Source organism: Labrys sp. WJW, assembly GCF_001676615.1.
In the GTDB taxonomy this organism is placed as follows: domain Bacteria; phylum Pseudomonadota; class Alphaproteobacteria; order Rhizobiales; family Labraceae; genus Labrys; species Labrys sedimenti.
The window spans coordinates 1-113,968 of record NZ_LYXZ01000004.1; the positions used below are offsets into that span (position 1 = coordinate 1).

A 113,968-nucleotide genomic window follows, 5' to 3' on the forward strand; every position below is an offset into this window, starting at 1 on the left:
CATCCAGGGTGAGGGCGAGGCCGCAGCGCCCGCCGCTGCCGCTCCGGCCCCGCAGCCTGCCGCTGCTCCCGCCGCGGCCCCGGCCGTTGCGGCTCCCGCCGTGGCACAGTCGGCTCCGGCTCCGGTCGAGGCCCATGATGCGTCCGGCGAGATCCCGGCCGGCACGGAATTCGTCACCCAGACGGTCCGCGAAGCGCTGCGCGACGCCATGGCGGAGGAAATGCGCCTCGACGCCAATGTCTTCGTCATCGGCGAAGAAGTGGCCGAGTACCAGGGTGCCTACAAGATCACCCAGGGCCTGCTGCAGGAATTCGGGGCGCGCCGCGTCGTCGATACGCCGATCACCGAACACGGCTTCGCCGGCATCGCCACCGGCGCTGCGATGACGGGCCTGCGCCCGGTCGTGGAGTTCATGACCTTCAACTTCGCCATGCAGGCGATCGACCACATCATCAATTCAGCCGCAAAGACGCTCTATATGTCCGGCGGCCAGATGGGCTGCCCGATCGTGTTCCGTGGCCCCAACGGCGCCGCTGCCCGCGTGGGCGCTCAGCACAGCCAGGACTATGGTTCCTGGTACTCGCACGTTCCCGGCCTCAAGGTGGTGGCGCCCTATTCGGCCGCCGATGCCAAGGGTCTGCTCAAGGCCGCCATTCGCGACCCCAATCCGGTGATCTTCCTCGAGAACGAGATTCTCTACGGCCACAGCCATCCCGTGCCCAAGCTCGACGACTTCGTGCTGCCGATCGGCAAGGCCAAGGTGGTCAAGCCCGGCAAGGACGTGACGCTGGTCGCCTGGTCGATCGGCATGACCTATGCGCTCAAGGCTGCCGAAGCCCTGGCAGGCGAGGGGATCGACGTCGAGATCATCGACATGCGTTCGCTGCGCCCGCTCGACACCGATACGGTGATCGCCTCGGTGCAGAAGACGGGCCGCTGCGTAGTGGTCGAGGAAGGCTGGCAGCAATCGGGCGTGGGTTCGGAAATCGCCGCCCGCGTCAACGAGCAGGCCTTCGACTATCTCGATGCACCGGTCTCGCGCGTTTCGGGCAAGGACGTACCGATGCCCTATGCCGCCAACCTCGAAAAGCTCGCTTTGCCGAGCGTGGCCGAAGTCGTCGGGGCGGCCAAAGCCGTCCTCTATCGCTGAGGAGTTGCCGATGCCCGTGAATGTATTGATGCCGGCTCTGTCTCCCACGATGGAGAAGGGCAACCTGGCCAAATGGCTGAAGAAGGAAGGCGACACCATCAAGTCCGGTGACGTGCTGGCAGAGATCGAGACCGACAAGGCGACGATGGAAGTCGAGGCCGTCGACGAGGGCGTGCTGGCCAAGATCGTGGTGCCCGAAGGCACGGCCGATGTGCCGGTCAACGAACTCATCGCCGTGATCGCCGGTGAGGGCGAGGATGCCAAGGCGGTTGCTGCCGCTGGCGCCGCTCCGGCTCCCAAGGCTGCTGCCGCTGCTGCTCCGGCTCCCGCTTCCGCTGCTTCGAGCACTCCTGCTCCGGCTGTGCCAGCCGCCGCCCCTGCGCCGGCCGCTCCCGCTTCGGTGCCGGCAGCTGTTCCGTCCCAGGCCGGTGCGCGGATCTTCGCTTCGCCTTTGGCCAAGCGTCTTGCCAAGGAGGCAGGCCTCGACCTCGGCGCCATCCAGGGCTCCGGCCCGCATGGCCGCATCGTCGAGAAGGATGTGAAGGCCGCCATCGCCGGCGGTGGCGCCAAGGCGACGCCCGCTGCTGCACCGGCCCAGGCCGCGGCGGCTCCCCAGGCGGCACCCGCGCCGGCTGCGCCGGCCGGTGCATCCGACGAGACCACCAAGAAGCTGTTTGCGCCCGGTTCCTTCGAGGAGATCCCGCATGACGGCATGCGCAAGACCATTGCGCGCCGCCTGACGGAAGCCAAATCGACCATCCCGCATTTCTACCTGACGGTGGAAGTCGAGATCGATGCCCTGCTGGCCCTGCGCGAGCAGATCAACCATGGTGCGCCACTGACCAAGGAAGGCAAGCCCGCCTTCAAGGTCTCGGTGAACGACATGGTGATCAAGGCCTATGCGCTGGCGCTCAAGGCCGTGCCGGATGCCAATGTCTCCTGGACCGATGGCGCCATGCTCAAGCACAAGCATGCCGATGTCGGCGTTGCCGTCTCCATACCTGGCGGACTGATCACGCCGATCATCCGCGCCGCGGAGAGCAAGACGCTGTCGGCTATCTCCAATGAGATGAAGGACCTGGCCGCCCGGGCAAAGAGCCGCAAGCTCAAGCCCGAGGAATATCAGGGCGGCACCGGCTCGGTCTCCAATCTCGGCATGTTCGGGGTGAAGTCGTTCGCGGCCATCGTCAATCCGCCGCACGCCACCATCCTGGCGGTCGGTGCCGGCATCAAGCAGCCGGTGGTGCAGGGTGGCGAGGTCAAGGTGGCGACCATCATGTCGCTGACGCTTTCCACCGACCATCGCGCCGTCGATGGCGCATTGGGCGCCGAACTGATGCAGGCCTTCAAGGGCTATATCGAAAAGCCCATGGGGATGCTGGTTTGAGCGGCAGGGCCGCAGGACGGGTTTGGGCACCAGGTATCGCAATCCTGGCGCTGGCGGCAGGCCTCGGGGGCTGCAACACCCCGGGCCTGGTCGAAAAACCTGTCGTTGCAGCCCCGCCCAAGCCTGAACCAACCATGGATCAGGCACGAGAAATCGCTATGTCCGGCATCGCTTCCATCGGTGAGGGCTATCGCGTCACGCTTGACGCGGACGGCTCGGGCCGGGCTTGGCGGGACGGGGTTCCCGGCGTGGTCCCGGTGGCCTGGAGCGTGCTGGATTCGAGCAAGACCACGCTTGATCGCCCGTCGGCTTCCGGCCAGCCTGCCGCCGCGCCGGCGATCGATCCCGCCACCGGACAGCCGCTCTCCCAGCAGGGGACGGGCAAGCCCGTGATCTGCGTGGAGCTGCCGCGGACCCTCAATATCGCGACGGGGTATTACAAATGCGCCTTCGCCCGCGATTGGAAGACCCAGCCCCGGACCTCGCCGGCGGGGGCAGCCCCGGCCGCGACGACCCCAACGGCGGCGCCTGCCGCCAATGCAGGCTAGCAATCGGACGATCTGAGACCTGATTTCCGACCCGGTGCCGAGACGACGAGCGTTTCCGGCGCCAGGCCCAAGAGGAGACCCCAAATGAGTTCCTACGACGTCATCGTGATCGGCTCAGGCCCCGGCGGTTACGTCACCGCCATTCGTTCCGCGCAGCTCGGCCTGAAGACGGCCGTGGTGGAGCGCGAGCATCTGGGCGGTATCTGTCTCAATTGGGGCTGCATCCCGACCAAGGCACTGCTGCGCTCGGCCGAGGTGCTGCACAATTCCCAGCACGCCAAGGATTTCGGCCTGGTGCTCAGCGGCTCGATCAGCGCCGATGTCGGCGCGGTGGTCAAGCGCTCGCGCGGCGTTTCCGCCCAGCTGGCCACCGGCGTCGGCTTCCTGTTGAAGAAGAACAAGGTCGATGTGATCTGGGGCGAGGCCGAGATCACCAAGCCGGGCGAGATCGTGGTCAAGGCCTCGACCAAGTCGGTGCAAGGGGCAGCGATCCCGGCGCCGAAGGGCGCGCAGGGCCCCGGGACCTACCAGGCCAAGAACATCATCGTCGCCACTGGCGCCCGCCCGCGCGTGCTGCCCGGCCTGGAGCCGGACAAGAAGCTGATCTGGACCTATTTCGACGCGATGGTGCCGCCGGACATGCCCAAGTCGCTGATCGTGGTCGGCTCGGGTGCCATCGGCATCGAATTCGCCTCCTTCTATCGCACCCTCGGTGCCGAGGTGACGGTGGTCGAGGTGCTGCCGCAGATCCTGCCGGTCGAGGATGAGGAAATCGCCGCCCATGCGCGCAAGCGCTTCGAGAAGGCCGGCATGAAGATCCTCTCCAACGCCAAAGTGACCAAGGTCGAAAAGACCGCCAATTCGGTCAAGGCGACGGTGGAGACGGCCGACGGTAAGTCCCAGGTGATCGAGGCCGACCGCATGATCTCGGCTGTCGGCGTGGTCGGCAATATCGAGAATCTCGGCCTGGAGAAGCTCGGCGTGAAGACCGATCGCGGCTGCGTGGTGGTCGACGGTTTCGGCAAGACCAATGTGCCGGGTCTCTTCGCCATCGGCGACGTTGCCGGCCCGCCGATGCTGGCGCACAAGGCCGAGCATGAGGGCGTGGTCTGCGTCGAGGCGATCGCCGGCAAGAACCCGCACGCCTTCGAGAAGGACAAGATCCCCGGCTGCACCTATTGCACGCCGCAGATCGCCAGCGTCGGCCTGACCGAGAAGAAGGCCAAGGAGGCGGGCTATACCGTCAAGGTCGGCCGCTTCCCCTTCATTGGTAACGGCAAGGCCATCGCTCTCGGCGAACCCGAAGGCCTGGTCAAGACGGTGTTCGACGCCAAGACCGGCCGGCTGCTGGGCGCCCATATGGTCGGTGCTGAGGTGACCGAACTGATCCAGGGCTTCGTGATCGCCATGAACCTGGAGACCACCGAGGAAGACCTGATGCATGCGGTGTTCCCGCATCCGACCCTGTCGGAAATGATGCATGAGAGCGTCCTGGACGCCTATGGTCGCGCCATCCATATGTAAATTGAGCGCACGACCTGCACGCATGCCGGCGAAAAGCAGGCATGCGTGTGGGAGAGGCTAGCCGGGCTTGCCCGGCAATGGTGAAGCGCAGGCTTTCCTGATATATCGGCCTCAATGAAGCGAAAGGCTTGTCATGGCTGTCGTCCTCGATCTCCTCAACAACGACAATCGGCCGCGCCATCCCGAGAAGGCGCACCGGCCGGATCAGCCCATGCTGCGCAAGCCGGACTGGATCCGCGTCAAGGCACCGGGATCGCCGGGCTGGCGGGATACCCAGGCCATCGTCAAGGAGAACAAGCTCGTCACCGTCTGCGAGGAAGCGGGCTGCCCCAATATCGGCGAGTGCTGGGACAAGAAGCACGCCACCTTCATGATCATGGGCGACACCTGCACGCGGGCCTGCGCCTTCTGCAACGTCAAGACCGGCATGCCCGGGCCGCTCGACCCCATGGAGCCCGAGCATACTGGCATCGCCGTGGCCAAGCTCGGCCTCAGCCATGTGGTGATCACCTCGGTGGATCGCGACGATCTCAAGGATGGCGGTGCCCAGCATTTCGCCGAGGTGATCAAGGCGATCCGCCACCATTCGCCCGGCACCACCATCGAGATCCTGACGCCCGACTTCCTGCGCAAGGATGGCGCGCTCGAGATCGTGGTGGCGGCCAAGCCCGACGTGTTCAATCACAATATGGAAACGGTCGCTTCCAATTACCTCACCGTCCGCCCCGGCGCGCGCTACTTCCATTCGATGCGGCTGCTGCAGCGGGTGAAGGAGCTCGACCCCTCCATCTTCACCAAGTCAGGCATCATGGTCGGCCTCGGCGAGAAGCGGAACGAGGTGCTGCAGCTGATGGACGATCTGCGCTCGGCCAGTGTGGACTTCATCACCATCGGCCAGTATCTGGCGCCATCCCGCAAGCATCATCCGGTGGTGGCCTACATCACGCCGGACGAGTTCAAGAGCTATGAGACGGTGGCCTATACCAAGGGCTTCCTGATGGTCTCCTCCTCGCCGCTGACACGCTCGTCCCACCATGCGGGCGACGACTTCGCCCGGCTGAAGGCCAATCGGGCAGCCAAGCTCGGTCGGGCCTAGGCCTGTCAGCAAGGGGGATCCCGCCTTGCGGCTTCGGGCTCTGCCGAAGCCGGTCCTGCAGCCTATTGGCTGGTCTAGAGCCGAATGTGCGGATCGCACGCATCGTTGATGTGCCTGCTCCCGAATTGTGTATTTTTTGTAATGTATTGTTTTTGATAGATTTTCTCTGTCAAAAAACTGTCACGTTCGCTTGAAAATGTTTTAGCCTTTCCCTCGTCGCGTCGGTCCGACAGGCGCGTTGCAATGCTGGGGGAGGACAATGAAGACATCTTTGAAACGACGAATGGCCGCCGGCGCTTCGCTGGGCGTCGCCTTGCTCCTGATGGGAGCGACGCATGGCCGGGCCGAGGATGCCAAGGTGATCCAGGCCGACGATCCCTATTTCAAGCAGGCGGACGCCACGCTCCAAGCCATTCTCAAGCGGCAGAAGAATACCAACCGGGCCAAGAACGTCATCCTCTTCGTCGGTGACGGCATGGGTTTTTCGACCGTGACGGCCGCGCGCATCTTCGAAGGGCAGCAACGCGGGGTGGATGGGGAATCCAACGTGCTGGCCTGGGAAGGCTTTCCCTATCTCGCGGCGTCCAAAACCTATTCGGCCGACGCCCAGATCACCGATTCAGCCCCGAGCGCGGTCGCGATGACCACGGGCGTCAAGACCATCAACGATCTGATGGGCCTAAACCACACCGCCAAGCTCGATTCCTGCGAGGACCAGAAGACCAAGCAGGTCACGACCTTGTGGGAAATGGCGGAGTCGCTGGGCATGTCGACTGGCGCCGTCACCACGGCGCGTCTGACTCACGCCACCCCCGGGGCGACCTATGCGCATATCGCCAATCGCGATTGGGAGGACGACGGCCTGATGCCGGCCGAGGCGGTGGCGGCCGGCTGCGCCGACATTGCGCGCCAATTGGTGGAGATGCGCTATGGCGATGGCCTGGAAGTCGCCATGGGCGGCGGCCGCGCCAATTTCATGCCGCTCGGCACGCCTGATGTCGAATATGGCGATGCCGCCAAGAAGCAGGGCCGGCGCAAGGACGGCAAGGACCTCACCAAGGCCTGGCTCGACCGCTATGGCGAGAAGGGGGCCTATGTCTGGAACAAGGAGCAGTTTGCGGCCATCGATCCGGCCAAGACCGGTCATTTGCTCGGCCTGTTCGAGCCCTCGCACATGCAATATGAGCACGACCGCCCGAAGGACAAGGCGGGCGAACCTTCCCTCGCCGAAATGGCGGAAAAGAGCATCGACATCCTCTCGCGCAATCCGGAAGGCTATGTGCTCCTGGTCGAGGGCGGGCGGATCGACCATGCCAGCCATGAGTCCAATGCCTATCGCACGCTTTCCGATGCCGCTGCGATGAACGAGGCAGTCAAGGCGGTGCTGCGCAAGGTCAACCTCGACGAGACCCTGATCGTGGTCACGGGGGACCACAGCCACACCCTGACGATGGCTGGCTATGCCAAGCGCGGCAATCCGATCCTCGGCATTTCGGTCGGCGTCGACAACGAGCCGATCTATGGCACCGACGGCAAGACCTACACCACCATCGGCTTCGCCAACGGTCCCGGTGGCTACAAACAGCCCAAGGAACGGCCGATGCTGACCTCCGAGGAAACCACCAAGCCCGATTTCGTGCAGCATTCCCTGGTGCCGCTGTCGAGCGAAACCCATGGCGGCGAGGATCTGGGCATCTATGCCATCGGGCCCTGGGCCCATCTGTTCCAGGGTACGGTGGAAGAGAACTACACCTTCCACGTCATGAATTTCGCCTCGAAGATCGGCGAAAGGCTGAAGGCCAAGAGCCAGCAATAGCAAGGCCGGCGACAGGCGGCCCATGAAAGCGCAGCCGGAGGAGCGGTCCTCCGGCTGTCTTCGTTTCGCCGGACCCGGCGCTGCTTTCCGGGGAGCACGGCAAAACTAGGGAGCTCGTTCGAGATCCAGCGTCCAGGTCTGGCCGACGAGGTCCTTGCCGAAGGAATGATGGCGGTTCTCCGCCACCAGTTCGAAACCCTCGGCCTGATAGATCTTCCTTGCCGCACTCAGGATGTCGTTGGTCCATAGCGTGAGGGAGGCATAGCCGAGGGCCCGGGCGCGCTCGATGCAGGCGCGCACCAGCCTCCTGCCCAACCCATGCCCGCGGGCGCCGGGATCGACATAGAGCAGGCGCAGCTTGCCGACGGAGGCGCTGTCGCTCTTCATCAGGAAGATCGAGCCGACGATGCGCCCGTCGAGTTCGGCGATCCAGGCATCCTCGAGCGCCGGATCGAAATTGGCGACAAAATCACCCAGGATGGTGGCGACCAGCCCTTCATAGGTCCAGTCCCAGTCATATTCCTGGTGATAGAGCTGGGCCTGGCGATGGGTGATCCAGCCAAGATCCCCAGGCCTGGGCTTGCGGAGCATGACGGGTTGCGGCGTGCGTTCCTGCACGTCGAGCAGCTTCTTGATCTCCCGCATGGCGCCGACGAGTTGGCCGCGATCTGCCTCTCCGAGAGGGGTGAGCAGGCTGTCGAGCTGCGCGGTCGTGCCGGCTTCGAGCTCGGCGAAGGCATGGCGTCCGGCGGGAGACAGCGACAGCAGATCGCGGCGGGCATGAGCGGGGTCGGTACGGCTTTCCACCAACCGGTCGGCCTTCAGGCGCGCGACGATCCGGCTGAGATGCGCCTTGTCCATATCGAGGCGCCGACCGATGTCGGCGGCGGTCTGTTCCCCGGCTGTCGCGAGTTCGTAGAGCACGCGCGCCTCCGGCAAGGGGAAGGAACTGGCAGGCATGTGCCGGTCGAGCAGGCGTAATTTGTGGGTGTAGAAGCGGTTGAAGTCGCGGATAGCGTCGATGACGGACATAGGCGGAGCCATTCAATGTTGACTTAGTCAACATTGAAGTCTGAGGCCGTTTTGTCAAACGAAATCGCAGCCCGGCTCCGCCCTTCGCGGCCCGAACGCCGCGATTAAACTGTTTTGCCCGCTGGCCGATCCCTATATGAAGGCATCGGAGTTTGATCATGCCCTCTTTCCGTACCACGCGCCGCGTCAAGCATTCGCCTGCCGACATGTTCGATCTGGTGGCCGATGTCGAAAAATACCCGCTCTTCGTGCCGCTCTGCTCGGCGCTGCGGGTGCGCAGCCGCCAGCCGCAGGACGATGGTCGGCTCGTCATGGTCGCCGACATGACAGTGGCCTACAAACTGATCCGTGAGACCTTCGCCAGCCGCGTGACCATGGACAGGGACAAACTGCAGATCCTGGTCGAATATCTCGACGGTCCTTTCAGCCATCTGGAGAACCGCTGGTCCTTCAAGGATGACGGGGCGGCAGGCTGCGTCGTCGAGTTCTTCATCGACTACAGTTTCCGCTCCCGCACGCTCGGCATGCTGATGGGCGCGATGTTCGAGGCCGCCTTCCGTCGTTTCGCCGAGGCCTTCGAGAAAAGGGCGGATGTCGTCTATGGCCGCAAGGCAATCGCGGCATCCTAGAGCAAGGCGGGTTTAGACGGTAACCCTGATCTCGCCTGCAAGTCTGAGCAGGAGGCCGAGAGCCTGCTCCACCGCTTGCCTGCGGATCTCCGAGCGTGACAGTTCGCCGAAGCGGCGCTCGACATGCAGGCGCGGTCCTTGCCGGCTCCAGGCGGCGAAATGAACGAGACCCACAGGCTTGGTGGCCGTGCCGCCGCCCGGGCCGGCAACGCCGGTGATCGCCACGGCCAGTCCGGCTCGCGAATGGAGCACTGCTCCCTCCGCCATGGCGAAGGCGACGCTTTCGCTCACCGCGCCATCCCGTTCGATCAGGGCCGGCGGCACGCCGAGCATCTGCGCCTTCGCCTCGTTGGAATAGGTGACGAAGCCGCGGTCCACCACGTCGGACGAGCCGGGAATGGCGGTGAGGGCGCCCGCCACCAGTCCGCCGGTGCATGATTCCGCCGTCGCGACCATAAGGCCCTTGGCACGGCAGGCTACGAGCACCTTGGTGGCCTGTTCGAAGAAGATCTCGTCATTCATGGCCGGTATCCTCACTCGGAGCGCGGACATCCTGTCCGCTCTTGAAAGCGTCGCGTTCTACGATGAAGAGCGGACATCGCGACATGCCTCCGTGTCGCTGAGATGTCCGCGCTCCGATTAGCCCCAGGGCAGCCGCACTGTCGCCGATGCCATGGCGGCGATGCCTTCGCGCCGGCCGGTAAAGCCCAGCCCCTCGGTGGTGGTCGCCTTGACGCCCACCCGGTCGATGGCGATTCCGGCGATTTCGGCGATGCGTGCCCGCATGGCGTCGCGATGCGGCCCGATCTTCGGCGCCTCGCACAGCAGCGTGACGTCGAGATGGGCGATGGCGCCGCCGCGCTCCCGCACCAGGCCGGCGGCGTGGGCCAGGAAGCGATCGGACGAGGCACCCTTCCATTGCGGATCGGAAGGCGGAAAATGCGAGCCGATATCGCCGTCGCCGATCGCACCGAGAATGGCGTCTGTCAGGGCATGCAGGCCGACATCGGCATCCGAATGTCCCTTCAATGTGTGGTCGTGGGAGATTTTCAGGCCGTTGAGCCAGACGTGGTCCCCCTCGGCGAAAGCGTGGACGTCGAAACCCGTTCCCGTCCGGACGTCGCCGAGGGCGGCCAGTTCGTTGGCAGCCTGTTCCGCACGCTGGAAGTCGCTTTCGGTCGTCAGTTTCATGTTGGTCGCTTCGCCTTCGAAGATGTGGAGAGGATGGCCGGCCCATTCGGCCACGGCGCCATCGTCGGTCAATGTCTCGATTCCGGCTTCGGCTGCCGTGAGATGGGAGGACAGGATCAGGTCGAAACCGAAGGCCTGTGGCGTCTGGACTGCGCGCAGGAGGCTGCGTTCCGGCGTCGCCTTGACCCGGCCGTCCATATCGATCTGCTTGATGGTATCCGTGACAGCCAGCCCTGGCACGGCGGCTCCGTGCGCGCGTGCCGCCTCGATCGCCCGGTCGATCAAAGCGGGGCTGGCGAAGGGGCGTGCTGCGTCATGCAGCAGCACGATATCGGGCCTGTCGCCGATCAGCGCCTTCAGCCCGGCGAGGCAGGACGCCTGCCTGGTGCTGCCGCCGAGAACGGAGCCCGCCTGCTTGCTGATTCCCGTGGAGCTGGTCGCAAAGAGGTCCTCGTCTCCCGCGCCGATCACCGTGACGACGCTGTCGATGGCGGGATGCTGTTCGAAAAGGGCGAGAGTGCGTGCGAGGACGCTTCTCCCTCCCAGCAGGCGATACTGCTTGGGAACGGCGCCGCCGACACGCGATCCGCGTCCTGCTGCGACGATCAGTGCCGCCACGCGCAATTTGGCTGGAGCCTTCATGATCTTGATAACACGAACATAGATGGAATTCTTTCTCGCCACCGGCGCGGAACTTGTTACACTCGCAAGCGAAGTGGCGAAATGCCTGTGGCGCAGGAAAATTGCGACCGGGCACGGTCAAGGTAGTATTTTGGTGGATCGAAGTTTGGAGGCACAAGCGCCTCGGTCGAGTGAGGGTGCACATCTATCCGTGCCGCAATTACGGCAAGGAGAGCAGGCGCGCCGTCACCACACCTATGCCGCGCTTGATCTTGGCACGAATAATTGCCGCCTTCTGGTTGCGCGCCCGACGGGAGAGGGATTTCGCGTCATCGATGCCTTTTCGCGCATTGTCCGGCTCGGAGAGGGACTGGGGGCCAGCGGCAGCCTGCATATCAACGCCATGGGGCGGGCTGTCGATGCCCTGGCCGTCTGTGCGCAGAAGATGCGGGACCGCCGCGTCGACCGGGCGAGGCTGATCGCCACGGAGGCCTGCCGCGCCGCCGACAACGGATTGCTCTTCGTCGAGCGTGTGCTGAAGGAAACCGGGCTCGATCTCGAGATCGTCGACCGGGAGACCGAGGCCCGGCTGGCTGCTGCCGGCTGCATTCCTCTGATCGATCGCAATCTCGATGGGGTGGTGCTCTTCGACATCGGTGGCGGGTCTTCGGAAATCGTCTGGCTCGACATCGATCCGACCGACCGGAACAGGCAGCCCAGGGTGCGCGGCTGGACGTCGCTTCCCGTCGGGGTGGTGACTCTCTCCGAGCGCCATGGCGGCGTCAGGGTGACACGCGAGAGTTTCGAACGCATGGTGGACGATGTATCGGGCATGCTCGCCTCGTTCTCGCATCGGGAGGCTATCGCCAAGCGCGTCGGGCGCCTGCATTTGCTGGGCACTTCGGGCACGGTGACCACCATGGCCGGCATTCACCTGGAACTGCCCCGCTATGACCGGCGCCGGGTGGATGGCTTGTGGATGTCGCGCGGCGAGATCGACAACGTGCTCGAACGTCTCCTGGACATGACCTATGAGGAGCGCGTCGCCAATGCTTGCATCGGCCCTGAAAGGGCCGATCTGGTGATGGCCGGATGCGCCATTTTCGAGGCCATTCGGCGGGCTTTTCCCTGTGAACGATTGCGCGTGGCCGATCGGGGCCTGCGCGAAGGATTATTGGTGCAGATGATGCAGGAGGACCGTGTCTGGCGTCACAACGGTGCGGGGCGCAATCCGTGAGTGGTGGAGCAGGCAAGGGCGGTGGTCCCGGCAAGGGCAAGAACAGTTCCGGCCGGGGCAGTGGCGCGCGTGAACTGGGCGTGCGGCTGAAGACGGCGCGGGGACGTACCCATTCGTCGCAACTCTGGCTCGAGCGCCAGCTCAATGACCCCTATGTCGCCCGCGCCAAGCGTGAGGGACGGCGCTCGCGCGCGATCTACAAGCTGATCGAGATCAACGACAAGGCCAAGCTGCTCAAGCCGGGCCAGCGAGTGCTCGACCTCGGCGCGGCCCCCGGCGGCTGGTCGCAACTGGCGGCGGAGATCACCGATTCCGTCAATGGCCGCGGCAAGGTGGTTGCGATCGACCTCCTGCCCATCGATCCCATTCCGGGCGTCGATTTCGAGCAGATGGATTTCATGGACGATGCCGCACCGGATAGATTGAAGGCGATGCTCGGCGGCCCGGCCGATCTTGTCCTGTCCGACATGGCCGCCAACACGGTGGGCCATCGCGCCACCGACCATCTGCGCATCATCGCGCTGGTCGAGGCGGCGGCCTATTTTGCCGTGGAAGTGCTGGCCCCGGGCGGAGCCTTCCTTGCCAAGGTCTTCCAGGGAGGCACCGAAGGCGATGTCCTCACCTTGCTCAAGCGCGACTTCGCGGTGGTGAAGCATTTGAAGCCGGCGGCGAGCCGTGCAGGTTCCAGCGAGATGTATGTGCTGGCCACCGGATTCCGGGGCCGGAAGGAAACCGATTCCGTCGATTGAGGTTCGATTTCCGGGAGCGCGGGCGTTCTGTTCGCCTTTTCCTTCGCTATTCGCGCGGGTTCCAGTAGCGGGTTGGATGCCTTGCCGCTCCCCGGAAACGCGCTCTATCCATCAAAGTTGGAAAGTTCATCGCGAGAAATCCCTGTCTGGATGACTTGATCCCGGCAGCGCGCCATTGCACAAGTGCGCAATCTCAAGTTCGGACTGATGATGGCTGATCCTCTTAAAATCGGTATTGCCGGCCTTGGCACCGTCGGTGCCTCCACCATTCGCCTTCTCGATCGTCGCGCCAATGCGCTTGCCGCCAGTTGCGGCCGGGGCGTGACGGTTACCGCCGTTTCCGCCCGCTCGCGAACGCGCGACCGCGGCCTGCCGATGGAGCGCTTTCGCTGGTTCGACGATCCGATCGCCCTGGCCCGCGATCCCGGAATCGACGTCTTCGTCGAATTGATGGGCGGCGAGGAGGGCGCGGCGCATGAGGCGGTGAAGGCGGCTCTCGATGCCGGCAAACCCGTGGTCACCGCCAACAAGGCTCTGCTGGCACGCCACGGCGTCGATCTTGCCAGGCGGGCCGAGAAGGCCGGCGTCGCGCTCAATTTCGAGGCAGCGGTCGCCGGCGGCGTGCCGATCATCAAGACGCTGCGCGAAGCTCTGATCGGCAACAATATCGATCGCGTCTATGGCATCCTGAACGGTACCTGCAACTACATCCTGACCAAGATGGAGGCCGAGGGTTTGTCCTTCGATGCCTGCCTGAAGGAGGCGCAGCGCCTGGGTTACGCCGAGGCCGACCCCACTTTCGACATTGGCGGCTTCGATACCGCCCATAAGCTCGCTTTGCTCACCAGCCTCGCCTTCGGCACGCAGGTGAATGCCGATGCCATCCATGTCGAGGGCATCGAGCGCATCACCACCGAGGACCTGCTGGCTGCCGACGAGCTTGGCTATCGCGTCAAGCTGCTCGGTGTCGCCACACGCTCCGAGGCAGGCGTGGAGCAGCGCGTCCACCCCACCATGGTGCCGAAATCGACCCCGATCGCGCAGGTCAACGGCGTCACCAATGCGGTGGCCGTCGATGCCGACGCCGTGCCGGAACTGACCCTGGTCGGCCCGGGAGCCGGCGGCGAGGCCACGGCCTCTGCCGTGGTCGGCGACATCGCCGATATTGCGCGGGGCCAGGCCGGTGCGCCGTTTGGGCGCAAGACCGGCGATCTCGAGCCCTTGCCGGCCGCTGCCATGCAGGCCCATAAGGGCGGGTACTATGTTCGCCTTTCGGTGGCGGACAGGCCGGGCGCCGCGGCGGGCATTGCCACGCGCATGGCCGAGCGCGGGATCTCGCTGGAATCGATCGTGCAGAAGCACCGAGGCGGCAAGGTCTATGGCGGCGACGATCCAAGCAAGGTCGCCGGCGCCGTGCCCGTCATCCTCATCACCTATGCCACGACCGAAGCCGATATTCGCGGAGCCGTCGATGCCATGGTTGCCGATGGCTACATCGTGGAAACGCCGCAATTGATCCGCATCGAGCGCGAGTAAGCAGCATCCCAGGGCGTGTCGCCAGGCAGGTTTGCTGCCTCGGACGCCAAGCCGTAACTGACGACACACTCTAACAACGGAGGAAGCCATGTCGGAGATTATTCAGGTCAAGCCGACGGATGTCATCGAGCGCATCCTTTCCCTTGAACTGGTCCGTGTGACCGAACGCGCCGCCGTTGCTTCGGCATTGCTGCGTGGACGAGGGGATGAAAAGGCCGCGGACAAGGCGGCGGTCGACGCCATGCGGCGCGAGCTCAACAAGATGCCGATCGACGGCACCGTGGTGATCGGCGAAGGCGAGCGCGACGAGGCGCCGATGCTGTTCATCGGCGAGAAGGTCGGCAACGGCCTGGGCCCGAAAGTCGACATCGCCGTCGACCCGCTGGAAGGCACCACGCTCTGTGCCAAGGACATGCCGGGTTCGATCGCGGTGATGGCGATGGCCTCGGCCGGTTCGCTCCTCAACGCACCGGACGTCTATATGGACAAGATCGCCATCGGCCCCGGTTATGCCGAGGGTGTCGTCGATCTCGACGCCAGTGTCGAAGACAATCTGCATGCCCTGGCCAAGGCCAAGGGCGTCAAGCCGCGCGAACTGACGGCTTTGGTGCTCGATCGTCCGCGCCATGCGCCGATCATCGAGGCGATCCGCAAGGTCGGCGCCTCGATCCGCGTCATCACCGACGGCGATGTTGCAGGCGTCATCTTCACCACCAATGCGCATGAGACCGGCATCGACATCTATCTGGGCATTGGCGGCGCTCCTGAAGGCGTGCTGGCGGCTGCGGCGCTGCGTTGCGTGGGCGGCCAGATGCAGGGGCGCCTCATCCTCGACACCGAGGCCAAGCGCGAGCGTGCCCTGAAGATGGGCGTCACCGACCCGAGGCGCAAATACAAGATGGAAGAGCTCGCCTCCGGCGACGTCATCGTCGCGGCGACCGGCGTGACCGACGGGGCTCTGCTCCAGGGCGTGAAGTTCCGCGGCCCCGTGATCACCACCGAAACGGTGATCTACCGTTCGCTCAACGGCACGGTGCGCCGCATCCATGGCGAACATCGCCAGATGTCGAAGTTCAATCTCGACTGATGGATATCCGTGCGCTCACGGCCGAGGAACGCCCTGCCTGGGAACCGCTCTGGCAGGGCTACCTCACTTTCTACAAGGCGTCGGTGCCGGAGGAGACGACGGCACTGACCTGGTCGCGGTTCCACGACCCCGCCGAGCCGATGTCCGCCTATGGCGCCTTCATCGACGGCAGGCTTGCCGGCATCGTGCACCTGATCCTGCATCGCTCGACCTGGACGCCTGGCCCCTATTGTTATCTGCAGGACCTGTTTACGGCCGAATGGGCTCGCCGCCGGGGTGTCGCCCGCGGCCTGATCGAATGGTCGTATCAGGAAGCCACGCGCTGGGGCGCCAGCCGCATCTATTGGCTGACGCATGAAAGCAATGTCGAGGCCCAGGCCGTCTACGACCAGGTGGCATCCCGTTCGGGCTTCATCCAGTATCGGAAGATGCTGCCGGCCTGAACGGCCGGCAGGCCTTGCCTCGGTCACGGCCTCGCTTCGAGGATGAGATTGAACGGCGTTTCCGTTGCGCGCCGGAAGCGGGTGAAGCCGGCTTCCGTCGCCACCTTGCGCAGACGCGCCTCGCCGGCCTGGGCACCGAGTGCCAGGCCGACCTCCTGATCCAGCGAGGCCGGCGTGCAGATGACGGTGGAGGCTGCATAGTAGACGCGTCCGACCGGATTGAAATTGTCCTCGAGCCGGTCATTGGCGAAGGGTTCCACCAGCATGCAGGTTCCGTCCGCTGCCATCGTGGACCTGACATGGCGCAAGGCCCCGACCGGATCGCCCATATCGTGCAGGCAATCGAAGAAGCAGACGAGATCGTAGCCGTGCGCCGGCACCGTCTTGGCCGTGCTGACCTCGAACGTGACGCGGCCGGCCATGCCGGCAGCCTCGGCAGCGCTCCTGGCATCCTCGATCGAGCCGGGATGATAGTCGAAGCCGTAGAAGCGCGAATTGGGGAAGGCCCGGGCCATGATCATGGTCGAGACGCCGTGCCCGCAACCGATGTCGGCAACGGTCGCGCCTTGCTCCAGCTTTTCCACCACGCCCTCCAGGGCAGGCAGCCATTCCTGCACGAGGTGGTGGCGATAGGCGGTGCGGAAAAAACGGGCCGTGCCGCAGAACAGGCATTTGTCCCGCTTGTCCCAGCCGACGCCTCGGCCGGTGCGGAACGCATCGGAGATGGCGGGTTCGTCTCGCAGGGTTGCGGCGACGAGATCGCCCACGGCGCCCAGGAAGACGGGGCTGTCCTCGTCGGCGAAGACTGCCGCCTGTTCCGGTTGCATCGAAAAGCGGGCGGTTCCGGGATCGTAGACCACATAGTCCGAGGCGGCCTGGGCAGCCAGCCATTCGCGTATGTAGCGCTCGGAGGTACCGGTCTTCTCGGCGAGTTGCTGGGAGGTCATCGGCCCAGCCTCGGCAAGGGCCTTGTAGAGGCCGAGCTTGTCACCGATGAGGAGCAGCGACGCGTTCATCGCAGCACCGACATCATTGAGCATCTTGCCCATGAAGGCGTTGAGTTTGTCCGGGTCTATCGTTCCATTCTGTACGGCCATCGCTGTTCTCCTGTCGTCGAATGCGGCCTGCCGTCGCCGGCCTCGGGCTCCCTTGGCGATGCGATCCTAGTGTCCTTCGTTTCGAGACAGGTGTGGGGCATCGCTGCCTGACGACAGCAATCCGCGACTTGAACCATGAAAATTGACGACGCTTGAACTGGTTCGATCACGAGACGAAAGCGGAAGGTTTGCATGACGCCGCGCCGGGAACCCATGCCGGCGACGATGACATCTTCGTCCTGGCTGGATCTTTCGTTACAACCCTGATTTGCGCACGACGAATACTACCACAACAGGGTGGAGGCTGCTCCTGGCCATTAGGCGGATGCCGCAGCGTCGGTTCGGACAAAATCTCCGGCTTGCGGCCGATGGGCTGGCCATTTTTCGAGGCTTCGATTAGATCACCGGCATGTCGCCACCCGTACCAGCATCCGGGCAGCCCGGCCTGCCGCCCCTGTCCGTCTTCATCATCGCCTTCAACGAGGCTGATCGCATCGGTGCGACGATCGAGGCCGTACGCGGCCTGACGGATGACCTGATCGTGGTCGACTCAGGGTCGACCGACGGCACGCAGGCGATCGCCGAGAAGTTAGGCGCCAGGGTGATCCACAATTCCTGGCCCGGCTACGGCCCGCAAAAGCGCTTTGCCGAGACCCAGTGCCGCCACAACTGGATCCTCAACATCGATGCAGACGAGGTGGTGTCGCCGCAACTCTCGGCAGAGATCCGCGCCCTTTTCTCGGGTAACGGACCCGAAGCGGACGGGTACGAGATCAGCATCGCGGAAGTCTTTCCGGGGGAAAGGGAACCCCATCCCTGGGGGTACACGCTGGCGCCGGTGCGGCTCTATCGATTCGATCGCGGCCGCTATGCCGATTCGACCGTGCATGATCGCGTGCATTTCAACGACCAGCCGCGGATCGCTCGGCTGAAGGGGCGCATCCATCATTATTCGATCCGCTCGCTCGGCGATGAAATCGCCAAGTTGAATGCCTATACCGAGCAGCAGGCCGAAGATCTCGACAAGAGAGGCAAGATACTCAGCAGCTGGCGAATTCTGACCGAATTCCCCCTCAACTTCTTGAAGGCCTATATTGGGCGTCGTCATTTCGTGCGCGGCCTCTACGGCATCGCGACGGCGACGAACTATGCCTATTTCCGTTTTCTTCGCCTGGCCAAGCATATGGAGCGACGCCGTCTGCGCAAACTTCGGTGATGCCATATCATTTGGCTTGTCTTCGGAAGACGAAGGAGGGACAGTCCGCCTACATCTTTCTCGAGGGGCGATGCGATGAGCGGCAAACCCGAATTCGATGCGCAGGCGGTCATCGATGCGATGGCACCGATGATCGGAATCGAAATCGATCCCGATTTTCGTGAAGGTGTTGCCGCAAATCTGAAACTGACCGCCGATCTGGCACAACTGGTGCTGTCCTTCCCGGTCGAGGATGGCGACCAGCCCGCTGCGGTCTTCGAAGCATGACCAGCCTGCTCGATCAGGGCTGCTCGCCGCAACTGGGCATTCTGGAAATCTCCACCGGCATCCGCAGCGGCCGATTCACGGCCCGTGCGGCGATCGAGCATGCACTCGCGCGCATCGAACGGCTGGACGGCAGGGTAGGGGCCTTCACGGCCGTCCTCGCCGAGCGTGCACTGGCACGGGCCGATGCCATCGATGCCCGCCATGCCGCCGGCAAGCCCGTCGGGGCCTTGGCTGGCGTCCCCTTCGCCGTGAAGAATCTCTACGACATCGCCGGCCTCGTCACCCTGGCAGGTTCCCGGATCAACCGGGACAATCCGCCGGCCACGCGGGATGCGACGCTGATCGAACGCCTGGAAGGGCAGGGGGCGATCTGCGTGGGCGCGCTCAACATGAGCGAATACGCCTATGATTTCACTGGCCAGAACCCGCATGAGGCGCCTTCGCGAAATCCCCATGCTCTCGACCATCTGGCCGGCGGGTCTTCCAGCGGCCCCGCCAGCGCGGTGGCGGCGGGTTTCGTGCCGTTGGCGCTCGGCAGCGACACCAATGGCGCGATCCGCGTGCCGGCCTCCCTGTGCGGGCTGTTCGGCCTGAAGCCGACCTTCGGGCGTCTCAGCCGCGCACGCAGCTTTCCCTTCGTCGCCAGCCTGGACCACATGGGCCCGCTGGCCCGCTCGGCCCGCGACCTCGCCTTCGCCTATGATGCCATGCAGGGGCCCGACCCCGACGATCCGAGTTGCGCCCAGCGTCCGGCGCAGCCGGCCCTGTTCGAACTCGGTCGGGGCATCGAGGGGCTTCGTATCGCCGTGGCGGATGGTTACTTCCGCCCGGAGGGCAATCGCGATGCCCTGGAGGCCGTACGGCGCTGCGCCAAGGCGCTCGACGCCAGTGAGGTCGTGGAGATCCCCCAGGCGGCCGTCGCCCGGGCAGCGGCCTTCCTGGTTACCATTACCGAGGGCGGGGCGCTCCATCGCGACAGGTTGCGTACGCGTGCCAAGGATTTTGCGCCGGGCGTCCGGGACCGGCTGATTGCGGGCAACATGGTGCCGGCAACCTGGGTGAGCGCGGCGCATCGCTTTCGTCATTGGTTCCGGGCGGAGATGCATCGGATCTTCGAACGAATCGATCTGATTCTGGCTCCGGCCACGCCGTGTCGTGCCCCCAGAATCGATGCGACCACCATCGAGGTCGGTGGCCAGGCCATGCCCGTTCGCGCGAATCTGGGACTGTTCACTCAGCCTATTTCCTTTATCGGGCTGCCTGTGGTCACGGTGCCGCTTTGGAACGAGGGCGAGAAACTCCCGATCGGCGTGCAGATCATCGCCCCCGCCTGGCGGGAGGATCTGGCCTTGCGGGCCGCCTGGGCGCTGGAAACGGCGGGAGTCGTGAGAGCGCCGGTAGCCGATATCGAATGAAGCCCGATCCGTCGGGCCATGGTGCGTTGCGATTTGGCGGAATCGCCAGGAAATGCAAAGGCGCGTAGAACCGAAGAGTGAGAGCAGACCAACGCCAAACGCGTTTTGCTCGAAGGAAAAGCGGACATAATGGTGAGTTCTTTGTTGCGTGCCATCGGGTTGGGGGCGCTTGCGCTCGGGCTGTGCTGGAGCGCCCTGTCGCAGCCTGCCTTTGCTGCTGCCATGGATTTCAAGGTGGTGAGCCTGTCCTTCGGCTCCAAATGCGGCAAGCGTTGCCCTGGCGTGATGGTCGCCAATGGCGAGATGACGAGCGGCACGGTGGAGCGTTTCATCGCCTTCGCTCAGCAGGCCTCGAAACTCGGCGCCAGCAACGTTCTGATTATCGATTCGCCTGGTGGCCATCTGGTCGAGGGGGTCAATCTCGGCCATGTGCTGCGTAAATTGCGCACGAGCGTCTTCGTCGGGCGCGTCGTCACGTTGGGCGGGCAGACGATTGCGGTCAATGGCTCCTGCATGTCGGCCTGCGTCTATGCGCTGATGGGGGGCAATAAGCGATTCGTCCCCACGGGATCGCGAGTCGGCGTGCACCGCGAATATCTGCCCAACAGTTCCGGCAGCGATCCGCTCTCGGTTCTGCGCAGCACGCGGCGATTCCCCGAAGTGACTCAGATGCTGCGTGCTTATTCGAAAAAAATGGGCGTGAACCCCGCTTTGATCGATCTGGCCGAGCAATATGGCGTCGGAAGCATCCGAATTCTGACACCTGAGGACATCAGACGCTTTCGGCTGGCCCGCATTGCGAACTGAATTTCGAGTGCGTTGCGAATTGACGCTTGACACTGTGCGGGAGGCCCTCTAATCACCGCGCCACGCCAGCACGGTTCGCCGCCGCTGGCGGAGACGGGGGAGTAGCTCAGTTGGTTAGAGCGTCGGCCTGTCACGCCGAAGGTCGCGGGTTCAAGTCCCGTCTCTCTCGCCATTTGTGACAAAAAGCCAGCCTTCGGGCTGGCTTTTGCATTTTCAGCCCGGCAATATTCGCAAGCGTTCGGTTGCAGGCAGGCAGTGTCTTGCAACTCATACCGGCTATGCGCCAAGATCATGCCAGAATCGCCCGATATCCTGCCGCAGTGCGGTAGGAATCTCTTGGCTGGAACGCTTCCAAGCTTGCGCCTCCCATAGCCGTGGTTTAAGGCTCGCTGCAGGTCGTCCACGACGCAGCGTGAAGGTGGTTTTCCAAAGCGCTGTAGAGGGATGACCGGCGTGAGCGCCGCTGTCGAAGCGCGCCCATGCCCGTATCGTCCAAACGTGGCGACCCCGAGTTCAAGCGCTCCCGGTCGATCACAGCTGGAGCAAAGCGCGTTTCAGCGAAAACGCGGCATTGCTCCAACTCTTTGTCTCGACGCGTCTTTGCGATTCTTGGTGAGCTCACCGGGTCGCAAAACGCTATAGGGTTCGTGCTGATGGACAACCTTCTCGCCGGCTATCTGCCGCTTATCATCTTCATCGGGGTCTCGGCCGTCATCGGCCTGGCGCTTCTGGTGGCGCCCTTCCTCGTGGCGTATCAGCGCCCGGATCCGGAAAAGCTCTCCGCCTATGAGTGCGGGTTCAACGCCTTCGACGACGCACGCATGAAGTTCGACGTGCGCTTCTATCTGGTGTCGATCCTGTTCATCATCTTCGATCTCGAAGTGGCATTCCTGTTCCCCTGGGCGATCACGTTCAAGGAAGTCGGCCTGTTCGGCTTCACCTCGATGATGATTTTCCTGGCCGTGCTGACCATCGGCTTCGTTTATGAGTGGAAGAAGGGCGCGCTCGAATGGGATTGAACCTGGAGACATCAGGCGGCACGCTGGTGGCGCCGGCGCCCAAGGGCATCATCGACCCGAATACCGGCAAGCCGGTCGGGTCGACCGACCCGTTTTTCGTCGACATCAATGCCGAGCTGGCTGATCGCGGCTTCCTCGTCACTTCCGCCGACAACCTGATCAACTGGGCCCGCACCGGCTCGCTGATGTGGATGACTTTCGGCCTCGCCTGCTGCGCGGTCGAGATGATGCAGGTCTCGATGCCGCGCTATGATGTCGAGCGCTTCGGCTTCGCCCCGCGCGCTTCACCGCGCCAGTCGGACGTGATGATCGTCGCAGGCACGCTGACCAACAAGATGGCGCCGGCCCTGCGCAAGGTCTACGACCAGATGCCCGAGCCGCGCTACGTCATCTCGATGGGCTCCTGCGCCAATGGCGGCGGCTACTATCACTATTCCTATGCTGTCGTGCGCGGCTGCGACCGCATCGTGCCGGTCGACATCTACGTTCCTGGCTGCCCGCCCACGGCCGAAGCGCTGCTCTATGGCGTGCTGCTGCTGCAGAAGAAGATTCGCCGTACCGGCACCATCGAGCGTTGAGCGGAGCTGACATGGCAAACTCTGAAACTCTGCAGGGGATCGGCGAGGCGCTCCAAGCTGCTTTTCCGCAAGCCGTCTCCGATGTCCTGCATGCCTTTGGCGAGCTGACCGTCACCACCGATCCCGACAACATCCTGGCTGTGCTCAAGCACCTCAGGGACGATGCCGGAACGCGCTTCGTTTCGATCATCGATGTCTGCGGCGTCGACTATCCGGCGCGCGAAAAGCGCTTCGACGTGGTGTACCACCTGCTGTCGCCGACCAAGAACGTCCGTATCCGCGTCAAGGTGGAAACCGACGAGGCGACCCCGGTTCCCTCGGCCGTCTCCCTGTTCCCCGGTGTGCTCTGGTTCGAGCGCGAAGCCTACGATCTCTACGGCATCCTGTTCACCGGCCATCCGGACCTGCGCCGGCTGCTGACCGATTACGGCTTCGACGGACATCCCTTGCGCAAGGACTTCCCGATGACCGGGTTCGTCGAGGTGCGCTGGGACGACGAGGCCAAGCGCGTGGTCTACGAGCCGGTCAGGCTCAACCAGGAATTCCGCAACTTCGATTTCCTGTCACCGTGGGAAGGGACGGAATATGTCCTGCCCGGCGACGAGAAGGCGAAGGCAGGCTGACGCGCTCCCGCGCGCCGGATCAGGACTAGCAAGACTCTCGAAATGGCTCCGAACCAGCTGGCCAACTCGGAAAGTTTGGAAACGACATGAACGACCAACCGCATCTACGCAATTTTGCGATCAATTTCGGCCCGCAGCATCCGGCGGCCCACGGCGTGTTGCGTCTGGTCATGGAGCTCGATGGCGAAGTGGTCGAGCGGGTCGATCCCCATATCGGCCTGCTGCATCGCGGTACGGAGAAGCTGATCGAAGCCAAGACCTTCATGCAGGCCATCCCCTATTTCGATCGGCTCGATTACGTCGCGCCGATGAACCAGGAGCATGCCTATTGCATGGCCATCGAGCGCCTGCTCGGCATCGAGGTGCCCAAGCGCGGCCAGCTCATCCGGGTGCTCTATTCGGAGATCGGGCGCCTGCTCTCGCATCTGCTCAACGTCACCACGCAGGCCATGGACGTCGGCGCGCTGACCCCGCCGCTGTGGGGCTTCGAAGAGCGCGAGAAGCTGATGATCTTCTACGAGCGTGCTTCGGGCAGCCGCATGCATGCCGCCTATTTCCGGGCCGGCGGCGTCCATCAGGACCTTCCGCCCGAACTGATCGATGATATCGAGGCTTTCTGCGACCCTTTCCTCAAGGTCTGCGACGACCTGGAAGGCCTGCTCACCGACAACCGCATCTTCAAGCAGCGCAATGTCGATATCGGCATCATCTCGCTGGATGATGCCTGGGCCTGGGGCTATTCGGGGGTGATGGTACGTGGTTCGGGCGCTGCCTGGGACCTGCGTAAATCGCAGCCCTATGAATGCTATGCCGAACTCGATTTCGACATTCCGATCGGCAAGAACGGCGATAATTACGATCGCTATTGCATCCGCATGGAAGAGATGCGTCAGTCGATCCGCATCATGAAGCAGTGCTGCGCGCTTCTGCGCGCCACGAGCGGGCCGGTTTCGGCGGCCGACAACAAGGTCGTACCGCCCAAGCGTGGCGAGATGAAGCGCTCGATGGAAGCGCTCATCCACCATTTCAAGCTCTATACCGAAGGCTATCACGTGCCCGCCGGCGAGGTCTACGCGGCGGTCGAGGCGCCCAAGGGCGAATTCGGCGTCTATCTGGTCTCGGATGGTGGCAACAAGCCTTATCGCTGCAAGATCCGCGCGCCGGGTTTTGCGCATCTGCAGTCGATGGATTGGCTGTGCCGCGGCTACATGCTGGCCGACGTTTCCGCCATTCTCGGTTCTCTCGACATCGTGTTCGGCGAAGTCGATCGTTGATTTTGGGTCGCAACCGGCCTTGAGCCGGTTGCAAAAGCGTCTTGCGATTTGAGGGCATCATCCTGAATTGCAAAGACGTGTCGAAACCAGGAGTGAGAGTGAAAGTGCGTTTGCGAAGACGCGCTTTGCTCTAGCAGTTAAAGAGGAATGCGCATGTCCGTCCGCAGGCTCGCGCCCCAGGAACTCCAGCCGGCAAGCTTTGCCTTCACGTCCGAAAACGAGGCGTGGGTGGAAAAGCAGATTGCCAAATACCCGCCCGGCCGCCAGGCCTCGGCGGTGATTCCGCTGCTGTGGAAGGCGCAGGAACAGGCCGGCGGCTGGGTGTCCCAGGCAGCGATCGAGGTGATCGCTGCGCGCCTGGGCATGGCGAAGATCCGCGTTCTGGAGATCGCGACCTTCTACACCATGTTCAACCTGGAGCCGGTCGGCAAATATTTCATCCAGCTCTGTGGGACCACGCCCTGCCAGCTGCGCGGCGCCGAGGCGATCCGCGACGTCGTCAAGAAGCGCGTCGGCCCGGAGCGTCACGTGACCGCCGATGGCAATTTCTCATGGCTGGAGGTCGAGTGCCTCGGGGCTTGCTGCAATGCTCCGATGGTGCAGATCAATGCCGATTTCTATGAAGATCTCACCCCCGAGATCATGGAACGCATCATCGATGATCTCGCCGCCGGCAAGGAAGTGAAGCCGGGGCCGCAGAACGGCCGCTTCTCGTCCGAACCGGAGGGGGGAGCCCAGACGCTGACCGACCCGGCGCTCTATGACGGCTCGGTCATCGGCTCCTGGAAGAAGCGCTTCGAGGAAGAGAAAGCCAAGCTGGAAGCCGCCAAGGCCGAGGCGGCCAAGGCTGAAGCCGCGAAGGCTGCCGGTACGCCTGCTCCTCCCGCTCCCGCGACGACAGCGGCACCCGTGGCTGCCGCTCCGGCGGCTGCACCGGCGCCCGCTCCCGTTTCCGACGAGCACAAGCCGGTCCTGCTGAAGGCCGCTCGCGAGGGCGGGCCGGACGATCTCAAGCTGATCCACGGCGTCGGTCCCAAGCTCGAGGAAATGCTGCACCAGATGGGTGTCTATCACTTCGATCAGATCGCCGCCTGGAACGACAGCAATCTTGCCTGGGTCGACCAGAATCTCGGCACTTTCAAGGGCAGGGCTCTGCGGGACGGCTGGATCGAGCAGGCCAAGAAATTGGCGACCGGCTGGCGCCCCGAAAACCCGGCCGGCGAGAAGTTGGATTGAAGTGGGCGGGAAGGGGCCTGACGCCGTCCTTCCCACCTGAGCGTTTTAAGAAGTTTCATTATTGACAGGTTCGCCATGCTTGCTGATCGCGACCGCATCTTCACCAATCTCTACGGCCTCCAGTCGCCTGGGCTGCAGGCGGCCATCAAGCGTGGCTCATGGGATGGTACCAAGCAGATCCTCGAGATGGGCCAGGACTGGATCATCAACGAGATGAAGGCTTCGGGCCTGCGGGGGCGCGGCGGCGCCGGCTTCCCGACCGGCCTGAAATGGTCCTTCATGCCCAAGAAGTCGGATGGGCGGCCGAGCTACCTCGTCGTCAATGCCGACGAGTCCGAGCCGGGCACCTGCAAGGATCGCGAGATCATGCGGCATGACCCGCATCATCTGGTCGAAGGCTGTCTGATCGCCTCCTTCGCCATGAATGCGCATGCCTGCTACATCTATATCCGCGGCGAATATATCCGCGAGCGCGAGGCCCTGCAGCGCGCCGTCGACGAGGCCTACGAAGCCGGCCTGATCGGCAAGAACAACAAGAATGGTTGGGATTTCGATCTCTACGTGCACCATGGCGCCGGCGCCTATATCTGCGGCGAGGAGACGGCGCTGCTCGAAAGCCTCGAGGGCAAGAAGGGCATGCCGCGCATGAAGCCGCCCTTCCCGGCGAATATGGGTCTGTATGGCTGCCCGACCACGGTCAACAATGTCGAGTCGATCGCCGTTGCCCCCACCATTCTGCGGCGCGGGGCAGGCTGGTTCGCCGGCATCGGCAATCCCAACAATGTCGGCACCAAGCTCTTCTGCGTGTCGGGGCATGTGAACAAGCCCTGCAACGTCGAAGAGGCGATGGGCATTCCCTTCCGCGAACTGATCGAGCGCCATTGCGGCGGCATCCGCGGCGGCTGGGACAATCTGAAGGCCGTGATCCCCGGCGGCTCCTCAGTTCGCATGGTGCCGGCCGAGCAGATCATCGACACGCCGATGGATTTCGACTCGCTGTCGAAGCTGCGCTCGGGCCTGGGCACTGCCGCCGTCATCGTGATGGACAAGTCCACCGACGTGGTGCGCACCATCGCCCGGCTTGCCTATTTCTACAAGCATGAGAGCTGCGGCCAGTGCACGCCCTGCCGCGAGGGCACGGGCTGGATGTGGCGCGTGCTCACCCGCATGGCGGAGGGGCGTGCCCAGAAGCGCGAGATCGACATGCTGCTCGACGTCACCAAGCAGGTCGAGGGACATACGATCTGCGCTCTGGGCGACGCGGCGGCCTGGCCGATCCAGGGCCTGATCACCCATTTCCGTCATGAGATCGAAGCGCGCATCGATCAATATGCCGCCAACCCCCATTCCACCCCTGTCCTGCAGGCGGCGGAATAACAGGCCGGCTCCCGCCGGTTGCAACTTATCAGGGCCGGGATCGCCCCCCGTTTCCGGCCTTTCAGAGCGCTGAATTTTCGTTTCTCGATGTTGATCGCGGCACGGAATTTTGCGAAGTCGAGTTTGGAAAGAGTCTGGATTGCGTCTTGTAGTCCAGGCCTGATCGTCAAGGTTATCCATGGCCAAGTTGATCGTCGACGGACAGGAAATCGAGGTCCCGGCGGAGTACACGCTCCTCCAGGCCTGTGAGGTCGCGGGTGCCGAGATCCCGCGTTTCTGCTTCCACGAGCGCCTGTCGATTGCCGGCAATTGCCGCATGTGTCTGGTCGAGGTGAAGGGCGGTCCGCCCAAGCCCACGGCGTCTTGCGCCATGGCGGTACGCGACCTGCGTCCAGGCCCGAACGGCGAGCCGCCGGTGGTGCTCACCAAGAGCCCCATGGTCAAGAAGGCCCGCGAAGGGGTGATGGAGTTCCTGCTCATCAACCATCCGCTGGACTGCCCGATCTGCGACCAGGGCGGCGAGTGCGACCTGCAGGACCAGGCCATGGCCTACGGCGTCGACAAGAACCGCTATGCCGAGAACAAGCGCGCGGTCGAAGACAAATATATCGGTCCGCTGGTCAAGACGGTGATGAACCGCTGCATCCATTGCACGCGCTGCGTCCGCTTCACCACCGAGGTGGCCGGCGTCTCCGAGCTCGGCGCCATCGGCCGTGGCGAGGATATGGAGATCACCACCTATCTGGAAAAGGCGATGAGCTCCGAACTGCAGGGCAATGTCATCGACCTCTGCCCCGTCGGCGCCCTGACCTCCAAGCCCTATGAATTCCATGCCCGCCCGTGGGAGCTCTCCAAGACCGAATCCGTCGATGTGATGGATGCGGTGGGCTCCGCCATCCGCATCGATGCGCGCGGCCGGGAAGTGCTGCGTATCGTGCCGCGCACCAATGAGCTGGTGAACGAGGAGTGGATCTCCGACAAGACCCGCTTCATCTGGGACGGCCTGCGTACCCAGCGCCTCGATCGGCCTTATCTGCGTGTCGATGGCCGCCTGAAGCCGGTGAGCTGGCAGGAGGCCTTTGCCGCCGTCGCGGCCAAGGTGAAGGCGGCCAAGCCCGAGCGCATCGGCGCCATCGCCGGCGATCTCGCCGCAGTGGAAGAGCTGTTCGCGCTCAAGGACCTCATCGGCAAGCTCGGCTCGAAGAACCTCGACGCCCGCCAGGACGGCGCCAAGATCGATCCCGCCTTGGGCCGCGCCAGCTATCTTTTCAACCCGACGATCGCCGGTCTCGAAGAGGCCGACGCAATCCTGCTGGTCGGCACCAATCCGCGCAAGGAAGCGTCGGTGCTGAATGCGCGCATCCGCAAGCGCTGGCTGCGTGGCGCCAAGGTGGGCCTGATCGGTGAGCAGGCGGATCTGACCTACACCTATGACTATCTCGGAGCCGGACCCGACACCCTGGCTGATCTGGCTGCCGGCAAGGGCTCCTTCGCCGATCTGCTCAAGGGCGCGGCAAAGCCGGTCATCATCGTCGGTGGCGGCGTCTATGCCCGCACCGACGGCGCCGCCCTGCTGTCGCTGGCCGCCAAGGCTGCCCAGGCGCTCGGCGTGGTCAAGGACGGCTGGAACGGCTTCGGCGTGCTGCACAATGCCGCTTCGCGCGTCGGCGCTCTCGATGTCGGCTTCGTGCCGGGTGAGGGCGGTCTCGATGCGGCCGGCATGGCCAAGGCCGGTGCGCTCGACGTGCTCTTCCTGCTGGGCGCGGACGAGGTCACCATCGAACCGGACGCCTTCGTGGTCTATCAGGGCAGCCATGGCGACCGCGGCGCACATCGTGCCGACGTCATCCTGCCGGCGGCTGCATATCCCGAGCGCTCGGGACTGTTCGTCAACACCGAGGGCCGGGTCCAGCTCGCCAACCGTGCGGCGTTCCCACCCGGCGAGGCACGTGAGGACTGGGCGATCCTGCGGGCGCTGTCGGAAGCCCTTGGCGCCAAGCTCGGCTACGACTCGCTCGCTGCCTTGCGCAAGGCCCTGTTTGCCGCCATTCCCCATCTCGGCCGCATCGGTGACGTTGCAGCTGCGGATGCATCGGGCGTGACAGCCCTGGCCAATCTGGGGGGCGACTTCGACAAGGCGGCTTTCGCCGCTGCAATCAGCGACTTCTATTTGACCAATCCCATCGCGCGCGCTTCGGCCGTGATGGCGCAGTGTTCGCAGCTCGCCTCGGGCGCGCTGCCGCTGGCGGCGGAGTAAGGACGGGCCATGACGATCTGGGAAACACTCCTGTGGAAGGTGGGCCTGCCGGCGCTGCAAAGCGTGGTTCTGCTGGTCTGCCTGCTTGTCTTCATCGCCTATTACCTGCTGGCCGACCGCAAGGTCTGGGCGGCCGTGCAGCTGCGCCGCGGTCCCAACGTCGTCGGGCCGTTCGGGCTGTTCCAGTCCTTCGCCGACCTGCTCAAATTCGTGCTCAAGGAGCCGGTGATCCCGGCGGGCGCGAACAAGGGCGTCTTCCTGCTCGCTCCTTTCGTCACCTGCGTCCTGGCGCTGGCCGGCTGGGCGGTGCTGCCGGTCGCGGCGGGCACGATGATCGCCGACATCAATGTCGGTATCCTCTATGTCTTCGCCATCTCCTCGCTCGGTGTCTACGGCACCATCATGGCGGGCTGGGCCTCGAACTCGAAATATCCCTTCCTCTCGGCCCTGCGCGCCGCCGCCCAGATGGTCTCGTATGAAGTCTCCATCGGCTTCGTCATCATCACCGTGCTGCTCTGTGCCGGTTCGCTGAACCTGACGGCGATCGTCGATGCGCAGCACAGCCGCGGTCTCGCCAGCCTGATCGGTCTGCCCTGGCTGACCTTCCTGAACTGGTACTGGCTGCCGCTCTTCCCGATGTTCATCATCTTCTTCATCTCGGCCCTGGCCGAGACGAACCGGCCGCCCTTCGATCTGGCCGAGGCCGAGTCCGAGCTCGTGGCCGGCTTCATGGTCGAATATGCCTCGACGCCCTACCTCTTGTTCATGCTGGGCGAGTATGTGGCGATCATGACCATGTGCGCCCTGACCACCATCCTGTTCATGGGGGGCTGGAGCGCGCCGATCGATCTGCCGCCTTTCACCTGGATCCCGGGTTTCATCTGGTTCCTGGTCAAAGTGACCTTCGTGTTCTTCATGTTCGCGATGGTGAAGGCCTTCGTGCCGCGCTACCGCTATGACCAGCTGATGCGTCTCGGCTGGAAAGTCTTCCTGCCGCTGTCGATCGCCATGGTCGTGATCGTCGCAGGCTTCCTCCAGATCACCGGATGGGCACCATGACCGCCGCCAATCCCAGCCGGCCGCGCGTCGGCTTAGATCAGGCCGCCAAGGCCCTATTCCTGAAGGAATTCGTTTCGGCCTTCTTCCTGTCGATGCGCTACTTCTTCAAGCCGAAGGCCACGTTGAACTATCCCTTCGAAAAGGGCCGGCTGTCGCCGCGCTTCCGGGGCGAGCACGCCCTGCGCCGCTATCCCAACGGCGAGGAGCGTTGCATCGCCTGCAAATTGTGCGAAGCGATCTGCCCGGCCCAGGCCATCACCATCGAGGCCGGCCCGCGCGGCAATGACGGCACGCGGCGGACCACCCGCTACGACATCGACATGGTCAAGTGCATCTATTGCGGCTTCTGCCAGGAAGCCTGCCCGGTGGATGCCATCGTCGAGGGGCCGAACTTCGAGTTCGCCGTCGAGACGCGCGAAGAGCTGTTCTACGACAAGGACCGTCTTCTGGCCAATGGCGACCGCTGGGAGCGTGAAATCGCCAAGAACATCGCCAAGGACGCACCTTATCGCTAGGGGCCGCGCGGACCTGACGGACCGAGTTTGTTTGTATGTGCTTCAGCCAGGCTGAAGCAGTTTGAGACTAGACGGCACGGAAACGGGCCGGAGAGGGGTTTGAACATGAATGTGGCGACAGCCTTCTTCTACCTGTTCGCCTTTGTTTGCGTGGCATCGGCCTTGATGGTCATCCTGTCGCGCAACCCTGTGCATTCGGTGCTCTATCTGATCCTGGCCTTCGTCAACGCGGCCGGCCTGTTCATGCTCACCGGGGCCGAGTTCCTCGCGCTGATCCTGATCGTGGTCTATGTCGGCGCCGTCGCCGTGCTCTTCCTCTTCGTGGTGATGATGCTCGACGTCGACTTCACCGAGTTGCGCCAGGGCTTCCTGCAATATCTGCCGATCGGTTTCCTGGTCGGCCTGATCGTGCTGATCGAGCTACTGATGGTGGTGGTCGGCTGGGCGATCTCCCCCGGCATCGTGGTCAATCCGCAGACGCAGATCGACACCTCCGTCACCAACACCGAGGCGCTCGGCCGCGTGCTTTACACGCAATATGCCTTCTTCTTCCAGGGCGCCGGCCTGGTGCTGCTGGTGGCCATGATCGGCGCCATTGTGCTGACGCTGCGCCACAAGGAAGGCGTCAAGCGCCAGAATCCGGCCCTGCAATCGGCGCGCACCAAGGCGCAGTCGGTCGAGGTCATCAAAGTTCAGCCAGGGCAGGGGATCTGACACATGGCCGTCGATCTTTCCCATTTTCTCGCTGTCGCCGCCGTTCTCTTCACCATCGGCGTGCTCGGGATTTTCATCAACCGCAAGAACGTCATCGTCATCCTGATGTCGGTGGAGCTCATCCTGCTTGCGGTGAACATCAATATGGTCGCCTTCTCCGCGGCGCTGCACGACATTACGGGCCAGGTCTTCACCCTCCTGATCCTGACCGTCGCTGCCGCCGAGGCCGCGATCGGTCTGGCCATTCTGGTGGCGTTCTACCGTAACCGCGGTTCGATCGCCGTCGAAGATATCAACGTGATGAAGGGCTGAGGGCGTGTATAACGCAATTGTCTTCCTGCCGCTCCTCGGCTTCCTGATTGCCGGCCTCGCCAACATGCTGACCTGGCGCCTGGCGCCGGCCGATGCTGCCGAGACATCCGGACATGGCCATGGCGACCATGCGCATGGTGGTCACGGGCACGACGCACATGGCCACGAAGCACATGGCCATGACGACCACGGCCATGACTCCCATGGTCACGACGATCATCACGCCGTCGAGGAATCTCCGCATTCGCCCGGCAAGATCCGTTTTGCCGAATACATCACGACCGGCCTGCTGTTCGTGTCCTGCCTGCTATCCTGGGTCGCCTTCATCAATGTCGGCTTCAACGGCGCCACCGCTTCGGTTCCGGTCCTCGACTGGATCCATGTCGGCAAGCTGCAGATCGACTGGGCCCTGCGCGTCGATACGCTGACGGCCGTGATGCTGGTGGTGGTCACCACCGTGTCCTCGCTCGTCCACCTCTATTCCATCGGCTATATGGAAGAGGATCCTTCGCGGCCGCGCTTCTTTGCCTATCTGTCGCTGTTCACCTTTGCCATGCTGATGCTGGTGACCTCCGACAATCTGGTGCAGATGTTCTTCGGCTGGGAAGGCGTGGGCCTGGCTTCCTATCTCCTGATCGGTTTCTGGTACAAGCGCCCCACGGCCAATGCTGCCGCCATCAAGGCCTTCGTGGTCAACCGCGTCGGCGACTTCGGCTTCTCGCTCGGCATTTTCGCGGTGTTCGTGATCTTCGGCCAGGTCGGCTTCGAGGGCATCTTCAAGGAAGCCGCCAGCAAGGCCGAGACCAGCATCCACTTCCTCGGCTATACGCTGCCGGCACTGGAAGTCGCCTGCTTCCTCTTGTTCATGGGAGCCATGGGCAAGTCGGCGCAGTTCCTGCTGCACACCTGGCTGCCGGACGCGATGGAAGGCCCGACGCCGGTTTCCGCGCTCATCCATGCCGCCACCATGGTGACGGCCGGCATCGTGATGGTGGCGCGCCTGTCGCCGCTGTTCCAGCATGCCCCGAATGCGCTCGCCTTCGTCACCTTCATCGGTGCCACCACGGCCTTCTTCGCCGCCACGGTCGGCCTGGTCCAGAACGACATCAAGCGCGTCATCGCCTATTCGACCTGTTCGCAGCTCGGCTACATGTTCGTGGCGCTGGGCGTCGGCGCCTACAATGTCGGCGTGTTCCATCTGTTCACCCACGCCTTCTTCAAGGCGTTGCTCTTCCTGGGTGCCGGCTCCGTGATCCATGCCATGCATCATGAGCAGGACATGCGACATATGGGCGGGCTGAAGTCGAAGATCCCGCTGACCTATTGGGCGATGATCATCGGCACCCTGGCGCTCACCGGCTTCGGCGTTCCCTTCACCCAGATCGGCTTCGCCGGCTTCAACTCCAAGGACGGCATCATCGAGGCCGCCTGGGCTGCCTATGCCGAAGGTGGCCGCCTGATCCCGCTCTATGCCTTCTGCATGACGGTGATCGCGGCCCTGATGACCTCCTTCTACTCCTGGCGCCTGATTTACATGACCTTCCATGGCCAGACCCGGGCCGATGCGCATACCTATGACCATGCGCATGAATCGCCGATGCCGATGATGATCCCGCTGGCGGTGCTGTCGATCGGTGCGGTGATTGCGGGCATGGTGTTCCATCACTCCTTCGCCACCGAGGAAGGGCTGGAGCATTTCTGGCGTGAGGCGGTTTCACTGGGCGAGGGCACCAAGATCCTCGAGGGCATGGAGCATGTTCCGTGGCTCGTCCATCTGGCGCCTTTCGCCATGATGGCCATCGGCTGGGCCACGGCCTATTACATGTACATCGTCAAGCCCTCGGTGCCGGCGGGCATCGCTGCCCGCAATCCGCTGCTCTACAACTTCCTGCTCAACAAGTGGTATTTCGACGAGCTGTATGACTGGGCCTTCGTCCGCCCGGCCAAGTGGCTCGGCCGCTTCCTGTGGAAGAAGGGTGATGGCGCCGTCATCGACGGCCTCGGGCCTGATGGCGTCTCCGCCCGCGTCGTCGATGTCACCCGCGGCGTCGTCAAGCTGCAGACCGGCTATCTCTATCACTATGCCTTCGCCATGCTGATCGGCATTGCGGCCTTGTTCACCTGGTCCATGCTCGGAGGCACGCACTGATGTCGTCTCAGTTTTCCTGGCCGGTTCTTTCGGTCACGACCTTCCTGCCCTTGGTGGGCGTGGTGCTGATGCTCGTGCTTCGGGGTGACTCCGAAAGCGTGAAGCGCAATTCGCGCATCATCTCGCTGTGGACCACCATCGCGACCTTCGTCGTCTCGCTCTTCCCGTTGTTTGCCTTCGATCCGGCCAACACCAGCTTCCAGTTCGTCGAGAACACCAACTGGCTCGGCGGCACCACGGGCGGGGCGATCAATTATCGCATGGGCGTCGATGGCATTTCGCTGCCCTTCGTCATCCTGACCACCTTCCTGATGCCGTTCTGCATCCTCGCCTCCTGGCGCTCGATCCAGAACCGCGTGCGCGAATACATGATCGCCTTCCTGGTGCTGGAGACGCTGATGATCGGCGTGTTCTGCGCGCAGGACATCGTGCTGTTCTACCTGTTCTTCGAAGGCGGCCTGATCCCGATGTTCCTCATCATCGGCATCTGGGGCGGGCAGCGGCGCATCTATGCCAGCTTCAAGTTCTTCCTCTACACGCTGCTCGGTTCGGTGCTGATGCTGATCGCCATCATGGCGATGTATTGGAATGCCGGCTCCTCGGACATCGCCGTGCTGCTCAAGCACCCGTTCCCGGTGCAGATGCAGACCTATCTGTGGCTGGCTTTCTTCGCCTCCTTCGCCGTGAAGATGCCGATGTGGCCGGTTCACACCTGGCTGCCCGATGCCCACGTGGAAGCCCCGACGGCGGGTTCGGTCATCCTGGCCGGCATCCTCCTGAAGATGGGCGGCTACGGCTTCATCCGCTTCTCCCTGCCGATGTTCCCGGCGGCGTCCGAATATTTCGCGCCGCTGGTGTTCACCCTCTCCGTCATCGCGATCGTCTACACCTCGCTGGTGGCGCTGATGCAGGAGGATATCAAGAAGTTGATCGCCTATTCGTCGGTCGCCCATATGGGCTTCGTCACCATGGGCCTGTTCTCGATGAACGAGCAGGGCGTGCAGGGCGCGATCTTCCAGATGATCTCGCACGGCATCGTCTCGGGTGCGCTGTTCCTGTGCGTCGGCGTGGTCTATGACCGCATGCATACCCGCGAGATCGCGGCCTATGGCGGCCTGGTCAACCGCATGCCCTGGTATGCGCTGGCCCTGATGGTGTTCACCATGGCCAATGTCGGCCTGCCCGGCACATCAGGCTTCGTCGGCGAGTTCCTCACGCTGGTGGGCGCCTTCTCGACCAACACCTGGGTGGCTTTCTTCGCCACGTTCGGCGTGATCCTGTCGGCGGCGTATGCGCTTTGGCTCTATCGCCGCGTCGTCTACGGCGCGCTGGAAAAGCCGAGCCTGGCCGGCATCGCCGACCTCACTGGCCGGGAGTTCATCATCCTGGCCCCGCTGGTGCTGCTCACGATCTATTTCGGCGTCTATCCCAAGCCGATCCTGAACATGAGCGAAGCCGCCGTCACCCATCTCATCCAGGCGGCGAAAGCTGCCAGCGTTGCGCTTAACTGATCCGAAGGCGAGCCATGTCTGCTTCTGAAATTGCAACGGCGCTTCCGGAAATCGTTCTGGTCCTCGGCGCCATCGCTCTGCTGATGATCGGTGTCTTCTCGGCGCCGCGCGGCTACGGCCTGGTCACCACGCTTTCGGTGGTGCTGCTGGCCGTCGTCGCGGTGCTGGTGGCCATGAGCACCGATGGCAAGGCCTTCAACGGTTCCTTCAGCGTCGATGCCTTCGCCCGCTTCACCAAGATCCTGGTCCTGATCGGCTCGGGAACGGCGATCGTGATGTCGAGCGACTTCCTGCGCTCGCGCGGCATCGAGAAGTTCGAATATCCGGTGATGATCCTGCTGGCCACCACCGGCATGATGATGATGCTGTCGGCCAACGATCTCATCGCCCTCTATATCGGGCTGGAGTTGCAGTCGCTGGCGCTCTACGTCATCGCTTCCATCCATCGCGACGACCTGAAGTCCACCGAGGCGGGCCTGAAATATTTCGTCCTCGGTGCGCTTTCCTCGGGCATGCTGCTCTATGGCGCGTCGCTGATCTACGGCTTTGCCGGCACCGTGTCGTTCACCGGCATCGCCACCGCGGTGCAGGGGCATGTCGGCCTCGGTCTGGTCTTCGGCATCGTCTTCCTGCTCGCGGGCCTGGCCTTCAAGATCTCGGCCGTGCCCTTCCATATGTGGACGCCCGATGTCTATGAGGGCGCACCCACCCCGGTGACTACCCTGTTCGCCGGCGCGCCGAAGATTGCCGCCATGGGCCTGCTGGTCCGCGTGATCATCACCTCCTTCCCTGCGGCTCTCGCCCAGTGGCAGCAGATCGTGGTGTTCATCGCCATCGCCTCGATGGCTCTCGGCTCCTTTGCCGCCATCGGCCAGAGCAACATCAAGCGACTGATGGCCTATTCGTCGATCGGCCATATGGGCTTTGCCCTGGTCGGCCTGGCGGCGGGTACCTCCGAGGGCGTGCAGGGCGTGCTGATCTATCTGGCGCTCTATCTGGCCATGACCATCGGTACCTTCGCCGTGATCCTGTCGATGAAGCGCAAGGGCGCCTATGTCGAGAGCGTCAGCGATCTTGCCGGCCTGTCGAGCAAGCAGCCGATCATGGCCTATGCGCTCGCTGCGCTGATGTTCTCGCTGGCGGGCATTCCTCCGCTCTCCGGGTTCTGGGCCAAGTGGTATGTGTTCGTCGCCGCCGTGCACCAGGGCCTGTGGCCGCTGGCGATCCTCGGCGTGCTCTCCAGCGTGGTGGGTGCCTTCTATTATCTGCGCATCATCAAGGTGATGTTCTTCGACGAGCCGGCCGAGGAGTTCGAGCCGATGTCGGCTTCGCTCGCCGGCGTGCTTGCCATCGCAACCGTCGTGACGGTGTTCTTCATCGTCTGGCCGACGCTGGTGACCGGTCCGGCCGCGGCGGCGGCCGCCTCGCTCCTGCCCTCGGGCTGATGCGCCCGGGGCAATGAAACTCGGAACAGGGGCACAGGCGGCAGGCTTCCGTCATCTTCACTTCGACTCGATTGGTTCGACCAATGTCGAGGCCCTGCAGTGCGGCCAGGATCGCCTGTGGGTGACGGCCGGCCAGCAGGTCTCCGGCAAGGGGCGGCGCGGCCGTCCCTGGAGTTCCCCGCTGGGGAACCTCTATGCCTCGCTGCTGCTGGTCGATCCCGCCGAGCCGAGGCGGGCCGCCGATCTTTGTTTCGTTGCCGCCCTCGCGCTCAGCGATGCGGTGCTTGCAACCGCACCGCGCGCCGCCGCGGCGCTCGCCTTGAAATGGCCCAATGACGTCTTGATCGGCGGAGCCAAGCTTGCCGGTATCCTGGTCGAAGGTGCCCATGCCGGCGGCGGTTTTTCGGCGGTGATCGGTTGCGGGGTCAATATCGCCAGCCATCCGGAAGGCACGCCCTATCCGGCCACGCATCTGGCGGCGAGCGATGCCGCCATCAATGTCGAGACCTTTTTTGCCGCCTTGACGGATGGCTTTGCCCGGCGCCTGGAGCAATGGCAGCGCGGCGCCGGCTTTGCCGCCATCCGCGAGGCCTGGCTGCAGCGTGCTGCCGGCCTCGGACGCCGCATCGTGGTGCGCTTGCCCTCGGGTGACATCGATGGCGTGTTCGAGGCCCTTGACGCCGAAGGCGTGCTGATCCTGCGCGACGATGCCGGGGCGCGGCGCGAAATTTCGGCAGGCGAGATCTTCTTTCCGGGCCTGATCCCTTGAGCAAGGCGCGTTCAGGGGAAACGCTCTTTAGCCCGAATGCTTTCGTTCGACGCGTCTTTGCGGTTCTTGGTGATTCCGCCGGATCGCAAAACGCTTTAATTCATCCGATTCATGAAGAGTTTGGCTGCCTTCGTTGCAGCCCGATGCGAATAATGGGGCCTGCGCGCCCGTAAGGAACAGACATGGCACGCGATACCACCGACCTCGTCTTCTGCGCCCTGGGCGGCATCGGCGAGATCGGCATGAACATGGCGCTGTACGGCTATGGCCCGGCGAACAAGCGTCAATGGCTGATGGTCGATTGCGGCGTCTCATTTGGCGACGACAGCCTGCCCGGCGTCGACCTCGTGATGCCCGATACCCGCTTCATCGAAGCCCAGCGCAAGAATTTGACGGGCATCGTGATCACCCATGCGCATGAAGATCATTTCGGCGCGCTCATCCATCTGTGGCCGAAACTGCAGGTGCCCGTCTATGCCACCAAGTTCACCGCGGCCCTGCTGGAAGCCAAGCGACTGCACGATCCCGATGCCCCCAGGATCGATCTGCGCATCATTCCCTCCCGGGCGCGGTTCAACCTGGGGCCGTTCGACGTCGAATTGATCAATGTCGCCCATTCCATTCCGGAGTCGAATGCGCTGGCGATCCGTACTCCCGCCGGCATGGTCGTCCACACCGGCGACTGGAAGATCGACGAGACGCCGGTGATCCCGCCCACGACCGATGCCGAGCGGCTGAAGGCACTGGGCGACGAGGGGGTGCTGGCCCTGGTCTGCGATTCCACCAATGCGATCCGCGACGGGCGTTCGCCCTCCGAGCGCGACGTCGCCAAGAACCTGGCGGAGATCATCGCCGCCAAGAAGGGCAGGGTGGCAGTGACCACCTTCGCCTCCAATGTCGGGCGCATCCGCTCGATCGCCGAAGCCGCCATGGCGAACGATCGCAGTGTGGTGATCGTCGGGCGGGCCATGGAGCGGGTCTGCCAGGTCGCGCGTGAATGCGGCCTGCTCGACGGCATTCCCGATTTCCTTTCGCCGGAAAGCTACGGTTTCCTGCCGCGCGAGAAGGTGGTTTGCGTGCTCACCGGCAGCCAGGGCGAGCCGCGCGCCGCGCTGGCACGCATCGCCCGCGGCGAACACCCCGAGGTGACCCTGGCCAAGGGCGACACGGTGATCTTCTCCTCGCGCACCATCCCGGGCAATGAGAAGGCCGTCGGCAACATCATCAACGGTCTCGTCAAGCAGGGGGCGGAGATCGTCACCGACCGCAACCAGCTCGTGCATGTCTCCGGCCATCCGCGGCGCGGCGAACTCACCGACATGTATCATTGGACGCGGCCGAAGATTGCCATTCCCGTGCATGGTGAAGCCTGGCACCTGGCCGAACATGCCGAACTCGCCCGTTCGCTCGGCGTGCCGGAAGTCGTCGCGGCCGGTGACGGCCAGATCATCGCGCTGCGCGAAGGTGATACCAGGGTGGTGGACGAGGCACCGACGGGGCGCATCTGCCTCGACGGTGACGTACTGATCAACGCCTCCGAGGAGACCATCCCCCAACGCCGGCGTCTGTCCTGGTCCGGTGCTGTCTCGGTTGCGCTCGCTCTGTCGGACAAGGGCGAGATCGTCAACGAGCCGGATGTGAAATTCTCCGGCCTGCCGCTACGCGTCGGCGACGGCCGCCTGATGGACGACGTCATCGCCGATGCCGCCTTGCTGGTGATCGACAGCCTGCCCAAGCCCAAGCGGCGCGATCCGGACGCGGTCGAACTGGCCGTGGAGCGCGCGGTGCGTTCGGCCGTGAATGCGGTGTGGGGCAAGAAGCCGGTTTGTCATGTGATCGTGCTGGTCGTCTGATAGCCGGCCAGGGTTCGCAGGATGGAACCTCGCCGTGACAGATGTAGATCGAACCCGCACCCGCCGTACCCGCAAACCCGTCGATGCCGAGGATGAGCGCAACGGTTTTCAGCGTATCGCCCTGCTGTTGCAGGGCGGGGGCGCGCTCGGTGCCTATCAGGCCGGCGCCTATCAGGCGCTTGAGGAACGGGGCATTCAGCCCAACTGGATCGCCGGCATATCGATCGGTGCCATCAACGCTGCCCTGATCGCCGGCAACGCCCCCGGCGAACGCGTCGCCAAGCTCCGGCGTTTCTGGGAGATGGTGAGCGACCCGCCCTTCGAGCCGGCTCTTGAATGGGTCCGCCTGTTCGCCCGGGAAGGCGATCGCCAGCACAAGCTGGTGAACCAACTGCTGGCCGGCCAGGTTCTGTTGAAAGGGGCGCCGAAGTTTTTCGAGCCGCGCTTTCCGCCGCCCTATTTCATGCCGGCCGGCTCCGTCGGCGCCACCAGTTTCTATGACACCGCCCCTTTGAAGCAGACTCTGCTGCAACTGGTCGATTTCGATCGGCTCAACAGTGGCGAGACACGTTTTGCGGTCGGGGCGGTCAACATCGCCAGTGGCAATTTCGCCTATTTCGACAATGGTAACGGCACGGCGCGCATCACGCCGGAACATATCATGGCAAGCGGCGCTTTGCCGCCAGGCTTTCCACCGGTCGAGATCGACGGGCAATTCTATTGGGATGGTGGACTGGTCTCGAACACGCCCCTGCAATGGATCCTGGAGCAGCAGGACCTTGATACGCTCGCCTTCCAGGTCGACCTGTGGAACGCCCGCGGCGACATTCCCAAGGACATGGCCGAGGTCGAGGTCCGGCAGAAGGAGATCCAATATTCCAGCCGCACGCGGGCGGCGACCACTCGCGCCCGCGAACGCCAACGCCTGCGCGGCGCCCTCAAGCGCATCCTGGCGGAGTTGCCGGCGGATTTCGGCCTGGAGCAGGATGTCGAGCTGCTCAGCAAGGCGGTCGAGCGCAAGGCCTGCAATGTCGTGCAACTGATCTACAGGGCGCGCAAATATGAAGGGGCCAGTAAGGACTATGATTTCTCCCGCCTGATGATGGAAGAACATTGGGCCTCGGGCTACGAGGATGCCTGCCACGCCCTCGGCCATCCGGAGATCTTCCACAAGCCCCACAATGCCGAAGCATTCGCCAGCTACGATTTCGGCAGAGGCTAACGCTCCCGGGACGACAGGCGTCTCGCCTGCACTCCCAGGAGGAAACATGCTTGCCATTGCCAGCCGGGCGGCTCATATACGAACGCTTTCCCGCCTGATTTAACGAACGCACAGAGACGCCGATGCCCGCCTATCGTTCCCGTACCACCACCCATGGCCGCAACATGGCCGGTGCCCGTGGCCTCTGGCGCGCCACCGGCATGAAGGACGGGGATTTCGGCAAGCCGATCATCGCGGTCGTCAATTCCTTCACCCAGTTCGTGCCCGGCCATGTCCATCTCAAGGATCTCGGCCAGTTGGTCGCCCGCGAGATCGAGCAGGCCGGCGGCGTTGCCAAGGAATTCAACACCATCGCGGTGGATGACGGCATCGCCATGGGCCATGACGGCATGCTCTATTCGCTGCCTTCTCGCGAGCTGATCGCCGACAGCGTGGAATATATGGTCAATGCCCATTGTGCCGACGCGATGGTCTGCATTTCCAACTGCGACAAGATCACCCCCGGCATGCTGATGGCTTCGCTGCGCCTCAACATCCCGACGGTGTTCGTGTCGGGCGGGCCGATGGAGGCCGGCAAGGTCATCCTGGGCGGCAAGACCAAGGCGCTGGATCTTGTCGATGCCATGGTCGCCGCCGCCGACGACAAGGTCTCCGACGAGGACGTCAAGGCGATCGAGCGCTCGGCCTGTCCGACCTGCGGCTCCTGCTCGGGCATGTTCACGGCCAATTCGATGAACTGCCTCACCGAGGCCCTCGGCCTGTCGCTGCCCGGCAACGGCTCGACGCTCGCCACCCATGCCGATCGCAAGCGCCTCTTCGTCGAGGCCGGCCATCTCATTGTCGATCTGGCACGCCGCTATTACGAACAGAATGACGAGAGCGTGCTGCCGCGCCAGGTCGCCAGTTTCGGCGCTTTCGAGAATGCCATGACGCTCGACATCGCCATGGGCGGCTCGACCAACACGGTGCTGCACATCCTGGCTGCCGCGCATGAAGGCGAAATCGCCTTCACCATGGACGACATCGACCGGTTGTCGCGGCGCGTGCCTGTGCTCTGCAAGGTCGCTCCGGCCGTCAGCCACGTCCATATGGAGGACGTGCATCGCGCCGGCGGCATCATGGGCATTCTCGGTGAGCTCGATCGAGCCGGCCTGATCAATCGCGATCTGCCGACCGTGCATTCCACCACCATGGCGGATGCGCTCGAACGCTGGGATATCGTGCGCACCAAGAGCGAGAGCGTGCGCGAATTCTTCAAGGCCGCACCGGGCGGCGTGCCCACCCAGGTCGCCTTCAGCCAGGACCGGCGCTGGGACGATGTTGATCTCGACCGCGAGAAGGGCGTGATCCGCTCTGGCGAGCATGCCTATTCCAAGGATGGTGGCCTTGCCGTGCTGAAGGGCAATCTGGCGCTCGACGGCTGCATCGTGAAGACCGCCGGCGTCGATGAATCCATCCTGAAATTCGCCGGCCCCGCCGTGGTGTTCGAGAGCCAGGACGCAGCCGTCGACGGCATCCTGAACGGCAAGGTCAAGGCCGGCGACGTCGTCGTCATCCGCTATGAAGGACCGCGCGGCGGGCCGGGCATGCAGGAAATGCTGTATCCGACCAGCTACCTGAAGTCGAAGGGCCTGGGCAAGGCCTGCGCCCTGATCACCGATGGCCGCTTTTCCGGCGGCACGTCGGGCCTGTCGATCGGCCATGCCTCGCCGGAAGCGGAAGAGGGCGGCACCATCGGCCTGGTCGAGCCGGGCGACCGCATCGAGATCGACATCCCCAACCGCACCATCGTGCTGGCGGTGCCGGAAGCCGAGCTCGATCGCCGCCGCGCCGCCAAGGGAGCCGCACCCTGGCGCCCGGCCGCGCCGCGCAAGCGCAAGGTCACCACGGCGCTGCGCGCCTATGCCGCCATGGCCACCAGCGCCGCCAAGGGCGCCGTGCGCCAGGTGCCGGATTTCGACTGAGCCCGGCGTGCCGGTCTTCTGAACTTCATCGAGAGATGGAGTGGGACCGGCACTTTCTTCCTGGGACCGCCGGCTTGCAGCCGGCTCTTCCTCATCGGCGGGTGCAGTGCTTCCAAGAGCCGGCTGGAAGCCGGCGGTCCCGGAACGTCCTCAGCCGCCTCTAGCCAGCTTCTCCAGTGCCTCGCCGGTCAGGCGGCAGCCGATCCATTCCTTGCGCAGCACCGCGCCCTGCCTTTCGTAGAAGCCGATGGCGGGCTCGTTCCAGTCGAGCACCGCCCATTCGAAGCGGCCGAGCTTTTCCGTGACACAGCGCTGGGCGAGATGGCGGAGCAGGGCCTGGCCGATGCGGTGGCCGCGAAACGCTTCCTTCACGAAGAGATCTTCGAGATAGAGGCCGTGGCGGCCGAGGAAGGTCGAGTAGTTGTAGAACCACAGGGCGAAACCGGCGGTCTCTCCTTGCCACTGGGCTATCTCGCAGAAGACACGCGGGTTGGGGCCGAACAGGCTGGCGCTGATGTCGGCTTCGGTGGCGACCGCCTCATGTTCGAGCTTCTCATAAAGCGCCAAGCCGCGGATCAAATCCAGCACGGTTGCGGTATCGGCCGGTTCGGCGCGGCGGATGGTCAGGGACATTGTCGTGCTCCAACAAAAAGCCCGCCTTGCGGGCGGGCTGACTGTGTTGCCTGAAACCGTGATTTCAACGGTAACTCAGGCTGCGTCGATATCGTTCAGGCCGAGGCGCTTGTCGAGATAGGACGAACATGACGCGATCAATTCGTCCGTCTTGTTGTCGAAGAAGTGGTTGGCGCCGGGGATGACCGATTGCTCGATGACGATGCCCTTCTGCGTCTTCAGCTTGGAGACCAGGGTCTCGACATCCTTGAGCGGCGCCACGCGATCGGCGTCGCCATGCACGATCAGGCCGGAGGACGGGCAGGGGGCAAGGAAGGAGAAGTCGAAGCGATTGGCCGGAGGCGCCACCGAGATGAAGCCCTCGATTTCCGGGCGGCGCATCAGGAGCTGCATGCCGATCCAGGCCCCGAACGAGACGCCGGCGATCCAGCAGGACTTGGCATCGGGCGTCACCGCCTGCACCCAGTCGAGCGCTGAGGCAGCATCGGAAAGCTCGCCCGCGCCGTGGTCGAAGGAGCCCTGGCTGCGGCCGACGCCGCGGAAATTGAAACGCAGAGCCGAAAAACCGCGCTGCACGAAGGCATAGAACAGGTCGTAGACGATCTTGTTGTTCATCGTCCCGCCAAATTGCGGATGCGGATGCAGGACGATCGCAATGGGGGCTCCACGCTGCTTGGACGGCTGGAAGCGGCCTTCGATGCGGCCTGCCGGGCCGGTGAACGTAACTTCGGGCATATATTGAGTTGCCTTTTTCGTGTGCCAGAGCAGAGCTCGGTTGATCCGAACGGTTCCCGTCAGTCGAGTTCCGCGAGAACTTCGAAACCTCGCAGGATATCCGGGCCCTCCCTAGGGCGGACCACGAATTCCCGCTTGGGCCTCGCACTCCGGCTCCGATGACTGGCCTTGACGGCTGAGGGAGGCAGGAGTATGACTTTAGAATAATTCTAATGTCTTAGAACTATTCTAAAGTAGCTCATCGCTTGGATGCGATGCGCTTTGATCCATGCGCCGATGAGGACGCATTGCACCCAGCCCGCGTTCGGGTAGCGCTTCTTAACACGAAGAGCAGGGCGTTTTGCAAGCTTTTCCGCATTGGCAGAGCGGCAGAACAACGGATTTTTGGGGTTTGACCAGGTCGCGCACCTATCTGGACCACAATGCAACCACGCCGTTGCGGCAGGAGGCTCGCGCCGCCATGCTGTCCGCGCTGGATCTGTGTGGTGCGCCGTCTTCCGTGCATGCGGATGGCCGCGCGGTGCGCAAGCTAGTGGAGACGGCGCGCCATGGCGTCGCCGATCTCGTCGGTGCGCTCGCCAAGAACGTGGTTTTCTGCGCCTCCGCTACGGAAGCCAACAATCTGGCCCTCAATCTCGACTGGCAACGCCCCGGTAAGCCTCCCCTCCGGCGCATGGCTGTATCCAGCGTGGAGCATGCCAGCGTATTGAATGGCGTGCGTCCGCAGAACACCGAACTCGACCTCCTGCCGGTGGATGGGAATGGGGTGCTCGATCTCGGTGCACTCGAGGCCCGGCTTGCCGCCTGGCGCGAATGCGGAGAGACGGGCCTGGTTTCGGTGATGCTGGCCAACAACGAGACCGGCGTGGTGCAGCCGGTGGCCGAGATCGCTGCTCGCGTGCGTGAGGCCGGCAGTGTGTTTCATTGCGACGCCGCGCAGGCCGCCGGGAAGATCGCGTGTTTTATCAATGAGATCGGAGCGGATCTTCTGACGATTTCGAGCCACAAGCTCGGCGGTCCACTCGGCGCCGGCGCCTTGGTGCTGGCCAGCGACGGTTTGCACCAGCCCAATGCCCTCATCCGCGGCGGTGGCCAGGAGAAGGGTTTGCGGGCCGGGACCGAGAACGTGCCGGCACTCGCCGGCTTCGGCGCGGCAGCGCGCGCCGCAGCGCGGGATCTTGCGGCTTATGGGCAGGAGAGCCTTGTCCTGCGTTCGAAGCTGGAGAAAGCGTTGCGGGACGCATCGCCGGATATCGTGCTGTTCGGCGAGGGCGTGGAGCGCCTGCCGAACACGCTGAATTTCGCCGAACCGGGGATGGCGGCGGAAACGACGTTGATCGCGCTGGATCTTGAGGGTATCTCCGTCTCCTCGGGATCTGCCTGCTCGTCGGGCAAGGTGAAGGTCAGCCATGTGCTGACGGCGATGGGCGTGGCGCCGGCGCTGGCCGGTTGCGCCTTGCGCGTGTCGCTGGGACGGGAAACCACAGTCCAAGAGATCGAGTTTTTTGTCGCGGCCTGGAAAAGGCTGCGCAAGAACTTACATGACAGAAGGCATCGGGCGGCCTAAACCCCCGTCCGATCTGTAAAATTTGCTGCTTTCGGGCGGCACCAGGAGACCAACATGCCTGCAGTCCAGGAAACCGTCGAACAGGTCCGGGCGATCGACGTCGACCAGTATAAATATGGCTTCGTCACGGACATCGAGATGGAGCTTGCGCCCAAAGGCCTGTCCGAAGAGATCGTTCGCTATATCTCGGCCAAGAAGGGCGAGCCTGACTGGATGACCGAATGGCGCCTCGACGCCTACCGGCGCTGGATCACCATGCAGGAACCGACCTGGGCGCGCGTCGAATATCCGCCGATCGACTTCCAGGATCTCTATTACTATGCGGCGCCCAAGCAGAACGCCGCGCCGAAATCGCTCGACGAGATCGATCCGGCCATCCTCAAGACCTACGAGAAGCTCGGCATTCCCCTGCGCGAGGTCGAAATCCTCGAAGGCGTGGCGCCGGCCAACCGCATTGCCGTCGATGCGGTGTTCGACTCGGTTTCCGTCGTCACCACCTTCAAGGATGAACTGAAAAAGGCCGGCGTGATCTTCTGCTCGATTTCGGAAGCGCTGCGCGAGCATCCGGACCTGGTGAAGAAATATCTCGGCACCGTAGTGCCGACCACCGACAATTTCTATGCGACTCTGAACTCGGCCGTGTTCTCGGACGGTTCCTTCGTCTATGTGCCGCCGGGGGTGCGTTGCCCGATGGAGCTGTCGACCTATTTCCGCATCAACGAGGAAAAGACCGGCCAGTTCGAGCGCACTTTGATCATCGCCGACAAGGGCGCCTACGTCTCCTATCTCGAAGGCTGCACCGCCCCGAGGCGTGACGAGAACCAGCTCCATGCCGCCGTGGTCGAGCTGATCGCGCTCGAGGACGCCGAGATCAAATATTCCACCGTGCAAAACTGGTATCCGGGCGACTCCGAGGGCAAGGGCGGCATCTATAATTTCGTCACCAAGCGTGGCGATTGCCGCGGTGCGCGCTCGAAGATCTCCTGGACGCAGGTGGAGACCGGCTCGGCCATCACCTGGAAATACCCGTCCTGCATCCTGCGCGGCGAAGGCTCCCAGGGCGAGTTCTACTCGATCGCAGTCTCGAACGGCCGCCAGCAGGTCGATAGCGGCACCAAGATGATCCATCTGGGCAAGAACACCAAGAGCCGGATCATCTCCAAGGGCATCTCGGCCGGCCATTCCAACAACACCTATCGTGGCCTTGTCTCTGCCCATCGCAAGGCCACGGGCGCCCGCAACTTCACCAATTGCGATTCGCTGCTGATCGGCGAGCACTGCGGGGCGCACACCGTGCCCTATATCGAGTCGAAGAACTCGACTGCGGTGTTCGAGCATGAGGCCACCACCTCGAAGATTTCCGACGACCAGCTGTTCTACTGCCTCCAGCGCGGCTTGTCGGCCGAGGAGGCCACGGCCCTGATTGTCAACGGCTTCGTCAAGGACGTGCTTCAGCACCTGCCGATGGAATTCGCGGTCGAAGCGCAGAAGCTCATCTCCATCAGCCTCGAGGGCAGTGTCGGCTGAGCCGGCGCATCACATCTTTCACGCTGCGGCGTCACTATTTCCAGGAACTCTACGATGCTCGAAATCAAGAACCTCCATGCCGAAATCGACGGCAAGCCGATCATCCAGGGGCTGAGCCTCACGGTGAAGGACGGCGAAGTCGCGGCGATCATGGGCCCGAACGGCTCCGGCAAGTCGACCCTCTCCTATATCCTGGCCGGCAAGGAGGATTATGAGGTCACGCAGGGCGAGATCCTGCTCGACGGCGAGAACATCCTCGAGATCCCGGTCGAAGAGCGCGCGGCGCGCGGCGTCTTCCTGGCCTTCCAGTATCCGCTCGAAATTCCCGGCGTCGCCACCATGACCTTCCTGAAGGCCGCCTTGAATGCCCAGCGCAAGGCGCGCGGCGAGGCCGAGCTTTCCACGCCGGACTTCATCAAGCGCGTGAACAGCGCGGCCGACGAGCTTAAGATCTCGAAGGAAATGCTGCGCCGTGCCTTCAATGTCGGCTTCTCGGGCGGCGAAAAGAAGCGCATGGAAATCCTGCAGATGGCACTGCTGCAGCCGAGCCTCGCCGTGCTCGACGAGACCGATTCCGGTCTCGACATCGACGCTTTGCGCATCGTGGCCGACGGCGTGAACGCGCTGCGCTCGCCCAAGCGTTCCTTCATCGTGATCACCCATTATCAGCGCCTGCTCAACCACATCGTGCCCGACAGCGTGCATGTCCTCTCCAAGGGGCGGATCGTGAAGTCGGGCGGCAAGGAACTGGCGCTCGAGCTCGAAGCCAACGGCTATCGCGACTACGAGGAAGCTGCGTAACCATGGCCAATATCGTTGCTGTGAAGACTTCGGCCGAGACGGCGCTGGACGAGGCGTTCGGCGGCCTGCGCGAGGCGCTGCCCGGTGTCGCGGCTGTGCGCGGCCTGCGCGACGGGGCCATTGCCCGTTTCCGCGAAAGCGGTTTGCCGCATCGCCGGGTCGAGGAGTGGAAATATACCGATCTGCGCAACCTGATGCGCGATGCCAATCCCGTCGCGACCGGTCCGCAGGGAACGCCCGCTGCGGCGGGCAAGGCGGAGGATTTTCTCGCCGGGCTCGACCATATTCGCCTGGTCGTCGTCGACGGTGCCTATTCGCCGGCGCTGTCGAACATTGCGGCATTGCCGGCCGGGCTGAAGGTGACTTCGCTCGCCGAAGCGCTTGCCTCGACGGATGATGCCCTCATCGCCGATCTCAGCGCCGGAGCGCCTGACAACGCGGTGCTCGATCTCAACACCGCCTTCATGAGCGATGGCGTGGTGGTGAGCGTCGATGCAGGCGTCGAGATCGGCCTGCCGGTCGCCATCGAGACCCGCCACACCGGTACGGTGGCGCAGGCGACCTTCACGCGTTCGCTGGTGGTCCTGGGTGCCGGCGCCAAGCTGACGCTGATCGATAGCTATGAGGGACCGGAGGGCGTTGCCCATCAGACCAATGCGGCGCTCGCCGTCAAGGTCGGCGATGGGGCCGAATTGCAGCGCATCAGCTTCCAGGTCCAGGGCCTCGAAGCCCAGCATATCTCCACCGTGCTGGCTTCGCTCGGCAAGGAGTCGGTGCTGCAGAGCTTTGCCCTGGAGGCGGGAGCCGCCGTGGCGCGCAACCAGCTCTTCGTCACCTATCGGGGTGACGACGCCAAGATCGTGCTGTCGGGCGCCACGCTGCTGGCCGGCAAGCGTCATGCCGACACCACTTTGGTGGTGGATCACATGGCACTTGGCGGTGAGAGCCGCGAGCTCTTCCACGCGGTGATCGACGACGAAGCTCGCTCGGTGTTCCAGGGCAAGATCGTGGTCCGTCAGGGCGCACAGAAGACCGACGGACGCATGATGAGCCGCTCGCTCCTGCTGTCGGAAACGGCAGAGGCCAACGCCAAGCCGGAGCTCGAAATCTTCGCAGACGACGTCGTCTGCGCCCATGGCGCGACCTGCGGCGCCCTGGACGAGGACCTCCTGTTCTACTGCAAGGCCCGCGGCATCCCGCAGAAGGAGGCCGAGGCGATCCTCGTCCAGGCTTTCATCGGCGAGGCCATCGAGACGGTGGAGAACGAGGAACTGCGTGAGCGGCTCAATGCCCTCACCGAGGCCTGGCTCGACAAGCGGGCCTGACACGGGCGGGCGCCATTCATGCGAACGGCGCCCCTCGACAAAGAATGCTGGCGTGGCGCCATTCGAGGCTTCGCGCAAATCCGCAGCTCGCTGCTGGAAGGAATGGGAACGTGAACAAGCCCGTCGCCGCACTTCCTTATGACCTGGCCAAGGTCCGTGCCGACTTTCCGGCCCTGTCGCTGCAGGTCCACGGCAAGCCGCTGGTCTATCTCGACAACGGTGCTTCCGCCCAGAAGCCCCAGGCAGTGCTCGATCGCATGATGCATGCCTACACCCATGAATATGCGAATGTTCACAGGGGCTTGCATTACCTTGCGAATGCGGCGACGGAAGCCTATGAGGCCGGCCGCGAGAGCGTGCGCAAGTTCCTCAACGCGCCTTCGATTGAACAGATCATCTTCTCGCGCTCCGCAACGGAGTCCCTCAACCTCGTCGCCGCCTCCATGGGGCGGCTGCTCGAGATCGGCGAGGGCGACGAGATCGTGCTCTCGATCATGGAGCACCATTCCAACATCGTGCCCTGGCACTTTCATCGCGAGCGTGCCGGTGCCGTGCTGAAATGGGCGCCGATCCGCGAGGACGGCTCCTTCGATATCGAGGCTTTCGAAAAACTCCTGGGGCCGCGCACCAAGATGGTGGCGATCACCCATATGTCGAACGTGCTGGGCACGGTGACGCCGCTCAAGGAAATCGTTGCTTTGGCCCATGCCCGCGGCATTCCGGTGTTGGCCGACGGCAGCCAGGGGGCCGTGCATCTCGACGTCGACGTGCAGGATCTCGACGTCGACTTCTATGCCTTCACCGGCCACAAGGTGTATGGGCCCACCGGCATCGGCGTGCTCTACGGCAAGAAGGAATGGCTGGAGCGTATGCCCCCCTTCAATGGCGGCGGCGAGATGATCGGCGAGGTGACCGAAGATGACATCACCTATGCCACGCCGCCCCATCGCTTCGAAGCCGGCACGCCGCCGATCGTGCAGGCGATCGGCCTGGGCGCCGCGGTGGACTATATGATGGCGCTTGGCCGTGATAACATCCGGGCTCACGAGGAGAAGCTCCTGCATTATGCCCAGGAGCGCCTATCCAAGCTCAATTCGATCCGGATTTTCGGTGAAGCGCCGGGCAAGGGCGGTATCGTCTCCTTCGAGTTGAAGAATGCCCATGCCCATGACGTAGCGACCGTACTGGATCGCTACGGTATCGCGGTGCGCGCAGGAACGCATTGCGCTCAACCGCTTTTGGCGCGATATGGCGTAACTTCGACCTGCCGCGCCTCCTTCGGGCTTTACAATACGCTCGACGAGGTAGATGCACTGGTCGAGGCGCTGATCAAGGCGCAGAGCTTTTTCGCATGACGGAGGCAGTGATGGCCGACGGAAATCTGGCCGAGACCCGGCCCAATGAACCGGCTGTCGCAGGGGCGACGGCCTTGCCGCCGGAAGAGATCGATCGGCTGACCGATGCGATCGTGGCCGCCCTCAAGACCGTCTACGATCCGGAAATTCCGGCCGACATCTACGAGCTCGGCCTGATCTACCGTGTCGAGATCGCCGACGATCGCAAGGTGAGCATCGACATGACGCTCACGGCGCCAGGTTGCCCGGTTGCGGGCGAGATGCCCGGCTGGGTGGAGAATGCCGTGGCGAGCGTGCCTGGCGTTTCCGAGGTCCAGGTGAAGATGGTTTTCGATCCGCCGTGGGACCAGTCGCGCATGTCCGATGAAGCACGCGTCGCGCTGGATATGTGGTGAGGGATCCAATTCCCTCCCTCTCGCATTCGCGCCGAGTCGCGCTTATATTCGTGGGGTAAACCGAGCGCCGGGCCTTGAACCCGGTGTTGTTGGAGTGTTCCAGTGAGCAAGATCCGCCCGAAGTTCAAGGTCGTTTCGCTGACCGATGCCGCGGCCGACAAGATCAAGGCCATCATGGCCAATGCCGAGCGGCCCTATGAAGGCGTGCGCGTCGGCGTCAAGAATGGCGGCTGCGCCGGTATGTCCTACACGATGGAATATGCCGAAACGGCCAACCCGCTCGACGAGGTGGTCGAGGACAAGGGTGTCAAGGTCCTGATCGATCCCAAGGCCGTGCTGTTTCTGCTCGGCACCGAGATGGACTACAAGACCGACAAGCTTTCGGCTCAGTTCGTGTTCAACAACCCCAATCAGACCTCCGCCTGCGGCTGCGGCGAGTCGGTGGCGATCACGCCGGCTGCGAGTGGCGCGCTGGAAGCAACGGCCTGAGGCTGTCGCAGGATGGATCACGAGCATCTGCGCGATCTCTTCGCCGGTATGCCGGGTCTATCCATTCGGCGCTTGTTCGGCGGGGGCGGCCTTTATTCCGATGGCGTGGTCTTCGCACTCGGTGCTTTCGATGAGATCTGGATCAAGGCGGATGCCGAGAGCCAGCCTCTGTTCGAACAGGCAGGTTCGCGCCCTTTCCGCTACAGGGGCAAGAACCGGGACGTGCAGCTGCCTTATTGGAGCTTGCCGGACCAGGCGCTGGACGATCCCGACGAGGCGCTGAAATGGGCTCGGCTCGGCCTCATGGTTTCCTTGCGCGCGCCGAAGCAGGCGTCTAAAGCAAAACGTTCCAGGAAGAGCACGTCGCAGCGTTTGTGAGTGTTCTCGTATCCTCGATATCGGACCGTCGCCATGTCCATCGTGCTTTCGATCGCCCTGTTCTTCGTCATCTGGTGGATGACGCTGTTCGCCGTGCTGCCGCTTGGCGTGAAGAGCCAGTTCGAGGGCGGCGAGGTGGTGCCAGGCACCGAGGCTGGGGCGCCGCAAAGGCCGATGCTGCTGAAGAAGGCGGGCATCACCACGGTGATCGCCGTGGCGATCTTCACCTGCGTCTACCTTGTCGTGTCGAAACATTGGATGCCGCACCAGATCTTCGACATCGTACCGGACCTGAAGCAATAATGGCCGTGCTCTCACGCGATGTCGGTGCGCAGGACCATGTGAAGGGGCCGGCCGATGCGCCGGTCACTCTGGTCGAATATGGCGATTTCGAATGCCCCTATTGCGGGGAGACCGTCGGCGTGATCGACGGCGTCCAGCGTCTGATGGGTGACAGGCTGCGCTATGTCTTCCGGCATTTTCCCCTGGTCGAGCCGCATCCCTATGCCCTGCATGCCGCCGGCCTGGCCGAGGCGGCGGGGGAAGTCGGGCGGTTCTGGGAGGCGCATCGCATCCTCTACGACAACCAGCACGCACTCGATGACAGGGCGCTGCGCAGTTACGGGCGCCGGCTCGGCCTCGGCCAGGAAGTCGTCGAGGCAGCCTTGGCCGGGCGCTATGCCGCCAGGATCGAGCTCGATTTCCAGAGCGGCATCGCCAGCGGCGTGAATGCGACGCCGACCCTGTTCATCAATGGCGCCCGTCATGATGGCCGGCGCGATCTCAGGGGGCTGCATGCGGCCCTGCTGGCTGCCGCGGAGGGGGGCCGCTGAGCGAGGGTTAGCGTCGCGCGTGTTGCCGCCCCGGTAAGGGAAGGTGGGTGCAGTATGGTGTGCCGATCCTCAGATCGGCATTCCGCCGGCTTTCTCGAAAAGTGCCGATCTGAAGATCGGCACACCAGGGGGAGGGGCGGGCGGTTACCCGGCCTATCCCTTCGGCTTGCTCCCAGGCTTTTCCATCCATTTGATGATGAGCATGGCCGGGAAGATCCAGGCAAGGCCCAGAACGGCATAGAGGATGGGTTGCAGCCAGGCGGGGGCATCGGTGATGCGGCCTTCCGCCAAGGCCATGGCGAGGAGGGCGTAGACCACGACCAGCACCAGCATCGCCAGCGAACCGACCAGTTTGCGCAGGGACGGGACCTTGTAGTCCTGGGCCATGATCTCGAACTCCGTGGCCAGCGCCGGCACGGAGCGGCGAGGCGGGTATTGCCTTTGAAGTGCGACGCGAGCGCGCGTTGCTCCGGCCAGGCGATTTCTATATCTGTGCGCCCTAGAGCAAAGCGCGTTCGGGACCGAACGCTTATTTGCTCTAACTCCTTGTTTCGACGCGTCTTTGCGATTCAAGGTGATTCCATGTAATCGCAAAACGCTTTAGAACAAAGAGCGTTTCGACGGAAACGCTTCTTTCTTCCGGCTTGGTGTTTCGCTGCGCGTTCCAGATGTCGCAAAGCGCGCGATGCGAGCCGGTCGATCAGGAAAGGCAATCAACGTGGCCGCCATTGCAGACAATCCCGCCACCATCGGCATGAGTCGCGGCCACCTCGCTGCCATCCGCGCCTGGCTTGTCGTCGTAGCGGTGCTGGTAATTGCCATGGTGGTGGTGGGCGGCGCCACGCGCCTGACCGAATCCGGGCTGTCGATCACCGAATGGCAACCGATCAAGGGCACCATTCCGCCGCTGTCCGCCAGCGAATGGGCGGCCGAATTCGAGAAATACAAGCAGATCCCGCAATATGTGAAGCTGAACCTCGGCATGACGCTCGAGGAGTTCAAGTTCATCTATTGGTGGGAGTGGAGCCACCGCCTGTTGGGCCGCCTGATCGGCATCGTCTTCGCCGTGCCGTTCCTGATCTTCTGGCTGCGCGGCTGGCTCACGCCCAGGCTCACCGTGAAGCTGGTCGGCCTGCTCGCGCTCGGGGGCAGCCAGGGATTGCTGGGCTGGTGGATGGTGAAATCGGGCCTCGCCGATCGGACAGAGGTCTCCGAATATCGCCTGGCCATGCACCTGACCCTGGCCTGTCTCATTCTCACTGCGATCGTCTGGGTGGCATCCTCGCTCAAGGAAGAACGCTTCAGCGGGGCCGTGCCCGGAGCTGCGAGGGCGATTGCCTACGCCCTGGTGCCGCTGATCCTGGTTCAGATCTTCATGGGCGGCCTGGTGGCCGGCCTGAGGGCCGGCATGGCCTACAACACCTGGCCTCTGATGGACGGCCATTTCATCCCGACGCTGAACAATCTCTACATCATGGCACCCACCTGGGTGAACCATTTCGAGAACGCGCTGACCGTGCAGTTCCAGCACCGCATGGTGGCCTATCTCATCGTGGCGCTGGCTCTGCTGCAGGCCTGGCTGGCTGTGCGTGGCGGCAACGGCCCGGCGCGCGGCCGGGCCCTGCTGGTGGCGGCCGTGGCGCTGAGCCAGGCCGTGATCGGTATCATCACGCTCGTGCTGGTCGTGCCGCTCTGGGCAGGCATCCTGCACCAGCTCGGCGGCGTCCTGCTGCTCACAGCTGCGACTGTGCACGCACAGCGGCTGGTTGCCGGGCCGGCGCCTCAGTCTCCGGCGAGGGCCTGATCGAGGTCGGCAATGATGTCGTTGACATCCTCGATGCCGACCGAAATGCGCACCACGTCGGGACCTGCGCCCGCTGCCTTCTTCTGCTCGTCGGACAATTGCCGATGGGTGGTCGAGGCCGGGTGAATGATCAGCGAGCGGGTATCGCCGACATTGGCGAGATGCGAGAACAGTTTGACGTTCGATACCAGCTGGATACCGGCCTCGTTGCCGCCCTTCAGGCCGAAGGTGAACACCGCCCCAGCGCCCTTGGGGCAGTATTTGCGGGCGAGGGCGTTGTAACGGTCGGCATCGAGGCCAGGATAGGACACCCAGGCCACGCCCGGATGCTCGGCCAGATATTGCGCGACTGCGAGTGCGTTGTCCGAGTGCTTTTGCATGCGCAGCGGCAGAGTCTCGATGCCCGTCAGGATCAGGAAGGCGTTGAAGGGCGACAGCGCCGGGCCGAGGTCGCGCAGACCGAGCACCCGCGCGGCGATGGCGAAGGCGAAATTGCCGAAGGTCTCGCCGATGACGATGCCGTTATATTCCGGGCGCGGTGCCGACAGGAAGGGATAGCGGCCCGAGGAGAGCCAGTCGAACTTGCCGCCGTCGACGATGACGCCGCCGATCGAGTTGCCGTGCCCGCCCAGGAATTTGGTGGCCGAGTGGACCACGATGTCGGCGCCGAAATCGATCGGGCGGGTGAGATAGGGCGAGGCCAGGGTGTTGTCGACGATCAGCGGTACGCCGGCCTTCTTGGCGATGGCGGCAATGGCGGCGATGTCGGTGATGATGCCGCCGGGATTGGCGATGGATTCGATGAAGATCGCCTTGGTCTTCGGCGTCACCGCCGCGGCAAAAGTGGAAGGATCATTGGCATCGGCCCAGCGCACGTTCCAGTCGAACGAGCGGAAGGAATGGTTGAACTGGTTGATCGAGCCGCCATAGAGCTTGTTGGAGGCGATGAACTCGTCACCCGGCTGCAATAGGGTATGGAACACCAACATCTGTGCGGCATGGCCCGAGGCGACGGCCAAGGCGGCGGTGCCGCCTTCCAGCGCGGCGACGCGCTCTTCCAGCACCGCATTGGTGGGGTTGGTGATGCGCGAATAGATGTTGCCGAAAGCCTGCAGCCCGAATAGCGAGGCTGCATGGTCGACATCGTCGAAGACGAAGGACGTCGTCTGGTAGATCGGGGTGGCGCGCGCGCCTGTGGTCGGGTCGGGTTGTGCGCCCGCGTGAACGGCAAGCGTTGAAAACCCTGGTTGTTGCCCAGCCGACATCATGATCCTCCTTGGATGGTCTTGTGGAATGCTTGGCCGCAATGACGCGGCATTGGTGAATTGGTGTCATTGCGAGCGCAGCGAAGCAATCCAGTTTTTGTAGGAGGTCTCTGGATTGCTTCGCTGTGCTCGCAATGACAGACAGTATCAGCAGCCTACCGGCGCAGGCCGAGGCGCTGGAAGCCGCGATTGTCGCGTGTCGCGCGTTTGGAAGAAATGGCGCCGGAATTGACACCGGCCCAGCCGATCTCGCCGGAAAGTCGGCCATATTCGATCTTGGGGCAGCGATTCATCACCACCTCGATGCCGGCGGCTTCCGCTTTCGCAGCCGCCGCATCGTTGCGCACGGTCAACTGCATCCAGATCACCTTGGGCAGGACAGGCAGGGCCAGGATTTCGTCGACCACCGCGCCGGCTGCCTCGGAATTGCGGAAGATGTCGACCATGTCGACGGGGCCGGGCAAGGCTGCCAGGCTGGCATAAACCGGCAGATCCAGGATGGTCTTGCCGGCGAGGCCCGGATTGATCGGGAACATCTGATAGCCACGCAGCTTGAGATATTTCAGCACGAAATAACTCGGCCGAACCTCATTGGCCGAAGCGCCGACCATGGCAATGCTGTGAACCTTGCGCAGGATGTCGCCGATATAGTCGTCAGAATAGCTGTCGTGGTTCATTCACACATCCGCCGGTCGTCGATCTATCAATCAATTGGCTTCGGCAATCGGTTTGAGCTTGTCGAGGAAGGGTTTCACCACCTCGGCATTGCCGGGAAGGGGAGTCAAGGCTTGCAGAGAGGCAAACTGCTCGTCGAGCTGCTGCAGCGCTTCCTTCTTCTTTTCGGGAGTGAGGCTTTGGTCCGCCTCGATCTCGGCCCGTGCCTTGGCCTTGTCTGCCTCGGGATCGTTCTGGCCGCTGTCGGCGGCGCCGTTATTGTCGGGGACATCGGCCTGATAGGCCAGCATCACCGAGTTGGTGACGATATCGAGCGCATCGAGATCCTTGAAATCATATTTGGCCAGGATCGCATCGGTGCGTGTCTTGGCTTCGGCGATGTCCTGGAATGCCGGCAGGGAGGCCACCGGATCGTCGCCGGGCGTGTCGGAACGGTCGCCATATTTCTTGGTGAGATCGGCGGCAAGGACCGTCAACTCGGCGCGGGCGGCAATGAATTTCTCCACCATCGGCGCGGTCAGCTTGACCTGGTCGTCGCTCGCACCGGCCGGACCGACCAGGAAACAGGCCGATAGAGCCAGGCCCGAAGCAAGACATAGGCGGCGGGCGAATTGCCTGAAGGTGGAAGCGTGCATGTCGGCTACCAATCGAATTGCTCGCGCAGGATGCGTTCGTCGAGCGAATGCCCCGGATCATGCAGCATGACGAGGTCTTGCGACGAATCCATGGCTATCTCGACGCGCTGCACGTCCTTGACCTCGACATTGTCGCCGACCGCATTGACCGGCCGTTTGGCCGGCTCCAGCACTTCTATGGTGACGCGCGCGCGCTGCGGCAGGATGGCACCGCGCCAGCGGCGAGGGCGAAACGCCGAGATCGGGGTGAGCGCCAGCAGGGGCGCCTCCAGGGGCAGGATCGGACCGTTGGCTGACAGATTATAGGCGGTCGATCCGGCAGGCGTCGCTACGATCAGGCCATCGCAGATCAGGCTCTCCAGCCGGACATGCTCATCGATCGAAATCCTCAGCTTGGCTGCCTGGAAACGGGCGCGCAGCAGCGACACCTCGTTGATGGCGTAGGATTTCGATGCCTGGCCTCGCGTGTCGACCGCGCACATCGCAAGCGGATGCACCACGCTGCGCCGGGCCTTGGCCAAGCGGTCATGCAGGTCGTTTTCGCGGAACTCGTTCATCAGGAAGCCGACGGAGCCACGATTCATGCCGTAAATCGGAAGCTTGCGGCCCATCAGTCTGTGCAATGTCTGCAGCATGAGGCCATCACCGCCGAGAGCGACGACAACCTCCGCCTCCTCGATCGGGACGTTGCCATAGCGGTCCGTGAGCGACTTGAGCGCCTTGCGTGCCGAAGCGGTCGCGGTGGCCACGAAGGCGATCTTATCGAAATGGTGTTTGCTGGTCACGAATGGAATCGCAATGGGAATGTTCGCTGGACCAGGGCAAGCCCGGGTCGATGGGTAAGGCAGGCGACGCATGCCCGGCGCCAGCCTATCGCGAAAAAATGCCGGCTGCCAATGCTCAAAGCATCTTGCGATCGGCAGAGGCAGCTGGAACTGCATAGACGGTTCCCCAAGCATGGGCGGGGCATAAGAAAACGCCGCACTGACGATCAGTGCGGCGCCTCTAAACACGCTTGAGAACCCTGCTGTCAGGCACAGCACCTCGAATCGTAAAGCCACTCTGGCCTGTGGTCGGAACGGCCCGGAAACGAGGGGACGAAACAGAGGGTGTTCAGCCGCGAACGCCCTCTGCTCACGTCGATCACATCATTTCTTCGACCACCATCCGGCCTTCTTCGGCTTGGCCGGATCGACGGCGTCGACATAGACATAGGCGGAAGGGTTGGACACCACGACTTCGCGCGCCGCGGCAGATGCCACAGCTTCCTGAACGGGCTCCGGCTCGGCGACTGGAGCCGGTGCCGGGGGCTGCTCAGCCTGAACGGGCTCGGCCTCCGGAGCAGGGACCGGCGTAGGCTCGCTCTCCGCTTCGGTCTTGATCGCTACCTGCTTGCGACCCCGGCGCTTGGGCTTCGGCTTTTCCTCGACGACCGCCTCGGGTGCGACCTCGGCGACGGCGGGGGCCTCGACGGCTTCTGCTGCCACGGCTTCAACGGTCGCGACTTCAGAAGCAGAAGCCTCGGCTGCGGGCGCTTCGGCTTCGTCAACGGCCGGCGTCTCCACCTCGGCCTCGCGGCGACCGCCACGACGCCCGCGGCGGCGGCGCTTGCCGGCATCGGCACTCTCATCTTCGCTCGGTGCGGCCGCTTCGGCGGCCGGAGGCGTTGTCACCTCCTCGGCGACGGGGGACTCGGCGGTGACCTGCTCGGCAGCCGGCGCAGCATCCTCGCCTTCACCTTCGCTTTCACCCTCGTTTTCATTGGCGGCGTTCTGTGCATCCGCCTCGGTGCCGGTGCCATTACCCCGACGGCGGCGACGGCGGCGGCGGCGCTTGCGCCCGCCTTCCCCGCCTTCGGCTTCGCCATCGGCGGCCTGATGGCGCGGCTTGCGGCCGCCCTCGGCCTCCTTTTCCTCCTCCTCGTCGGCTTCGACTTCGATCTCGGCTTCGGCCACTTCTTCGGCCGGCGGGAAGGAATCGACCTGGACCGTGGTCGCCACGGGGCGGGGTTCCAGCGGCGTGGCGATATCGCCGCGCTCGATCAGGTAGTTCTGGTTGCCCACGATGGTCTCATCGGCGCTGACCGTGATCGAGACGCCGAAACGAGCCTCAAGCGCGTAGAGATGGCCACGCTTGTGGTTGAGCACGTAGAGCGCGGTGGCCGTCCGGGTGCGCAGCACCAGATTGTGCGTGGCGCTCTTGAGAAGCTGGTCTTCCAGGGCGCGCAGGATGTGCAGCGCCACCGAGGTAACGGAGCGGACATGGCCGCTGCCGCCGCAATGGGCGCATACTTCGGTGGAAGATTCCAGCACGCCGGTGCGGATACGCTGGCGCGACATCTCCATCAGGCCGAAATGCGAGATGCGGCCGACCTGGATGCGGGCCCTGTCGTTCTTCAGGCAATCCTTGAGCTTGCGCTCGACCGAGCGGTTGTTGCGGCTCTCGTCCATGTCGATGAAATCGATGACGATCAGGCCGGCAAGGTCGCGCAGGCGCAGCTGGCGGGAGATTTCCTCCGCCGCTTCGAGATTGGTCTTGAGGGCGGTGTCCTCGATATTGTGCTCGCGCGTGGCGCGGCCCGAGTTGACGTCGATCGAAACCAGCGCCTCGGTCTGGTTGATGACGATGTAGCCGCCCGATTTCAGGCTGACGGAGGGCGAGAACATCGCATCGAGCTGGGCTTCCACGCCGAAACGCTGGAACAGCGGCGCCGCCTCGCGATAGGCCTGCACGTTCTTGGCATGGCTCGGCATGAGCATGCGCATGAAGTCCTTGGCCTCGCGATAGCCCTCATCGCCGGCGACGATCACCTCGTCGATATCCTTGTTGTAGAGGTCGCGGATCGAGCGCTTGATCAGCGAGCCCTCTTCATAGACGAGCGTCGGAGCCGCGGATTTCAGCGTGAGATCACGCACGTTCTCCCACAGGCGCAGCAGATATTCGAAGTCGCGCTTGATCTCGACCTTGGTGCGCGAGGCACCGGCCGTGCGCAGGATCACACCCATGCCATCAGGCACGTCGAGTTCGCCGGCCACGGCCTTCAGGCGCTTGCGGTCGACGGCATTGGTGATCTTGCGGGAGATGCCGCCGCCACGGGCGGTGTTGGGCATCAGCACCGAATAGCGGCCGGCGAGCGAAAGATAGGTGGTGAGGGCAGCGCCCTTGTTGCCGCGCTCTTCCTTGACGACCTGGACCAACAGCACCTGGCGACGCTTGATCACTTCCTGGATCTTGTACTGCTTGCGGGGGCGGGAGACACGCTCGGGGATGTCGTCGGCGACATCCCCGCCGCCGAGTGCCTCGACATGCTCCTCGTCGGAGCCGGAGCCGACCTCGACGATTCCGCCCGAACCGCCTTCCTCGCCGGTGCTGTCCTCGGACGCTTCAGGCTCGGGCGCAGAAGCGACGACGGCAGCCGTCTCGGCTTCCGCGGCCTCGGTGCGGTTCTGGCCGCGCCCACGGCGACGGCGCGAACCGCTCCGGCGTCCTTCGCTCGCGCCATTGGCGTTGCCGTTTTCCTCGTCTTCATCCTCGTCGCGATGCGAGCGCTGTTCCTCGGCCAGCAAGGCCAGGCGATCGGCAACGGGGATCTGATAGTAGTCGGGATGAATTTCCGAGAAGGCGAGGAAGCCATGGCGGTTGCCGCCATATTCCACGAAGGCCGCCTGAAGGGACGGTTCAACGCGGGTAACCTTGGCAAGATAGATATTGCCGCGCAGCTGCTTGCGATTGGCTGCCTCGAAGTCAAACTCCTCGACGCGATTGCCGCGGACCACCACGACCCGGGTTTCCTCCGGGTGGGCGGCGTCGATCAACATTTTGTTGGCCATTATTATTTTCTCTCTGGCAAGCGCGGCCGGGGTCATGCGCGACGGGGCTGCTGGCGACGAACACCGATACAGCCCTGCCGATGCGGCAGGCGCTTGCTCTGTTGGCTGGGACAAGGCTCGATGAGGGGCGAATGGTATGTCCCGAAGGCGAAAGCGGCAGTGTTCGTGCAAACCGCTCGGGGAGTGCACGCTGCATCACTTCTCGACGTCCGGGGGATGCTGTTGTTTGCATCGCTCCATCACCGGGTTCGGGTCTCGGGACTGCTCCCGGGACGGCGCTCTCGGTCGATGGGCGGGACGGGATATCCGACCGGCGCTCGCGCCGATCCGGATCGCTGGGCGATCCGCACGCCACCCGTGATTCTCCTTATCCTCTAAGGACACATCAGCAGCCGGATAACCTCGGCTTGGCCGGCACCGCATACGATCGTCACGCTTTCACGGCGCAACCGGTCTGCAGGGACCATTCTGATGCTCGAATTCGGCATGGTCGGAGAACCATTCGAGAGCAAATTCGTTTTATCGAGTTCTTGTTCGATTTGGCAAGGATTTCCGTTGGCTGTTGCAGGAAGGACACGCAGAACATCGGGTCTGCGTTAACGTCGGAGATACCCTTCGAGGCCTTCATCATTGTTTCGCCACTTCCAAGCGGATATTGGCAAGGCCGGATTTCGCGCCGGACCCAGCCTTTCCGCGGACGGGGAGCCGCGGCCGGGCATGCCAGGCGGAATTTCGATATGCCGGGCACCGGCAGGCGTGACAGCCGTGTTCGGCGGGAAAACTGGAGATGATGGGCGGAATGAGGCTCGCCGCGATTGGCATGCTGGTCTTGTTAGGGATGGGGCAGGCCCAGATGAGCCATGCCGCCCAAGGTCCCGTTGCACCCCCTGCCACGGCCGAACCCGCAGTGACACCGCCACCCGCGGCAGTGGCGTCGTCGTCCCTGACGGCCAGTGACGCAAGGCTGGCGGGTGACGACAAGCGCACCCGCCTGATCGTCGATCTTCACGGTTCCGTGAACGAGCTGAATTTCCGCGTCTTCGTGTTGCCCGATCCCTATCGCGTGGTGGTGGATCTGCCGCAGATCGAGTTTGGCATGCCGCCGGAGACCGGCAAGCAGGGGCGCGGCGTGGTGAGCGCCTATCGGTTCGGCCTGATCGCGCCCGGGAAATCCCGCATCGTCCTGGACCTGACCGAGCCGGCAGCCGTGGACAAATCCTTCCTCCTCGACGCGCTGGACGATCAGCCAGCGCGGCTGGTGATCGATCTCGTCAAGACGGACAGGGCTGCCTTCCTGCGCACGGCCGCGAGCCAGAAGAGTTCGGACATGAGTGCGCACCCGCAGCCGTCCTCGCCGCCGCTCCTGCCGGAAAGCCAGCCCGGCCGGCCCGTGGTCGTGGTCGATCCCGGCCATGGCGGCATCGACATGGGTGCGACCTCCAAATCCGGCGAGCAGGAAAAGACCATCGTGCTTGAATTCGCCAAACGGCTCGCCGACAAGATCAACGAGACGGGGCGCTACCGGGCCGTGCTGACCCGTGACGGCGATACCTTCATCTCGCTGGCCGGCCGCGTGCAGTTCGCACGCGCCAACCGCGCCTCGCTGTTCATCTCGGTGCATGCCGACACCCTGCACGATCCGTTCGGCGTCAGGGGAGCTACGATCTACACGCTCTCGGACCGGGCCTCCGATGCCGAATCGGCTCGTTATGCCGAGCAGGAGAACAAGGCCGACGCGATCGCGGGCGTTGACCTTGCATCGGAGCCTGGCGATGTCGCCGATATCCTGATCGACCTCACGCGGCGCGAAACCAAATCCTTCTCCAACGGCTTTGCCAAGGTCCTGATCGACCAGTTCCAGGCCGCAGCCACGCTGAACAAGAACCCGCACCGCTCGGCTGGCTTCAAGGTGCTGACGGCTCCCGACATTCCCTCGGTGCTGCTGGAGCTCGGCTATCTGTCGAGCCGGGACGACGTGAAGCTCCTGACCTCCGATGATTGGCGCAACCGGGCGGCCGATGCCGTCGTGACGGCGATCGATGGCTTCTTCCAGCAGCGCCGCGCCAACCAGCCGGCAGCCTCCAGCGGTTCTGCGCCGGCAACGCCCTGAACATTCGGTCGCGGCTTTCGCAGAACGGGTTCCCGCAGGGGTCTTGCACAGGCATGTTGCGGGGGAGCCGCAGTTTCTCCACAAAAGCCCTGCAAAAGCGTCGAGGTGCAGTTGCCGCGCTTGGGTTCGACTGGCCTGGCATGTTAGATGTCAAACGAATGTGCCGGGGCTGCCGGTATGAAAACGAACGGCTTTGGCCCAAACCCGGCAATGGCAGGGCAGGGAAGATATTGCCGATGAAAGCGTTGTGATGAGACTTTTCGTTCGGTTCCTTGGATTTTTGTTCACAACGGCATCGATGTTGTTCCTTGTCGGGGGATCGTTCGTGGCCCTCTATGTCTGGGCCAACACACGCGACTTGCCCGATACCGCAGCGCTCAAGGATTACGAACCACCGGTCATGACCCGCGTGCACGCGGGCGATGGCGCGCTCCTGGCCGAATATGCCCGCCAGCGCCGCCTCTATCTGCCGATCGAGGTGATGCCGCCGCTCCTGATCCACGCTTTCATGTCGGCGGAAGACAATGATTTCTACAATCATGTCGGCATCGACCCCAAGGGCGTGCTGCGCGCGCTGATTGCCAATGTCACGCATAAGGGCCGCCGCCAGCAGGGGGCATCGACCATCACGCAGCAGGTCGCCAAGAACTTCTTCCTCGCGCCCGACCAGAACATCGTGCGCAAGATCAAGGAGGCCATCCTGGCCCTGCGGATGGAGCAGACCTATTCCAAGGACAAGATCCTCGAGCTCTATCTGAACGAGATCTATCTGGGCATGGGCAATTACGGCGTGGCCGCCGCTGCCCTCAATTATTTCGGCAAATCGGTCGACGAACTCGGCGTCGCCCAGGTCGCCTATCTCGCCGCCCTGCCGAAGGGGCCGAACAACTACAATCCGATCCGCAATCACGATGCGGCCGTCGGTCGACGCAATTGGGTGATCGACCAGATGGTTTCCAATGGCTACATCTCCAAGGAGGAGGGGCGGAAGGCCCAGGCGGAGCCCCTGGCCGTGACGCCGCGTTCCTTCGAAGGCGCCCAGAGCTACGCGGCCAATTATTTCACGGAGGAAGTCCGGCGCGAGATCGCCGAGCGCTATGGCGAGGACAAGCTCTATGAAGGGGGCTTGTCGGTACGCACCACGCTCGATCCGAAGCTCCAGCGCCTGGCGCGTGATGCCATGGTGGCCGGACTGGTGCGCTTCGACGAGCGCGGCGGCTTCCGTGGCCCGGTCAAGAATGTCGACCTCGGCGAGGACTGGGGCGTGACACTGGGTGCGGAAAAGCGCCTGAGCGACATCAAGCCCTGGCAACTCGCCATCGTCCTCGATGCCGGCGACAACTCCGCCCGCATCGGCCTGCAGCCGCCGCTGGACCGTTTCGGCTCGATCTCCACCGAACGCCCGACCGGCACCGTCAATCTGGATGGCGTGAAATGGGCACGCAGCCGGGTCGGCAAGGTCAGCCAGATCCTGAAGGTCGGCGACATCATCTATGTCGAGCCCAAGACCGACGGCACCTTCCGCCTGCGCCAGATCCCCGAAATCTCCGGCGCCATGGTGGTGATGGATCCCTATACCGGCCGTGTGCTCGCCATGGTGGGGGGCTTTTCCTTCGACCAGAGCGAGTTCAACCGCGCCACCCAGGCGCAGCGCCAGCCCGGCTCCTCCTTCAAGCCCTTCGTCTATGCTACCGCCATCGACAATGGCTATACGCCGGCCTCCGTGGTCATGGACGCGCCGATCGAAATCAACCAGGGCAATGGCGAGACCTGGCGGCCGTCCAACTACTCCAACAAGTTCTACGGCCCGCAGACCTTGCGTTTCGGCATCGAATATTCGCGTAACGTCATGACGGTTCGGCTCGCCCAGGACGTCGGCATGCCGCTGATCGCCGAATATGCCCGCCGCTTCGGCGTCTATGACGACCTGCCGTCCTATCTGTCGGGCGCACTCGGCGCCGGCACCACCACCGTGATGCGCATGGTTGCCGGTTATGGCATGCTCGAGAATGGCGGCCGCCTGATCAAGCCGACCTTGATCGACCGCATCCAGGACCGCTGGGGCAAGACCATCTACAAGCATGACGAGCGGATCTGCCAGGGCTGCAATGCCGACGACTGGAGCAATCAGGACGAACCCAAGCTGCTCGATCCGCGCGAGCAGGTGCTCGATCCGATGACGGCCTATCAGGTCACCTCAATGCTGGAAGGCGTGATCCAGCACGGATCGGCCCAGACGCTGCGTTCGCTCAATCGCCCGATTGCCGGCAAGACTGGCACCACCAGCGACGAGAAGGATGCCTGGTTCATCGGTTATTCGCCCGACCTCGTCTGCGGCCTCTATGTCGGCTACGACACGCCGCGCCATATCGGCAACAAGGTCACGGGCGGCAGCCTGGCGGCGCCGATTTTCGGCACTTTCATGAAGACGGCCCTGGCCGACAAGGCACCCGTGCCCTTCCGCGTGCCGCCCGGCATCAAGCTGATCCGTATCGACCGCAAGACCGGCATGCGTTCGGATGGTGGCGGCGCCATCCTGGAAGCCTTCAAGCCCGGCACGGCACCGCCCGACAACTACACTGTCATCGGTTCTGGCAGCGGTGGCTCGGAGGGCGGCGGTGGCGGGCCCGTCTCGATGGGGACGGGTGATCTCTACTGATTGTCCTTTCCCTCGCCGAACAGCTTGCCTATATGAAGCCCGGCGAGGGTAAAGTGCGAATTCTCCGAATCGAACTTCTTCTCCAACTCTTTGTTTCGACGCATTTTCTGAAGCGAAAAGTCTGTCGACCTTTCTCGAAAATGCTTTTGCCAATCTCGAACGGGCGATTCTTTCATGCGCGCTGAAATCCTGTCCCTGGCGGACGAAATCAAGCAGTCTGCTGGACTGCTGAGGAGGCATCTTTGACTGGGATACTTCCTACGCCCGCCTGCAAGAACTGAACCACCTCTCCGAACAGCCTGACTTCTGGAACGACGCCGAGAAGGCCCAGAAGCTGATGCGCGAGCGTACCGATCTCGACGATCGGTTGTCGTCGCTCGTCCGCATCGAGAAGGACCTCGACGAAACGCTCGAGCTTGCCGAACTCGGTGAAGCCGATGGCGACGAGTCGATCGTCGACGAGGCCCAGACCGCATTGGAATCCTTGAAGAACGAGGTCGTCGAACGCCAGTTCGAGGCTCTGTTCTCCGGCGAGGCCGACAACAACGATACCTATATCGAAATCAATTCCGGCGCCGGCGGCACGGAGAGCCAGGATTGGGCCAATATGCTCCTGCGCATGTATACGCGCTGGGGTGAGCGGCATCGTTTCAAGGTGGAGTTGATGGATTTCACGGATGGTGAAACCGCCGGTATCAAGTCGGCCACCATCCTGGTGAAGGGAACCAAGGCCTATGGCTGGGCCAAGGTGGAATCGGGCGTGCATCGCCTCGTGCGCATCTCGCCCTACGATTCCAACGCCCGCCGGCATACGTCCTTCGCCAGTGTCTGGGTCTATCCGGTGATCGACGACTCGATCAACATCGAGATCAATGAATCCGACTGCCGCATCGATACCTACCGTGCTTCGGGCGCTGGCGGACAGCACGTCAACCGGACGGACTCGGCGGTGCGCATCACCCATATTCCCTCGGGTATCGTGGTGGCCTGCCAGCAGGACCGTTCTCAGCACAAGAACCGTGCGACGGCCTGGGCCATGCTGAAGGCCCGCCTTTACGAGGCGGAGCTGAAGAAGCGCGAAGAGGCCGCCATGGCCACCCATGCCGGCAAGACCGATATCGGTTGGGGGCATCAGATCCGCTCTTATGTCCTGCAGCCCTATCAGATGGTCAAGGATACCCGCACGGGCTACACCTCGGGTACGCCCGGCGATGTGCTGGACGGTGACCTCGACGACTTCATGAAGTCCGCCCTGGCCCAGCGCGTCTATGGTGGCGGGCCCGATGCGGTCGAGGATATCGACTAGTGACAAGCCGGGGTTCCACCCCGGCTTTTTTCTTTTGAATCGAGCAAGTTACCGATGAGTTCCCATCTGATCTATCAACGCTATTCCTTTGCCCATGGCCTGATCAAGGAGGCCGGTGCCCTGGCACTTGGCTATTTCAACGAGCTGGGCAGCTTGACGGTGAAGAGCAAGGGCTTGCAGGATGTGGTCAGCGAGGCCGATCTGCAGACTGAACTGCTCATCAAGAAGCGTATCGCCGAATCCTATGCCGAGGATGGCTTCTTTGGCGAAGAGACCGGGCCGAGCGGCGTCGGCGACAAGCGCGGGATCTGGGTCGTCGATCCTATCGATGGCACCCAGCCTTTCCTGAGCGGCCTGTCGTCGTGGTGCGTGTCGATCGCCTTCGTCTATGACGGCGAATTGCAGTTCGGCCTCGTATACGCGCCGAAGGACGATGAGCTCTTTGCCGGCGGGCTGGTCGCTCCCGCCACGCTCAACGGCCGGCCGATCGAGCCGCACAAGGGCGGGGCTCTCAGCGATGGCGTGGTCAGCGTCGGCTACAACAATCGTATCAAGCCCAGCGAAGTGCTGGCGGTGCTGGCGCGCCTTCTCGATGCCGGCGGCATGTATCAGCGCAACGGCTCGGGGGCGTTGTGCCTGTGCTATGTCGCTTGTGGCCGCCTGCTCGGCTATGTCGAATCCCATATCAATTCCTGGGATTGCCTTGGCGCGATTGCCATTATCCGCGCCGCCGGCGGCCGGACCAACGACTTCCTGGCCGAAGACGGCCTGGTGAAGGGCAATGCCATCATGGCCGGAGGGCCGGCCATCTATCCGGCTCTCCAGGAATTGCTCGGCTGAACCGAGATCCAGGCCGGCTGTCACCCCGGCCTGGAGACAATGTCACCCGAGCACCATGGCGGTGAAGGGATAGACATAGGCCTGCAGTGTCACGAACAGGCCGACCAGGCAGGCCAGGACGATCGAGTGTATGAACACGTAGCGCAGGATCGTGCCTTCATGACCGTACCAGTTGGTGGCGGTGGATGCGACGACGATCGACTGTGCGTCGATCATCTTGCCCATCACGCCGCCTGAGGAGTTGGCTGCCGCCATCAACACCGGTGACAGGCCCAATTGCTGCGAGGTGATCTTCTGCAGATTGCCGAACAGCACGTTGGAGGAGGTGTCGGAGCCCGTCAGCGCGACGCCGAGCCAGCCGAGCAGCGTTCCGAAGAAGGGATAGAACACGCCCGTCGCCGCGAAGGCGAGGCCAAGGGTGGCGTCGACGCCCGACAGGCGCGTCAGCGTGCCGATGGCGAGCATGGCCGAGATGGTGATCAGCGAGATCGAGCACACCTTGATGGTGCGGCCATATTCGGCGATCAGCTTGGCTGGCGAGAACCCCATCAGCAGGCCCGACACGATGGCGGCCAGAAGCATGCCCGTGCCGGTGAAGGAGAGATAGGTAAAGGCGAACACTGCGGTTTCGGGCGTGGGTTTGGCCACCACGGGCGCCACCTTGTTGATCTGGTTGTGCAGGTCCGGCACCTGATAGTTCCAGGAGAAGATGGCATTGGCCCAGGTCTTGAAGGCGCCGGTGCCCCAGACCAGCATGAAGATGCAGACCAGGATCCAGGGAAGCAGCGCCCCCCAGAGCTGGGCTTGCGTCAAGGGCTTGCGATCGGCATCCGTGCGAGGTCTTGCCAGATCCGCTGACGGATCGTTGGTGCGCAGGGCGGGCGAGAGCCAGAGCTCCTTGGGCTGCCAGACCTTCAGGAAGAGGATCAGGCAGGCCATCGAAATCAGCGAGGCACCGATGTCGACGATCCAGGGGTTGATGTAGTTGGAGATCAGGAATTGCGGCACGGCGAAGGAGATGCCCGTGACCAGGATGGCCGGCCACACCCCGATCATGCCCCGCCAGCCGGCGAAGGCGCCGATCACCCAGAAGGGCACGATCAGTGAAAACAGCGGCAATTGCCGGCCGACCATGGCTCCCAGCACATAGGGGTCGAGCCCGGTTACCGACGCCAAGCCCTGGATCGGCGTACCCAAGGCGCCATAGGCGACCGGCGCGGTGTTGGCGATCAGGGAGAGGCCGGAAGCCGCCAAGGGTGAGAAGCCAAGGCCGATGAGGATCGCGCCGGTGATGGCAACAGGCGTGCCGAAGCCGGAAGCCCCTTCGAAAAAGGCGCCGAAGGAGAAGGCGATCAGCAGCAATTGCAGGCGCCTGTCTTCGGTGACACCGCCGATGGCTCGCTGCAGCAATTCGAAGCGGCCGCTCTCGACCGTGATGCGGTAGAGATAGATCACGTTGAGAACGATCCAGCCGATCGGGAAGAAGCCGGTGACGACACCGAGCAGGGAGGCCCGGATCGACAGGCCCGCGGGCATGGTAAAGATGAATATCGTAATGAGATTGGCGACGATGAGAGCGATCACCGCCGCGATATGCGCCTTGACCTTGCCGCTGGCGATCAGAACTAACAAGGTTACCGCAGGGATGGCAGCTGCGATGGTGGACAGTACTTCGTTGTCGAGAGGGTTATAAATCTGGTTCCACATGTGATGGCTTCCCGATTACGACTTTTATCGTTGGGGTATGCCATGCGGAAGTTCTGCTGATTTGACCGTAAAATCAAGACAGGTATCAATATAGGCCCTGCAAGCATGTGCAAGGCCTTACGATGCGTCCGGTCTTGCCCTAGAGCAAAGCGCGTTCACACGCGAACGCTTGTTTGCTCCAACTCTTTGTTCCGACGCGTCTTTGCGATTCTCGATGATTCCGAGAAATCACAAAACGCTTTAGGACTTCACGCGCACATAGCTTCCCGGCGCGTCGCCGAGAGGCTTGCGGCGTCCGCCCGGCTTGCGCTTGTCGGCGGGAACCTCCTCGGGGGCCTGCTTCCTCAGCCAGGTCAACCAGTCCGGCCACCAGGAACCGGGGTGTTCGGTGGCTCCCTCCAACCAGTCCTCATAGCTGCCGGCGACGGCGCCGCCGAGCCAGTACTGGTATTTCTTGCGGGCAGGTGGGTTCACCACGCCGGCAATGTGACCGGAGCCGGACAGGACGTAGCGCACCGGCCCGCCAAAGGCCTGGGCACCGATGAAGACGGAATTGGGCGGGGCGATGTGGTCCTCGCGGGTCGCCAGCTCATAGATCGGGATCTTCACCTTCTTGAGATCGAGGGTCTCGTCGCCCACTACCATGCGCCCGCGCGTGAGATTGTTCTCCAGATAGCAATTGCGCAGATAGAAGGAGTGGTTCTTCTCGGGCATGCGGGTGGCATCCGCATTCCAATAGAGCAGGTCGAAAGGTGTGGGCTGCTTGCCCCGCATGTAATTGTTGACGAGATAGGGCCAGATCAATTCCTGGCTGCGCAGCATGTTGAAGGCGGCGGCCATCTTGGAACCGGGAAAATAGCCGTGCTCGGCCATGGTTTTCTCGATCCATTGAATGTGGTCCTCGTCGGCGAAGACCTTGAGATCGCCGGCCTTGTCGAAATCGACCTGGGTGGCGAACAAGGTGGCCGAGGTTATGCGGGTGTCGCCCTTGGCAGCCAGCCAGGCCAGCGTCACCGAGAGCAGGGTGCCGCCGACGCAATAGCCGATGGCGGAGACTTCCTTCTCGCCGGTGATCTTGCCGATTTCATCGAGGGCTGTGACCGGCCCTTCCTTCATATATTCCAGGAAGCCTTTGTTGCGCTGCTTCTCGTCCGGATTGACCCAGGAGATCACGAAGACGGTCAGGCCCTGGTCGACACACCATTTGATGAAGCTCTTTTCGGGCGTCAGGTCGAGCACGTAGAACTTGTTGATCCAGGGCGGGCAGATCAGGATGGGCCGCTTCAGCACGCTGGCCGTGGTCGGCGTATATTGCAGCAGCTCCATGGTGGCGTTGCGGAAAACCACCTTGCCCGGCGTGGTGGCAAGATTGACGCCCACCTCGAATTTCGAGGTATCGGACTGGCGTATCTTCAGATCGCCATCGCCGGCATCGATATCCTCTTTCAGCATTTCCAGGCCGCGCACCAGGTTTTCGCCGTTCTCGGCCAGCGTGTCGCGAATGAGCGAAGGATTGGTGGCGATGAAATTGCTCGGCGAGATCGCGGCCGAGACCTGCCGCACGTAGAAATCGGCCTTATGGCGCAGGCGTGGCTCCAGGCCGTCGGCCTCGTGTACAAGCTTCTCTGCCCAGCGGCTGGTAATCAGATAGGCCTGCTTGAGCAGGTCGAAATACTGGTTCTGGCTCCATTCGGGGTCGCGAAAGCGGGCATCCTTGGGGTCGGGCTCCGCGGCAGGCTTGGCTTCCTCGCCGGCCATGCGCTGCAGCGAGGAGGTCCATAGGGACATAAAACCACTGGCGAGGCTGGTCTGTGCCTGCAGGGCGCGTTGCGGGTCGGACAGCCAATATTGCGCCAGATGACCGATGGAATTGACCGCGTCGGCGACCTCCTCGGTGATGTCGCTCTTGACCCTGCCGTCCTCCCGCGGGCGCAGATAGGCCGCCAGAGCCTTGCCGCCTTCCTCCACCGCGCGCCCCATATTACGGGCAAGCGTCTCGATATCGACCGGTCCAAATGAGGTCAGCGACTCGGCCGAGGGAGGGGGATTGGAGTTTTTCTCGTTCTTCATCGCGCCCCATCTTGGCTCTTTACGGCCCTTCATTAGAACATGTTTTTCCTTCCTGTGAATGCTTCTTCGCATCGCTTTGTGAACCATGACGGTGATTTCATCGATTTTCCCTGTTTGCCGATCGGCCGGCGCTCTATAAGAGAGGGGAGAAATTGCGAGAACGTCATGCGGATCCATTCCTTCCTCGTCGTCGCCGCATTGGCCGGCATCGGGCTTGCCAGCTGCGCCGGCGGCTCCGGCCAGACCAGCAAGCGCCTCGGGCTGACCTCGGGGCCGTTGCCGACGCCGCAGCCCTTCGTGACGCAATCCCGCACGAGCCAGCCCAATGTCTATCCGCGGATCGGTGCTTTGCCGCCGCCGCGCAGCGACCAGATTCTGTCCATGAGCGAGCGCAAGGCGCTGGAGGCCAGCCTGCTGGCGACGCCGGGCCGACAGCCGAGCCCCGAGGAACTCAAGGCCCGAGCGCAGGCCAACCGCAAGGTCGCCCAGAAGCGCGTGCCGCCGTCCCAGCGCAAGCATGTCGGCTTTTTCCCGCCGCAATGATCGATATCGCATTGTCGTGGATCGATTTTTCACGACCGGCGCAGATTTTTGGCATTTCTTTTGCCATCATTCATCGAAATGATTTAGAGGTTCGCTCCCCGTAACTCTGAATGCGCTGTCGCGCGAAAGCACCGTCATGTCCGACTTTTACTCAACCCGCCGTTTGCCGCCCTATGTCTTCGAGCAGGTCAACCGGGTGAAGGCGGCAGCACGCGGGCAGGGCGCAGATATCATCGACCTGGGCATGGGCAACCCCGACCTGCCCACGCCGAAATTCATCACCGACAAGCTGATCGAGACGGCCCAGAAGCCGCGCACCAATCGCTATTCGGCATCCAAGGGCATTCCGGGCCTGCGCAAGGCCCAGGCCAATTATTATGCCCGCCGCTTCGGCGTGAAACTTAATCCCGACACCCAGGTTGTCGCCACGCTCGGCTCCAAGGAAGGCTTCGCCAACATGGCGACCGCCATCACCGCGCCCGGCGACGTGGTGCTATGTCCCAATCCATCCTACCCGATCCATGCCTTCGGCTTTCTGATGGCGGGGGGCGTCATCCGTTCCGTTCCGGCCGAGCCGAATGAGGATTTCTTCCGCTCGGCGGAACGGGCTGTGAAGCACTCGATCCCCAAGCCGATTGCGGTGATCGTCTCCTATCCCGCCAATCCGACGGCCTGCGTCGCCAGCCTCGATTTCTACCGGGACCTGATCGCCTTCGCCAAGGCGAACGACCTGTTCGTACTCTCCGACCTGGCCTATTCGGAAATCTATTTCGGCAGTGAGCCGACGCCGTCCGTGCTGCAGATCCCGGGCGCGATGGATGTTGCCGTCGAATTCACCACCCTGTCCAAGACCTTCTCGATGGCGGGCTGGCGCATGGGCTTTGCAGTCGGCAATGAGCGGCTCTGCGCGGCGCTCGCCCGCGTGAAGTCTTATCTCGATTACGGCGCCTATACCCCGATCCAGGTCGCTGCCGCTGCGGCGCTGAACGGGCCGGAAGACTGCATCGCCGAAATGCGCGAGACCTATCGCAAGCGCCGCGATGCCCTGGTGGAGAGTTTTGCCCGTGCCGGGTGGGACGTGCCGACCCCGCCGGCCTCGATGTTCGCCTGGGCGCCGATCCCGCCCAAGTTCAAGGAACTGGGCTCGGTGGAGTTCTCCAAGCTCCTGATCGAGAAGGCTTCGGTTGCGGTGGCGCCGGGCATCGGCTTCGGCGAGCATGGCGACGATTTCGTGCGCATCGCCTTCGTCGAGAACGAGCAGCGCATCCGCCAGGCGGCGCGCAACATCCGCAAGTTCATGGAAGGCGCAGACCAGACGCTGCACAATGTGCTGCCGCTCACGAAGTCTGCGTGATCCGGTGTGCCGGTCTTCAGACCGGCGTTCCTGTCGACGAGCGTGAGATTCCGTGCCGGTCCCGCTCCATCGTGATGGAGCTGGGAAGACCGGCACGCCGAATTTTTCGTGATGACTAAAAATGCATGGCTGACAGGCAGTAAAAAGACGACTGCCTGTCTTTCCCTTGTCGATTTCAAATGGTAAACGATCGCGCCAACCCAGCTCCGGCGGCACGGATTCCAGCCCCCCGAAGCAGGATCGATTCCGCTTTTACTGATTGAGAGTTGGCAATGACACGCATCGTTGATTCATCGCTTTTCCCTGAAGCGCTCACCTTTGACGATGTGCTGCTGACGCCCGGGCACTCCGAGGTGCTCCCGGCCCAGGCTGACATCCGTTCGCGCGTCACCCGTTCCATCTCCGTCAACCTGCCGCTGCTGGCTTCGGCGATGGATACCGTCACCGAGGCGAACATGGCGATTGCCATGGCGCAGAATGGCGGCATCGGCGTGATCCACCGCAACCTTACCCCCGAAGAGCAGGCCGAACAGGTTCGCCAGGTCAAGCGTTTCGAGAGCGGCATGGTGGTGAACCCGATCACCATTCCGCCGGAAGCCACGCTGGCCGATGCGCTCGCCTTGATGAAGCGCCACCGTATCTCCGGCATTCCGGTCGTCACCGGCGCCGCTCCCGGCGTGCCCGGCATCCTGGTCGGCATCCTCACCAATCGCGACGTCCGCTTCGCCGACAAGCTCGACCAGCCCGTGGCCGAACTGATGACCAAGGAGCGCCTGGTCACCGTGAAGTCCGGCGTGGAGCAGGAAGAGGCCAAGCGCCTGCTGCATCAATTTCGCATTGAGAAGCTGGTGGTGGTCGACGAGGCCTATCGCTGCGTCGGCCTGATGACCGTCAAGGACATCGAGAAGGCCACGCTCCATCCCAACGCCTGCAAGGACGAGCAGGGGCGCCTGCGCGTCGCCGCTGCCTCCACGGTCGGCGACGGCGGCCATGCCCGCTCCGAAATGCTGATCGATGCCGGCGTCGACATGATCGTGGTCGATACCGCCCACGGCCATTCGCAGAAGGTGCTGGACGCGGTGTCGCGCATCAAGCGCCAGTCCAATTCGGTGCAGGTGGTGGCCGGCAACGTCGCCACCGGCGAGGCGACGCGGGCCCTGATCGGCGCGGGCGCCGATTCCATCAAGGTCGGCATCGGCCCCGGTTCGATCTGCACCACCCGCATCGTGGCCGGTGTCGGCGTGCCGCAGCTCACCGCCATCATCGACTCGGCCAATGCGGCGCGCGAGCACGACGTGCCCGTCATCGCCGATGGCGGCATCAAGACTTCGGGCGATTTCGCCAAGGCGATCGCCGCCGGTGCGTCGGTCGCCATGGTCGGCTCCATGCTGGCCGGCACCGACGAGACCCCCGGCGAGGTCTATCTCTACCAGGGCCGTTCCTACAAATCCTATCGCGGCATGGGCTCGATCGGTGCCATGTCCGCCGGCTCGGCCGACCGCTATTTCCAGGCCGACATCAAGGATTCGATGAAGCTGGTGCCGGAGGGCATCGAAGGCCAGGTCGCCTATAAGGGGCCAGTCTCGGCGGTGCTGCACCAGCTCGCCGGCGGCCTGCGCGCCTCGATGGGCTATGTCGGCGCCGAGACGATCACGGATTTCCAGGAGCGCGCCAGGTTCGTGCGCATCTCCAATGCGGGCCTGCGCGAAAGCCATGTCCATGACGTGACCATCACTCGCGAGAGCCCGAACTATCCGGGACGGAATTAAGGAGCGCGGACATCCTGTCCGCCCTTACCCGTCCGCAAGCGTCGTGTTTCCAAGAGCGGACAGGATGTCCGCGCTCCAGGTGATCCTTGACCCCCTCCGCCCGCCTGTCCGCCGCCATCGAGATCCTGGCCGATATCGAAGCACGCCGCCGTCCTGCCGCCGATGCGCTCAAGGATTGGGGGCTCTCCCATCGTTTCGCCGGCTCCGGCGACCGGGCGGCGCTGGCCGGGCTGGTCTATGACACCTTGCGCCGCCGCGCCTCGGCACGCTGGCTGATGGACAGCGAGGCACCGCGTGCCTCGCTGATCGGCATGCTGGTCCTGCAGCGCGGCGAGACGATCGAAACGCTCGAAGCCCTGTTCACCGGCGAACGCTTCGCGCCCGAACCGTTGACGGAGGACGAGCGCAAGGCTCTGGCCGGGCGCAAGCTGGGGCAGGCGGCACCCGATATCCAGGCGGACGTTCCGAACTGGCTGTGGTCTTCCTTCGAGGCGGCCTTCGGAGAGGACGCCATTGCCGAGGGACGGGCTTTGGCCGAGCGTGCGCCGGTGGATCTGCGCGTCAACACGCTGAAGGCGACTCGGGACAAGCTCCTCGCCGAACTCGAGCCTCTCCATGCCAGCGCCACGCCGCTCTCGCGCTGGGGTGTGCGCGTGCCGCTTGGTCCTGACGGCCGCAGCCCGGCCATCCAGGCTGAGGAAAGCTTCCAGAAGGGCTGGTTCGAGATCCAGGACGAAGGTTCGCAACTGGCCGGCCTCGTCGCGGCGGCCAAGCCCGGCGAGCAGGTGCTGGATCTGTGCGCCGGCGGTGGCGGCAAGACGCTGGAATTCGCTGCCGCCATGGAGAACAAGGGAGAGATCTTCGCCACCGACAGCGACAAGCGCCGCCTGGCTCCGATCCATGATCGGCTTGCCAGGGCGGGGATCCGCAACGTCCAGGTCCGCACACCGCGAGGAGGCTTGGCAATCGACGACCTCGATGGCCGCATGGACCTGGTGCTGGTGGATGCGCCCTGCTCGGGCAGCGGCACCTGGCGCCGCAACCCCGATACCAAATGGCGCATGCGCCCCTCGAGCCTCGCCGATCGCCAGAAGGACCAGGCCGCCGTGCTCAAGGCGGGGGCGAGAGCGGTGAAACCCGGCGGTCGCCTGGTCTTCGTCACCTGCTCCGTGCTGCCGGAGGAGAACGATGCCTCGGTGAAGGCCTTCCTGGCCGACCATGCCGACTTCACTGCCGCGCCCCTGCCGGAACTCGCCAAGGGCGCCGGGCTTTCGGCTTTCGCGCGCTTCGGTTCGTCGGGCGGCACCGGCCTGCAACTTTCGCCCCATCGCTCCGGTACCGACGGCTTCTTCATCGCCCTGCTGCACCGGGGCTGATCAGCCTTGATGTTCCCTCGTATGAGGCGATGATACATCTTTACCGACCATATGATGTTCGGGAGCAATGATGAAACGGTCGGGGGGACTTGCCAGTTTTGCCGCGGTTTGCCTTGCGAACCTCTGTGTGATCGGCGCCGCATCGGCATCCGATGGAATGCAGTCGGCCTTCGATCTGCTGTTTCGCAGCGACCTCAAACTGCCGGAGGGTACGGTTCTGCTCACGGCGCGCGAGAAGGGCTGGCGCTACGAGTATCGGTTTGCCAAGGGCGGCAGCGCCGGTCAGGCGATCGCGATCTGCGTCGAGAGCGGGCCGATCATGCTGCCGGCAGGTGAGGATGTCGCACTGCGGGTCACTTCCGACGATGTCATTCACACGCTGAGCATTCCCGAACTCGGCGTGGCGATCGATGCGATACCGGGCCGCCTGAACGAAAGGGTCGTAAAGCCGGAAAAGGCCGGGCGCCTTGTTGCGCATGCGACAATCGAGAAGGGCAGCAAGACGACCCGCAGGACCGTCGATCTTACCGTTCTGGAGCCCGCGGCCTACAAATCCTGGGTAGAGAAAGCTTCGCAAACCGCGTCCTGTGCTTCAGAATGAAGGAGCGGACGATTTTCGTGGCCGGTTGATCGGTGCTGCGCAAAATCACAAGGTCGAACTCAAATTCATCTCTCGATTTGTGCGTATTTGCAAGAAAGCGACCCTTCCTCGGTTGCATCGAAAGCCCTGGTCGAATACCTCCCTGCTATGACACACAACGCCATCCTCATCATCGATTTCGGTTCGCAAGTCACCCAGCTGATCGCACGCCGCGTGCGCGAAGTCGGCGTCTATTGCGAGATCCATCCCTTCCAAAGCGCCGCCGAGGCTTTCGAAAAGCTGAAGCCGAAGGGCGTGATCTTCTCCGGCGGCCCGGCCTCGGTGACGACGGCGGGCAGCCCCCGGGCACCGCAAGCGGTGTTCGATGCCGGCGTGCCGATCCTGGCGATCTGCTACGGCCAGCAGACGCTGGCAACCCAGCTCGGCGGCAAGGTCGAGGGCGGCCACGCTGCCGAGTTCGGCCGCGCCGATGTCGAGATCCTCGAGGCGAGTCCGCTGTTCGAGGGCTTTTGGGAGCCGGGCAAGCGCTATCCGGTGTGGATGAGCCATGGCGACCGCGTCACCCAATTGCCTGCTGGTTTCAAGGTGGTCGGCACCTCCGAGAACGCCCCCTTCGCCATCGCGGTGAACGAGGAGAGGCGCTACTACACCACCATGTTCCATCCCGAGGTGGTGCACACGCCCGATGGCGGCAGGCTCCTGAAGAACTTCGTGCAGAAGATCGTCGGCATCGAGCCGGACTGGAGCATGGCGGCCTATCGGGCCGAGATGATCGAGAAGATCCGCAAGCAGGTGGGCAAGGGCAGGGTGCTTTGCGGCCTGTCGGGCGGGGTCGACTCCTCCGTGGCGGCCGTGCTGATCCATGAGGCTGTTGGAGACCAGCTCACTTGCGTCTTCGTCGACCACGGCCTGATGCGATCGGGGGAATCCGACCAGGTCGTCGGCCTCTTCCGCGAGCACTACAACATTCCCCTGGTGCATGTGGATGCGTCCGAACGCTTCCTCGGCGAGCTTGCCGGCGTCACCGATCCGGAAGTGAAGCGAAAGACCATCGGCCGCCTCTTCATCGAGGTGTTCGAGGAAGAGGCCCGCAAGATCGGGGGCGCCGAATTCCTGGCCCAAGGCACGCTCTATCCCGACGTGATCGAGAGCGTCTCCTTCTCCGGCGGCCCCTCGGTGACCATCAAGTCGCATCACAATGTCGGCGGCCTTCCCGAGCGCATGAACATGAAGCTGGTGGAACCGCTGCGCGAGCTCTTCAAGGACGAGGTCAGGGCACTCGGCCGCGAACTCGGCCTGACGGAAGCCTTCGTCGCCCGCCACCCCTTCCCAGGTCCGGGCCTCGCCATCCGCATTCCCGGCGAGATCACAAGGGAAAAGCTGGACACGCTGCGTGCGGCCGACGCCATCTATCTCGACGAGATCCGCAAGGCCGGCCTCTACGACAAGATCTGGCAGGCCTTCGCCGTGCTGCTGCCCGTGCGCACCGTGGGCGTGATGGGCGACGGGCGCACCTATGACAGCGTCTGCGGCCTGCGCGCCGTGACCTCGGTAGACGGCATGACCGCCGATTTCTTCCCCTTCGACATGAACTTCCTCGGTCGGGCCGCAACCCGCATCATCAACGAGGTGAAGGGTATCAACCGCGTGGTCTACGACGTGACGAGCAAGCCGCCCGGCACGATCGAGTGGGAGTGAGGGGACAGCGTAGCGGCGGATGGCAGAGGATATCTGGGTGAATCCTCGGCCATTGATGGCAGTCGATAGACGGCGCCCGGCAGATCTGTCGCTCCGTCGGGCGCCTTCCCGTTCTTCGAACAGCGTCCACACGCTATCGATCACTGCTCCTTCTTGAACAAATCCTGGAAGATGAGCTGGCCCCAGATGCGGCCGCGGGCGTGCACCAGCGCGCCACCCTCGTTGAGTTTTCCCAGCTTGACGGGTGCGAACCCCAGTTGTTTCGCCAACATCGCCACGGGAGCGATCGCGTCCTCGTCGTCGCTCGACAGAAAGACGGCCCGGTGGCCTCCTTCGACGATCGGGTCGGAAGCCAGGGTGGCGGCAATCAGGTGATTGAAGCCTTTCACGAACTTGGCGCCGGCGAATGCCTTCGCGACGAAGGCGGAGGACGGGAGACCGTCCAACTCTTCAGGCGGAAGCAACGCGTTCATCGCGTCGATGACCGTCTTGCCTTTCCAGCTCGGCAGGGCCTTCGCAACCTCGCGATGCTCCCCGAACGGGACCGCCAGGATGATCGTGCCGGCATCGAGTGCATCCGGCAGCGACATGGCGACGACCGTGGGCCCAATCGCCCGAGCCTGCGGCGCCAATGCCTCGGGCGGCCGGCGGCTCGCGACGGCCACCTTGATGTTCTTGCGGGCGAAGGCGTGGGCGAGGGCCTGGCCTACCGCACCAAATCCTATGATCGCATAGCTCATGATACTTGTCCGATCCTAATTGAAGTGTCGATGTCCCGCCGCGAACGCTTGCGCGACCAGACCGACTGTCAGCGTGGAAGTCGTTCCACCATGGACACGCTGGTTCCCGCCGATCAGCCATTCCCGCGATCAGGCGCGATTTCAGATGGCCGAGAAGCCGCCGTCGACAGACAACTCCACCCCATTCACGAAGCTGGAATCGTCAGAAGCAAGAAACAGCGCGGCTGCCGCGATTTCCTCGGGACGCCCCATCTTTCCCCGCGGGATCAGGGTTTCGAACATCCGCTTTGCTTCTTCGGTGAGAACTTGGTCTTGCATCGGCGTGGCGATCGGTCCCGGGCTCAGCACGTTCACCCGAATATTCCTGCCCTTCAACTCGTTGAGCCAGGTGCGTGCGAAGGAACGCAACGCCGCCTTGCTCGCCGCATACACGCCATAACCGGGAAAACCTTTCACCGAGGCGACCGACCCGGTCATGAAGATCGACCCGCCATCGTTGAACAGCGGCAACGCCTTCTGGACCGTAAACAGCGTACCACGCGTATTCAGACCAAAGGCCGCATCGAAATGCCGCTCGGTAATTTCGCCCAGCGGGACGGCTTCGCCTGTGCCAGCGCTTGCGTACAGGATATCGATGCTGCCCTTTTCCTGCCTGACCGTGTCGAACAGGCGGTCGAGGTCCTCGAGATTGGCCGCGTCGCCGCGCACGCCGGTTACGTTACGGCCAATCAGCCTGACCGCCTCGTCGAGCACCTCCTGCCTCCGGCCCGTGATGAAGACATACGCGCCTTCTTCGACGAAGCGCTTGGCGCTCGCCAACGCCATGCCGCTCGATCCACCCGTAATGACTGCAACTTTACCGTCCAGCTTTCCCATGACTTCTCCTTTTCGGGCTCCGTTTTTGGTCGTGAAGGGAGCACCCGAGAAACCTCAACATGGGTTTGCTGAAGCGGAGCGTTGAGTGCGGAAGCGCGCACATCGGTGGTGCGAAAACGATCCGGTTGGATAGCTGACACCAGCTGCGATGATCGGTATCTGCTGTTCGCAATTGGGTCGCGTCCGTCGATACAGGCTATGATGATCGCCCATATTGCGGTTTGATGTGTTCGGTACAGGCTTTGGAAGGCACACCTTGCGGTGCCGGATTGCACCATGATCGACTGGGATGACGTTCGCTATTTTCTTGTTGTCGCGCGGGGAGGCTCGGTGCGGTCCGCTGCCGCACGCCTCGAGGTAAATCACTCGACCGTGCTGCGACGCATCGCGCAACTTGAGGAACGCCTCGGGGCGCACCTGTTTGAAAAGCTGCCTTCCGGTTACCGCCTGACGGCTTCAGGCGAGGAGGTCCTCGAGTTTGCGAACCAGATGGAAGCGTCCTCGCACCAATTGGAGACGCGCGTCTTCGGTCGCGACCAGGGTGTGCGCGGGCTTTTGCGGGTGACGCTGGCGCCGACCCTCGCGTCACACCTGCTCATGCCGGACTTCGCAGATTTCGCCATGCTGCATCCGGACATCGAGATGGAAATCTTGTCGTCCGGCGAGCTGGCAAATCTGACCAATCGAGAGGCTGATGTCGCGATCCGCGTCGTCTACGACCGCAAAACCCTACCGCTCAATCTTCACGGCCTGAAGGGACCGGATATATTCGGCGGTATCTACATGTCCCGCGATCGACTAGCTGCGTGGCGTGGGGGCGTGCCTGATCCCATGCGGTGGATCGTCATCAGCATTCATGGCATCCCGGACTGGGCTCACGAGGGTGAGGTACGCACCGCCGGGGTTCCGTTCAGGGTCACAGATGCCGAGGCGCAGATCGTTGCCGTACGGCAGGGACTCGGCTTGACGACGCTGCCGTGCTTCGTCGGAGATGCCGACCCCTTGCTGGCGCGGGTGCCGGGTACCCACTTGCACATGTACGGAACGCTCTGGCTTCTTACACAGGGGGAGACACGCAAGACGAAGCGCGTGCGGCTCTTCACGGAGTTCGTGTCCCGCAGGCTTGCCGCATACGCGCCGCTTCTGGCGGGACTGTCTGTATCGCGCGGCAGTTCGCCGGCGACACTTGTGTAAGGCGTTCGACATCCCACCCGATTTCGGTGACGCTTTGCTATCGGCCCGTGTGCCAGCGGCGCGGCGATCACCACCGCCGATGTCGATCAAGCCAGGCAGGAGATCGTCCAATGCCCCTCGAACTCATCAACCCGGCCGATCTGCCGGTTCCTGAACTGTACACCCAGGTTGTGGTTGCCACGGGTTCCAGGATGGTATTCGTCTCAGGCCAACAGCCCGAGGACATGCACGGCAAACTCGTCGGGCATGGCGATTTTGCGGCGCAGGCGCGCCTGGCCTTCGCCAATCTGGGCCGGGCACTTCGTGCCGCGGGGGCACGGCCCGAGCACGTCTGCAAGATCACGATCTACGTCGTCGACTATAAACGCGACGAACACGTTCCAATCATCGAAGAAGCGCAGATTTCGTTGTTCGGAGATCACAAACCGGCGAATGTGGTGGTCGGGGTGGCGATCATGTCCCCAGGCTATCTCATAGAGGTCGACGCTATCGCGGTCATTGACGAGGTGGTCACGCGCTAAGCACCGTGGAGACTTCGCTGCTCGCGGACACCCGCCGCCGCCTGTCCTGCGAGTGGAGTGGAATGGACGGACCGTCTTGAGCCGATGTTCGTTCAGTTAGGCGGCTTCACGCGCGAACTTACCCGGCGAGCAACCGAGACGTTTGCGAAAAGCGGTGCTGAAGGCGCTGGCGGATTCATAGCCAATTTCATCGGCGATCCGATCCAGGGACTTTACACCACGCGTGAGCGCATCCTTTGCGATCGCCATGCGCCAACGCGTTAGATACTCGATTGGCGCACATCCCAAGACCTCTCCGAACCGCGCGGCGAAGCCTGATCGCGACATGCCGGCCATCTTTGCAAGATCGACGACCGTCCAGTTCTTGCGAACATCGGCGTGGATTGCTTGCAGCACTCGGGCGAGAGCTGGGTCCCGCATGCCGCTGAGGAGACCTGCAGGCATCGCCCGATTGCCGATGCTGCGCCAGCGAAGAGCCTCGACCAGCAGCGCTTCGAGCATGCGACGGACAATCAGCTCCTTGCCCGGGTAATCGGTCGCGCATTCCTCGGCGAGCAGATCAATGAGACGGCCGAGCCGTGTCGTTCGTCCCTCCGAAGCCGGAATGTGAATGAGGCCGGGCAACAGTGCCAGCAGGAGCGGTGCATTCACCCGCTCGAATGCGAAGGTGCCACCCAGGGCAACAAGGTCCGGCGCGCCTTCCGGTTCGCCATGCCGGATCGCTTCGTTTCGCGGTTCCACCGGGATGCAGTCGATATCCTGTTCGCTGGACAGGGAGAATGCGGGCGTTGTCGGAAGGAGCACGAAATCTCCCTGAGCAAGCCGGAACGGCTCTTCGCCGACGAATCTCAGCCAGGTCTGCCCCTCCAATATGATCGTGAAACCGGGCGCGTCATGGGCCCGATAGCTTACGCCCCAGCGGCCGCGCGCAGTGATCGGCTTGGAGATGGCGGCCGTCGGCCGGAGCAGGCTTATGATGTCGCTGAGTGGATCCATTTTGGACGGTTGGTAATTATTTATGGATAGTAAGTTATATATCGTCCAAATCGGCTTGTCTATCTTGCGGCATCAAACGCAAGGAGACAGGCACTATGGACAAGACGATCCTCATCACCGGCACCTCCTCGGGCTACGGCAAGGCCACGGCCGAGCATTTCCTGCAGAATGGCTGGCATGTCGTCGCTGCGATGAGACGCCCCGACCCGACCATTCTTGGCGCTCAATCCGACCGGCTGCGCGTATTGCCGCTGGATGTCACCGATGAACAAAGCATCGTTGCGCTGGTGGATGCTGCGGGCCCGATCGATGTGCTCGTGAACAATGCCGGCGTGGGCGGTGTGGGTGCGTTCGAAGCCATGCCGATGTCACTGATCCGCCAGCTCATCGAGACCAACACGATCGGTGTCATGGCCATGTGCCGGGCAGTCATTCCGCAAATGCGTGCACGCCGTGCAGGCATCATCGTCAACGTGACATCGAGCGTGACGCTCGGGGAGTTTCCGCTCGCTGCCGCCTACACCGCATCCAAGCAGGCAGTCGAAGGGTTCTCGGGCTCGCTCGCTCATGAACTCGGTCATTTCGGAGTGCAGGTCAAACTCGTCGAGCCCGGCTATGCGCCGACCACGCGGTTCGGGGCCAATGCCATCGTGCCGGTCGAGGATTTGCTCCCGCAGGACTATGCCGAGTTTGCGAAGCCAATTCTTGAGGCCTTCGCGAAGCCGGCCATGACCACGCGGGAGAGCGACGTTGCCCAGGCTGTGTGGGCCGCTGTCCACGACACCTCCGGCCAGCTCCGTTTCCCCGCCGGACCGGATGCCGTAGCTCTGGCGCAAGCACGCTGACCGAGTTTCGCTCCAGACTTTGGAGAGGAGCGCGACGAGCGCCTGCTCGACATGCCTGTATTGGGGGGCAACGCTCTGGGCCGTAGAAGGGGCAGGCCGCATCGCATTCCAGGATGCCGAGATGCCGTTTCCTGCAGATTTAGAAACATTAGCATTGACTAATTCATTAGTATTTGCTAATTGATAATCATGACAGAGACAGCTGCCATCGATGCCGTCATGCGCGCCCTCGCGGATCCGACAAGGCGAGCCGTGTTCCAGCGGATCGTCGGATGCGACGAGATTACCGTCGCCGAACTGACACAGGGGAGCGGCGTCACGCAGGGCGCGGTTTCCCAGCACCTCAAGGCGTTGAAACAGGCGGGGCTCGTCGCCGAACGTCCGGAAGGGCGGAAGGTCTATTACCGGGCCGAACCCGGCGGCCTCGAGCCGCTAGCCGATTGGATGAGCCATTACAGCCTGTTCTGGCGCCGGCGCTTCGCCAATCTCAGAACCCTCTTGAAGGAGATCGACCCGTGAATGATCAAGCCTTGAAGCCGGATACGCAGGAGATCGTGGTCGACGAGATCTTCCCGCATGCGCCGGAAACCATCTGGAAGGCGCTGACCTCGGGCGATCTCATCGCTCGCTGGATGATGGCGCCTGCCGATTTCGCCGCGGTGGAAGGACAGCGTTTCACCTTTCGCACCACGCCGGCCGGTGCCTGGGACGGCGTCATCCATTGCAGGGTACTGGACGTGAAGTCGAACGAGCGCCTCGCCTATGCCTGGCAGGGCGGGGACGAGAGCAATGCGGGCTATGGCTCGCGGCTCGATACGGTGGTGACCTGGACGCTGGAGGCGGCCGAGGGCGGGACGCGGGTTCGCCTCGTCCATTCCGGCTTCGTCATGCCCAGGAACGAGACGGCCTTCAGGAACATGGGTGAGGGCTGGAAGAAGGTCCTGCGGAACCTCGGCACCGTCGTGGCCGGCAGCAAGGACTGAGGCGAGGAGGACGAGATGAGCAAGGCCTATACCGGCGGATGCGCCTGCGGGGCGATCCGCTACGAGATCACTGCCGATCCGGTGTTCAGCAATGATTGCCAGTGCCGCGACTGCCAGCGCGAAAGCGGTACGGGCCATCAGTCCCACCTGACCTTCCCGCGGCAGAATGTGACCCTTGCGGGGGTGGGGCGGCCCTGGGAGATGGTGGCCGACAGCGGCGTCAGGAAGACCCGCTATTTCTGCCCAACCTGCGGATCGCCGGTCTATCTGACCTTCTCGTCCATGCCGCAATTCTTCGCCATCCGCGCCGCAAGCCTCGACGAGCCGAGCCGCTACAAGCCGCAGGCGGTCACCTATACCAGCGGCGGCTATGAGTGGGACCACCTCGATCCGGCCTTGCCGAAATTCGAGAAGATGCCGCCGAGGTGAGGGAATTGATCGGGCAGCGCTAGGGTAGCGGCCATCAGCCGCCTCGCAACCAGATACAATTCGGTTGACCATTGTTCTCTTTTTGTTCTAATTCGGATTATACCGGTCGAGAACGCGAGGTCATCATGCAGTTGGCATTTGAGTTCTATGGCGAGCTTCCGCGTGGGCCAGTGCGAGGGGAGAGATTGTTCTTCGCGGTGTTTCCCGCCGCGGAGGATGCGCGTCGGATCGAACGGTTCAGGCAGGATTTTCTCAAGGCGAACCATTTCCGCGGTAGCATGTTGCGGCAGGACCGCTTCCACGTCTCGCTCCACCATATCGGCGACTTCAAGCGGCTCAAGTCGCCGCGCACCTATGCGGCGGAACTAGCCGGCGATCTCGTCCAATTGCCTGCTTTCGAGATAACGCTCAATGCAATCAAGAGTTTTGGTGCGATCCCCAAACGGGGCAGGGCACCGAGTTATCCGCTCATCCTGTGCTGTGAAGGGGCAGCCCTGTTCGAGCTCCATGAAATACTGGGTGCGGCCATGACCAAGTCGGGGATGCGTGCCTTTCCGGATTTCACCCCACATCTGACCCTTTCCTACGGCGAGTGGCCAATATTGAAGCAGGAGATCAATCCGATCCATGTTCGGATCACAGGCTTTTGCCTGGTTCACAGCAGGTTGGGGAAGACGAAATATCGGATCATCAAGCGCTGGCCTCTCGTAGAGCCCAAGCTGCTGCTGCATTGACCTGTGCGTGAGGAAGCCCGATGCCGCCCGTTACCGTTGATCCCGCCAAGGTCCGTGAATTCGCGGATGCCGACAGCTTCCATGCCTGGCTTCGCGACCATCACGACAGCGAAAGCGAAGTCTGGATCAAGATCCACAAGGTGGGCTCGGGGCTCGCCTCGATCACGGCCAAGCAGGCGATCGACGTGGTGCTGTGCTGGGGCTGGATCGACGCGGTGCGCAAGGGGCTCGACGAGCGCAGCTTCCTGCAGCGCTATACGCCGCGCGGGCGCAAGAGCATCTGGAGCCGGATCAATGTCGACAATGTCGCCCGCCTGGTCGCCGAGGGGCGCATGACCGAACACGGGTTGAAGCAGGTGGAGGCCGCCAAGGCGGACGGCCGCTGGGACCGGGCCTATGAGAGCGGCAAGGATCTCAAAATTCCTGCCGATCTCCAGGCTGCGATCGAGACCGAGCCGGAAGCGCTGCAGATGCTGGCAACGCTCAGCGCTCAGAACCGTTTCGCATTGGCCTTCCGCATGCACAACACCAAGACCGAGGCCGGGCGGAAGAAGAAGATCGAGGCCTTCGTCGCCATGCTCAAGCGCGGCGAGACGATCTATCCGCAATCGAGGAAATGAGGCGGCAGCGCCCTGCGAATGAAGGACCGGGCCGGCAATGGGAGCGTGTCATTCCCGGTCGAGCGTAGCGAGGGGAAGGGAAGCTAGGGGCTAAAACCGCGCCCCGCCGCTCCTGGATTCCCTTTCCGCCGCCTGCGGCGGCGCCGGGAATGACGGGTCGAGCTTTATGCGATCTGGGATCAGATCGGCAGTGCCTCGACCACGACGCCGTTCTCGGCAACGACCATGCCACCCCGCAGCACGAGCTTGCGGGGCGGGCGGTTGATCACGGCTTCCTCGACACTCGGCGTGTCTATGACGACGAGATCGGCCGGCGCACCCGGTGCCAGGCCGTAGCCGGCGACCCGGAGTGCCTTGGCCGGCTCGACGGTGGCAAGGTCGAGTGCCAGGCGCAGATCCTCATTGGCGTAGAATTCCTGCCGGGAAGCGACGATGGCGGCACGATCGAGCATGTCGCCATTGCCGAAGGGAGACCAGCAGTCGCGGATGTTGTCGGAGGCCGCGAAGAGGATGACGCCATGGCTGCGCAGCGCCTTCACCGGCGGTACCGGCACGGCGGCCGGGCTCGATGTCATGATCGCCACGCCGGCGCGCGCCAGGGCCTCCGCGGTGCGGCCGAAGCTCTCCGGAGATTGATCGCCGAGGGAAAAGGCATGGCTCACCACCACACGCCCCTGCAGGCCGAGCGCCCCGGTGCGGCTGGCGATGTCGCGCAGCTCGGAGCCACCGGTTTCGCCGCCGTCATGCAGATGGATGTCGACCCCCTTGCCGTGTTTTTCGGCGAGGGCGAAGACGATGTCGAGCTGGCCTGGCACGTCATGGTCGAAACCAGCTGGATCGAGCCCGCCGATCAGGTCCGCACCGGCAGCGAGGGCGGCATCGAGGAGGTCGGCTGCGCCGGGTTCGCTTACGACGCCGCTCTGGGGAAAGGCGACGATCTCGATGTCGACCCAAGGCCTCCAACGTTCGCGAACGGCGAGCAGGGCCTCCAGATTGGCGAGCTTCACGTCATTATCGATATCGACATGGCTGCGCACGCGGGTGGTGCCGTTGGCGACGAGGCGACGCAGGAGATTGGTGGCGCGAGCCTCGACGGGCAGGGGGACTGCATGCCGGGCCACGCGTTCGGCGGCGATGCGCTCGCGCACGCTTTCCCCCGGCACATGCGGCACCAGCGGTGCACCCATGTGGGTCTTGTCGAGGTGGATATGGCCATCGATGAAGGCGGGAAGCAGCAGGGCACCGGCAAGATCGCGCCGATCCGGAGCGCTCGATTGGAAGCGGGGCTCCTCGATCGAAGCGATACGCCCGTCGACGATATGGACATCCGCCCGGCGTCCATCGGGCAGGGTGGCATTGGCAAGCAGCATCAGATGAGTCCGAGACGTTTGGCGGCAACGTAGTTGTAGAGCGGATCGCGATAAAGCTTGAATTCCTCGGAGGCCGAGAAGCTGAGGCTGAGATCGTGCTCGTCATCATGCCTGACGGCCTCGGCGAAAATCTCCGGCCAGTCCGGCACCTTCTGCCGACGCCATTCTTCCACCTGTTCGGCCGCCGGAATGTCGGGAAAGCCGATCTTGGGAATCAGCGAGGCGATGGCCTGCCAAAAGCGGCGCATCGGTATCGTCGGGTCGGGCGACCGCGGCGCCATCATGCGCAGCCAATGCGTGCCGGTAAGCGCATGCAGCAGGGAGAAGTCCTGGGTGGCCGCAAAGAGCGCCAGCGACAGGCGGGCGTACCGGTCCATGGTGTCGGGGCCGATGGCCAGCATGTCGTGCACGGGCGCGAATTCCGGCTTGGCTGCGACCGCGCGCATATTGTGCCAGAGCAGGTCGCATTCTGTGACGATATGGCGGAAGGAGGAAGGCCCATACATATAGGCCAGCACATCGAGCGGATCGTCGGTTGTGCCGGCTTCACCCCGGCCGGTGCCGAGGTCGAGATAGGTTGCGGCCCAATAGGCGAGAGCGATGGCGGTTTCCTCGTCATTGTCCGTCCAGGTCGCATAGGCCATGCGCATGAAGGCATGCATGGCGCTGGCGGCAAAGCCGTCGAACAGGACGGGCAGATAGAGCCGGGCTGCCGGCGTGGCCCCGAGCCGCATAACCTCCGACCGGAAGAAGGTGCGGTAATCGCCCTCCCGTTCGCGATCTCCCAGGGCGTCGCGCCAGTTTTCCCGGGAGATCACCTCCTTGGGGGCAGGCACCGGAACGAGGCCGTTCTGGACGCGGTAGATCTCGCAGAACTCTTCCAGCCGCCGGTCATCAGCCCCCATGCGCTGCATGGCAACCAGGATCATCGGCAGGTGGTTGGCGAGCATATAGGGAAACTCAGCGCTCCATTGCTGTGCCCAGCCTATGCAGCGCGTGAGCGCATCGTCCTTCCTGTCCGCTTCCTGTCGTGCCGACATCGACCCCTCCCCATCCGGTCCTGGTTTGCCGGCGCATGAGGGGGCTCTGCGTTCCCTCTTGGCCGCTGCCGGAAATCTATCCTGTCCGCGCAGGGCAGAAAAGGGTCATGCGCAACAAACCAAACAAAATTATGTAATAATTTGTTCGAACTTGCGAGGATATGGGGATTGTATTTTGTTAAGTTGCAAAAAAATGTTTGAGTGTGGTCGAATTTCTCACATTCTGATTGCGCGTAAAAAATGCAATGATAGCCTCCCGGTTGCGAGGGTGTAACGGAGGGGACCCACGATGAACATGACGGCAAAATGCCGCTCTCTCATGCTGGCGGGATTTCTGGTGTTTGCGGGAGGCGCGCAGGCCCAGGAACGTTTCGATGGCGTCACGCTGAGCCTGGCATCGCAGAACGACCAGTTCGCGGTGATCCTGGCTGCAATGGCGCCGGATTTCGAGAAGGCCACCGGCGCCAAGGTCAATGTCGAGATCCTGAGCTATCCCGAACTCTTGACCAAGATTACGGCCGATTATGTCGGTCACACCAAGGGCTATGATATTGCCACCACCGACATCGTCTGGTCGGGGCAGTTCGCCGAAGCCGGCTATACCGTCGACCTTACCGACTGGATCAAGCGCGATGCCGCCGAGATCAAGGTTGACGATATCTATCCCAGTCTGATGAAGGGCCTGGGCGGCTACAAGGGTAAGCAGGTCGCCTTTCCCTTCGCCGGTTATGCCAATGTGCTGGCCTATCGCAAGGACCTCTATGAAGCAGCGGGCCTGAAGCCGCCGGCGACGATGGAAGACTACATCGCCGATGCGATCAAGCTGACCGACCCGGCCAAGAAGACCTTCGGCTTCGTCGCCAATGGCCAGAAGGGCCCGGCCGTGGCGCAGGACTGGATGCAATATAACTTCCAGCTCGGCGGTTCGATCCTGGGGCCTGACGGCAAGCCCACGCTCAATTCGGCGGCCAATCTCCAGAGCGTCATGGATTACAAGAAGCTGTTCGACAAGGCGGCTCCTCCCGGCGCGGCCGATTATGATTGGGGTGCGCGCGAGGAAAGCTTCCGCCAGGGCATGGTCGCCAACATGCAGACCTGGTCGATCGGCGCCGCCGGCTACGACAATCCGGAAATCTCCAAGGTGGTCGGCAAGGTCGGCATCATGCTGACGCCGGCGCGTGCCGGCAAGCAACCGGAATACGGCATCGGCGGCTGGGGGCTCGGCATCAATGCCGACATCGACAAGCGCAAGCAGGAGGCGGCCTGGGCCTTCATCAAGTGGATCACCAGCCCGGCCGTGCACAAGGAATTCAATCTCCGCGGTGCCGGCAGCTATCTGCGCAAGAGCGAGATGACGGACAAGGACCTTCTGGCGAAGTTCCCGTTCCTGCCCGTGCTGGCCACCTCCTTCGAGCATGGCAATGTCGATTTCCGGCCGCGCATTCCGCAATATCCGGAATTGCAGGATCTGATCGGCTCGGCTGTCAATGGCGTGCTGGTCGGCAACGCCGATCCCAAGGCAGCCCTGGACGATGCCCAGGCCCAGGCCGAGAAACTGTTCTGAACCTGAAATCTCCCAATGAGTGCAGCGAGCATGCGCTCATTGGGAATTAACTTCCGCAGGGCCTGTCCAAGCAAGGTTGCATTGCCACCGAGGGCGGCGCGATCATGCTCGCGCCTGTCTTGTCGTCGACGATTCCGGAGAGCCTGGATTTGGAAAGCAGTTCAACGCGTCTCGTCGGAAGCAACGGCGCCACGAGGGCGATGCCCCGGCGCCTGTCCTATGCACGCAAGCGCCAGCTCTTCCTGTTCCTTCTGGCGGCTCCCGCCATACTCTATGTGCTGGCCATCGCCGTCTGGCCGATGGCACAGGGGATCTTTTATTCCTTCCAGGAATACAGTCTCGTTCGCCCGGCGGGCCGGCATTTCGTCGGGCTCGATAATTATATCGCCCTGTGGAGCGACAAGACCGCCCGCCAGGCGCTGATCAACACCTTCATCTTCACCATCGGTGCCGTTTCCCTCGAGTTCGTCTTCGGCCTCGGCATCGCCCTGCTGCTCTGGCGCGACGACCTGTTCAACCGCATCGCCCTCGGCCTGTTGCTGATCCCGGCAACGGTGACGCCGCTGGTCGTCGGGTTGGTCTTCAAGGCCATGCTCAACGCCGACTATGGCGTGCTCGGCTATTTCCTGGCCGAGGCCGGCATTTCGGGGCCGCGAGGCCTGCTCGCCGATCCGCTGCTCGCCTTGCCGACCTTGATCGCCGTCGACGTCTGGGAGTGGACGCCGCTGATGGCGCTGATCCTGCTGGCCGGGCTGAAGTCCCTGCCGACTGATATCCTCGAGGCGGCACAGGTCGACGGCGCCACCAGCGCGCAGCGCTTCGCCCTGATCATCCTGCCGCTCCTGCTGCCGGCGGCCTTCCTGGCCCTGGTTCTGAGGATGATGGATGCCTTCCGTGTCTTCGATATCATCTATGTCAGCACCAGCGGCGGGCCCGGCGATGCCACCACTACGCTGATGATCCATGGCGTCAAGCAGGGACTGGAATTCTTCAATATCGGCAGGGCCTCGGCCGTGAGCAATCTGATCACGGTCTGCATCGGCGTGATGGCGGCCTTCTTCATCTTCCTGGTCAGGCCTGCGAGGAACCGCAATGCGTGAGGCTGCTGCCGACAGGGGATTATGGGCAAGGCGTGCCGCGCTGATCGTCATCCTCGCCATCGCGCTCTTTCCGATCGTCTGGCTGTTCTCCACCGCCTACAAGCCGGCGAGGGATATCTTCACCACGCCGCCGCAGCTCTTCTTCGAGCCGACCTTCGCGAATTTCGAAAACGTCTTCCGGCTGTTCGACCTGTGGTCGCTGGTGAAATCGAGCCTGATCATCTCGATCGGCTCGACGCTGCTGTCGCTGCTCCTCGGCGTTCCCGCCGGCTACGCCCTGGCCCGATCCAAGAATCCGAAAGCCGTGTGGCTGGCCTATTTCTTCCTGGCCATCCGCACGGTGCCGCCGGTCGCGACGTTGATCCCCTTTTACCTGATGATGCGCGACATCGGCCTGCTCGGCACCTGGTGGGCGGTGATCCTGCTCAACACCGCCCTGAACAGCGCCTTCGTGGTGTGGATGATGTTCTCCTATTTCCGCGCCTCGCCGGTGTCGATCGAGGAGGCGGCCCTGACCGACGGCAGCAACGACTGGAGCACCTTCCTGTTCACGGCCCTGCCGACCGTGGTGCCCGGCATCATCGCCAGCGCCATCTTCTGCATCATGTTCTCCTGGAACGACTTCCTCTATTCGATGTTCCTGACCCGGGCCGACAGCAAGCCGATCTCGGTGGCGCTGCTCTCGGCCTATGGCACCAAGGACATTTCCTGGGGCACGCTCGGCGCGCTGGCGCATTTCTCCACTCTTCCCATCGTCTTGATGATGATCCTGCTCAATCGCTATTTCGTGCAGGGCCTGACCAAGTCGGCCCACTGAAGGTTCTGTCATGGCCGCAATCAGCTTTTCCCAGGTCAGCAAAGCCTATGCCGACGGGCATCTGGCGGTAAACAAACTGGATCTCGACATCTCAGACGGCGAGTTCCTGGTGCTGGTCGGTCCGTCGGGCTGCGGCAAGTCCACGGCCCTGCGCATGATCGCCGGATTGGAGACCATCACCGGCGGCACGCTCTCGATCGGTGCTGAGGTGGCCAACGACCTGTCGCCGCGCGAGCGCAACGTCGCGATGATCTTCCAGAGCTATGCGCTCTATCCGCATCTTTCCGTCGCCGACAATGTCGGCTTCGCCCTCAAGGTGCGCGGCGAGAGGCGCGAGGTGATCGAGGAGAAGGTGAAGGCCGCCGCCGCCATGCTCGAGCTGGACAAGCTGCTCACCCGCCGCCCCGGACAGTTGTCCGGCGGCCAGCGCCAGCGCGTCGCCATGGGACGAGCGATCGTGCGCGAGCCCGCTGCCTTCCTGATGGACGAACCCTTGTCCAACCTCGATGCCCGACTGCGGGGCCAGATGCGTGCCGAGATCGCCCGCCTGCAGCGGGCGAGCGGCGTGACCACGGTCTATGTGACGCATGACCAGGTCGAGGCGATGACCATGGGCGACCGGGTGGCCGTGATGAATGGCGGCGTGCTGCAGCAATTGGCGCCGCCCCGCGAGCTCTACGACCGGCCGGTCAATCTGTTCGTCGCCACCTTCATCGGGGCGCCGCCGATCAATTTGCTGTCCGGCCGGCTGTGCCGGAGCGGGCAGGGGATGGAAGTCGCCCTGCCGGGCCTCGTTTTGCCCTTGCCGGCTGCTTTCATGCAGGAAAGGCCCGGGCTTGCCGCTGCTGGCGATCGCGAGGTCGTGGTCGGCATTCGTCCCGAAAACCTGTTCGTCGCCGATGGTGCTGCCGAGGCGCTTTCCGCTCGCATCGCCTTTCAGGAGGACCTGGGGGCGAGCCTGCTCATCCATGTCGATCTCGTCGAGCCCGGAACGGGCGCAGAGCAGAAGCGCGCGGGGCTGGACGAACTGGACGAAAGCGCGCCGGCCGCAATCTCCACCCGCATGCGCATCAGCGCGCCTGTCAGTGCGAGGCGCAAGGCCGGCGATGCCGTGAAGGTTGGGATCCAGGCCGACAGCCTGCACTTCTTCGATCCGGCAAGCCAGCTGGCGATCCGCTGAAGGCATCGGGAGCCATCTTCGTACGGTGCTCGCGCTTGGCGGCTTTCCCAACCATGCCTATCTATGATTTAAGCTCGTCATTGCGAGCGTAGCGAAGCAATCCAGTTTTGGGTAGGCGGTTTCTGGATTGCTTCGCTACGCTCGCAATGACGGAAATATCGCCTGCCAGGTGGCAATACGTCATTCGGCTTCCGGCTTCATTGACAGGACCTCTTCTTTGTTCACAGGCATCATTCAGGGCGTCGCCGACATCGACGCCGTCAACGACCATGACGGCTTGCGCACTTTCACGCTGCGCTTTCCCGAGGGCTTCAGCGAAGGGCTCGCCATCGGCGCCAGCGTCTCGGTGGACGGTGTCTGCCTGACGGTAACCGAGTTGGTCTCGGCGCAGACGGCAACCTTCGATGTGATGCTGCAGAGCTTGAAGATCACCACTTTGGCCGACTATGTTGCCGGCGATCGCGTGAATGTCGAGCGGGCCGCCAAGGATGGCGCCGAAATCGGCGGGCATCCGATCTCGGGCCATGTCGATTTCTCCACCGCCATCGACTCCGTCGGCACCTCGGAAGGCAACAAGGTCATCCGCATCGCCATCCCGCCGGATTTCGCGCGCTACATCTTCGCCAAGGGCTATATCGCCATCAATGGGGCCAGCCTGACCGTGTCGGAGGTCGACAAGAAGGAAGGCTGGTTCGAAGTCTGGCTCATTCCCGAAACCCGCCGCATGACCGTGTTCGAGGACAAGCGCGCCGGCGACCGCCTCAATATCGAGATCGAGCGCGACACCCAGGTGGTTGTCGATACCGTGCGCGATGCCGTCCAGGAGAGCCTGGGGCGCCTGCAGCCTGTGCTGGAAGCCCTGCTCGCGGAAAAGGGCCTCAACCTCGAGGACTTCGTGCAGGTGCCGCGCCAGATCGGCAAGAGCTGAGGCTCGAAGGGATCTGCGATGTCAAATGTCGTGCCGTTCGGTAGAAGGAAACTGGACGGCGCGGGATCTGAAGGAAAGTCACAAAGACGATTCGAGGTCCAACTTTTCATCAAACATCCAAGTATCGATCCAGCGGAAATTACGGCAGCGATCGGGCTTGAACCAAAATTTCAGCATAGAGCCGGAGATCCTCGTACCTCCCCCAAGGGCGAGCGTCTGCGGAGCCTCTATCCGAACACGAGTTGGCGCTATAGCGAGCGACATCATGTCGAAAAGCAATGGTTTGCCAGTCGTGTCGATGACCTGATCGATCGCCTTCTTCCCCACAAAGCCCTTCTGCTTAGCCTTAGGGAAACCGGCGGCAAGACGTGGATCATCGTCGAGTTTCTTGGCGATGGTTATTTCGGCGACGAAATTCCGCTGCGGACATTGGCTAAATTGGTCGAGCTTGGCCTGGATTTCGGCATCGAGGTCTTCGCTGTTCCTCAAAACTGAAGCTTTCGCACCCGTCATCACCCCATACCCAGTACCACGGCGCCCCCGGTCATGCCGGCGCCGGCCGCGGAAAGCAGCAGCTTTTCGCCCGGCCTGAACGGTTCGGCCTGATGGGCGAGCGAAAGCGACAGCGCGATCGTGGCCGCTGAGGAATTGCCGTAGTTCTCGATGCTACGCACGGTTTTTGCTGCATCGAGCCCGAGTTCCGCCGAGACGGCGTCGAAGATGCGCGTATTGGCCTGATGCGGCACGAAACGATCGATGTCCACGGCCGCCAGCTCCGCGCGGGCCATGGCCCGTTCGGCGCAGCGGCTCATCATGCGCACGGCCTGCGAGAACACCGCCTTGCCGTCGCGCATGGTCATCAGGAAATCCTGGGCGGCGATTTCTGGTGCGAAGGGACGGTTGCTGCCGCCAGCCGGGATGGAAATCAGGTCGTATTGGCTGCCGTCGGAGGCAAGGTCGACACCGAGGAGGCCGGTCTCCTCGGCGCGGGAGGGGCCGAGCAGGAGGGCGCCCGCGGCATCGGCGAACACCACGGCGCTGGCGCGCTCATGAGGATTGATGCGGCGGCTGAGGATGTTGGCGGCAACCACCAGCACGGCCTTTTCCTGGGTGCGCACGAAGCCGTCCGCCAAAGTGAGGGCGTAGAGGAAGCCCGAGCAGGCGCCGGCGAGGTCGACGGCTCCCGCTTTCGGCAACCCCAGCCGGTGCGCCAGCAGAGGCGCCGAGGGCGGCAGCAAATGGTCGGGCGTCGACGTCGCAAGCAGGACGAGCCCCACCGCATCGGGCGCAATGCCGGCATCCGCCAGGGCTGCGGCACAGGCCTCGGCCGCTAGGCCGCTCAGCGTGTCCTCGGCGCCAGCCCAATGGCGATGGCGGATGCCCGTCCGCCGCTCGATCCAGCCGGCCTCGAGGCCGAGGCTCGCCTCGATCTCGGCATTGCCGACCCGACGTTCCGGGACGCGATGGCCGAAGCCGAGCACGCGGCTCGAACGGCAGCGGGTCATCGGCCGGCGCCGGCGACCAGGTCCACCGCCTCGTCGATGGTCGCATAGGCGCGGTCGAGATCATCCGGCGTGACGCAATAGGGCATCATCAGATAGATTACATTGCCGAGCGGGCGGATGAGCAGGCCGCGGGCCTTGAAGAAGGTGCGCAGCCGCGGCCCCGCATCGGAAAGATAACCGCCGGAGGGCACGGCGATTTCCATGACCGCGATGGTGCCGCATTGCCGGAGGTCGGCGAAACGCGGATCGCTGCGGAACCGGTCGAGGCGGCGGCCGTGTCCGGCCGCCAGGGTGGCGATACGTTCGGCAACCGGCTCGGCACGCCAGATGTCGAGATTGGCGCAGGCGGCCGCGCAGGCAATGGGATTGGCGGTATAGGAACTGGAGTGGAAGAAGGTGCGGCTGCGGTCATCCGACAGGTGCGCCTCGAAGATCTCCGCCGTGCACAGGGTTGCCGCAAGCGGCACGGCACCGCCGGTAAGCCCCTTGGATAGGCACATTATGTCGGGCGTGATGTCGGCCTGCTCGCAGGCGAACAAGGAGCCGGTGCGGCCCCAGCCCGTCATCACCTCGTCGGCGATCAGGAGGACGCCATGGGTCTCGGCGATCCGCTTCAGTTCGGTGAGAACCCAGGGGGCGTAGATGCGCATGCCCCCTGCACCCAGCACCAAAGGCTCGATCAACAGGGCCGCGATGTCGCCCTGCCGGCAGAGGTGTTCGAAGGTATCGAGCGTGCGCTGTTCCTGCCCGGCGGCGGGAAAGGGCAGGCTGTCGACCGAGAACAGCAAGGGGCCATAGGCCGCATTGAAGACACCGCGTTCACCGGCCGACATCGTGCCGATGGTGTCGCCATGATAGCTGTGCTCCATCACCGCGATGCGCGAGCGCGGCGTGCCTCGATTGTGGAAGAAGCCGAGCGCCATCTTCAAGGCGACCTCGACCGCGGTCGAGCCGCTGTCGGAATAGAAGACATGGGCGAGGCCTGCGGGCGCGAGCTCGATCAAGCCCCTGGCGAGCGTCTCGGCCGGCTCATGCGTATAGTCGGCAAAGATGATCTGGTCGAAGCGTTCGCTGGCCTCCCGGATCGCCTGCATGATGGCGGGATGTCGGTGGCCATGGGTAATCACCCACCAGGAGGAGATCGCATCGAGCACCGCCTGCCCGTCCTCCTCATAGAGGAAGGCACCTTCCGTGCGGGCGATCCGGCGCGTCACCGGATCGAGCTGATGCTGGGTGAAGGGATGCCAGACCGGCGAGGGCAGGGATTTCAGCATGAGGCAAGCCCCTTCTTGATAGTGGATAGGTCGATCCACTTCCGGAAGCCGGCATGCAGGCCATCGGCGGTGAGGGGATCGAGTTTTGGCAGCAGGCCCAGGCTCCGGACATCGCCGATCTCGGCGATGACGGACTGACTGTCAGGCTGCTCGTCGCCGATGAAGACGATGCCGAGGATGGGAATGCCCCGGCGGCGCATGGCCTCGAGCGACAGCAGCGTGTGGTTGATGGTGCCGAGCGCCGTGCGGGCACAGAGGATCGCCGGATAGCGCCAGCGCGCGAAGACGTCGGCGAACACGATCCGGCGCGTCAGCGGAACCAGCAGCCCACCGGCGCCCTCTATGACGAGGGGGTCGGCGACCGGCGGCGGATTGAGCATATCGGGATCGAGTTCCATGCCGTCGATGGCAGCCGAGAGATGCGGCGAAGCCGGCGTGGCGAGCCGGTAGGCTTCCGGCAGGATGCGGTCTCGTGGGAGCCTGCCCAGACGCTGCACCGTCTCGCTATCGGTCTCCTCGTCGAGGCCCGATTGCACCGGCTTCCAGTAGCTGGCATCGAGCGCATGGGCGAGAGCGGCTGAGAACACGGTCTTGCCGATGCCGGTGTCGGTGCCGGTGACGACGATGCGCGGATGAGCCTCATCAATCATGGCGCAGCTCCTGGGACCAGGGATGTCCTCGTTCGCTCTTGGAAACACTGCGCCTCGATAAGAGGAAGAGGCGGACGGGACGTCCGCGATCCCAGGATCTGCGCTTCATCGCCCATCCTCCGCCATCACCATCGCAAGCCGCTCGACCATCTGCGCTATAGCCTCCTCGTCGACATTGAGGGTGATGGCGATACGAAGACGCGCCGTGCCGGCCGGAACCGTCGGCGGCCGGATGGCGCGGATATCGAAGCCGTCCGCCTGCATCCGTTCGGCGACGGCGAGGCAGCGCTCATTGTCGCCGATGATGACAGGCAGGATCTGCGAGCCGCTGGTCGCGATGCCGAGCCGCTCGACCAGCAGGCGGTTGGCGAAAGCGATCAGGGCCAATTCGCGTTCACGCCGCTCCGGCTCATCCGCCAGTGCGTGGAGTGCCTCCCGCACCAGCACGGCCTGGAGTGGCGAGGGAGCGGTGGCATAGATGAAGGGCGCGGCGTGATTGACCAGGACATCGCAGAGCACGGCGCCGGCACCGATGAGCGCTCCCGATGAGCCGAGTGCCTTGCCGCAGGTATGCAGCACCACGACATTGTCGCGGCCTTCCAAGGCGGCGGCAAAGCCGCGTCCGCCCGGGCCGTGAACACCGGTGGCGTGGGCTTCGTCCACATAGAGGAAACCATCATGGGCATCGGCCAGCGCCATCAGCTCCGCCAGGGGTGCGATGTCGCCATCCATGGAATAGAGGCTCTCGACCACGATCCAGGGATGGCCGCTGCCGCCCGCCGCCCGCCAGGCACGGATGGCCTGTTCGAAGGCCGCGACGTCATTATGCGGCACGGCCACCGCCGCTGCGCGGCCAGCCGCGATACCGGCATGGGCGCTGGCATGGATGAGGGCGTCGTGGACGACGAGGTCGCCGCGCTGCGGCAAGGTGGAGAGCGCGGCGAGATTGGCGGTGTAGCCGCCGTTGAAATAGAGCATGCGCTCCGAACCGAAGAACGTGGCAGCCTCGACCTCCAGGGCTTCGTGCTCGGGATGGTTGCCGCGCAGGAGACGCGAGCCGCCGGCACCGGCGGGCACACAGCGATCGACCGCAGAGACGACGGCTTCGCGCAAGCGCGATGACGACGCCAGCCCCAGATAATCATTGGAGCTGAAATCGATGCCGCTTTGCGGCGCCAGGACGCGCCGCCGCCCCTTACGCTCGAACTGGCCGAGCCTTGCCGCATAGCGCGCCAGCCGGGGCCGCTCGCCCGGCAGTGCCATGCTCATGGCGCATCCTCCGGCGGCGCCGCCGTCAGGCCGAGGCGGCGCATCAGGCTGGTATCCTTGTCGTCGCCCGGATTGGCGGCGGTGAGCAGCGTGTCGCCGACGAAGATGGAATTGGCGCCAGCGAAGAAGCACAGGGCCTGCATCTCGTCGCTCATTGCCGTGCGGCCAGCCGTCAGGCGTACATGCGAGGCGGGCATCAGGATGCGGGCGAGGGCGATGATGCGGATGAACTCGATCGGATCGACAGGAGGGGCATCAGCCAGCCGGGTGCCCGGCACGGGGATCAGCATGTTGATCGGCACGCTCTCCGGCGCCTCGGGCAGGTTGGCCAAGGTCACCAGCATGTCGATGCGGTCATCGACCGCCTCGCCGAGGCCGAGAATGCCGCCCGAGCAGACCTTGATGCCGGCCTCGCGGACATTGGCCAGCGTATCCAGCCGCTCGGAGAAGCTGCGGGTGGTGATCACCTCGGGGTAGAAGCGCTCGGAGGTATCGATATTGTGGTTGTAGTAATCGAGGCCGGCCTCGGCGAGCGTCCCGGCCTGTTGGGGCGAGAGCATGCCGAGCGTCATGCAGGTTTCCATGCCGAGCGCCTTCACGCCTTCCACCATGGCGACGAGCATCGCCATGTCGCGCTGCTTAGGGCCGCGCCAGGCCGCGCCCATGCAATAGCGCGTGGCGCCGCCCGCCTTGGCCTGGCGCGCCTCCTCGATCACCCTCTGCACTTCCAGGAGTTTGGAGGCCTTCAGCCCGCTGTCGTGATGGGCGGACTGGCTGCAATAGCCGCAATCTTCCGGACAGCCGCCGGTCTTGATGCTGAGCAGCTTGCTGAGCTGGATGCGGTTGGGATCGAAATGCCGGCGGTGAACGGTCTGGGCGCGAAACAGCAGGTCGTTGAACGGCAGGTCATAGATCGCACGCGCATCGGCACGGTTCCAGGGCAGGGGGATAGCGCTGTCAGCGCCCGAACCGAGGATGCCGGCTGTGGTTTCACGGCTCTGAACTCTCGATACCTGATCGTGCATATCGTCTCCTCGCATGACCACTCACGGATCCCATGGGGGAGACGCGAGTCCGGGAAGGAGAGGCAGCCAAACATCGGGCGCCTCAAATTATAGATAAAATTTGAAATCTATCTATCTGGAATCATCATAAAGTTGCGAAGAGAGGATGCATCTGATTTTATCATAGATAATCTATGGAGCTGCCATGGCTGAAACCGTCGCCGAGCGCATCGCGCGCACCCTGGCCGAGCGTATCGTGCGCGGAGAACTGGGGCCTGGCACGCCGCTCCGGCAGGACAAGATCGCGGCGGAGTTCGAGGCGAGCCATGTGCCCGCCCGCGAGGCCTTCCAATTGCTGCGTGCCCAGGGGCTTGCCGTCAGCGAGTCCCGGCGCGGCATGCGGGTGGCACCGCTCGACCGCAAGGCGGCGCAGGAAATCGTCGAGATCCGCGCAAACCTTGAAGTGTTGGCCGTCAGCCAGGCTATTCCCTGGCTGAATGCGGTGAGCTTGGAGCGAATGGAGCAGGCGCTTCAGGCTGGCGACCGGGCTGACACTATCGAGGCATGGGAGCTCGCCAACCGGGCTTTCCACCGCGAGATCGTGGCGCCATGCCGCATGCCCCGGCTGCTGGCCATGCTGGACGGACTGCAGCTCGCCAATTCACGCATCATCTTCGCCGCAACACGCACCGCCGGTTGGCGGCCCGGCACGAGTCACGCCCACCGGCAGATCCTCGATGCCCTGAGGCAGCGCGACGCCGGCCGCGCGGCCACCCTGCTGCAGTCACATATCCGCGGGCTTGAGCAGGGACGGGGTGGCGGGCTGGCTTCCATGCCCTGATCGCCAGGCCATGACCCCTTCCGTGCGGGCTCGAACCTCGGGAGAAGCAAGGCAACTGGCAACGGCCTCGTAGCCGGGAAAACCGGGAAGGGCTGCGACCAGCGCGGGAGGGCTGTGATTGGCCGGACACAGGATGACGGCCTCGTCCCCGCCTACATTCGCCAGGTCCAGGATGGCACGGGATCGGGTCAACATGAAAAGAGGAGGGGCGCCTGGCGCGCGAGACCGAAGATGGCGAGCGACTGCTCTCTGGGAGGGTTCGTCCAACTCCTGTTCGATCATGTCGACGACGAGATAAGCGGAGCCACTGGCCTCGAGGCCGGCGACCAGGGCCTTGAGAGCATCGGATAGGCGGGCGCCGAAACCGACGAGCTGTTCCAGCCTGTGCTCGACGCGGGCGCGAAGAGCCGGATCGGCTGCCAGAACATCCCGCCATGCGGCGCCGTCAGACAGGCGTTCCAGGCCGAGAAACGCCGCATCCGGCAGGGTTTCGGCCAGTCGCAAGGCGAGCCGGGTCTTGCCGGAGCCGAGCGGGCCGATGATGTAGGTCAGTGGCTTGATGTCCTGCATCTCGAAGCGTTCGCCACCCCAGGGCCAGGGCAGGTCGAAGGCAATGGCTGGCGGCCGGGCCGCGAGCGGCCCTCGCATGAGGTCCCGAACCGTGCATGCCGGCGAGCGTGAAAGACCGCTTCGCAGGCTCCCGAGTGCTGCGAGCGTGGCGGCAAGGCCCTCGAGCTGCTCCTGCACGGCCGACTGATGGGCCGCGAGTGCGGCATCCAGTTCCCGGTAGTCGCCGTTCAGGAGCCGTGCAATCCCGGCAAGGGGGAAACCCAGTGTGCGAAGCTCGGCAATCTCGCGTGCCCTACGCATCTCGTCGGGGCCATAGACCCGCCAGCCCGCCGCGGTACGGGGTGGCGCGAGCAGGCCCTTGTGCTCGTAGAGCCGCAGGGCCTTGGCCGAGATGCCCAGCCGCCGGGCGGCTTCGGATGGATTGAGGAAGCGCACTGATGCCGGCATGAATCACCCCTGGCTGGCTGACCATCCTCTTATCGAGGCGGCCCCAGGGGCAAGGTCAAGCCTGCCGGCTTTCCATCATGCCGCGCCGTCTTCCTCGACCTTCAGGATGACGGCGTCCTTGGCCTCGACGGCACGTCCGTCGCTGGTACGAATCTCGAGTTGGATGGCCTGTCCGGTCTCGCGTTCCACCAGGCGCGAATGCGGCTCGCCGGGCGCGAACAGATGCGCCTCGCCGAATTTGCGCAAGGCGACCATCACCGGGAAGAGATCCCGCCCCATTTCGGTGAGGTGATATTCCTGGTGCGCGCCGCCATCCGCTGCCGGCACGGATTTGAGAATTCCCCGAGCGACCAAGGTCTTCAGGCGCTCGGACAGGATATTCTTGGCGATGCCGAGGCTCTTCTGAAACTCGCCGAAACGCGTCAGCCCATCGAAGGCGTCGCGCACGATCAGCAGCGACCACCAGTCGCCGATCACGTCGAGCGAGCGCGCGCTCGGACAATAGTCCCCGGTAAGGCTCTTGCGCTTGACCATCGTCCTGGTTGTTTCCGAATGTCTTTTCAATTTCGGTTGCATCATAAAACTTCATCGTCTATGAGGCAAATGGTTTCATTATTAAACCTATTTGAGATGGAGTTTGCCATGCCCTCGGACGTGGAATTGGGATCCTCCCGGGCCGCGGCATTGAATGACGGTGCGCCACAGCCCTCCATGCTGCTGTCCCGTTCTCTCATTCTGCTTTTTGCGGTGGCGAGCGGCCTTGCCGTCGCCAATGCCTATTTTGCCCACCCCTTGCTCGACGTCATGGCGGACGATCTTGGCCTGTCACGTGCCACCGCCGGCCTGATCGTCGGCGCGACCCAGCTCGGCTATGGCTTAGGCCTCATCCTGCTGGTGCCGATCGGGGATTTGGTCGACCGGCGCAAGTTGGTCATCGGACAGTCTTTGCTCAGCGTGCTCGCTCTCGTCTCGATCGCCTTTGCCTCGAGTGCTGCCATGCTGCTCGCCTCGATGGTCGTGATGGGCCTGCTGGCCGTGGTCACCCAGGCTTTCGTCGCCTATGCCGCCAGCCTGGCACGGCCATCGGCACGCGGCGAGGTGGTCGGTATCGTCACCAGCGGCATCGTGCTCGGCATTCTGCTGGCCCGAACCGTAGCCGGCGTGCTCACCGATCTCTCCGGCTGGCGCACCGTCTATGTCATCTCCGCGGTGGCCACGCTCGTCATCGTCCTGGCCTTGTGGAAGATGCTGCCGGCGCAACAGCGACCAGCGCAGCGCCTGGCCTACCCCAAGCTGATCGCCTCTCTCTTCACCTTGTTCGTGCAGGAACCGGTGCTGCGGATCCGCGCGGTCATCGCCATGCTGATCTTCGCCGATATCACCACGCTGCTGGCGCCCCTGGTGATGCCCCTGAGCGCGCCGCCCTTTTCCTTCTCGCACAGCGTGATCGGCCTGTTCGGCCTGGCCGGCGCGGCCGGGGCCCTCGGGGCCTCCAGGGCGGGACGCTGGACCGATCGCGGCTACGGGCAGCGCGTGACCGGCATCGCACTCGGCCTGATGCTGCTTGCCTGGCTGCCGATCGGGCTGTTGCCCTATTCCATCCTGTGGCTGGTCCTCGGCGTTCTCGTCATCGATTTCGGCCTCCAGGCCGTGCATGTCACCAATCAGGGCATGATCTACCGCGTCAGGCCCGAGGCGCAGAGCCGGCTGACCGCCGGCTATATGGTGTTCTATTCGATCGGCAGTGCCGTCGGCTCGTCGTCCTCGACGGTGGTCTATGCCTATGCCGGCTGGACCGGCGTCAGCCTGCTCGGTGCGGCCATCGCGGCGGCCACCCTGGTGTTCTGGGCGGCAACCCTGGGGGCAACGCCCAAGGAGGCGACGCAGGCGATCGATGCCGCCGAGTAATGGTGTGCGATCGAGGGCTCAGGTCGAATGGCGCCGCTTCAGCTTGCCGAGCAGCGACGTCATTTCCCGCAGGGCCTGCAGCTCGCCGCTGTCCTGGGCAACAGCGCAGCCCTTGCCCCAGACGGCGATCGCCTCCGGCGCATTGCCTGCCTTGGCATGGGCGGCACCAAGCTGCTTGTAGGCGGCGGCATAATCGGGTTTCAGGGCGACGGCTTGCGTGAGGTGCAGGATCGCTCCGGCCGGGTCGCCTTGTTCCAGCCGGGCTCGGCCGAGCGTGAAGCGTGCAAGGGCATTGTCGCGGCCGGAGGCAATCTGCTGTTCGAGGCGGGCGATCAATCCGCCGGAGTCGGCCATGGCTGGGGTTCCTGGATCGAGAGTGTCGACCATCCCGAAAGCGGGGCCGGCCGGTGGTATTGCCGCCGGTGCCAGAGCAGCGGGGCCGTCGTCTTCGCGAGTTCGGTTCCGACGATCGCGCCGGCGATGACGAGATGCGTGGGAACCGACATGCTGCCGATCAATTCGCAATCGAGGGACGCGGCGGCCGAGGACAGGCGTGGGGTGCCGGATTCCCAATTTTGCCAGTCGCCGACGCTGAAGCGATCGATGCCGCCGAGTTTGCCGGCGAAAGCATCGGCGATGGTCTCCTGCTCGCTCGCCAGCATCGCCACGGAAAAACGGCCCGAGGCAAGAATGAGCTCGGCCAGGCGGCATGTCCGGTCGATCGAAACCAGAAGAGATGGCGGTTCGGCCGAAAGGGAAAGCACGGCCGTTGCCGTGCGCCCCTGGCGTTCGCCCTGCCAATGGCCGGCGACGACGCACACTGTCGCCGCAAGGTTCGACATCGTCTCGGCGAATTCCGACCGGTCGATGGGAGGCCGGCGCGGCGACGTCCATGCCATCGGCGTGACGGAGGCGGAACGGTCGATCTCGCGCATGCTACCTTCTCCCGCTCCGCCGGACAGGCCGCAACCAGCCGTCAAAGCGCCGCCAGATTGGCTTCCGCGAACTCGTAATTGGCCAGCTTGTCGAGGAAGTTCGTGACATAGTCGGGGCGCCGGTTGCGGAAGTCGACATAATAGCTGTGCTCCCAGACGTCGAGGCCGAGCAGGGGCGAACCCTCGCCGGTGGCCAGCGGATTGGAGCCGTTCGGCGTCTTGGTCACCTTGAGCTTGCCGTCCTTGCCTGCGATGAGCCAGGCCCAGCCCGAGCCGAACTGCGTGGTCGCCGCCGTCTTGAAGGCTTCCTTGAAAGCCTCGGTGCCGCCGAGATCGGTATCGATCCTGGCCTGCAGCTTGCCGGGAATACCGCCACCATTCGGGCTGAGCGCCTGCCAGAAGTGAATGTGGTTCCAATGCTGGCCGGCATTGTTGAATACCGGTGCCACCTCGGGCCGATCCTTGACCAGGGCGATGATCTCTTCGAGCGTCTTGCCCGCGAGTGCAGGATCCTTTTCCACGAAACCGTTGAGGGCCGTGACATAGGCCTGATGATGCTTGCCGTGATGGAGCTCCAGCGTCTCCTGGCTCATGCCGCGTGCGGCGAGGGCGTTGATGGCATAGGGCAGGGTGGGGAGCGTGAAGGCCATGGTCTTTCTCCATCATCGAAGGACCGCGCTCGCCATCTATGGCCGCGCAATCCATTTTCAAAGTCTTTCCTTTGAAAAACGAATTGGCTCATATGTCAAGCCGGTGGTTGGAAAATCACCGGGCTTCGCCTCGGCATGGCTTCGGAGGCCTGACGTGCAGCCTACTCGCCCGCGTCACGCAGGACTGTCCGGCAGCAGGCGCATTATGTCCTCGAATATCTCCTGCCATTCGGCTTCGGTCATCTGCACGAATTGAAAGCTGTGCAGGAAGAAAATGCCTTCGGAGGCGAGAAAGGCGAGGCGCGCCTTGCGTCCTTCGGGAGAAGAGGGATCGATCGCCGCCAGATAACGGCGGTACCAGGCGCGGGTATCGGCCAGCTGGTCCGGACTCTGGATCAGGGCAGCCAGCATGGCAGCCGAACGGGACGCATCCTTTTCGTCAATATGGCGATTGGCCTCGACATAGGCCCGCACCATGGCGAAAGGACCCGGCTGTTTGGCAGCGAGCCTGGCAACTTCGGCGTCGAAACCTTCGGCCCAGCGCTCCAGCATGGCCTTGAGCAGGCCGTCCTTGGTGCCGAAGCAATATTGCACCCCGCCCTTGGTGATGCCCGCCTCCTTGGCAACCGCATCGATGGTCAGGCCGGCGGGGCCGATGCGCGCCACCACGGCTTCCGCCGCATCGAGAACCTTGTTGCGATCGATGCTGCGGGGACGGCCGAGGCCACTTCTTTCTTTTGTTTCCATACGTATGTATTTATATTGACCGAGTGAGGTGGGCAAGCGGTCCGCTTTGCGCGGACAAGTTTCATTCAACGCTGAACTCGATCATGGCATATCACAATCGCTGGCTGGTTCTCGCAATCGTTTCGAGTGCCCTGTTCCTCATCGTCGTCGACCTGACCGTGCTTTACACGGCGCTGCCGCGCCTGACCCATGACCTGGCCGCGACCGCCTCCGAAAAGCTCTGGATCCTCAATGCCTATCCGCTCGTCGTCGCCGGCCTGCTGCCCGGCTGCGGCACGCTGGGTGATCGCGTCGGTTCCAAGCGGCTGTTCATGGCCGGCCTGATCGCCTTCGGCGCGGCCTCGCTGCTCGCAGCCTTCGCACCCAGTTCGATGGTGCTGATCGCTGCTCGTGCCTTGCTGGCCGTCGGCGCGGCCATGATGATGCCGGCGACCCTCGCCATCATTCGCGTCACCTTCACCAGTGAGAAGGAAAGGGCCTTCGCGATCGGCGTCTGGGCGGCGGTGGCCTCGAGCGGCGCGGCTTTCGGACCCGTGCTCGGCGGCCTGCTGCTCGAGTTCTTCTGGTGGGGTTCGGTCTTCCTGATCAACGTTCCCGTGGTGATCGGAGCCTGGCTGGCGGCTTGGCTGGTGCTGGAAAACCGTCCGGGCCGTGCCACCCATCCTTGGGACCTCGTCGGCTCGCTCCAGATCATGGTCGGGCTGATCGCTACCGCCTATGCCATCAAGGAACTGGGCAAGCGTTCGACGAGCTGGGAGGCCGCGCTTGCGGCGGGGCTCATTGGCGCCCTGGCATTCTTCCTTTTCAGGCGGCGGCAGCGCCGGAGCGAGATGCCGCTGATCGATTTCGGCCTGTTCCGCAATCCCGAATTTGCCGCCGGCGTCATCGTCGCCACCGTCTCCTCGGCGGCCTTGATCGGCGTGGAACTGGTGTTCAGCCAGCATCTGCAGCTGGTGCGCAACCTGTCGCCGCTGCAGGCAGGCCTGCTCCTGCTTCCCATTCCCCTGGCATCGATCGTGGCGGGGCCGCTCGCGGGTCTTGCTCTGCCGCGGCTCGGGGCCCGCCACGTGCTCTGGATGTCGCTGGCGCTGGCCGGTGGTGGCCTTGCTGTCTTCCTGCTGACGCATGACGGAACGGCGGCCCTCTGGCTGACGGCTCTGAGCGCCATGGGGTTCGGCGTCGGGGCGTCGATGTCGGCCGCGTCCAGTGCGATCATGGTCAATGCGCCGGAGGAGCGTGCCGGCATGGCCGCTTCGATCGAGGAGGTCTCCTACGAACTCGGCGGTGCACTTGGGGTTGCCGTGATGGGCACCATCATGTCGGCGATCTACACGGCAATGCTGGTGCTGCCGTCCGACCTGCCGGTTGCCGGTACCGTGCGCGACAGTCTGGACGAGGCCCTGCTTGCGGCCGAAGGCTTGCCCTCGCCCTTGGGCGACATGCTGGCCCGGCTGGCACGCTCGGCCTTCGAGCAGGCCTTTCTCGGCGTGATCGCCGTCTGTTCGCTGCTCTTCCTGCTGACGGCCCTCGTCGTCGGCCTGATGGGCCGCCGTCAGGATCGGCTGGGTGACCGTCAACCGATCGGTTGACGGTCGGGCTTGTTCGCCGGCTTTGCGGCGACGACCTTCTGCTCCCTCAGCTCAAACCACATGGCATTGAGAATGGCGAAGGAGCAGGCGAGGCCGAGCCCGAGGATCCAGGAAAAATACCACATGAGCCGATCTCCTCAGTAGGCGTTGGGGTTGCGGCCGATCGAGTCGGCGGTGACGGGGCCGCGCATCACGCGGAAGACCCAGGTGGTGTAGGCCAGGATCAGCGGCAGGAAGACCGCCGTCGCCAGCAGCATGACGAAGAGCGTCATGTGGCTGGAGGAGGCGTCCCACACAGTGAGGCTGACCCTGGGATCGAGCGAACTCGGCAGCAGGAAGGGAAACAGCGCCAGGCCGGCGGTGGCGATGATGCCGATGATGGCGAGGCTGCTGCCGGCGATCGCAAGCTTGCCCATGCGGGCCGACAGGCCGGCAAAAGCCACCAGCGGCCCGAGCAGGCCGAGGGTCGGTGCCGTCCACATCCAGCCATGGCTGTGGAAGTTGGCGAGCCAGCGGCCCGTTTCGAGCGCGACCGTCTTGCCCAGCGGATTGGAGGGCCCGAACGGATCCTGCTGGCTGGTGACGACATAGCCCTCGATGCCATAGGCGATCCACACGCCACCAAGCCCGAACAGCACCAGGGTCGCCAGGGCGGCAAGGCGGCCATAGGAGCGCGCGCGCTCCGTCATCGGCCCCTGGGTGCGGGCCGAAATCACGGTTGCACCATGGGTGACCAGCATGGCGAGGCTGACCAGCCCGGCAAGCAGCGCAAAGGGCCGCAGCAGGCCGAAGAAGTTGCCGCTATAGGACGGACGCAGCGTGGCATCGAGGCCGAACGGCACGCCCAGCAAGACATTGCCGACGGCGACGCCGAAGATCAGGGCAGGCACGAAGCCGCCGAGGAACAGGGCGCAATCCCACAAAGTGCGCCAGCGCGAATCCTGGAGCTTGCCGCGGAACTTGAAGCCGACGGGACGCAGGATCAAGGCCAGCAAGATGGCGATCATCGCCAGATAGAAGCCGGAAAAGGACGTCGCATAGAGCGCCGGCCAGGCGGCGAAGATCGCGCCGCCGCCGAGGATCAGCCAGACCTGGTTGCCTTCCCAGGTCGGCCCCATCAGGTTGATCAGGATGCGGCGTTCCTCGTCGGTATGGGCGGCAAAGGGCAGCAGGGCTCCGATGCCGAGATCATAGCCATCCATGATGGCAAAGCCGATCAGGAGCACGCCGAGCAAGGCCCACCAGATCAGGCGCAGGGTTTCATAGTCGAGGGGGATCGTGTTCATGGGTACGTATCCTGATCTGGCTCAGCGCGGCGTGCGGGCGAGGGCGGGCTCGGGCAGGGGGCCTGCACCCGCCGGTGCGTCGTCCAGTACGCTATGCTCGGACGGCCCCTTGCGGATGGTCTTCACCATCAGGAAGACCATGACGATGAGCAGGCTGGTATAGAGCGCCAGGAAGAAGCCGAGGCTGATGACGAGATCGGTGAGGGTGAGGCCGGAAGCGGCATAGAAGGTCGGCAGCACGCCCTCGATCGCCCAGGGCTGACGGCCATATTCGGCGACCAGCCAGCCTGCCTCGATCGCCACCCATGGCAAGGGCAGGCTCCACAGGGCCACGCGCAGGAAGGCCCGGTTTTCGCCGAGACGGTGGCGGCAGCTCATCAGGAAGGCGAGGCCGAAGAAGGCGATGAAATAGAAGCCCAGGCCCACCATGACGCGGAAGCTCCAGAACAGCGGCGCCACGCCGGGCACCGTATCCAGGGCTGCGCGCTGGATCTCCTCGGGCGTCCCGTTCTGGATGTCGGGGCGGTAGCGCTTGAGCAGCAGGGCATAGCCGAGATCCGGCCATTGCCTGGCGAAGGCCTCACGGGCGGCCTTGTCGTTCGGGTCCTTGCGGATGGCGTCGAGACTGGCCGAGGCCTGGATGCCGTTGCGGATTCGAACCTCCGCATGCTCGACCAGCGTCCGGATACCCGGCAATTCCTTGTTCAGGCTGCGGGTGGTGATCAGGCCCAGCACCCAGGGAACCTTGACCTCGTAGCGGTTGCCGTCCTTGTCGGGCAGGGCAAAGAGTGTGAGGCCGGCCGGTGCAGGCTCGGTCTCCCACATCGCCTCGATGGCGGCGATCTTCATCTTCTGGTGCTCGGTGGCGACATAGCCGCTTTCATCGCCCAGCACGACGACAGACAGGGCCGAGGCGAGGCCGAAGCTCGCCGCCACCACCATGGAACGGCGGGCAAGCTCGCGATGGCGTCCGCGCAGCAGGAAGAAGGCGCTGATCGCCATCACGAACATCGATCCGGCGACATAGCCGGCGCTGACCGTGTGCACGAACTTGGCCTGGGCGACCGGATTGAAGATGACCGCAACAAAGTCGGTGATCTCCATGCGCATCGTATCGGGATTGAAGACCGAGCCGACCGGGTTCTGCATCCAGCCATTGGCGATCAGGATCCACAGCGCCGAGAAATTGGCGCCCAGCGCGACCAGCCAGGTGACGGCCAGATGCGCCACCTTCGACAGGCGGTCCCAGCCGAAGAAGAACAGGCCGATGAAGGTGGCTTCCATGAAAAAGGCCATCAGGCCTTCGATGGCGAGCGGGGCGCCGAAGACATCGCCGACATAATGGCTGTAGTAGCTCCAGTTCATGCCGAACTGGAATTCCATCACGATGCCGGTCGCCACGCCCATGGCGAAGTTGATGCCGAACAGCGTGCCCCAGAACAGCGTCATCCGGCGCCAGACCGGATTGCCGCTCATCACATAGACGCTCTCCATGATGGCCACCAGGATGGAGAGGCCCAGCGTCAAAGGCACGAAGATGAAGTGATACATGGCTGTCGCCGCAAATTGCAGTCGCGACAGATCGACGATGGTGAAATCAATCATAGACGCCAAACCCGGTCCAACACTGGCATTGCGCCAGTTTCAAGTTTCCCTAAACGGACAACCCGTGGCGGGCATTGATTGAAATCAATGCCCCAAGCAGCCCGCGGCGGCTAAAGATGGTGGGATTGTGCTTCGATTGATTTTGCTTTTTCAAGACAAAATCTAAAGTGTGCAACACTTTGTGCCGCAAGAAGTGAAGTAGATATACTGGCATCAGTGGTGAACTATTGGAGCCCGCGTTGCTTGGAGGTTTCAGATGAGGCCGGTGTGGAGCAGGTAGGAGAGACGTCCGGCACCCGGATCGCGGGAGCATCGAGCAGGGTAGATCGTTCCGCGCTCGCCAATCTCGCCCGCAGCGCGCGGCGCGGACTGGCGATCGCGGCCATCCTGCCGCTTATCTCGGGGGGGCTCCTCATCGCCCAGGCCTATCTGCTGGCTTCGGTGCTGCATCGGGCCGTGGTGGCAGGAGAGGGAATTGCGGCGCTCGGAAGCGCGATCTTCTCGATTGCCGCCTTGATCGCCCTGAGGCTGGGTTTGGCAGCGCTGGGCGAGCAGGCGGGCATCGTCGCGGCCGAGCGCATCAAATTCGATTTGCGTAGCCGGCTTGCAGCGAAATTGTCGGGCGGCTCGCTGGAGTGGTCGGCATCGCGCTCGTCCGGCGCCTTGAGCGCCGCGGTCGTTGACCAGGTCGAGGCACTCGACGGCTTCTTTGCCCGCTTCCTGCCCGCGAGCATACAGGCGGCCGTGCTGCCGCTGGCCTTCGCCGCCGCGGTCATGCCGTTCGATTGGGTGGTGGGGCTGCTCTTCCTGCTGACGGCGCCGCTCATCCCTCTGTTCATGGCGCTGGTCGGCTGGGGAGCGGAGGCGGCGACCAAGGCACAGGCGAATGCTCTGACGAGGCTGTCCGGGCACTTCGCCGATCGCTTGCGCGGCATGACCACGCTGAAGCTGTTCGGCCGTGCCGAGTTCGAAACCCGAGACGTCGAACGGGCGAGCGAGGATCTGCGACGACGCACCCTGCGGGTGCTGCGCATCGCCTTCCTGTCCTCGGCCGTGCTGGAATTCTTCGCGGCCCTCGGCGTGGCCGGCGTGGCGCTCTATGTGGGCCTGACCTATCTAGGATTTGTGGACCTGCGCGGCTCCTCCCTCACATTGCAGGCCGGTTTGTTCTGCCTGTTGATGGCTCCGGAGGTCTATCAGCCGCTGCGCCAGCTCGCCTCCCATTACCACGACAGGGCCTCCGCCAAGGCAGCCATCGCCGAGATCGAGATGCGTTTTGCCGGTCTGCCGGAGGCCGGCGCCGCTGAGCAGACCGTTCCTCTTCCCTCGCCGTCCGGCGGGTTGCCGCTCCGCGTCGAGCACCTGACCATCAGGGTGCCCGATAGCGACCGTGTCCTGCTCGACGATGTCTCCCTGGAGATCGGCGCCGGCCGGCATCTGGCATTGTTCGGCGAAAGCGGCATCGGCAAGTCGAGCCTGCTGGAAACGCTGGCTCGCCTGAGACCGGGGGAGGGCATCCGTATCGCCGGGTTCGACCTCGCTGAGATCGACGAGGCCAGCCTGCGGGCGGGTGTCGCCTTCATCAGCCAGCGCTCACGCGTGTTTCACGGTTCGATCGCCGACAATATCAGGCTGGGCAAGCCTGCCGCCTCGGCCGCGGAAATCGCGCGCGCGGCGGAGCAGGCATGCGTCCTGGATTTTGCCTTGAAACTTCCGGAGGGGCTCGACACCCCGATCGGAGAAGGCGGCGTCGGCCTGTCGGGCGGGGAGGGACATCGGGTGGCCCTGGCGCGCCTGTTCCTACGCGATCCCGGTCTGATTCTCCTGGACGAGCCGACGGCGCATCTGGATGCCGCGACCCAAGCCCGTGTGCTCGACGCGCTGCTCGATTTCGCAGAAGGGCGAACCATGATCGTCGCGACCCATTCGCCCGCCGTGGCCGCCCGGCTTGACGAAGCCTGGCGACTGGCCGGCGGCAAGCTGCTGCCGATGCCCCGTCCCCATGCCGGCAGGCTGCAGAAACAACCGAGGTGGACCGCATGACCGCCTTGCTGTCCTTCTGGCCGTTGTTTCGCCAGCATATCGGCCGTATGGGGCTGGCGCTGATCCTGTCCGTGCTCACCCTCACCGCAGGCGTCGCCCTGCTCTGGGTCTCGGGCTGGTTCCTGACGGCGGCGGCTCTCACCACCGCGGCGACAAGCTTCAACCTGTTTGGTCCGTCCTCCCTGATCCGAGGCCTGTCCCTGATGCGGATCCTTTCGCGCTATGGCGAAAGGCTGGTCGGGCACGACGCGACCTTGCGCCTCCTCTCCGCTCTCCGGGGCTGGCTCTTCGCGCGCCTGTTTCCCCGCATTCCGCTGCCCGCGCGCGATCTCCGGCATGGCGATCTCGTCAGCCGTCTCACGGCCGACGTCGACACCCTCGATACGGTCTTCCTGACGGCGTTCGGCCCCATTCTCACGGCCCTGCTGATCGGGACCGGCATGACGGCCGGGCTTGTTGTTCTGCTGCCGGCCGCCGCCCCGATCTACGCCATGGCGATGATCCTCGCCCTTGCCGGCGTTCCCACCATGTTGATCCTGTTCTCGCGCCGGCTGGGTGCCGAACTGGTGGAAGCCTCGGCTGCGCTGCGTATCGCCATGCTGGATCGCATCGATGGCCATGCCGATCTGGTCGCCTTCGGGGCGGTCGCGGCCGCGAGGCAGGAATTCGACGGAGCCGCCAAGCGGCTTGCCCGTGCCCGGCG

107 protein-coding genes and 1 tRNA gene (1 of these 108 cut by a window edge) are annotated in these 113,968 nt (G+C 63.7%); 75 read left to right on the forward strand and 33 right to left on the reverse strand.

Annotated features, from left to right (window positions below; all coding sequences use genetic code 11):
• The 6 genes from BA190_RS03160 to BA190_RS03185 form a co-directional block, all read left to right on the forward strand.
• A partial coding sequence (locus tag BA190_RS03160) for a pyruvate dehydrogenase complex E1 component subunit beta (RefSeq protein ID WP_068282474.1) occupies window positions 1-1,150 on the forward strand: 1,150 nt, incomplete at its 5' end.
• 10 nt (window positions 1,151-1,160) lie between these two features.
• Window positions 1,161-2,537 (forward strand): pyruvate dehydrogenase complex dihydrolipoamide acetyltransferase, encoded by a 1,377-nt coding sequence (locus BA190_RS03165; RefSeq protein ID WP_068282477.1) that lies wholly within the window; start codon window positions 1,161-1,163, stop codon window positions 2,535-2,537.
• Between the two features lie 158 nt (window positions 2,538-2,695).
• The gene (locus tag BA190_RS03170; protein WP_068282480.1) at window positions 2,696-3,085 is read left to right on the forward strand and encodes a hypothetical protein; all 390 of its coding nucleotides are present in this window, start codon (window positions 2,696-2,698) and stop codon (window positions 3,083-3,085) included.
• Window positions 3,086-3,169: 84 nt separating this feature from the next.
• Window positions 3,170-4,609 (forward strand): dihydrolipoyl dehydrogenase, encoded by a 1,440-nt coding sequence (gene lpdA / locus BA190_RS03175; protein ID WP_068282485.1) that lies wholly within the window; start codon window positions 3,170-3,172, stop codon window positions 4,607-4,609.
• A 133-nt stretch (window positions 4,610-4,742) separates the two neighbouring features.
• Complete coding sequence (gene lipA, locus BA190_RS03180) at window positions 4,743-5,705, forward strand: lipoyl synthase (protein ID WP_068282487.1); 963 nt, start codon at window positions 4,743-4,745, stop codon at window positions 5,703-5,705.
• Between the two features lie 259 nt (window positions 5,706-5,964).
• A complete protein-coding gene (locus BA190_RS03185; protein WP_082979416.1) occupies window positions 5,965-7,521 on the forward strand; it encodes an alkaline phosphatase in 1,557 nt (518 codons plus the stop codon).
• Window positions 7,522-7,626: 105 nt separating this feature from the next.
• Here the strand turns inward: BA190_RS03185 and BA190_RS03190 are convergent, their stop codons facing one another.
• A complete protein-coding gene (locus BA190_RS03190; RefSeq protein WP_082979417.1) occupies window positions 7,627-8,553 on the reverse strand; it encodes a bifunctional helix-turn-helix transcriptional regulator/GNAT family N-acetyltransferase in 927 nt (308 codons plus the stop codon).
• Window positions 8,554-8,711: 158 nt separating this feature from the next.
• Here BA190_RS03190 and BA190_RS03195 point away from each other — a divergent pair, with 158 nt between their 5' ends.
• Window positions 8,712-9,182: a type II toxin-antitoxin system RatA family toxin gene (locus BA190_RS03195; RefSeq protein ID WP_068282985.1), complete on the forward strand. Its 471-nt coding sequence runs from the start codon at window positions 8,712-8,714 to the stop codon at window positions 9,180-9,182.
• Between the two features lie 12 nt (window positions 9,183-9,194).
• On the opposite strand, the gene BA190_RS03200 is transcribed toward BA190_RS03195, so the two are convergent.
• The gene (locus BA190_RS03200; protein WP_068282491.1) at window positions 9,195-9,704 is read right to left on the reverse strand and encodes a CinA family protein; all 510 of its coding nucleotides are present in this window, start codon (window positions 9,702-9,704) and stop codon (window positions 9,195-9,197) included.
• A gap of 117 nt (window positions 9,705-9,821) precedes the next feature.
• Window positions 9,822-11,015 (reverse strand): bifunctional 2-C-methyl-D-erythritol 4-phosphate cytidylyltransferase/2-C-methyl-D-erythritol 2,4-cyclodiphosphate synthase, encoded by a 1,194-nt coding sequence (locus BA190_RS03205; RefSeq protein ID WP_068282494.1) that lies wholly within the window; start codon window positions 11,013-11,015, stop codon window positions 9,822-9,824.
• A gap of 100 nt (window positions 11,016-11,115) precedes the next feature.
• Here BA190_RS03205 and BA190_RS03210 point away from each other — a divergent pair, with 100 nt between their 5' ends.
• From BA190_RS03210 to BA190_RS03230, 5 genes are all read left to right on the forward strand, one after another.
• On the forward strand, window positions 11,116-12,231 hold the full coding sequence (locus BA190_RS03210; RefSeq protein WP_371260287.1) for a Ppx/GppA phosphatase family protein: 1,116 nt from the start codon (window positions 11,116-11,118) through the stop codon (window positions 12,229-12,231).
• On the forward strand, window positions 12,228-12,980 hold the full coding sequence (locus BA190_RS03215) for an RlmE family RNA methyltransferase (RefSeq protein WP_082979419.1): 753 nt from the start codon (window positions 12,228-12,230) through the stop codon (window positions 12,978-12,980). The genes BA190_RS03210 and BA190_RS03215 overlap by 4 nt, the downstream gene beginning before the upstream one ends.
• A gap of 210 nt (window positions 12,981-13,190) precedes the next feature.
• A complete protein-coding gene (locus BA190_RS03220) occupies window positions 13,191-14,516 on the forward strand; it encodes a homoserine dehydrogenase (RefSeq protein ID WP_068282995.1) in 1,326 nt (441 codons plus the stop codon).
• A gap of 88 nt (window positions 14,517-14,604) precedes the next feature.
• The gene (glpX, locus tag BA190_RS03225) at window positions 14,605-15,603 is read left to right on the forward strand and encodes a class II fructose-bisphosphatase (protein ID WP_068282496.1); all 999 of its coding nucleotides are present in this window, start codon (window positions 14,605-14,607) and stop codon (window positions 15,601-15,603) included.
• Entirely contained in the window at window positions 15,603-16,046 is a 444-nt protein-coding gene (locus BA190_RS03230; RefSeq protein ID WP_068282497.1) for a GNAT family N-acetyltransferase, read from the forward strand. Before glpX ends, BA190_RS03230 begins: the two co-directional genes overlap by 1 nt.
• 23 nt (window positions 16,047-16,069) lie before the next feature.
• Here BA190_RS03230 and BA190_RS03235 read toward each other — a convergent pair whose 3' ends face one another.
• The gene (locus tag BA190_RS03235) at window positions 16,070-17,143 is read right to left on the reverse strand and encodes a class I SAM-dependent methyltransferase (RefSeq protein WP_068282501.1); all 1,074 of its coding nucleotides are present in this window, start codon (window positions 17,141-17,143) and stop codon (window positions 16,070-16,072) included.
• Window positions 17,144-17,552: 409 nt separating this feature from the next.
• On the opposite strand from BA190_RS03235, the gene BA190_RS03240 reads away from it, so the two are divergent.
• The 23 genes from BA190_RS03240 (at window position 17,553) to ilvD (ending at window position 42,725) form a co-directional block, all read left to right on the forward strand.
• Window positions 17,553-18,359 (forward strand): glycosyltransferase family 2 protein, encoded by an 807-nt coding sequence (locus tag BA190_RS03240; RefSeq protein WP_068282503.1) that lies wholly within the window; start codon window positions 17,553-17,555, stop codon window positions 18,357-18,359.
• Between the two features lie 75 nt (window positions 18,360-18,434).
• Entirely contained in the window at window positions 18,435-18,626 is a 192-nt protein-coding gene (locus BA190_RS03245; protein ID WP_068282506.1) for a DUF4089 domain-containing protein, read from the forward strand.
• Window positions 18,623-20,041: an AtzE family amidohydrolase gene (locus tag BA190_RS03250; protein WP_068282513.1), complete on the forward strand. Its 1,419-nt coding sequence runs from the start codon at window positions 18,623-18,625 to the stop codon at window positions 20,039-20,041. Before BA190_RS03245 ends, BA190_RS03250 begins: the two co-directional genes overlap by 4 nt.
• Before the next feature lie 141 nt (window positions 20,042-20,182).
• The gene (locus tag BA190_RS03255; protein ID WP_156771345.1) at window positions 20,183-20,848 is read left to right on the forward strand and encodes a hypothetical protein; all 666 of its coding nucleotides are present in this window, start codon (window positions 20,183-20,185) and stop codon (window positions 20,846-20,848) included.
• Window positions 20,849-20,943: 95 nt separating this feature from the next.
• Window positions 20,944-21,020: transfer RNA gene (locus tag BA190_RS03260), tRNA-Asp, on the forward strand.
• A 481-nt stretch (window positions 21,021-21,501) separates the two neighbouring features.
• Window positions 21,502-21,867, forward strand: a complete 366-nt coding sequence (locus BA190_RS03265) for an NADH-quinone oxidoreductase subunit A (protein WP_068282520.1) — start codon at window positions 21,502-21,504, stop codon at window positions 21,865-21,867.
• On the forward strand, window positions 21,858-22,445 hold the full coding sequence (locus BA190_RS03270) for an NADH-quinone oxidoreductase subunit B family protein (RefSeq protein ID WP_068282522.1): 588 nt from the start codon (window positions 21,858-21,860) through the stop codon (window positions 22,443-22,445). Before BA190_RS03265 ends, BA190_RS03270 begins: the two co-directional genes overlap by 10 nt.
• Window positions 22,446-22,456: 11 nt before the next feature.
• On the forward strand, window positions 22,457-23,068 hold the full coding sequence (locus tag BA190_RS03275) for an NADH-quinone oxidoreductase subunit C (protein ID WP_068282525.1): 612 nt from the start codon (window positions 22,457-22,459) through the stop codon (window positions 23,066-23,068).
• An 86-nt stretch (window positions 23,069-23,154) separates the two neighbouring features.
• Window positions 23,155-24,342, forward strand: a complete 1,188-nt coding sequence (locus tag BA190_RS03280) for an NADH-quinone oxidoreductase subunit D (RefSeq protein WP_068282527.1) — start codon at window positions 23,155-23,157, stop codon at window positions 24,340-24,342.
• A 153-nt stretch (window positions 24,343-24,495) separates the two neighbouring features.
• Complete coding sequence (gene nuoE / locus BA190_RS03285) at window positions 24,496-25,578, forward strand: NADH-quinone oxidoreductase subunit NuoE (protein WP_068282530.1); 1,083 nt, start codon at window positions 24,496-24,498, stop codon at window positions 25,576-25,578.
• A 75-nt stretch (window positions 25,579-25,653) separates the two neighbouring features.
• Window positions 25,654-26,955 carry an NADH-quinone oxidoreductase subunit NuoF gene (nuoF, locus tag BA190_RS03290; RefSeq protein ID WP_068282532.1) on the forward strand — a complete coding sequence of 434 codons (1,302 nt, stop codon included), beginning with the start codon at window positions 25,654-25,656 and terminating at the stop codon, window positions 26,953-26,955.
• A 178-nt stretch (window positions 26,956-27,133) separates the two neighbouring features.
• A complete protein-coding gene (gene nuoG, locus BA190_RS03295; protein ID WP_068282534.1) occupies window positions 27,134-29,212 on the forward strand; it encodes an NADH-quinone oxidoreductase subunit NuoG in 2,079 nt (692 codons plus the stop codon).
• Window positions 29,213-29,221: 9 nt separating this feature from the next.
• A complete protein-coding gene (gene nuoH, locus BA190_RS03300; RefSeq protein ID WP_068282537.1) occupies window positions 29,222-30,271 on the forward strand; it encodes an NADH-quinone oxidoreductase subunit NuoH in 1,050 nt (349 codons plus the stop codon).
• Window positions 30,268-30,786: an NADH-quinone oxidoreductase subunit NuoI gene (nuoI, locus tag BA190_RS03305; RefSeq protein ID WP_068282998.1), complete on the forward strand. Its 519-nt coding sequence runs from the start codon at window positions 30,268-30,270 to the stop codon at window positions 30,784-30,786. Before nuoH ends, nuoI begins: the two co-directional genes overlap by 4 nt.
• Window positions 30,787-30,891: 105 nt before the next feature.
• Window positions 30,892-31,500: an NADH-quinone oxidoreductase subunit J gene (locus tag BA190_RS03310; RefSeq protein WP_068282540.1), complete on the forward strand. Its 609-nt coding sequence runs from the start codon at window positions 30,892-30,894 to the stop codon at window positions 31,498-31,500.
• Between the two features lie 3 nt (window positions 31,501-31,503).
• Window positions 31,504-31,812, forward strand: coding sequence for an NADH-quinone oxidoreductase subunit NuoK (gene nuoK, locus BA190_RS03315; protein WP_068282543.1), 309 nt, complete (start codon window positions 31,504-31,506; stop codon window positions 31,810-31,812).
• A 4-nt stretch (window positions 31,813-31,816) separates the two neighbouring features.
• Window positions 31,817-33,961: an NADH-quinone oxidoreductase subunit L gene (gene nuoL, locus BA190_RS03320; protein ID WP_082979420.1), complete on the forward strand. Its 2,145-nt coding sequence runs from the start codon at window positions 31,817-31,819 to the stop codon at window positions 33,959-33,961.
• Entirely contained in the window at window positions 33,961-35,472 is a 1,512-nt protein-coding gene (locus BA190_RS03325) for an NADH-quinone oxidoreductase subunit M (RefSeq protein ID WP_371260285.1), read from the forward strand. The genes nuoL and BA190_RS03325 overlap by 1 nt, the downstream gene beginning before the upstream one ends.
• A gap of 14 nt (window positions 35,473-35,486) precedes the next feature.
• Window positions 35,487-36,917: an NADH-quinone oxidoreductase subunit NuoN gene (nuoN, locus tag BA190_RS03330; protein ID WP_068282548.1), complete on the forward strand. Its 1,431-nt coding sequence runs from the start codon at window positions 35,487-35,489 to the stop codon at window positions 36,915-36,917.
• A gap of 13 nt (window positions 36,918-36,930) precedes the next feature.
• Window positions 36,931-37,686 (forward strand): biotin--[acetyl-CoA-carboxylase] ligase, encoded by a 756-nt coding sequence (locus BA190_RS03335; protein ID WP_068282550.1) that lies wholly within the window; start codon window positions 36,931-36,933, stop codon window positions 37,684-37,686.
• A gap of 182 nt (window positions 37,687-37,868) precedes the next feature.
• On the forward strand, window positions 37,869-39,539 hold the full coding sequence (locus tag BA190_RS03340) for a ribonuclease J (protein ID WP_068282555.1): 1,671 nt from the start codon (window positions 37,869-37,871) through the stop codon (window positions 39,537-39,539).
• 34 nt (window positions 39,540-39,573) lie between these two features.
• Window positions 39,574-40,761 (forward strand): patatin-like phospholipase family protein, encoded by a 1,188-nt coding sequence (locus BA190_RS03345; RefSeq protein WP_082979421.1) that lies wholly within the window; start codon window positions 39,574-39,576, stop codon window positions 40,759-40,761.
• Between the two features lie 122 nt (window positions 40,762-40,883).
• Window positions 40,884-42,725, forward strand: a complete 1,842-nt coding sequence (ilvD, locus tag BA190_RS03350; protein WP_068282557.1) for a dihydroxy-acid dehydratase — start codon at window positions 40,884-40,886, stop codon at window positions 42,723-42,725.
• Between the two features lie 150 nt (window positions 42,726-42,875).
• On the opposite strand, the gene BA190_RS03355 is transcribed toward ilvD, so the two are convergent.
• A complete protein-coding gene (locus BA190_RS03355) occupies window positions 42,876-43,358 on the reverse strand; it encodes a GNAT family N-acetyltransferase (RefSeq protein WP_068282560.1) in 483 nt (160 codons plus the stop codon).
• Between the two features lie 75 nt (window positions 43,359-43,433).
• Complete coding sequence (locus tag BA190_RS03360; protein WP_068282561.1) at window positions 43,434-44,093, reverse strand: alpha/beta hydrolase; 660 nt, start codon at window positions 44,091-44,093, stop codon at window positions 43,434-43,436.
• Between the two features lie 391 nt (window positions 44,094-44,484).
• On the opposite strand from BA190_RS03360, the gene BA190_RS03365 reads away from it, so the two are divergent.
• The 10 genes from BA190_RS03365 (at window position 44,485) to BA190_RS03410 (ending at window position 52,763) form a co-directional block, all read left to right on the forward strand.
• The gene (locus BA190_RS03365; RefSeq protein WP_068282563.1) at window positions 44,485-45,660 is read left to right on the forward strand and encodes a cysteine desulfurase family protein; all 1,176 of its coding nucleotides are present in this window, start codon (window positions 44,485-44,487) and stop codon (window positions 45,658-45,660) included.
• A gap of 54 nt (window positions 45,661-45,714) precedes the next feature.
• Window positions 45,715-47,187 carry a Fe-S cluster assembly protein SufB gene (gene sufB / locus BA190_RS03370; RefSeq protein ID WP_068282566.1) on the forward strand — a complete coding sequence of 491 codons (1,473 nt, stop codon included), beginning with the start codon at window positions 45,715-45,717 and terminating at the stop codon, window positions 47,185-47,187.
• 54 nt (window positions 47,188-47,241) lie between these two features.
• Entirely contained in the window at window positions 47,242-47,988 is a 747-nt protein-coding gene (gene sufC, locus BA190_RS03375; RefSeq protein ID WP_068282568.1) for a Fe-S cluster assembly ATPase SufC, read from the forward strand.
• A gap of 2 nt (window positions 47,989-47,990) precedes the next feature.
• Entirely contained in the window at window positions 47,991-49,313 is a 1,323-nt protein-coding gene (sufD, locus tag BA190_RS03380; RefSeq protein WP_068282571.1) for a Fe-S cluster assembly protein SufD, read from the forward strand.
• A gap of 110 nt (window positions 49,314-49,423) precedes the next feature.
• Window positions 49,424-50,668 carry a cysteine desulfurase gene (locus tag BA190_RS03385; RefSeq protein WP_068282574.1) on the forward strand — a complete coding sequence of 415 codons (1,245 nt, stop codon included), beginning with the start codon at window positions 49,424-49,426 and terminating at the stop codon, window positions 50,666-50,668.
• An 11-nt stretch (window positions 50,669-50,679) separates the two neighbouring features.
• Window positions 50,680-51,063, forward strand: a complete 384-nt coding sequence (locus tag BA190_RS03390) for an SUF system Fe-S cluster assembly protein (protein ID WP_068282576.1) — start codon at window positions 50,680-50,682, stop codon at window positions 51,061-51,063.
• Between the two features lie 111 nt (window positions 51,064-51,174).
• Window positions 51,175-51,552 (forward strand): iron-sulfur cluster assembly accessory protein, encoded by a 378-nt coding sequence (locus BA190_RS03395; protein ID WP_068283007.1) that lies wholly within the window; start codon window positions 51,175-51,177, stop codon window positions 51,550-51,552.
• 12 nt (window positions 51,553-51,564) lie between these two features.
• Window positions 51,565-51,930 (forward strand): TfoX/Sxy family protein, encoded by a 366-nt coding sequence (locus tag BA190_RS03400; RefSeq protein WP_068282579.1) that lies wholly within the window; start codon window positions 51,565-51,567, stop codon window positions 51,928-51,930.
• A 33-nt stretch (window positions 51,931-51,963) separates the two neighbouring features.
• Window positions 51,964-52,233, forward strand: coding sequence for a DUF1467 family protein (locus tag BA190_RS03405; protein WP_068282581.1), 270 nt, complete (start codon window positions 51,964-51,966; stop codon window positions 52,231-52,233).
• Window positions 52,233-52,763: a DsbA family protein gene (locus BA190_RS03410; protein WP_068282584.1), complete on the forward strand. Its 531-nt coding sequence runs from the start codon at window positions 52,233-52,235 to the stop codon at window positions 52,761-52,763. The genes BA190_RS03405 and BA190_RS03410 overlap by 1 nt, the downstream gene beginning before the upstream one ends.
• A gap of 153 nt (window positions 52,764-52,916) precedes the next feature.
• On the opposite strand, the gene BA190_RS03415 is transcribed toward BA190_RS03410, so the two are convergent.
• Window positions 52,917-53,150, reverse strand: coding sequence for a DUF2842 domain-containing protein (locus BA190_RS03415; RefSeq protein WP_068283011.1), 234 nt, complete (start codon window positions 53,148-53,150; stop codon window positions 52,917-52,919).
• 331 nt (window positions 53,151-53,481) lie between these two features.
• On the opposite strand from BA190_RS03415, the gene BA190_RS03420 reads away from it, so the two are divergent.
• Window positions 53,482-54,567, forward strand: a complete 1,086-nt coding sequence (locus BA190_RS03420) for a COX15/CtaA family protein (RefSeq protein WP_245314529.1) — start codon at window positions 53,482-53,484, stop codon at window positions 54,565-54,567.
• On the opposite strand, the gene BA190_RS03425 is transcribed toward BA190_RS03420, so the two are convergent.
• The 5 genes from BA190_RS03425 to BA190_RS03445 form a co-directional block, all read right to left on the reverse strand.
• Window positions 54,546-55,832 (reverse strand): O-acetylhomoserine aminocarboxypropyltransferase, encoded by a 1,287-nt coding sequence (locus BA190_RS03425; protein WP_068282587.1) that lies wholly within the window; start codon window positions 55,830-55,832, stop codon window positions 54,546-54,548. The two genes, BA190_RS03420 and BA190_RS03425, sit on opposite strands and share 22 nt — an antisense overlap.
• A gap of 155 nt (window positions 55,833-55,987) precedes the next feature.
• The gene (locus tag BA190_RS03430) at window positions 55,988-56,509 is read right to left on the reverse strand and encodes a CoA-binding protein (RefSeq protein ID WP_068282590.1); all 522 of its coding nucleotides are present in this window, start codon (window positions 56,507-56,509) and stop codon (window positions 55,988-55,990) included.
• A 30-nt stretch (window positions 56,510-56,539) separates the two neighbouring features.
• Window positions 56,540-57,142 (reverse strand): hypothetical protein, encoded by a 603-nt coding sequence (locus BA190_RS03435; RefSeq protein WP_068282593.1) that lies wholly within the window; start codon window positions 57,140-57,142, stop codon window positions 56,540-56,542.
• Window positions 57,143-57,147: 5 nt separating this feature from the next.
• A complete protein-coding gene (locus tag BA190_RS03440; protein WP_068282596.1) occupies window positions 57,148-57,927 on the reverse strand; it encodes an NAD kinase in 780 nt (259 codons plus the stop codon).
• Window positions 57,928-58,290: 363 nt separating this feature from the next.
• Entirely contained in the window at window positions 58,291-60,972 is a 2,682-nt protein-coding gene (locus BA190_RS03445) for a ribonuclease E/G (RefSeq protein WP_068282599.1), read from the reverse strand.
• 787 nt (window positions 60,973-61,759) lie between these two features.
• Here BA190_RS03445 and BA190_RS03450 point away from each other — a divergent pair.
• From BA190_RS03450 to BA190_RS03465, 4 genes are all read left to right on the forward strand, one after another.
• Window positions 61,760-63,082 (forward strand): N-acetylmuramoyl-L-alanine amidase, encoded by a 1,323-nt coding sequence (locus BA190_RS03450; RefSeq protein ID WP_245314532.1) that lies wholly within the window; start codon window positions 61,760-61,762, stop codon window positions 63,080-63,082.
• A gap of 250 nt (window positions 63,083-63,332) precedes the next feature.
• The gene (locus tag BA190_RS03455; protein ID WP_068282602.1) at window positions 63,333-65,741 is read left to right on the forward strand and encodes a penicillin-binding protein 1A; all 2,409 of its coding nucleotides are present in this window, start codon (window positions 63,333-63,335) and stop codon (window positions 65,739-65,741) included.
• A gap of 174 nt (window positions 65,742-65,915) precedes the next feature.
• Window positions 65,916-67,047 (forward strand): peptide chain release factor 2 gene (prfB, locus tag BA190_RS03460; RefSeq protein ID WP_156771346.1). Its coding sequence is split into 2 segments (ribosomal slippage): window positions 65,916-65,984 and window positions 65,986-67,047, totalling 1,131 coding nucleotides; the frame shifts between segments, so codons are not numbered across the junction.
• 54 nt (window positions 67,048-67,101) lie between these two features.
• Window positions 67,102-67,887, forward strand: coding sequence for an inositol monophosphatase (locus BA190_RS03465; protein ID WP_068282607.1), 786 nt, complete (start codon window positions 67,102-67,104; stop codon window positions 67,885-67,887).
• Window positions 67,888-67,929: 42 nt separating this feature from the next.
• On the opposite strand, the gene BA190_RS03470 is transcribed toward BA190_RS03465, so the two are convergent.
• Window positions 67,930-69,594 (reverse strand): L-lactate permease, encoded by a 1,665-nt coding sequence (locus BA190_RS03470; protein WP_068282610.1) that lies wholly within the window; start codon window positions 69,592-69,594, stop codon window positions 67,930-67,932.
• 240 nt (window positions 69,595-69,834) lie between these two features.
• Window positions 69,835-71,664 (reverse strand): class I poly(R)-hydroxyalkanoic acid synthase, encoded by a 1,830-nt coding sequence (locus tag BA190_RS03475; RefSeq protein WP_082979424.1) that lies wholly within the window; start codon window positions 71,662-71,664, stop codon window positions 69,835-69,837.
• 165 nt (window positions 71,665-71,829) lie between these two features.
• Here BA190_RS03475 and BA190_RS03480 point away from each other — a divergent pair, with 165 nt between their 5' ends.
• From BA190_RS03480 to guaA, 6 genes are all read left to right on the forward strand, one after another.
• A complete protein-coding gene (locus BA190_RS03480) occupies window positions 71,830-72,207 on the forward strand; it encodes a hypothetical protein (protein ID WP_068282613.1) in 378 nt (125 codons plus the stop codon).
• 136 nt (window positions 72,208-72,343) lie between these two features.
• Window positions 72,344-73,561 (forward strand): LL-diaminopimelate aminotransferase, encoded by a 1,218-nt coding sequence (locus BA190_RS03485; RefSeq protein ID WP_068282616.1) that lies wholly within the window; start codon window positions 72,344-72,346, stop codon window positions 73,559-73,561.
• 272 nt (window positions 73,562-73,833) lie between these two features.
• Window positions 73,834-75,330: an IMP dehydrogenase gene (guaB, locus tag BA190_RS03490; protein WP_068282620.1), complete on the forward strand. Its 1,497-nt coding sequence runs from the start codon at window positions 73,834-73,836 to the stop codon at window positions 75,328-75,330.
• 86 nt (window positions 75,331-75,416) lie between these two features.
• Window positions 75,417-76,706, forward strand: a complete 1,290-nt coding sequence (locus tag BA190_RS03495) for an RsmB/NOP family class I SAM-dependent RNA methyltransferase (protein WP_068282623.1) — start codon at window positions 75,417-75,419, stop codon at window positions 76,704-76,706.
• Window positions 76,707-76,833: 127 nt separating this feature from the next.
• Window positions 76,834-77,307 (forward strand): hypothetical protein, encoded by a 474-nt coding sequence (locus BA190_RS03500; RefSeq protein WP_068282626.1) that lies wholly within the window; start codon window positions 76,834-76,836, stop codon window positions 77,305-77,307.
• Window positions 77,308-77,454: 147 nt separating this feature from the next.
• Window positions 77,455-79,005, forward strand: coding sequence for a glutamine-hydrolyzing GMP synthase (gene guaA / locus BA190_RS03505; RefSeq protein WP_068282629.1), 1,551 nt, complete (start codon window positions 77,455-77,457; stop codon window positions 79,003-79,005).
• A gap of 140 nt (window positions 79,006-79,145) precedes the next feature.
• Here the strand turns inward: guaA and BA190_RS03510 are convergent, their stop codons facing one another.
• Window positions 79,146-79,745 (reverse strand): NADPH-dependent F420 reductase, encoded by a 600-nt coding sequence (locus BA190_RS03510; protein WP_068282631.1) that lies wholly within the window; start codon window positions 79,743-79,745, stop codon window positions 79,146-79,148.
• 141 nt (window positions 79,746-79,886) lie between these two features.
• Window positions 79,887-80,621, reverse strand: a complete 735-nt coding sequence (locus BA190_RS03515; RefSeq protein ID WP_068282634.1) for an SDR family NAD(P)-dependent oxidoreductase — start codon at window positions 80,619-80,621, stop codon at window positions 79,887-79,889.
• A gap of 276 nt (window positions 80,622-80,897) precedes the next feature.
• Between BA190_RS03515 and BA190_RS03520 the strand changes: the two genes are divergently transcribed.
• Window positions 80,898-81,815 (forward strand): LysR family transcriptional regulator, encoded by a 918-nt coding sequence (locus BA190_RS03520; RefSeq protein ID WP_068282636.1) that lies wholly within the window; start codon window positions 80,898-80,900, stop codon window positions 81,813-81,815.
• A 110-nt stretch (window positions 81,816-81,925) separates the two neighbouring features.
• On the forward strand, window positions 81,926-82,336 hold the full coding sequence (locus BA190_RS03525) for a RidA family protein (RefSeq protein ID WP_068282639.1): 411 nt from the start codon (window positions 81,926-81,928) through the stop codon (window positions 82,334-82,336).
• A gap of 96 nt (window positions 82,337-82,432) precedes the next feature.
• Here BA190_RS03525 and BA190_RS03530 read toward each other — a convergent pair whose 3' ends face one another.
• Complete coding sequence (locus BA190_RS03530) at window positions 82,433-83,332, reverse strand: AraC family transcriptional regulator (RefSeq protein ID WP_068282642.1); 900 nt, start codon at window positions 83,330-83,332, stop codon at window positions 82,433-82,435.
• Between the two features lie 95 nt (window positions 83,333-83,427).
• Between BA190_RS03530 and BA190_RS03535 the strand changes: the two genes are divergently transcribed.
• The 6 genes from BA190_RS03535 (at window position 83,428) to BA190_RS03560 (ending at window position 86,943) form a co-directional block, all read left to right on the forward strand.
• Window positions 83,428-84,177, forward strand: coding sequence for an SDR family oxidoreductase (locus BA190_RS03535; RefSeq protein WP_068282645.1), 750 nt, complete (start codon window positions 83,428-83,430; stop codon window positions 84,175-84,177).
• Window positions 84,178-84,366: 189 nt separating this feature from the next.
• Window positions 84,367-84,696: a helix-turn-helix transcriptional regulator gene (locus tag BA190_RS03540; protein ID WP_068282649.1), complete on the forward strand. Its 330-nt coding sequence runs from the start codon at window positions 84,367-84,369 to the stop codon at window positions 84,694-84,696.
• The gene (locus BA190_RS03545; protein ID WP_068282652.1) at window positions 84,693-85,160 is read left to right on the forward strand and encodes an SRPBCC domain-containing protein; all 468 of its coding nucleotides are present in this window, start codon (window positions 84,693-84,695) and stop codon (window positions 85,158-85,160) included. Before BA190_RS03540 ends, BA190_RS03545 begins: the two co-directional genes overlap by 4 nt.
• Before the next feature lie 15 nt (window positions 85,161-85,175).
• Window positions 85,176-85,589: a GFA family protein gene (locus BA190_RS03550; RefSeq protein ID WP_068282655.1), complete on the forward strand. Its 414-nt coding sequence runs from the start codon at window positions 85,176-85,178 to the stop codon at window positions 85,587-85,589.
• A 185-nt stretch (window positions 85,590-85,774) separates the two neighbouring features.
• Complete coding sequence (locus BA190_RS03555) at window positions 85,775-86,323, forward strand: 2'-5' RNA ligase family protein (protein ID WP_068282658.1); 549 nt, start codon at window positions 85,775-85,777, stop codon at window positions 86,321-86,323.
• A gap of 20 nt (window positions 86,324-86,343) precedes the next feature.
• Entirely contained in the window at window positions 86,344-86,943 is a 600-nt protein-coding gene (locus tag BA190_RS03560) for a YdeI family protein (RefSeq protein ID WP_068282661.1), read from the forward strand.
• A 179-nt stretch (window positions 86,944-87,122) separates the two neighbouring features.
• Here BA190_RS03560 and BA190_RS03565 read toward each other — a convergent pair whose 3' ends face one another.
• Window positions 87,123-88,313 (reverse strand): amidohydrolase family protein, encoded by a 1,191-nt coding sequence (locus BA190_RS03565; RefSeq protein WP_068282664.1) that lies wholly within the window; start codon window positions 88,311-88,313, stop codon window positions 87,123-87,125.
• Window positions 88,313-89,353 carry a questin oxidase family protein gene (locus tag BA190_RS03570; RefSeq protein ID WP_068282668.1) on the reverse strand — a complete coding sequence of 347 codons (1,041 nt, stop codon included), beginning with the start codon at window positions 89,351-89,353 and terminating at the stop codon, window positions 88,313-88,315. Before BA190_RS03570 ends, BA190_RS03565 begins: the two co-directional genes overlap by 1 nt.
• Before the next feature lie 289 nt (window positions 89,354-89,642).
• Between BA190_RS03570 and BA190_RS03575 the strand changes: the two genes are divergently transcribed.
• From BA190_RS03575 to BA190_RS35055, 6 genes are all read left to right on the forward strand, one after another.
• On the forward strand, window positions 89,643-90,917 hold the full coding sequence (locus BA190_RS03575) for a sugar ABC transporter substrate-binding protein (RefSeq protein WP_068282672.1): 1,275 nt from the start codon (window positions 89,643-89,645) through the stop codon (window positions 90,915-90,917).
• Window positions 90,918-91,117: 200 nt separating this feature from the next.
• Window positions 91,118-92,017, forward strand: coding sequence for a carbohydrate ABC transporter permease (locus BA190_RS03580; RefSeq protein ID WP_068283023.1), 900 nt, complete (start codon window positions 91,118-91,120; stop codon window positions 92,015-92,017).
• Window positions 92,010-92,834 carry a carbohydrate ABC transporter permease gene (locus BA190_RS03585; protein ID WP_068282674.1) on the forward strand — a complete coding sequence of 275 codons (825 nt, stop codon included), beginning with the start codon at window positions 92,010-92,012 and terminating at the stop codon, window positions 92,832-92,834. The genes BA190_RS03580 and BA190_RS03585 overlap by 8 nt, the downstream gene beginning before the upstream one ends.
• Window positions 92,835-92,844: 10 nt before the next feature.
• Complete coding sequence (locus BA190_RS03590; protein ID WP_068282677.1) at window positions 92,845-94,014, forward strand: ABC transporter ATP-binding protein; 1,170 nt, start codon at window positions 92,845-92,847, stop codon at window positions 94,012-94,014.
• A gap of 217 nt (window positions 94,015-94,231) precedes the next feature.
• Window positions 94,232-94,942: a riboflavin synthase gene (locus BA190_RS03595; protein WP_068283025.1), complete on the forward strand. Its 711-nt coding sequence runs from the start codon at window positions 94,232-94,234 to the stop codon at window positions 94,940-94,942.
• An 18-nt stretch (window positions 94,943-94,960) separates the two neighbouring features.
• Entirely contained in the window at window positions 94,961-95,437 is a 477-nt protein-coding gene (locus BA190_RS35055; RefSeq protein ID WP_082979426.1) for a DUF4279 domain-containing protein, read from the forward strand.
• A gap of 17 nt (window positions 95,438-95,454) precedes the next feature.
• Here BA190_RS35055 and BA190_RS03605 read toward each other — a convergent pair whose 3' ends face one another.
• From BA190_RS03605 to bioB, 5 genes are all read right to left on the reverse strand, one after another.
• Complete coding sequence (locus tag BA190_RS03605; RefSeq protein ID WP_068282683.1) at window positions 95,455-96,447, reverse strand: beta-ketoacyl-ACP synthase III; 993 nt, start codon at window positions 96,445-96,447, stop codon at window positions 95,455-95,457.
• Window positions 96,444-97,721 (reverse strand): adenosylmethionine--8-amino-7-oxononanoate transaminase, encoded by a 1,278-nt coding sequence (locus BA190_RS03610; RefSeq protein ID WP_068282685.1) that lies wholly within the window; start codon window positions 97,719-97,721, stop codon window positions 96,444-96,446. Before BA190_RS03610 ends, BA190_RS03605 begins: the two co-directional genes overlap by 4 nt.
• Window positions 97,715-98,371, reverse strand: a complete 657-nt coding sequence (gene bioD, locus BA190_RS03615; RefSeq protein ID WP_068282688.1) for a dethiobiotin synthase — start codon at window positions 98,369-98,371, stop codon at window positions 97,715-97,717. Before bioD ends, BA190_RS03610 begins: the two co-directional genes overlap by 7 nt.
• A gap of 105 nt (window positions 98,372-98,476) precedes the next feature.
• On the reverse strand, window positions 98,477-99,640 hold the full coding sequence (locus BA190_RS03620; protein WP_068282691.1) for an 8-amino-7-oxononanoate synthase: 1,164 nt from the start codon (window positions 99,638-99,640) through the stop codon (window positions 98,477-98,479).
• Entirely contained in the window at window positions 99,637-100,665 is a 1,029-nt protein-coding gene (gene bioB / locus BA190_RS03625; protein ID WP_082979427.1) for a biotin synthase BioB, read from the reverse strand. The genes BA190_RS03620 and bioB overlap by 4 nt, the downstream gene beginning before the upstream one ends.
• Window positions 100,666-100,849: 184 nt before the next feature.
• On the opposite strand from bioB, the gene BA190_RS03630 reads away from it, so the two are divergent.
• Entirely contained in the window at window positions 100,850-101,485 is a 636-nt protein-coding gene (locus BA190_RS03630; protein WP_068282694.1) for a GntR family transcriptional regulator, read from the forward strand.
• On the opposite strand, the gene BA190_RS03635 is transcribed toward BA190_RS03630, so the two are convergent.
• Window positions 101,429-102,502, reverse strand: a complete 1,074-nt coding sequence (locus tag BA190_RS03635) for a MerR family transcriptional regulator (protein WP_068282697.1) — start codon at window positions 102,500-102,502, stop codon at window positions 101,429-101,431. The genes BA190_RS03630 and BA190_RS03635 overlap by 57 nt on opposite strands.
• A 75-nt stretch (window positions 102,503-102,577) precedes the next feature.
• Window positions 102,578-103,036, reverse strand: coding sequence for a helix-turn-helix domain-containing protein (locus BA190_RS03640; protein ID WP_068282700.1), 459 nt, complete (start codon window positions 103,034-103,036; stop codon window positions 102,578-102,580).
• A gap of 177 nt (window positions 103,037-103,213) precedes the next feature.
• Between BA190_RS03640 and BA190_RS03645 the strand changes: the two genes are divergently transcribed.
• Window positions 103,214-104,410, forward strand: a complete 1,197-nt coding sequence (locus tag BA190_RS03645; protein WP_068283031.1) for an MFS transporter — start codon at window positions 103,214-103,216, stop codon at window positions 104,408-104,410.
• Window positions 104,411-104,428: 18 nt separating this feature from the next.
• On the opposite strand, the gene BA190_RS03650 is transcribed toward BA190_RS03645, so the two are convergent.
• The 4 genes from BA190_RS03650 to BA190_RS03665 form a co-directional block, all read right to left on the reverse strand.
• Window positions 104,429-104,764: a tetratricopeptide repeat protein gene (locus tag BA190_RS03650; protein WP_162275042.1), complete on the reverse strand. Its 336-nt coding sequence runs from the start codon at window positions 104,762-104,764 to the stop codon at window positions 104,429-104,431.
• Entirely contained in the window at window positions 104,743-105,345 is a 603-nt protein-coding gene (locus tag BA190_RS03655) for a flavin reductase family protein (RefSeq protein ID WP_068282703.1), read from the reverse strand. Before BA190_RS03655 ends, BA190_RS03650 begins: the two co-directional genes overlap by 22 nt.
• A gap of 41 nt (window positions 105,346-105,386) precedes the next feature.
• On the reverse strand, window positions 105,387-105,995 hold the full coding sequence (locus BA190_RS03660; RefSeq protein WP_068282706.1) for a superoxide dismutase: 609 nt from the start codon (window positions 105,993-105,995) through the stop codon (window positions 105,387-105,389).
• 174 nt (window positions 105,996-106,169) lie between these two features.
• Entirely contained in the window at window positions 106,170-106,742 is a 573-nt protein-coding gene (locus tag BA190_RS03665) for a TetR/AcrR family transcriptional regulator (RefSeq protein WP_068282709.1), read from the reverse strand.
• Between the two features lie 83 nt (window positions 106,743-106,825).
• Between BA190_RS03665 and BA190_RS03670 the strand changes: the two genes are divergently transcribed.
• Window positions 106,826-108,331 carry an MFS transporter gene (locus tag BA190_RS03670; protein ID WP_068282712.1) on the forward strand — a complete coding sequence of 502 codons (1,506 nt, stop codon included), beginning with the start codon at window positions 106,826-106,828 and terminating at the stop codon, window positions 108,329-108,331.
• Here BA190_RS03670 and cydX read toward each other — a convergent pair.
• Genes cydX through BA190_RS03685 form a run of 3 tightly spaced genes read right to left on the reverse strand, consistent with a single transcriptional unit; the run spans window position 108,316 to window position 111,222 of the window.
• A complete protein-coding gene (gene cydX, locus BA190_RS03675) occupies window positions 108,316-108,456 on the reverse strand; it encodes a cytochrome bd-I oxidase subunit CydX (RefSeq protein WP_068282715.1) in 141 nt (46 codons plus the stop codon). The genes BA190_RS03670 and cydX overlap by 16 nt on opposite strands.
• Window positions 108,457-108,468: 12 nt before the next feature.
• On the reverse strand, window positions 108,469-109,617 hold the full coding sequence (gene cydB, locus BA190_RS03680; RefSeq protein ID WP_068282718.1) for a cytochrome d ubiquinol oxidase subunit II: 1,149 nt from the start codon (window positions 109,615-109,617) through the stop codon (window positions 108,469-108,471).
• Between the two features lie 21 nt (window positions 109,618-109,638).
• Window positions 109,639-111,222, reverse strand: coding sequence for a cytochrome ubiquinol oxidase subunit I (locus tag BA190_RS03685; RefSeq protein ID WP_068282721.1), 1,584 nt, complete (start codon window positions 111,220-111,222; stop codon window positions 109,639-109,641).
• A 243-nt stretch (window positions 111,223-111,465) separates the two neighbouring features.
• On the opposite strand from BA190_RS03685, the gene cydD reads away from it, so the two are divergent.
• Together cydD and cydC are read left to right on the forward strand one after the other, a co-directional pair.
• Complete coding sequence (gene cydD / locus BA190_RS03690; RefSeq protein ID WP_245314534.1) at window positions 111,466-113,265, forward strand: thiol reductant ABC exporter subunit CydD; 1,800 nt, start codon at window positions 111,466-111,468, stop codon at window positions 113,263-113,265.
• Window positions 113,262-113,968, forward strand: partial view of a thiol reductant ABC exporter subunit CydC gene (gene cydC / locus BA190_RS03695; RefSeq protein ID WP_156771349.1) — the start only. 964 nt of this gene lie beyond the right edge of the window; only the first 707 of its 1,671 coding nucleotides appear in the window; it begins with the start codon at window positions 113,262-113,264; the stop codon falls past the right edge of the window. Before cydD ends, cydC begins: the two co-directional genes overlap by 4 nt.

Coding starts and splice junctions, on each gene's coding strand:
- BA190_RS03570 (WP_068282668.1), bottom strand. CDS start 89,353: ATGTCGGCACGACAGGAAGCGGACAGGAAGGACGATGCGCTCACGCGC.
- BA190_RS03230 (WP_068282497.1), top strand. CDS start 15,603: ATGGATATCCGTGCGCTCACGGCCGAGGAACGCCCTGCCTGGGAACCG.
- BA190_RS03205 (WP_068282494.1), bottom strand. CDS start 11,015: ATGAAGGCTCCAGCCAAATTGCGCGTGGCGGCACTGATCGTCGCAGCA.
- bioD (WP_068282688.1), bottom strand. CDS start 98,371: ATGATTGATGAGGCTCATCCGCGCATCGTCGTCACCGGCACCGACACC.
- BA190_RS03610 (WP_068282685.1), bottom strand. CDS start 97,721: ATGCTGAAATCCCTGCCCTCGCCGGTCTGGCATCCCTTCACCCAGCAT.
- guaB (WP_068282620.1), top strand. CDS start 73,834: ATGACACGCATCGTTGATTCATCGCTTTTCCCTGAAGCGCTCACCTTT.
- BA190_RS03310 (WP_068282540.1), top strand. CDS start 30,892: ATGAATGTGGCGACAGCCTTCTTCTACCTGTTCGCCTTTGTTTGCGTG.
- BA190_RS03530 (WP_068282642.1), bottom strand. CDS start 83,332: ATGGATCCACTCAGCGACATCATAAGCCTGCTCCGGCCGACGGCCGCC.
- BA190_RS03510 (WP_068282631.1), bottom strand. CDS start 79,745: ATGAGCTATGCGATCATAGGATTTGGTGCGGTAGGCCAGGCCCTCGCC.
- BA190_RS03550 (WP_068282655.1), top strand. CDS start 85,176: ATGAGCAAGGCCTATACCGGCGGATGCGCCTGCGGGGCGATCCGCTAC.
- BA190_RS03190 (WP_082979417.1), bottom strand. CDS start 8,553: ATGTCCGTCATCGACGCTATCCGCGACTTCAACCGCTTCTACACCCAC.
- BA190_RS03445 (WP_068282599.1), bottom strand. CDS start 60,972: ATGGCCAACAAAATGTTGATCGACGCCGCCCACCCGGAGGAAACCCGG.
- nuoE (WP_068282530.1), top strand. CDS start 24,496: ATGTCCGTCCGCAGGCTCGCGCCCCAGGAACTCCAGCCGGCAAGCTTT.
- BA190_RS03245 (WP_068282506.1), top strand. CDS start 18,435: ATGAGCGGCAAACCCGAATTCGATGCGCAGGCGGTCATCGATGCGATG.
- BA190_RS03435 (WP_068282593.1), bottom strand. CDS start 57,142: ATGCACGCTTCCACCTTCAGGCAATTCGCCCGCCGCCTATGTCTTGCT.
- BA190_RS03630 (WP_068282694.1), top strand. CDS start 100,850: ATGGCTGAAACCGTCGCCGAGCGCATCGCGCGCACCCTGGCCGAGCGT.
- BA190_RS03185 (WP_082979416.1), top strand. CDS start 5,965: ATGAAGACATCTTTGAAACGACGAATGGCCGCCGGCGCTTCGCTGGGC.
- BA190_RS03450 (WP_245314532.1), top strand. CDS start 61,760: ATGATGGGCGGAATGAGGCTCGCCGCGATTGGCATGCTGGTCTTGTTA.
- BA190_RS03470 (WP_068282610.1), bottom strand. CDS start 69,594: ATGTGGAACCAGATTTATAACCCTCTCGACAACGAAGTACTGTCCACC.
- BA190_RS03195 (WP_068282985.1), top strand. CDS start 8,712: ATGCCCTCTTTCCGTACCACGCGCCGCGTCAAGCATTCGCCTGCCGAC.
- nuoF (WP_068282532.1), top strand. CDS start 25,654: ATGCTTGCTGATCGCGACCGCATCTTCACCAATCTCTACGGCCTCCAG.
- BA190_RS03535 (WP_068282645.1), top strand. CDS start 83,428: ATGGACAAGACGATCCTCATCACCGGCACCTCCTCGGGCTACGGCAAG.
- lipA (WP_068282487.1), top strand. CDS start 4,743: ATGGCTGTCGTCCTCGATCTCCTCAACAACGACAATCGGCCGCGCCAT.
- BA190_RS03620 (WP_068282691.1), bottom strand. CDS start 99,640: ATGAGCATGGCACTGCCGGGCGAGCGGCCCCGGCTGGCGCGCTATGCG.
- BA190_RS03390 (WP_068282576.1), top strand. CDS start 50,680: ATGGCCGACGGAAATCTGGCCGAGACCCGGCCCAATGAACCGGCTGTC.
- glpX (WP_068282496.1), top strand. CDS start 14,605: ATGTCGGAGATTATTCAGGTCAAGCCGACGGATGTCATCGAGCGCATC.
- BA190_RS03280 (WP_068282527.1), top strand. CDS start 23,155: ATGAACGACCAACCGCATCTACGCAATTTTGCGATCAATTTCGGCCCG.
- nuoI (WP_068282998.1), top strand. CDS start 30,268: ATGACCGCCGCCAATCCCAGCCGGCCGCGCGTCGGCTTAGATCAGGCC.
- BA190_RS03480 (WP_068282613.1), top strand. CDS start 71,830: ATGCGGATCCATTCCTTCCTCGTCGTCGCCGCATTGGCCGGCATCGGG.
- sufD (WP_068282571.1), top strand. CDS start 47,991: ATGGCCAATATCGTTGCTGTGAAGACTTCGGCCGAGACGGCGCTGGAC.
- BA190_RS03405 (WP_068282581.1), top strand. CDS start 51,964: ATGTCCATCGTGCTTTCGATCGCCCTGTTCTTCGTCATCTGGTGGATG.
- nuoH (WP_068282537.1), top strand. CDS start 29,222: ATGACGATCTGGGAAACACTCCTGTGGAAGGTGGGCCTGCCGGCGCTG.
- BA190_RS03415 (WP_068283011.1), bottom strand. CDS start 53,150: ATGGCCCAGGACTACAAGGTCCCGTCCCTGCGCAAACTGGTCGGTTCG.
- BA190_RS03250 (WP_068282513.1), top strand. CDS start 18,623: ATGACCAGCCTGCTCGATCAGGGCTGCTCGCCGCAACTGGGCATTCTG.
- BA190_RS03220 (WP_068282995.1), top strand. CDS start 13,191: ATGGCTGATCCTCTTAAAATCGGTATTGCCGGCCTTGGCACCGTCGGT.
- nuoG (WP_068282534.1), top strand. CDS start 27,134: ATGGCCAAGTTGATCGTCGACGGACAGGAAATCGAGGTCCCGGCGGAG.
- BA190_RS03355 (WP_068282560.1), bottom strand. CDS start 43,358: ATGTCCCTGACCATCCGCCGCGCCGAACCGGCCGATACCGCAACCGTG.
- BA190_RS03170 (WP_068282480.1), top strand. CDS start 2,696: ATGTCCGGCATCGCTTCCATCGGTGAGGGCTATCGCGTCACGCTTGAC.
- BA190_RS03590 (WP_068282677.1), top strand. CDS start 92,845: ATGGCCGCAATCAGCTTTTCCCAGGTCAGCAAAGCCTATGCCGACGGG.
- BA190_RS03660 (WP_068282706.1), bottom strand. CDS start 105,995: ATGGCCTTCACGCTCCCCACCCTGCCCTATGCCATCAACGCCCTCGCC.
- BA190_RS03275 (WP_068282525.1), top strand. CDS start 22,457: ATGGCAAACTCTGAAACTCTGCAGGGGATCGGCGAGGCGCTCCAAGCT.
- sufC (WP_068282568.1), top strand. CDS start 47,242: ATGCTCGAAATCAAGAACCTCCATGCCGAAATCGACGGCAAGCCGATC.
- BA190_RS03465 (WP_068282607.1), top strand. CDS start 67,102: ATGAGTTCCCATCTGATCTATCAACGCTATTCCTTTGCCCATGGCCTG.
- BA190_RS03265 (WP_068282520.1), top strand. CDS start 21,502: ATGGACAACCTTCTCGCCGGCTATCTGCCGCTTATCATCTTCATCGGG.
- BA190_RS03575 (WP_068282672.1), top strand. CDS start 89,643: ATGAACATGACGGCAAAATGCCGCTCTCTCATGCTGGCGGGATTTCTG.
- nuoN (WP_068282548.1), top strand. CDS start 35,487: ATGTCTGCTTCTGAAATTGCAACGGCGCTTCCGGAAATCGTTCTGGTC.
- BA190_RS03565 (WP_068282664.1), bottom strand. CDS start 88,313: ATGCTGCTTGCCAATGCCACCCTGCCCGATGGACGCCGGGCGGATGTC.
- cydB (WP_068282718.1), bottom strand. CDS start 109,617: ATGAACACGATCCCCCTCGACTATGAAACCCTGCGCCTGATCTGGTGG.
- BA190_RS03635 (WP_068282697.1), bottom strand. CDS start 102,502: ATGCCGGCATCAGTGCGCTTCCTCAATCCATCCGAAGCCGCCCGGCGG.
- lpdA (WP_068282485.1), top strand. CDS start 3,170: ATGAGTTCCTACGACGTCATCGTGATCGGCTCAGGCCCCGGCGGTTAC.
- BA190_RS03520 (WP_068282636.1), top strand. CDS start 80,898: ATGATCGACTGGGATGACGTTCGCTATTTTCTTGTTGTCGCGCGGGGA.
- BA190_RS03475 (WP_082979424.1), bottom strand. CDS start 71,664: ATGAAGAACGAGAAAAACTCCAATCCCCCTCCCTCGGCCGAGTCGCTG.
- BA190_RS03580 (WP_068283023.1), top strand. CDS start 91,118: ATGCCCCGGCGCCTGTCCTATGCACGCAAGCGCCAGCTCTTCCTGTTC.
- BA190_RS03165 (WP_068282477.1), top strand. CDS start 1,161: ATGCCCGTGAATGTATTGATGCCGGCTCTGTCTCCCACGATGGAGAAG.
- BA190_RS03485 (WP_068282616.1), top strand. CDS start 72,344: ATGTCCGACTTTTACTCAACCCGCCGTTTGCCGCCCTATGTCTTCGAG.
- BA190_RS03335 (WP_068282550.1), top strand. CDS start 36,931: ATGAAACTCGGAACAGGGGCACAGGCGGCAGGCTTCCGTCATCTTCAC.
- BA190_RS03430 (WP_068282590.1), bottom strand. CDS start 56,509: ATGAACCACGACAGCTATTCTGACGACTATATCGGCGACATCCTGCGC.
- BA190_RS03235 (WP_068282501.1), bottom strand. CDS start 17,143: ATGGCCGTACAGAATGGAACGATAGACCCGGACAAACTCAACGCCTTC.
- BA190_RS03525 (WP_068282639.1), top strand. CDS start 81,926: ATGCCCCTCGAACTCATCAACCCGGCCGATCTGCCGGTTCCTGAACTG.
- BA190_RS03655 (WP_068282703.1), bottom strand. CDS start 105,345: ATGCGCGAGATCGACCGTTCCGCCTCCGTCACGCCGATGGCATGGACG.
- ilvD (WP_068282557.1), top strand. CDS start 40,884: ATGCCCGCCTATCGTTCCCGTACCACCACCCATGGCCGCAACATGGCC.
- guaA (WP_068282629.1), top strand. CDS start 77,455: ATGACACACAACGCCATCCTCATCATCGATTTCGGTTCGCAAGTCACC.
- BA190_RS03640 (WP_068282700.1), bottom strand. CDS start 103,036: ATGGTCAAGCGCAAGAGCCTTACCGGGGACTATTGTCCGAGCGCGCGC.
- BA190_RS03410 (WP_068282584.1), top strand. CDS start 52,233: ATGGCCGTGCTCTCACGCGATGTCGGTGCGCAGGACCATGTGAAGGGG.
- nuoK (WP_068282543.1), top strand. CDS start 31,504: ATGGCCGTCGATCTTTCCCATTTTCTCGCTGTCGCCGCCGTTCTCTTC.
- BA190_RS03240 (WP_068282503.1), top strand. CDS start 17,553: ATGTCGCCACCCGTACCAGCATCCGGGCAGCCCGGCCTGCCGCCCCTG.
- BA190_RS03425 (WP_068282587.1), bottom strand. CDS start 55,832: ATGTCGGCTGGGCAACAACCAGGGTTTTCAACGCTTGCCGTTCACGCG.
- BA190_RS03645 (WP_068283031.1), top strand. CDS start 103,214: ATGCTGCTGTCCCGTTCTCTCATTCTGCTTTTTGCGGTGGCGAGCGGC.
- bioB (WP_082979427.1), bottom strand. CDS start 100,665: ATGCACGATCAGGTATCGAGAGTTCAGAGCCGTGAAACCACAGCCGGC.
- BA190_RS35055 (WP_082979426.1), top strand. CDS start 94,961: ATGTCAAATGTCGTGCCGTTCGGTAGAAGGAAACTGGACGGCGCGGGA.
- BA190_RS03585 (WP_068282674.1), top strand. CDS start 92,010: ATGCGTGAGGCTGCTGCCGACAGGGGATTATGGGCAAGGCGTGCCGCG.
- BA190_RS03560 (WP_068282661.1), top strand. CDS start 86,344: ATGCCGCCCGTTACCGTTGATCCCGCCAAGGTCCGTGAATTCGCGGAT.
- BA190_RS03685 (WP_068282721.1), bottom strand. CDS start 111,222: ATGATTGATTTCACCATCGTCGATCTGTCGCGACTGCAATTTGCGGCG.
- sufB (WP_068282566.1), top strand. CDS start 45,715: ATGCCTGCAGTCCAGGAAACCGTCGAACAGGTCCGGGCGATCGACGTC.
- BA190_RS03400 (WP_068282579.1), top strand. CDS start 51,565: ATGGATCACGAGCATCTGCGCGATCTCTTCGCCGGTATGCCGGGTCTA.
- BA190_RS03360 (WP_068282561.1), bottom strand. CDS start 44,093: ATGCCCGAAGTTACGTTCACCGGCCCGGCAGGCCGCATCGAAGGCCGC.
- BA190_RS03665 (WP_068282709.1), bottom strand. CDS start 106,742: ATGGAAACAAAAGAAAGAAGTGGCCTCGGCCGTCCCCGCAGCATCGAT.
- BA190_RS03650 (WP_162275042.1), bottom strand. CDS start 104,764: ATGGCCGACTCCGGCGGATTGATCGCCCGCCTCGAACAGCAGATTGCC.
- BA190_RS03340 (WP_068282555.1), top strand. CDS start 37,869: ATGGCACGCGATACCACCGACCTCGTCTTCTGCGCCCTGGGCGGCATC.
- BA190_RS03605 (WP_068282683.1), bottom strand. CDS start 96,447: ATGACCCGCTGCCGTTCGAGCCGCGTGCTCGGCTTCGGCCATCGCGTC.
- BA190_RS03540 (WP_068282649.1), top strand. CDS start 84,367: ATGACAGAGACAGCTGCCATCGATGCCGTCATGCGCGCCCTCGCGGAT.
- BA190_RS03515 (WP_068282634.1), bottom strand. CDS start 80,621: ATGGGAAAGCTGGACGGTAAAGTTGCAGTCATTACGGGTGGATCGAGC.
- BA190_RS03670 (WP_068282712.1), top strand. CDS start 106,826: ATGGCATATCACAATCGCTGGCTGGTTCTCGCAATCGTTTCGAGTGCC.
- BA190_RS03200 (WP_068282491.1), bottom strand. CDS start 9,704: ATGAATGACGAGATCTTCTTCGAACAGGCCACCAAGGTGCTCGTAGCC.
- BA190_RS03455 (WP_068282602.1), top strand. CDS start 63,333: ATGAGACTTTTCGTTCGGTTCCTTGGATTTTTGTTCACAACGGCATCG.
- cydX (WP_068282715.1), bottom strand. CDS start 108,456: ATGTGGTATTTTTCCTGGATCCTCGGGCTCGGCCTCGCCTGCTCCTTC.
- BA190_RS03270 (WP_068282522.1), top strand. CDS start 21,858: ATGGGATTGAACCTGGAGACATCAGGCGGCACGCTGGTGGCGCCGGCG.
- BA190_RS03325 (WP_371260285.1), top strand. CDS start 33,961: ATGTCGTCTCAGTTTTCCTGGCCGGTTCTTTCGGTCACGACCTTCCTG.